Origin of the sequence: Streptomyces sp. NPDC002680 (genome assembly GCF_042889145.1) — a bacterium.
Taxonomy (GTDB): domain Bacteria; phylum Actinomycetota; class Actinomycetes; order Streptomycetales; family Streptomycetaceae; genus Streptomyces; species Streptomyces adonidis.
In genome coordinates, this window is record NZ_JBIAQP010000003.1 from 1 (window position 1) to 115,343 (window position 115,343).

Sequence of the window (115,343 nt, forward strand, 5' to 3'; positions counted from 1 at the left end):
AATCCACCCCGAAAGGCTTCATCGTTCGACTTGCATGTGTTAAGCACGCCGCCAGCGTTCGTCCTGAGCCAGGATCAAACTCTCCGTGAATGTTTACCGGATATCCGGTGCACACACACGAGAGCGGAACAGTCAGGCGGAATAAGCCCGACCGTTCACAGCGTCCTCGCTGTGTTTGTGTTACTTCAAAGGAACCTCGACCACCACGAATGTGATGGACGGGGTATCAACATATCTGGCGTTGATTTTTGGCACGCTGTTGAGTTCTCAAGGAACGGACGCTTCCTTCGTACTCACCCTCTCGGGCTTTCCTCCGGGCAGTTTCCCTTCGGTCTTGCTGTCTTGCTGTCTTGCTTTTCCGACTCTATCAGACCGTTTTCCGATCCGATTTCCTCGGCGCTTTCCAGGTTTCCACTTTCGCGTTTCCCTTTCCGGCGGTTCCGACTCTATCAGATCCTTTCGGGCCTGATTCCCAGTCAGCGGGGCTTGTCTTCCCGGCCGTTGGGCCGTTCCGACGTCTCAAACCCTAGCGGATCCTCTCGGCGATTCCCAATCGGGCCATCGAGCTGATCGAACTCCATCACGCCCCATTCGAAATGAATTCGGGCACGCCGAAATCGTCCCGGCTGGGAGATCGTTCTGATGGTTTGGGTTGCCGCTGCTGCGGCGGAGGTGCTGCCGCAGAACCGTTACGGCCCCGTGGCAACCCGGAGAACTTTACGGATCGGGGAGGGGGATGTCAAGCGCCCCCTGTCATCCCCAGCCTGTCCCTGTCAAGATCTTCAGTCGAGGTCACTGAGTCGTCCGCCGGCGTCCGGCTGGGCGTGCTCCACGCGGCGCAGGAGACGGGTCAGGACGTCGCCTAGCCTTGTGCGCTCGTCCTGGGACAGGTCCTGGAGGAGGTCCTCCTCGAAGACCGTGGCCATGCGCATCGCCTCCAGCCACTTCTCGCGGCCCTCGTCCGTCAGCTCCACGATCACGCGGACCCGGTTGGACTCGTCGCGCTCCCTGGTGACCAGCCCCTCCGTCACCATCCGGTCGATCCGGTGCGTCATCGCGGCCGGTGTCAGGCCCAGCCGCTTGGCCAGATCGCTCGGGCCCATGCGGTAGGGGGCACCGGCCAGCACCAGCGCCTTGAGCACCTCCCACTCGGCGTTGCTGATGCCGAGCGTGGCGGTCTGGCGGCCGTACGCCACCTGCATACGCCGGTTCAGCCGGCCCAGGGCCGAGACGATCTTCTCGACCTGGGGGTCCAGGTCCCTGAACTCGCGCTGGTAGGCGGCGATCTGCTCATCGAGCGTCGGCTCGCCGACGGCGGGGGTGTCACCCATGGGAGCAGTGTCCCATGTGCGCGCTTGGTGTTGAAGTCCTTCGAGGTGTACTGTTCAATTCTTAACTTTAGCTTCGAAGTCTTCACTCCTAACCCCTTCGGTTGGCGTACGACTTCGCGATCAAGGCAGGTGAAAGTGACCAGGGCGATGGGCGCAGCGATGCGCCGGATCCATGTGGGCAACGCACTCAGCGCGTTCGGGCTCGGCTTCACCGTCCCCTATCTGTACGTCTATGTGGCGCAGGTGCGGGGACTGGGAGCCATGACGGCGGGTCTCGTACTCGCCGTCTTCGCCGTGGCCGCGCTGGTCGTGCTGCCGTTCGCCGGGCGGGCCATCGTCCGGCGCGGCCCGCTGCCGGTGCTGCTCGTCGCCCTGGTCACTGCCGCCGTCGGTTCGATGAGCCTGGGGCTCGCCGCCAATGCGACCGCCGTACTCCTCGCCGCTGTGGCGCTGGGGGCCGGGCAGGCCGTGATGCAGCCGGCGCTCGCGACGATGATCGTGGACTTCTCGTCGGCGGAGACGCGGTCGCGGGCCTTCGCGACGCAGTTCTTTCTGCAGAACCTCGGGCTCGGCGTCGGTGGGCTCATCGGCGGGCATCTCGTAGACACGACGCGGGCCGGGTCGTTCACCCTGCTGTTCTCGATCGAGGCGGCGATGTTCCTGCTGCTCGCCGTGATCATGGTGACGGTACGGATGCCTCGTTCGGCGCGGATCGACGGTGCGCCGGCTCAGGCCAAGGGCAGCTGGAAGCAGTTGCTCGGGAACCGGGCGATGGTGCAGCTGTGTGTGCTGGGCTTCGTGCTGTTCTTCGCCTGCTACGGGCAGTTCGAGTCGGGGCTGAGTGCGTACGGGGTCGAGGCGGCCGGGATCTCGACGTCCACGCTCGGGTCGGCGCTGGCGGCGAACACCGCGGTCATCGTGGTCGCGCAGTTCGCGGTACTCAAGTTTGTCGAGCGGCAGAAGCGGTCCCGGGTGATCGCGGCCGTGGGGATTCTCTGGGCCGTCGCGTGGGGCGTGGCCGGATACGCGGGGCTCGGGCACGGCAGCCAGGCCATGGCGACCGCCGCGTTCGTGTCGACGTACGCGCTGTTCGGGCTCGGGGAGGCGATGCTGTCGCCGACCGTCGCGCCGCTGGTGGCCGATCTGGCGCCGGCTGGGCTGGCCGGGCAGTACAACTCGGCGTTCGCCCTGGTGAAGCAGCTCGCGCTGGCTGTCGGTCCTGCGGTGGGCGGGCCGCTCGGGGCCTCGCTGCACGCGCCGTACATCGTGATGTTCCTGCTGTTCTCGCTGGGGATCAGCGTCCTCGCCGTACGGCTGGGGCGGCTGCTGACCCCCGTACAGAATCAGCCGTCGCTGGCGCGGCGGAGTCGGGTGGTCGCGCAGGGTGGGGCTCCGGTTGAGGCCGTAGTGCCTACTACGTAGTAGTAGGCACTCGTGCCGTCCTTCCCTGTTACCGGGTGGCTGTGGTCAGGGTTGCGGTGAAAGGGAGCGTTGCCGAGCCGTCGGGGGCCGTGTGGGCGGTCAGGGTTGTGCGGATCGTTTCCGCTGCCTCGGTGAAGGCGGCCTCGCCGCCCGTCTCCTCGATCGACTGGCCCCAGGGGACGGCAGCGAGGTGGCCGGTCACGAAGTCCGCCAGGTCTTCGAAGGCGATGGTGAAGGTGACCTCGCGGGTCGTGATGTCGTGGAAGCCGGCGGTGGTCAGGGCGGTGGTGACGCGTTCGGCCGGGCAGGAGAGCGAGGTGGCGAAACGTGCCTCCGCCTCCTTGGTGCCGTGTTGGGTGACCGCCTTGAGCTGGGCGGCGAAGTACGGGGAGCGGTCCGCGGGCGGGGTCCAGGCCGTGGCCGTGAAACGGCCGCCCGGGCGGGTGACGCGGGCCGCTTCGGTGAGTGCGGCCTCCAGGTCGGGGAAGAACTGGATGCCCTGTTGGCAGAGGACCGCGTCGAACGAGTCGTCCGGGTACGGGAGTTTGTCGGCCGGCGCCAGGGTGAACTCGATGTCCGGGTACATCCGGGGCGCGTTGCGGGCGGCGGTCCTGAGCATGCCCTCCAGGAGGTCGGCTGCGGCCACATGGCCCGTGGGGCCGACCTGGGCGGCGGCCGCGCGGGCGACGAAGCCCGTGCCGCAGGCCAGGTCGAGGACCTGGGCGCCCGGGAAGAGGTCGGCGGCCTCGACGACCGCGGTGACGAAGGGCGCCATCAGCGGGGCGCTGTAGCGCTCGTAGTGCTCCGTGGCGTCGTGTGTGGCGTTGTCTTTGAGGGGGAAACCTGTGGGATCTGCCATGCAGGAGCTACTAGCAGGCGGTGGTGGGTTCGCCTAGGGGACGCGCGCAGCGGTTGTTGGTGGCGGGGTGGCTGGTGTCCGGTGCCCGCGTCCCTGGGGGCTGCCGCCCCCAGACCCCCGCTACGGCCCTGAAGGGGCCTCGTCCTCAAACGCCGGACGGGCTGAAATACCCCCACCGGACTACTTGCCGCCCGGCAGCACGAACTCGCACCACACCGCCTTCCCGCCTCCCGGTGTCCGGCGTGATCCCCAGCTCGTGGCGATCGTCGCGACGATGGCGATGCCCCGGCCCGATTCGTCGCCGGGTTCCGCCGTGCGGCGCAGGGGGAGGTGGTCGTCGCCGTCCGTGACCTCGACGATGAGGCGGCGGTCGGTGCGGCGCAGGCGCAGGCGCATCGGGGGTGTGCCGTGCTGGAGGGAGTTCGCGACCAGTTCGCTGGCCGCCAGGACGCCCACGTCGTGCAGTTCCGTCGGGAAGCGCCAGCTCGTCAGGACGCCGGAGGCGAACGCACGCGCGCGTGGGGCCGCTTCGATGCCGCCGAGGAGTTCCAGGGCCGCGTTGCGGAACAGGTCGCTGTCGGGGCCGGTGCGGGCGGGGTGCTGGAGGACCAGGACGGCCACGTCGTCGTCGTGGTCCGCGGTGACGCCCGCCGAGCGGACCAGGCGGTCGCAGACGACCTGGGGGCTGCCCGTGGCGCCCGACAGGGCCCGCTCCAGGGCGGCGATGCCCTCGTCCAGGTCCTCGTTACGGCGTTCCACCAGGCCGTCGGTGTAGAGCACCGCCGTGGAGCCGGGGGTGAGTGGGATCGAGCCCGAGGCGTGCATCCAGCCGCCGGTGCCGAGGGGCGGGCCTGTGGGCTCATCGGCGCGCTGGACGGCACCGCTCTCGTCGCGGACCAGGATCGGGAGGTGGCCCGCGGAGGCGTACACCAGCTTGCCCTCGTTCGGGTCGTGGACGGCGTACGCGCAGGTGGCGATCTGGTTGGCGTCGATCTCCGTGGCGAGGCCGTCGAGGAGCTGGAGGACCTCGTGAGGGGGCAGGTCCAGGCGGGCGTACGCGCGGACCGCCGTACGGAGCTGGCCCATGATCGCTGCCGCGCGGACGCCTCGGCCCATGACGTCGCCGATGACGAGGGCGGTGCGGCCGCCGCCGAGGGTGATGACGTCGTACCAGTCGCCGCCGACCGCCGCCTCCGTGCCGCCGGGCTGGTAGACGGCGGCCACGCGGAGGTCGTCCGGTTCCTCCAGTTCCTGGGGGAGGAGGGAGCGCTGGAGGGTGACCGCGGTCTGGCGCTGGCTGCGTTCGCTGGCGCGCAGGCGTTCGGCGGCCTCGGCGTGGTCGGTGACGTCGGCGGCGAAGATGAGGACGCCGCCGCTCCCTTCGGGAGTGGCCGTCACGTCGACCGGCGTGCAGGTGATCGTGTACGAGCGTCCGCTGTGGGCCTTGCGGGACTTGACCGTGCGGGGCTTGGAGCTGCGCAGGACCTGGTCCAGGAGGGGCAGCAGGCCCAGTTCGTCGAGTTCGGGGGCCGCCTCGCGCGCGGGGGTGCCCTCGGGGCGTACGCCGAAGGCCGCCACATAGGCGTCGTTGACGTACGCGACGCGGTGGTCGGGGCCGTGGACGAGGGCCACCAGGGCCGGGATGCGGTCGAGGACCTCGCGCGTGGGCAGGTCGTCGACGGCAGGGAGGCAGGGCGCCTCGTCGGTGAGCTGCTCGGCGCGGGCGGCAGGTACCGAGCCGGAGCCGGAGCCCTCGCCGAGCCGGTCCGGCAGCCGGTCCGGAGTGATCGTGTGATCGGTCCGCGCTGCGGCGCGGCGCTGCGTTCCGGGAAGGCGGGCGCTCCAGCGCGTGAAGTTCACGAATCCTTGCCTCGTGTTTGTCGGCACAGGCCGGCAGCGGGTCGGCCGGAGGTACGGGGGCTGTCCCCCGGGAGATAGAGCACTTACGGAAAGCCTCGTGGAGAGAGAACGGTGGAGAGGGTCGAGAAGGTTGTGCGGTGAGGTGTGGAGCCAGTCTGGCAGTGGGGCCGGCCCCGGCCGACATCCTTCAGACGCCGGCCGGGTCCGTGGAGTTCCTGGATCCGGTCAGGACGACCCCTTCGGGTCCTGATCCGGGTTCTGAGAAGACTTCCCACCGGCCGCGAGTTCGAACTCCGCACGGGGATGTTCGAGCGAACCGAGGGAGACGATCTCCCTCTTGAAGAGCCCCGAGAGGGTCCATTCGGCGAGCACCCGAGCCTTGCGGTTGAAGGTGGGGACCCGGCTCAGGTGGTAGACGCGGTGCATGAACCAGGCAGGGTAGCCCTTCAGCTTGCGCCCGTAGACGTGTGCCACGCCCTTGTGGAGACCCAGGGAGGCTACTGAACCGACGTACTTGTGGGAGTACGTTTCGAGCGGTTCGCCCCGCAGGGAGTGGGCGATGTTGTCGCCGAGGACCTTGGCCTGGCGTACCGCGTGCTGGGCGTTGGGGGCCGTCTCCTTGCCGGGTTCCGTGGCGGTGACGTCGGGGACGGCTGCCGCGTCTCCCGCGGCCCACGCGTGCGTGGTGCCCTCGATACTCAGCTCGGCGGTGCACTTCAGGCGTCCGCGCTCGTTCAGGGGGAGGTCGGTGGCGGCGAGGAGCGGGTGGGGTTTGACGCCGGCGGTCCACACGACCGTACGGGTGGGGAAGCGGGCGCCGTCGCTGAGGACGGCGACCCGGTCCGCGCAGGAGTCGAGGCGGGTCTCCAGGCGTACGTCGATGTTGCGGCGGCGCAGCTGGGTGACGGTGTACTTGCCCATCTCCTCGCCGACCTCGGGCAGGATGCGCCCCGATGCCTCGACGAGGATCCACTTCATGTCCTCGGGCTGGACGTTGTGGTAGTAGCGGGCGGCGTAGCGGGCCATGTCCTCCAGCTCGCCGAGCGCCTCGACGCCGGCGTAGCCGCCGCCGACGAAGACGAAGGTCAGGGCCGCGTCGCGGATCGCGGGGTCGCGGGTGGAGGAGGCGATGTCCATCTGTTCGATGACGTGGTTGCGCAGGCCGATGGCCTCCTCGACCGTCTTGAAGCCGATGGCGTGTTCGGCGAGGCCGGGGATCGGCAGGGTACGGGAGACCGAGCCGGGTGCGAGGACGAGTTCGTCGTACGTCAATTGCTCGGCGCCCGTTCCCTCTTCCGTGGTGGCGAGGGTGGTCACGGTCGCGGTGCGTTTGGCGTGGTCGATCGCGGTGACCTCGCCGACGACGATCCGGCACCGGTCGAGCACCCGGCGCAGCGGTACGACGACATGGCGGGGTGAGATGGAGCCCGCGGCCGCCTCCGGGAGGAACGGCTGATAGGTCATGTACGGGTCCGGCGTGACGACGGTGATGTCGACCTGGCCCCGCTTCAGCTCCTGCTGGAGCTTCCGCTGGAGGCGCAGAGCCGTGTACATCCCGACGTAGCCGCCGCCGACAACGAGAATGCGCGCACGTTCCTTCACCATCCCATGACGCACCCAGCGCTGGCGTTTGTCCACAGGCCCGACAATTTGTGTGACCGGCGGGCGGTCGACCGCAACCTTGCCCGAATCGCCGGCGTGCGGGGCAGGACCGCAGGTCAGCGGGTGTGAGCCGGGTACCAGGAAGGGGCGCAACCGGGACGTATCCAACCCGTACTCCGATCGGGCGCCACCCCGTGCGGAACGTGCCCCTTCTGAATTGACCCTCGCTCAACTATGTTCGTAGGTCGACGGGGTGTAGGGGGATGCGCTCTTTCGGGTCCGTTCCGCGACGGGTGGGCCCGTGGTTCAGTGCTTGTTCCGCACGCTCCGGCTGCCAATGGCGGGGAGTCTCCGGGGGGAGACGTCATTACCGGGGGAACGTTATGCACATTCAGGATTCTCGTTGGACAAGCGCGTCCGCCATCGCACCAGGCGGACCGATCAGCGCGGCGGGGGGCAACGGACGCGGTGAAGGATCGCGTTCGGCGCCGCTGCGCGTGGACGCACAGCGCAATCTGGAGCACGTGCTGCGCGCGGCACGTGAGGTCTTCGGCGAGCTGGGATACGGCGCGCCGATGGAGGACGTGGCGCGGCGCGCGCGGGTGGGTGTCGGCACGGTGTACCGGCGCTTCCCGAGCAAGGACGTCCTGGTCAGGCGGATAGCCGAGGAGGAGACCTCCCGGCTGACCGACCAGGCCCGTGCGGCGCTCGGGCAGGAGGACGAGCCGTGGTCGGCGCTGTCGCGCTTCCTGCGGACGTCGGTGGCCTCGGGCGCGGGGCGGCTGCTGCCGCCGCAGATACTGCGGGTGGGTGTCGCGGACGACGACGGATCCGGCTCCGACTCCGGTGACATCGGCTTCGACGAGGCTCGGGTGCCGCAGCAGCGGTCCCAGCACATGGGTTCCGGTTCCGGGGAGCTGCGGCTGGTCTCCGAGGACGCGGCGGCCGCCGCGCTGGCGGACGACGCGGGTGCGACGGCGCTGCTCGACGTGGTGGGCCGGCTCGTGGAGCGGGCGCGCGAGGCGGGCGAGCTGCGGCCGGACGTGTCGGTGTCGGACGTACTGCTGGTGATCGCGACGGCGGCGCCCTCGCTGCCGGACGCGGCGCAGCAGGCGGCGGCCTCTTCGCGGCTGCTGGACATCCTGCTGGAGGGGTTGCGGTCGCGGCCCCTGTGACGTCCATGGATGTGTCGGCCGAGCGGCGCTCGTTCGGGTGAACGCTAGTACCTCATTGCGGGAAGTCCCCACGGACGAGTGGTTGGTCCGTCCCAGAGGGTCCTGAACAAAAGCCAATATGGCACTCTGGCCCGGTGTTCGGGACTCGATGCACAGGAAGCTGTGCAGGCGGCGGGGGCTTTCCGCGATGAGCTTTGACGGGCGGGACGAGTCATTCGACGACGGTGACCCGGAGACCGGCGGCGAGCTGACCTCGCACCAGGTGCCGAGCCAGGGCGGGCCCTCCGGCGGGTACCCGGAGTACCTGAACGACCCGACGGAGAACAGCGTCCCCGCGCAGCGCGAGGGCAGCGTGCTGCCGCCCCGCGCGGACAGTGTGCTGCCGCCGCCCATCGAACTGCCGCCGTCCGACACCGACCTGATCGGGCGGATGCGCTCGGGCGACGACACGGCGTACGAGGAGCTGTACCGACGTCACGCCGACGCCGTACGCCGGTACGCGCGCACCTGCTGCCGCGACGGCCACACCGCCGACGACCTCACCGCCGAGGTCTTCGCCCGTATGCTCCAGGCGGTGCGCGGCGGCTCGGGACCCGAGTACGCCGTACGCGCCTATCTGCTCACGACCGTCCGCCGGGTCGCCGCGAACTGGACGACGTCGGCGAAGCGCGAGCAACTGGTCGACGACTTCGCGGTGTTCGCGGCGCAGGCCGCGCGCGGCTCCGAGCTGTCCACGATGTCCGACAGCGACACACTGGACCTCGGCGCGGACGTCCGCGCAATGCACGAGGCCGAACAGTCCATGGCCATGCAGGCGTTCCGGTCGCTGCCCGAGCGGTGGCAGGCCGTGCTGTGGCACACCGAGGTCGAGGACGAGTCGCCGAGCGAGGTCGCCACCCTGTTCGGGCTGGACGCCAACGGCACGCGCGTGCTCGCCAGCCGGGCCCGCGAAGGGCTCAAGCAGGCCTACCTCCAGGCCCATGTCAGCGTCACCCTCGCCACCGACGAGGAGTGCTCCCGCTACGCCGACCGGCTCGGCGCCTACGCGCGCGGGGGCCTGCGCACCCGGGCCGAACGGGGGCTGCGCAAGCATCTGGAGGAGTGCGCCAAGTGCCGGCTGGCCGCGGGCCAGATCAAGGAGGTCGCGAGCGGCATCCCCGCCGTCGTACCGATCGCGGTCATCGGCTGGTTCGGCGCCGCCGGGTACGCCAAGGTGGCCGCGCTGGTCGCCGGGGGCGCCGGAGCGGGTGCGGTGGGCGTCGGCGGCGCGGCGGCCGCGGCGAGCGGTTCGTCGTCCGGCGGGGCCGGTGGCGGCGCGGCGGCCTCTGAGGGGCTGGGCGCGCCGGTGAAGGCGGGGATCGTGGCGGGGGTGGTCGCCGTGGGGATCGCGGCGGTGGTGTTCGCGCTGGCCAACAACGAGGTCCCGAAGGACAAGGACAGGGACAGGGCGGTGTCCGAGCCGTCCAGGGCCGCTCCGGTGGTCCCGCCCGAGGCGCCGACGCCGAGCCCGAGTCCTCCGCCCACGACGCCCGATCCGGCGCCTCCGGCCCTGGTACCGGCTGCGGCGCCCAAGCCCACCCCGACCCCCACACCGACTCCGTCCCCAACGCCCACCCCGAGACCCACGCCTACGCCCACACCGACTCCGACCCCCAGCCCGACGCCGACACCGACGCCCACTCCCACCCCGACGCCGCCCGCTCCCCCGCCACCGCCCGCCCCGGCCGACTACCCGTTGAACGAGCTGCAGTACGGCGCCTTCGGCGACGGCACCAAGCCCGAGATGCGGCTCGGCGAGAGCAGTTGGGTGTGGCAGCGGTGGGGGGTGTCGATCGCGGGCAAGCAGTACGAGCGCGGGGTGACCGTCCACGGGGAGTCCTCGGTCACCATCGATCTCAACCGCGACTGTGCCTCGTACGACGCCCTGGTCGGTGTCGACGACCTGACGCTGGGCTTCGGCCAGGTCCGCTTCTCGGTGTTCGCGGACGGGGAGCGGATGTGGCGGTCCGAGCTGATCCAGGGCGGCCAGGAGGCCGTGCCCGTCCATGTCGACCTCGCCGGGCGCAAGACGATCCGCCTGGTCGTGGAGCCCCACTCGGCGTTCGACTCGGTGGCGCTCGCGGACTGGGCGGATTCCAGGTTCATGTGCCGGTGACGCCGGTGACGGGGATGTCCAGTCGGGTGAGTTCGTCCAGGACGTCGTGCACGGTGAGTGTCGATCCGGTCGTACGTTCGGACTCGTAGCGTTCCGGTCCCAGGGCGGTGCGGGCCTTGCGCTCCGTCTCCTCGGCCCGTGCGCGGTCCGGCATCGGGCGCGGGCGGGCGCCACGCCAGCTGCGGGAGGCGGCGAGCAGGCGGACCGCGCGCGAGTGGTCGTCGAGGCGGGCCAGCAGTCCCGCCGTGGCGTCCACGATCGCCGCCGTGACCACCTCGGCGCAGCCCCGCGCCACGGCCTCGCGCAGGGTGGCGGTCAGTTTCACCACGCCCTGCGCGGGCCCGTGCTCCTCGGCCGTGACGAGGGCGTCCATCGCGTTCAGCCCCGCCATGAACTGCGGCGGCGGTGTGCCCCGCGCGATCTCCGCGCGGGACTCCTCGCACATCGCCCGCGCGCCGGCGACATCCTGGTCGTCCAGCGCCAGCTGCGCCCGCAGCAGCAGGACGAACGCCCGGGAGTCCGCCACCCCGGAACGGTCGGCCGCCGCGCTCGCCTCGTCCAGCGCGGCCAGCGCCCTGGCGCGGTCGCCCTCGCGGTAGGCGATCTCGGCGAGCCGCGCGATCAGGAACGGTGCCTCGGCGTGGGCGCCCACCTCGTGGGCGAGCCGCAGCGCCTCCTCGTACTCCCCCGCGGCCTCCTCGAAGACGCCACGCGCCATGGCGGCCTCGCCGGCCGCGCTGCACACCTGGGCCCGCAGCCAGCGGTCGCCGACCCGGCGGCTGAGCACGCGCAGCTCCGCGAGGTCGTCGTCCACACCCCGGCCGAGCAGGCCGCCCGGTGAGTCGACGACCATGTGCGTACGGAACATCAGGCTCGCCGCGACTTCCCAGTCGCCGCCGTGCTCACGGCAGTTGGCGATCACCGTGTCCAGGGCGGCGGCCACGTCCGGGAGGCTGGGGCGGGGTGTGCCGGTGCCGTCGGGGGGCGGGGAGCCGGGTCCGTCGGCGTCGGCGAGGATCGTGAGCGGCCAGGCGAGGCCCGGCAGGCGGGCCGACTCCGGGCCGCCGCGCTTGAAGTGGGCGCGGACCTCGGCGACGCGCTGGTGCCAGTTCTCGCCTCGGGGTGCAGCGATCGGGTCCGCGTCGACGGCCAGGAAGATGTGGTACATGTGGACGTTCATTCGGAGATTCGTGCGGATGTTCGCATGGCGGGGCCGGGCGTCTGCCTGCGCTTCGGCCGAAGTCCCCAGGTTCACTATCCGCGTCAGCCATTCCATGGCCTCCCGGCGGAAGTTGCGCAGCCACCAGAACCAGCCCATCGCGAGGGCCAGGGCGGCGGCCTCCTCCTCGTCGCCCGCCCTGATCGAGCGGTCGAGGGCCGCCCGGATGTTGTCCAGCTCGGTCTCCAGGCGGGCGATCCACGGGAGTTGCTCGGCGGAGCGGAGCAGGGGATCGGCCTTCTCCACCAGCGCGCGCACCCACGCGCGGTGCCGTCGTTCGACGGCGGTGCGCTGCTCGGGGGCCTCGGCGGCGCGCTCGGTGGCGTACTCGTGGATGGTCTCCAGGAGGCGGTAGCGCATGCCGGGGGTCCCGGTGCCGGTCTCTGTACCTGTGCCGTCTCCCTCGTGCGGGGTCGCGACTATCAGGGACTTGTCCACGAGCGCGCCCATGAGGTCGGCCGCCCGGCCGCCGCACACCGCCTCCGCGGCGGTGAGGTCCCAGCCGCCCGCGAAGACGGAGACCTCGCGCAGGACCGTCCGCTCCCGCTCGTCGAGCAGGTCCCAGGACCAGTCGACGACCGCGCGCAGGGTCTGCTGGCGGGGCAGTACCGTGCGGCTTCCGGAGGTGAGGAGGCGGAAGCGGTCGTCCAGGCGGTCGGCGATCTGACGAGGGGTGAGCAGGCGGAGGCGGGCGGCGGCCAGTTCGATGGCCAGGGGCAGTCCGTCGAGCCGGCGGCAGATCTCCGCGACCGCCTCGGTGTCGCGGAGGGCGGTGTCCGCGTCGGGGCGTACGGCGGCGGCGCGCTCCTCGAAGAGGCGGCGGGCCGGGTCGGGGAGCAGGGGCTCGACCGGGCGCACCGACTCGCCGGGGACGCCCAGGGGTTCACGGCTGGTGGCGAGGATCGTGAGCCCGGGGCAGTGGGTGAGCAGGGTTTCGGCGAGTTCGGCCGCCGCGTCGATGACGTGTTCGCAGTTGTCAAGGATCAGGAGCTGGCTGCGCGGGGCGCAGTACTCGATGAGCAGGGCGAGCGGGTCGTCCTGCGGGGTCGTCAGCTCGGTGGTCATGAGCACGGTCTCGCGCAGACCGAGCGCGCTGACCACCGCGCCTGGCACCGCCTCCGGCCGGTCGAGCGGGGCCAGCTCGACGAGCCACGCCTGGGGGAGGCCGGCGGCGGCCTCCTCGGCGAGACGGGTCTTTCCGGAACCGCCCGGTCCGATGAGGGTGACGAGACGGGTCCTGTGCACATCCGAACGGATGGCCTCGATCTCGGGTTCCCGGCCGACGAAAGATGTCAGTCGGGGGCGGATGTTGCTGTGGCGGTGGGGGTGGCAGTTTTCAGCAGGGGTGGGGGTGGCGCTGTGGGTGGGAGTGGCCTGCTGGGGTGCTTGTGTCAGCAACTCCTTGTGCAGGGTTCGTAGTTCCGGGCCCGGGTCCGTGCCCAGGCCCTCCGCCAGGGTTCGGCGGGCCGTCTCGTACGCGGCGAGGGCGTCCGCGTTGCGGCCCGTGTCGCGCAGGGCGCGGATGAGGAGGGCGTGCAGCGGTTCGTCGTACGGGTGGGCATGCGTCAGTTCCTGCAGCTCCGGTACGGCGTCCGCTGCCCGGCCGAGTCTCAGGTTCGCCTCCACGCGCGCGCGTGTCGCCTCGCGGCGCAGGGCCTCCGGGCGGGTTGCCGCGGTGCGGTCGGGGAGGTCTGCGAGGGCTGGGCCTCGCCACAGGGCGAGGGCCTCGGAGAGGGCGCGCGCGGCGGTCGTGGGGTCGGCTCGGTCCAGGGCCGCCTTGCCCTGTCGTACGAGGTGTTCGAAGACGTGGAGGTCTATGTCGGCCCGGGTCGCTGCGAGGCGGTAGCCGCCGGGGTCCGAGGTGATGGTGTCTTTGCCCAGGGTGCGGCGTAGGCGGCCGATGAGGGCCTGGAGGGCTGCGGGGGCGTCCTTGGGCGGGGTGTTCGCCCAGATCTCGTCTATCAGGGTTTCGGGGGTGGTGGTGTGGTTGGGGCGGAGGGCGAGGGCGGTGAGGAGGGCTCGTACTCGGGGGCCGCCTATGGGTACGACGGTGCCGTGGTCGTCCTGGACCTGGGTGACGCCCAGGATTCTGTACCGCACGGGCCTATTCTCGCCCCCGCCGCCCTTACCCGTTCCCATCCTCGGGGGCGCTGCCCCCGAACCCCCTTGTCCTCAAACGCCGGACGGGCTGGGTGGGGGTGCGGCGGGTGGGTGGGAAGGTCGCGCTATGCGCTCGTCCTCAAACGCCGGACGGGCTGACTATCCAGCCCGTCCGGCGTTTGAGGACAAAGGGGGGTCTGGGGGCGCAGCCCCCAGGGATGGGAACGGGTAGGGGCGGCGGGGGCGAAGAAGAGTTTGAGGGTGTCACCCCCGGCGGGCTCCCGCGCCCGCTCCCAGCGCTCCCCTTTGGGGGGTGATTCCCGCCGGTACCGCTCGTTGGCGGGCCGGGGTGCCGGTCCAGCAGGTGCCTCGGCGGGAGAGGAGGCGGCGTAGCCAGACCTCCAGGGAGACCAGGTCCGCGAGGCCGTCCAGGGGGAGGGGTTCGCCCTCTGCGGCGGCGCGCAGGGCCTTGCGGACCACCCTTGCCTCCACCAGGCCCGCCTCCGCCAGCAGCGGCGTGTCGAACAGGGTCATCAGCTGCTCCACCGACACCCTCAGGCCCGTACGCGACGCCGCTGCCGTCGTCGCGTGCGACGGCGCGCCCCAGCCGGCGGGCAGGTCCGCCACGCCGGCGCCTTCGAGGACCGTACGGAGGATGGATGCTCTGGCGCCCGGCTGGACCCGTAGGGCCTCCGGGAGGGCTCGACAGGCCCTCACCACCTGGTTGTCCAGGAACGGCGTGTGCAGGCGCTGGAAGCGGATCTCCGCCGCCTGTTCCAGGACCCGTACGTCCGACGCCTGACGGGCCAGCGCCGCCCGCGCGCGGAAGTCTCCGGGGCGTTGGCCGGGGCCCACACCGGCGCCCGCCCGGTCCGTCGCCCAGTTCAGGCGAACCGATACTTCAGCCAGCGCCTCACCGGTCAGCCAGCGCGCGGCGGGGCCCGGTCTGGCCCAGGTGAGGGCTGCCAGTGAGGCTCCGACCGCGCCCCCGGGCTCGTCGAAGCGGCGCTGCATCAGGCGGTCGGCGAGATTCTCTATCCCCGCCTTGTAGGGCGTACGGGCGAGCTTGCGGGCGGCGCCGTACACGCGCGCGGGGACCATCACCGAGCCGTCGGCCTTCGCGAGCGCCGCCACCGGACGGACCAGGTGACGTCGTTTGCGGTCCATGAGGAGGTCGGCGAGGCGGGCGGGGTGGGCGTCCAGGACCTGGCGGGCGCCGTAGCCCGTGAAGTGGTCCGCGCTGCCTGAGGCCAGGCGCGCGCGGTGTCTGGCCGCCGTCACCAGGCTGGGGCCCGGTTCGTCCGTCAACGGGCCGTCCAGGTCTGCGTACGGGAGGACGTCCTCCTCGCCCGTCACCACCACGTGGTGCAGGCGCGGGTTCGCCGCCAGGGTCCCCGCCCGCTCCAGTTCCGCCTCGCGCCCGCCCACCGACAGGTCGTTGAACGTCACCGCCAGCAGCCGCTCCCCCGCGCCCGTGCCGTGCCCGAGGACCGTCCCGGGCATGCCCGGAAGGCCGGCCGCGAGGAGGGCCAGAGTTCCCGAGGCCGGGCCGCCGGAGAGGTCCGCCCCTATCCCCGGTACGGGCATCCCGCGCGCGGCACGCCGTTCCGCCGGGCCCATCCCGGGCACAGGCCCGGGGTCCATGTTGGCGTCGGGCACATGGCGAGGGGCGGACAGCCGGGCGCGTACCGCCTCGACCAGCGCGTCCCGTACGCCGTCCACCGCGCTGTCGGGGTCCACGGAGGCCGCCGCGACCGCGAGGGAGGCCACCGGCTCGTACCCGGCGATCTCACGCGCCCCGGCGCGCAGGATCAGCGCATGCCCCGGCGGGATGCGCCGTACGCCGTCGTAGGGCGTCGAGTCGTGCAGCGCGGCCGGTACGTCGGGGGCCGCGAGGAGCGCGGCGAGGTGGCCGAAGTCGAGGTTGGCCTCGATGAGGTCGGCGAGCGGTAGGGCCGCCGTCGCATAGGCCGTACCGCCCGCCCAGGGGGTGTAGAACACCGGGCGCGCGCCCGCCAGGTCGCCGCAGACCATGAGCCGGCGTCCCACCTGGACGATGGCCGTGTAGCTGCCCGGCCAGGCCGTCAGATGGCGAAGTGCCCCTCCGCGGGCGGCGAACAGGGCCACGCGGAGTTGTTCGTCGGTCGCGCCGCAGGTGCCGAGCACCGCGATGCGGGTCTGTTCGTCGGCCCGTACGACGCGGACCTCGTCGGGGCGCCAGTCGCCGACCGCCCAGAGCGGATCGGGGTCTCCCCACAGGAGTTGGGAGCCGACCGGGTGGACCGTCTCACCGTCATAGCCGGTCGCGCCCGCCGCGTATCCCGCCCCGACTCCGGTGCCGTTCCCGACTCCGTCGGCCGCGTACCCCGCGGGCCCGGTCGCGTATTTGGCGGCCACAGCTGCGGTGCTGCTCCATCCCACCAACCACCGCATCGACGCCTCCACAGGCTGTGGACAACCAGTGCACCGTACGAACTCGGCACCATGCTGCCATGAAGGAAGCGCCCGAGAGGGACGGCAGAGCCGCTCGCGCTCCCCGAAGTGCGCCCCTGCGAACTCCTGTGCACCCCCTGGAACATGCCCGCCCGGCCGCGAACGCACGCGCGGTTCAAGGGACTTCAAGGTTTGGATCAAGGAATTTCGATGAGGGGGCAAGGAGGCTTCGGCCCAGGGATATTGGTACAGGGACATCGACAATCGCCGGACCCCGACGGGAAGTTCACAGCCCGTCGAAACTGGTCGACCAGCCCCTCGACACCCGTCGACCAGGGAGTTCACCCCCGACGCTGCGACCTGAATGCGCCCCCGTTACGCTCCCCCAAGACGCCCCACGCGCCCTCAATTTCCGTGGTGGGAGGGGTAATCGACCCGGGAAGGCGGGGTCTGTTTTCGGCCAAATTGGCGAAGCGGGGACAGGCTCGCGCACGCTCCGTACAGGCTCTGCGGAGCGCAGAGCGCACGCACAGTCCGGGAGGCGGAGTTCGCCTCCCGGACCGGTCCGCCGCCCGCGGGGATGTAGGCGGCGGTGTCCCCCAGCCCACTGGATCCAGTACAGCGGGCCGACCCACGCAGGTTCCATGGAAGCGCTCCCGCCATGGCCGGAGAAGAGCGCACGGGCGGGCGCACGGCCACACAGCGGGGGCACGTCGCAACGGTGCGTACATCCCCAGAACTTCCGTACGGACCACAATCCCGCCATCCGGAACAATGCCTCTTAACGCTTGGGATGCGGCGAACTACGCTGGGTTTACGAATGCCGCATGGTTATGCCAGCGTGGCAGCCGTCTGTGTCGAGGGGTGGCGCATGTCCAGGGAGCAACGCGGGCCGAACGACAAACTCGGCGCCGTTCTCGCCCTCGCGGGAATCAGCAACGCAGGACTCGCGCGTCGCGTCAACGACCTTGGCGCTCAACGCGGGTTGACTCTTCGCTACGACAAGACGTCGGTGGCGCGCTGGGTGTCGAAGGGCATGGTGCCGCAGGGCGCCGCGCCGCACCTCATCGCGGCCGCCATCGGCCAGAAGCTCGGCCGTCCGGTGCCGCTCCACGAGATCGGCCTGGCGGACGCGGATCCCGCACCCGAGGTGGGCCTCGCCTTCCCCCGGGACGTCGGACAGGCGGTCCGCTCCGCCACCGACCTCTACCGTCTCGACCTCGCCGGCCGCCGCGCGGGCTCCGGCGGCATCTGGCAGTCGCTCGCCGGATCGTTCGCAGTGAGCGCATACGCAACGCCTGCCTCACGGTGGCTGATAACCCCGGCCGACAGCTCGGTGGCACGCGACGCAAGCCCCTCCGAGGGCTCCGGGGCACCGCTGAAAGTCGGCCACAGCGATGTGCAGAAACTGCGGGAGGCCGCGGAGGACGCCAGGCGCTGGGACTCCAAGTACGGCGGCGGCGACTGGCGTTCGTCGATGGTGCCCGAGTGCCTGCGGGTGGAGGCGGCGCCTCTGCTGCTGGGCTCGTACTCGGACGAGGTGGGACGCGCCCTGTTCGGGGCATCCGCCGAACTCACGCGCCTCGCCGGGTGGATGGCCTTCGACACGGGTCAACAGGAGGCGGCGCAGCGGTACTACATCCAGGCGCTGCGGCTGGCGCGGGCAGCGGCGGACGTACCGCTGGGGGGCTATGTCCTGGCCTCGATGTCGTTGCAGGCGACCTACCGGGGCTTCGGCGACGAGGGCGTCGACCTCGCCCAGGCCGCCCTGGAGCGCAACAGGGGCCTCGCCACGGCCCGCACGATGAGTTTCTTCCGGCTGGTCGAGGCAAGGGCCCACGCGCGCGCGAGTGACGCCCACGCGGCCGGCGCTGCGCTGCGCTCCGCGGAGGGCTGGCTGGAGCGGGCCCGCGACGGCGACAACGATCCGTCCTGGCTCGGCTTCTACTCGTACGACCGTTTCGCCGCCGACGCCGCCGAGTGCTACCGCGATCTGAAGGCACCGCGTCAGGTCCGCCGTTTCACGGAGCAGGCGCTGTCGAAGCCGACGGAGGAGTTCGTGCGCTCGCACGGGCTGCGGCTGGTCGTCTCGGCGGTCGCCGAGCTCGAGTCGGGCAATCTCGATGCGGCATGCGAGCAGGGGGTGCGGGCGGTGGAAGTCGCGGGGCGCATCTCTTCTGCGCGCACCACCGAGTACGTGAAGGATCTTCTGCATCGGTTGGAGCCGTATGGGGATGAACCCCGGGTGGTGGAGTTGCGGGAGCGGGCTCGGCCGTTGTTGATGACTCCGGCGTAGGGGGTTCGGGTCCCTTCCCGTCTGCCTGGTTTCGGTGATCTTGGGGGTGCGGGTTGTACGTGGCTTGTCGCGCAGTTCCCCGCGCCCCTGGGTGGGTCCACTCGCCCTGTGTTTGAAGTGACTGTCAGTGGTGCAGTGCACTATCGGGGTGGGAGGTGGTGCCGGTGGTGGCGTACGACTGTGATGTGCTCGTGGTCGGTGGGGGGATCGTCGGGCTGTCGACGGCGTATGCGATCACGCGTGCCGCGCCGGGTACGCGGGTGACGGTGCTGGAGAAGGAGTCGGGGCCGGCCCGGCACCAGACGGGCCGCAACAGCGGGGTGATCCACAGCGGGATCTACTACCGGCCGGGGTCGCTCAAGGCGCGGTACGCAGTGCAGGGCGCCGCCGAGATGGTCAAGTTCTGCGCGGAGTACGGCATCCCGCACGCCGTCACCGGCAAGCTGATCGTCGCGACGGAGCGGGACGAGCTGCCCCGGCTGCACGCCCTCGTCCAGCGCGGCCGGGAGAACGGCATTCCGGTACGGGAACTGGGCCCCGCGCAGATCGGGGAGTACGAGCCGGAGGTACGGGGCCTCGCCGGCATACACGTGGGGACGACCGGGATCTGCGACTACGTGGCGGTCGCCCGGCAGCTGGCCGAGTCCTCAGGGGCGGAGATCCGGTACGGCGCCAGGGTCGTCCGCGTCGACCGGCGGGCGGAGCTCGGGGTGGCCGTGCGGACGGCTGGGCCCGGGGGCGGCGAGGTCGTGCGGGGGCGGGTGCTGGTCAACTGCGCCGGGCTGTACTGCGACGAGGTGGCGCGGCTGACCGGTGACGATCCCGGGATGCGGATCGTGCCGTTCAGGGGCGAGTACTTCACGCTGGCGCGGCCCGAGCTGGTGCGGGGGCTGGTGTATCCGGTGCCGGATCCGGCGTTTCCGTTCCTCGGGGTGCATCTGACCCGGGGGATCGACGGGGGTGTCCACATCGGGCCCAATGCCGTGCCGGCGCTGGCGCGGGAGGGGTACGGGTGGGGGACCGTGTCGGTGCGGGAGCTGGGGGCGACGGTGGCGTGGCCCGGGACGTGGCGGATCGCTGCGCGGCACTGGCGGTACGGGGGTGGGGAGCTGCGGCGGTCGGTGTCGAAGGGGGCGTTCGCTCGGGCGGTGCGGAGGTTGTTGCCGGTGGTGTCGGAGGGGGATCTGGTGCCTGCGGCGGCGGGGGTTCGGGCGCAGGCGGTGTTGCGGGACGGGACGCTGGTGGATGACTTCTTGATCAGGGAGGGGGCGCGGGCGGTGCATGTACTGAACGCGCCGTCACCTGCGGCGACGGCGTCGCTGCCGATCGGGCGGGAGGTGGCTCGGCGGGCGTTGGCCGTGCTGGGCGGGTGAGACGGGGATTCTCTCGCCCCCGCCGCCCCTACCCGTCCCGTCCTCGGGGGCGCTGCCCCCGAACCCCCTTTGTCCTCAAACGCCGGACGGGCTGACATACCAGCCCGTCCGGCGTTTGAGGACGAGCGCGTTCAGCGCGACAAGGGGGGTCTGGGGGCGCAGCCCCCAGGGATGGGGACGGGTAGGGGCGGCGGGGGCGAGTAAATTGGGGCCACTGTGTCTGACTTTTCTCGCCCCAAGGGCACCCCCAGGTTTCCCGGTGGGCCGCAGGCCGATCCCGCCGGGTCGCATTTCGAGCGGCGGATCAGAAGCTTTCAGCCCCGTCGCAGCCGCGTCACCGCCGGCCAGGGTGACGCCCTGCGCCGACTGTGGCCCAAGTGGGGCCTCGACATCGACGGCCACGCCCTCCGCCTCGGCGAGCTGTTCGGGAACGACCTGCCCGTCGTACTCGAGATCGGGTTCGGGATGGGCGAGGCCACCGCACAGATGGCCGCCGCCGATCCCGGCGTCAACATCCTCGCCGTCGACGTGCACACCCCGGGCCAGGGCAACCTGCTCAACCTCGCCGACCAGCAGGGCCTGACCAACATCCGCGTCGCCAACGGGGACGCCATCATCCTGCTCCGCGAGATGCTCACCCCCGACTCCCTCGACGGCCTGCGCGTCTACTTCCCGGACCCCTGGCCCAAGAAGCGCCACCACAAGAGACGGCTGATTCAGGCCGAGTTCCTCGATCTCGTGGCCGCGCGGCTGCGCGCCGGTGCGCTCGTGCACTGCGCCACCGACTGGGAACCGTACGCCGAACAGATGCTCGAAGTGCTCGACGCGCACCCGGAGTTCGAGAACACCCTGCCCGGGGGCGGTTACGCGCCACGTCCGGAGTTCCGGCCACTGACCCGTTTCGAGGGCCAGGGACTGGAGAAGGGACATGTCGTGAACGACCTGCTGTTCCGCCGCGTACAGCAGTCGTAGAGCACGAGCTGCAGCACTCGTGGAGCACGTGCCCCAGCGCTCGTAGAACCACGAGCCCCGCGCTCGTAACGCACCGGCCGTTAGGGTCAATGCCGTGGCCACCTTTCCCCCGTACCCGACGCACCCCAGCGGCCCCACCGACGGCCCCGTCGGCGGAACGCTGCGGCACGCTCACTGGTGGCAGCGGTCATGGGTGCGGTACGGCGCCCTGAGCAGCCTGCTCGCGCTCTCCGGGCTCGTCATCCTCGCTCTCGTGCGCGAACAGACCGGCACCGAGGGGTTCCTGGTCGGGCTCGGGCTCGCCGTGTTCCCCGTGCCGTTGCTCGTGGCCGCGTTCCGGTGGCTGGACCGGGTCGAGCCGGGGCCCTGGCGGAACCTGCTCTTCTCGTTCGCCTGGGGCGCCTGCGCGGCGGCCCTGATCGCGATCGTCGCCAACAGCTTCGCGACGAGATGGATAGCGACGGCCACCGCCGACCCGTCCAGCGCGGACACCCTCGGGGCGACCGTCATAGCGCCCATCGTCGAGGAGTCGGCCAAGGCAGCCGCCGTACTGCTCATCTTTCTCTTCCGGCGGCGCGACTTCACCGGGATCGTCGACGGGGTCGTCATCGCCGGGGTGACCGCGACCGGCTTCGCCTTCACCGAGAACATCCTCTATCTCGGCACCGCCTTCGGCACCGACCAGCTGACCGGGGACAGCGGTATCGCCTCGGTCACCGCGGCGACCTTCTTCGTGCGCATCGTCATGTCGCCGTTCGCGCACCCCCTGTTCACGGTCCTCACCGGCATCGGATTCGGGATCTCCGCGCTGTCGGGCGAGCGCCAGCACGTCCGCCGGGTGCTGCTGCCGCTGTCCGGGCTGCTGCTCGCGATGAGCATGCACGCCCTCTGGAACGGCTCGTCGTCCTTCGGGCAGTACGGGTTCTTCGCGGTGTACGCCGCGTTCATGGTGCCCACGTTCGGACTGCTGACCTGGCTGGTCATCTGGACCCGGCAGCGCGAGCTGCGCACCGTACGCGCCGAGTTGCCGGCGTACGCGCAGGCCGGCTGGCTGGCCCCGGCCGAGCCGTACGCACTCGGCTCGATGCGCGCCCGCCGCCTCGCCCGTGAGTACGCCCGCCACCACCTGGGCCGGCCCGCGGCACGTGCGGTGGCGCAGTACGAGGCGTACGCCACCTCCCTCGCGTTCCTGCGCCACCGGGGGCGTCTCGGCCGGGCGCGCGCCGACTTCGTCGTCCGGGAGCAGGAGCTGCTGGGCGCCCTGTGGGAGCGCAGGGCGGTGGCCCGCCCGGCCCTGGACCACGCGGCCCGCACCATCGCCCCGGCTCCGGTACTGGTACCGCCGCCGACCATCTGGCCGACGTACGGGCAACAGCCGTACGCGCATCAGCCGTACGGCCAGCAGGGGTACGGGCCGACGACCCCGTACCCGGCGGCGTACAACCCGTACCGCTCCTAGACCCCACCGTCCGGATCACACCCGGGCCACGGGGGCGACGCCCGACGCCGCCCCGCCATGCAGCTGGCCACAGGCACCACACCCCGACCGCCAGACGGGGGTCCGCCCCGATCCGAACGACAGGCCCCGCCCCGCCGCAGACCGGGGGCCACCCCGACGCCCTCCTGCACCGTGCGCCCAGCCGCCAAGCACGCCACACCCCAAGCCGCAGCAACCCACACGCCGGCCCCCGCCGCCAGCCCCCCAACCCACCACAGGCGGGGGCCCACCTCGGCGCCCCCGGCCACGCACACACCACACCCCCACCTACAGACGAGGGCACCGCACCCCCAACCCGCCGCGACCCAAACGACGGGCCCCGGCCGTGCGCCCCTCCCCCGGCCCCGCCACAGGCCGGGGCCCACCTCGACGCCCCCGGCCACGCAGCCGAAGGCGCAGCACCCCCAAGCCGGCGCATCCCGCACGACGGGCCCGCCGCCAAGCCCCGCCCCGCCCCGCCACAGGCCGGGAGCCCACCTCTACGCCCCCGCAGCACCCCCAAGTCGGCGCGACCCACACGAAAGACCCCAGCCGCGTCAGCCGTCAAGCGCCGCTCAAGCCGAAGCCGCCGTGAGGCTCGCGACCTCCGTCTCCGTCAGTTCCAGTTGCGCCACCGCGATCAGGGGCGGGAGCTGGTCCACCGTGCGGGCCGAGGCGATCGGGGCCGCGACCGTCGGCTGGGCGGCGAGCCAGGCCAGGGCTACTGTCGCGACGGCCACGCCGCGGGCCTCGGCGACCTCGTCCAGGGCGGCCAGGATCTTCCGGCCGCGTTCCGTCTCCCCGTGCTTGCCCGCGCCGGCCGCCGCCCGCGCGCCGTCGACCGCCGCACCGGGGCGGTACTTGCCCGTGAGGAAGCCGGAGGCCAGCGCGAAGTACGGGACGGCCGCGAGGCCCGTACGGGAGGCGATGTCCTGTCGCGCGCCCTCGTACGTGTCGCGGGAGACCAGGTTGTAGTGCGGCTGGATGGCCACGTACTTGGCCAGGCCCTCGCGGTCGGAGAAGTCGAGGGAGTCCTGGAGCCGCTCCGGCGAGATGTTGGAGACGGCGATGTGCCGCACCTTGCCCGCGGTCACGAGTTCGTCGAGGGCGCCGATGATCTCCTCGACGGGCACCTCGGGCCGGTCGAAGTGCGTGAAGTAGAGGTCGATGTGGTCGGTGTCGAGGCGGCGGAGCGAGGCGTCGGCGGCGGCCTTGATGTTGGCGCCCGAGAGGCCGGGGAAGTCGGGGTGCTGGCTGACCTTCGTCGCGACGACGATGTCCGCGCGGTTGCCGCGCGACTTCAGCCACTTGCCGATGATGGTCTCGGACTCGCCGCCCTGGTTGCCGTCGATCCACGCCGAGTAGGAGTCGGCGGTGTCGAGGAAGTTGCCGCCGGCGGCGGCGTAGGCGTCGAGCACCTCGAAGGACGCCTTCTCGTCGGCGGTCCAGCCGAAGACGTTGCCGCCGAGGGCGAGCGGGAAGACCTCAAGGTCCGATGATCCGAGCTTGCGAAGAGCCGTAGCAGTCATGCTTCTCGTCAACGCCCGCCCCGGACGCGCTGATTCCGGCGGTTCACGAAGGTTGTGTGAACGGCCGGAATCAGGGAACACGCGTGTTACGGGATTACGGGTTGAGGCCCATGCTCCGCAGCCACGCCATCGGGTCGATCCCCGCGGTGTCCGAGCTGCTGGTGTGGACCTCCATGTGGAGGTGGGCCCCGGTGACGTTGCCGGTGGCGCCGACGCGGCCGATCACGTCTCCCGTGTTGACCTTCTGGCCGACGCTGACGTTGATCGAGGACTGGTGGGCGTACCAGATCTCGGTGCCGTCATCGAGGGTGAGGATCGTGCGGTAGCCGTACGAGCCGCTCCAGCCCGCCTCGGTGATCGTGCCGGTGTGGACCGCCTTGAGCGGGGTACCGGTGGGAGCAGCGAAGTCGAGGCCGGTGTGGTAACCGGAGGACCACAGCGAGCCGGCCTGGCCGAACGTCGAGGTGATCGTGTACGAGGAGGTCGGCAGCGTGTACTGCTTGGCCAGCTCGGCGAGCCGCGCGGCCTCCAGCTTCGCCGCGGCTTCCTCGGCGGCCTTCTTCTTCGCGGCGGCGGCCTTCGCGGCGGCCTCGCGCTTGACCTTGGCGGCCTCGGCGGCGGCCTTCTTCGCGGCGGCGTCCTGGGCGGCCTGCTGGACCTTGGCCTCGGCCTGGTCCTTCTGCTGCTCGGCCTGGAGGATGATGCGGGCGCGCAGGGCCTCACCCGCGTCGCTGGTGCCCTGCTCGGTCTCCTCGGAGGTGACCCCGACGCTGCTGAGCGCGTTGGGGGAGCCCTGGGGCTCGGCGTCCGAGTCGTCGTCGCCCGCGAAGGGCGAGCCGACGGAGGGCAGGTCGGGGATGGAGATGGAGACCGGCGGCTTGCCGGTCTGCGCGGTGGCCATACCGGCCCCGCCGACGGCGGCTATGACACCGACGCCGAGAACGGTGGAGCTGCGGGCGAGTCCTCCGCCGCCGCGCTGCTTGCCGACGCGGTGCCGGCCGCGAACCGGACGAGTGGTGTCCGCGCTGGGATTCCACTCCTCCCAGGGGCCCTCGTCGGTGCGACGGCTGCCGAAGCCGAAGGTCGGGATCTTCCCGTCCTCGGTCTCGCTGCCGCGCTGACTCGGTACGAACGGGGCCTCTGGGGCGGCCGGGTTTGACGCCACGTGGGCGTGCTCCTTTCCTTCCTTCTCGCCTACCGGGTTAGCTGACGGGTTCGGAGCAGGAAGGTCTCCTACGCGCGTATACCTGCCGTGTTGCCACGGCGGCGGACGAGCGATTCACCCCAAGTTGGTGGTTCCCCGGTTCCCTCGCGGGATTCGGCGCGTGCGCACGGAGCCGACTCTTGTGACGGCTGGGACGACCGCGCTGCGTTATCGAACGTTAATAGACCAGGGCCCTGTATTCCAAGCTGTTCCTGTTGATCGTTAACGCTTTTCCCGAGGACGTTCCGGGTCACCACCGGTGAAAATCGGGCGAGTTGACCGTGCCCTAAGTGACTACTGAGTTTTGACTGTGTGTCAGATGTTATGCGGAGCGGGACCGTTCACTCACCCTTGGTGACAACTGATGAGAACTCGAGAACTTGAGGACCTCATGAGCTGATGGGCCGGCGTACGGCGAGCAGCGCCATGTCGTCCGTCGTGCCGCCGCCCGCGTGCCGGCGCACCTCGTCGGCGAGGGCGGCGAGGAGGGCGTCCGGGGCGTGGAAGACGCGGCCCGCGAGCCGGTCGGCCGGGGCGAAGAAGTCGCCGTGCCCGTCACGGGCCTCCGACAGCCCGTCGGTGTGCAGGAGCAGGATCGCCCCGCCGGGAAAGGGTGTCGTCTCGGCCCGGTCGGGTGCACCGCCGAGGTCGCCCATGCCGAGCGGCAGCGCGGCTTCGGACGGGCTGAGGACGCGCAGGGTGCCGTCGGTGTCGAGGAGCAGGGGCGGGGGGTGCCCGCGGTTGACGACGCGTACGACCCCGTCGCCGTGCGGGAGTTCGGCGAGTACGGCGGTGGCGAAGCCCTCGGTGGCCTCCAGACCGCCGCGCCGGGCGGCCTCGCGGGCGAGGGCTCGTTCCAGCCGCTGGGCGACCGCCTCCAGGGTCGCCTCCTGCTCGGCGGCCTCCCGGAACGCCCCGATGACGACGGCGACGGCCGCCACGGCCCCCATCCCCTTGCCCCGCACGTCCCCGAGGACTAGCCGCACTCCGTACGGGGTGTCCTGCACGGCGTACAGGTCGCCGCCGATGAAGGCACCCTCCTGGGCGGCCTCGTACCGGGCGGCGATCTCGAAACCGCCGATGCGCGCGTCCGGTTCGGGCAGTACGGCGCGTTGCGCGGCCTCGGCGATCTCGCGGGCCGTGGCGAGGCGGCGGTCGCCCCTGCGGACGACCCGGTTGATGACGACGGCCAGGACGACGACCGTGGCCACGGTGATCGTCTCGGTGATCGTGTCGGCGTCCGGGGAGAACCCGAAGCGGAGGTGGACCAGGTACTCGGCGAGGAGCGCGGCGGCCCCGGTGACGGTCGTGGTGCGCAGCGAGGAGAGCGGGGCCGCGATGAGGGGGGCGGCCGTGAAGAAGGGGACCGCGGTGAAGTCGCGCGGGGTGACGACGTCGTAGACGACCCCGGCGACGATCAGGAACGCGGGCAGAACGCGGACGAGGGTCCGCACCCGGGAGACCACCACCGCCTCGTCCGGCGACCCCGGCTCTCCCGACCGCGCCACTCGTCTCGTCTCCCGCTTCCCGCCGATCGCCCGTCCCGTCGGTCCAGGTTTTCGGGAGCGGCCGAGGAGAGCGAGCGGGGTGGACCGACCGGGCTAAGAAGAGGAGTGGGGCCGACGAAGAAAGAGGACGGCCCCGGAAACGACTCAGGGCCGGAAACCAATTTCTTGGTTTCCGGCCCTGGGCCTTCAGTAGCGGGGACAGGATTTGAACCTGCGACCTCTGGGTTATGAGCCCAGCGAGCTACCGAGCTGCTCCACCCCGCGCCGCTGAACACAACTATACGCCATCTGCGGGATCCCCATCACCACGATTGATCACCCGGTCGATCACTCGGTCGATCACTCGATTGATCATCAGCCGGGCAGGTGGGCGTTGGGCGCCTTGGCCCGCTCCTCGTACTCGGGGAGGACGACGACCTCGACGCCCTCGCCCGTGAGCAGGCCGTTCCCGTCCGCCGCGACCACGAAGGTGTCCGGCTCGCGCCAGGCGGTCACCACCCGGCGGACGCCCGCGTCGAGGATCAGCCGGGCGCAGGGCGCGGGGCGGGAGGCGCGGCGGGCGCAGGGTTCGAGGCTGCTGTAGACGGTGGCCGTCGGGAGCCGGGGGTCGGCCGGGTCGAGCTTGGCGAGGGCGGCCTCCTCGGCGTGCACGACCGGGTCGCCGCCCTCCCGGGAGTGCCCGCGCGCCAGCTCCGTACCGTCGGCGGCCACGACCACCGCGCCGACGCTGAACGCCGTGCGCGAGGGCGGACACAGCTCGGCCATCTCGCACGCCAGTGCCAGCCAGTGCCGGTCGGCGGCGACGGGGAGCGGGCCGGTGCCGGGCGCGGTGGGCTCGTACCGCATGAGGACGACGTCCTCGATCCGCCGGGTCTCGGTCAGCCGCAGGCGTCCGCCCTGGTAGGCGCCGTGGCCGAAGAGGCGGGGCGCGTCGGGATCGCCGACGAAGAGGGGCGCGAGGACGAGCTGGAGTTCGTCGGCGAGGCCCTGCTGGAGGAGCTGGGTGTGGACGGTGCCGCCGCCCTCGACCATGAGACGTTGCACACCTCGCACGTCGTGCAGGTGTTCGAGCAGGGCCCGCCAGTCGAGGGGGCCCGACCCCAGCGAGACGACGTCCACACTGGCGGGGAGATCCACGCGCCCGGCCCGCTCGGCACCCTTGTCGGTCGTGTAGACGACCTTCCCGCCGCCCGTGTGCCAGAAGTTGGCGGCCGGGTCCAGCTCCCCCGACCCACTGACGGTCACCTTGAGCGGGTACTCCGGCTTCCCGGCCGCCACCCGCGCGGCCCGCCGCTCGGGCGAGTTGACCAGCAGGCGCGGGTTGTCGGCGCGGATGGTGCCGGCGCCGATGAGGATCGCGTCGCTGGACGCCCGTACCTCGTCGACCCGGTCGAAGTCGGCGGGGCTGGAGAGCAGCAGCCGATCGGGACCGGTGTCGTCCAGGTGGCCGTCGAGGGAGACGGCGGCGGACAACAGGACGTAGGGGAGGGGCATGGGCGCACTTTCTTCGAGTGGTGCTTCGAGCGGTTCTTCGAGTACGTCTTCCAGTACCGGTTGGTTCAAGTTTTAAACAAACCTACACTGGTCGCATGACGACCCGCTGGCTCACCCCCGAGGAGCAGCGCGCGTGGCGCGCGTACGTCGGGGCCTCCCTGCTCCTGGAGGACGCGCTCGACCGGCAGCTCCAGCAGGACGCCGGGATGCCGCACCTCTATTACACGATCCTGGCCTACCTCTCCGAGACGCCCGAGCGGCGGCTGCGGATGACCGATCTCGCCGAGAAGCTGAAGATCACGCGCAGCCGGCTGACGTATGCGGTGGCGCGACTGGAGAAGGACGGGCATGTACGGCGTGAGGCCTGCAAGTGGGACAAGCGGGGCACCGTCGCCGCGTTGACCGACGAGGGCATGGCGGTGCTGGAACGCACCGCCCCGGGCCATGTCGCCACGGTCCGCGCGTCCCTCTTCGACCATCTGACTCCCGAGCAGGTGGGCCAGCTGGAGGAGATCTGCGCGGGCGTCGAGCGGGCGCTCCAGGGGGACGGGACGGAGTCGGCGCCGTCACCGGAGGGGCTGCCGTGGCTGCGCCGGTCGGCGCCGTCGTGCGGGTCGTGAGCCACACCGGAAACTCATTGCTTTAACTTTGAAACATGAGGTAGGGTCACCATTCGAGTGAGGATCTGCTTCAAAACTGAAGCAGATCGGATCTCTGAGGATCAGAGGACCAGAGGACCAAGAACCACCCGGGAGACCCGCATGCCCGACTTCCCCGCCGCCACCCAGCGCTCCCGCGTCCGGGTGCCGCTGCGCTTCCACGACGGCTACAGCGTCGACACCGAACTGGTCACCTTCCACGGCCTGGCCGACGGCCTGGAGCACGTGGCGATGGTCCTCGGCGAACCGGCGCCCGGCACCACCCCGCTGGTCCGGCTGCACTCCGAGTGCCTCACGGGCGATGTCTTCGGCTCGGCCCGCTGCGACTGCGGCCCGCAGCTGCGCGAGGCCGTCGAGCGCATAGCCGAGCACGGCGGCGTGCTGCTCTACCTCCGCCAGGAGGGCCGGGGCATCGGCCTCTACAACAAGCTCGACGCGTACGCCCTCCAGGACGAGGGCCTCGACACCTACGCCGCGAACGCCGCGCTGGGCCTCCCCGAGGACGCCCGCGACTACACGGCGGCGGCCCAGATGCTCGAAGCCCTGAACATCACTTCACTGGACCTCCTCTCCAACAACCCGGACAAGGCGAACCAGCTCCGCGCCCTGGGCATGGACGTCCAGGACCGCGTCCCCACAGGCGTGTTCACCACTCCGGCGAACGTCCGCTACCTCCGCGCGAAGGTCCTGCAGACCCAACACACGCTGCCGCTGGGCGAGTTGGGCGGCCTCACGGAGCTGAGCGTGGGCTGAGCACGGGCCGACAGCCGCTGGCGTACGGGTATAACTGCCGCTCAGCCGGATATCCGTACGGAATGCCACGGATGCTGAAGCAGCACGGAAACGGCGGACACGACGGGACACCCGAGGCCGGGCCGGACCCGGCCGCACCCACGCCGCCCAGGCCCTCCTGGTGGGCGGTACTGAAAGGCACCGCGAAGAAGTTCGGCAAGGACGAACTGGCCGACCGGGCCGCCGCGTTGACCTACTACGGCATCCTGGCGCTGTTCCCGGCGCTGATGCTGCTGATCTCCGTGCTCGGGCTCATGGGCCGGTCGGCGTCGCGACGCGTGCTGGACAACATCCAGCGCCTGGCCCCGGGTTCGGCCCGGGAGGTCCTGCACGACGCGGTGTCGCAGATGGAGGGCACCACGGGAATCGGCTCGGCCATGGCGGCCTTCAGCCTGCTCGTCGCGGTCTGGTCGGCCTCGGGCTATGTCGCCGCGTTCATCAGGAGCGCCGACACGATCTACGACGTCCCGAAGGGCCGTCCGGTGTGGAAGGTACTGCCGGTCCGCGTCGGCGTGACGCTGGCCCTGATGGTCCTGGCCGTGGTCAGCGCGGTGACCGTCGTGTTCACCGGCGACCTGGCCCAACAGGTCGGCACCGCACTGGGGTTCGGCGACACGGCGCTCGCGGTGTGGTCGATCGCGAAGTGGCCGGGGCTGGCGATGGTGGTGACGGTCATGATCGCGATCCTGTACTGGGCGGCCCCGCACCCGAAGGGCCGCGGCTTCCGCTGGATCACACCGGGCAGCTTCCTGGCGCTGGCGATCTGGATGACCGCCTCCGCCGGCTTCGCGGTGTACCTGGCGAACTTCGCCTCGTACAACAGGACTTACGGCACTTTCGCCGGCGTGATCATCTTCTTGATCTGGCTCTGGATCACCAATCTGGCGATCCTGCTGGGCCTGGAGTGCGACGCGGAGCTGGCCCGCCAACACGGCGGGGTGAGGCGGGGATACGGGGGTACTCGCACAGCCGATCCGCTGAACGCACCGGTGTCCTGACGACCGTCACCGCGCCGATGGCGGCGCTCGGCAGGAGCGGTTCGGCCAGGCGATCCCCGGCGGCGTCCAGCGAACCATGGACACGGACATGGACATGGACAGCGTCAGGGCCGATGCGACCGCGACCAAGGAGAGGCCACAGCGATGACCGAGGACAAGTCACAGCCGGACGACGGGACGGCGACGCCTTCCCCCGAGGAACTGCGCATACGGGTGGAGGCGACCCCCGAGAACCTCGGCGAGCCCACCGAGCCGAAGCCCCGGGCCCAGGAGAAGTCGGCGACCGTCAGGCAGCAGGTCACCGAGAAGACCACCCAGGTCACGGCCCAACTCCGGGACAAGGCCACGCACGCGGCCCACGCCGTGCAGGACAGGACCCCCGAGCCGGTACGCGCCAAGGCGGCAGCGGCGACCGAACAGGTCCGCGACAAGGCCACGGCAGCAACCGAGCAAGTCCGCGACAAAGCCGCACACGTCGCCGAACTGGCCCGGGACAAGGCCCCGGAACCGGTACGCGAGAAGGCGGGCCAGGGGATGCAGGCCGCCCGTGCCAACCGCGCCCCGCTGCTCGCCGCCGGCGCGGTCGTGGCGCTGCTGCTCATCCGGCGGTCGAGGAAACACCGGTAGAAGAAACACCGGTAGAAGAAACACCGGTGGAGGCCTCGAAGATCGCCTGCAAGCCGGTCGGCGTGGCCTTGGGCGCCCTCGGCGGCGTCCGGACCAACGCGGTGTTCGAGCAGACCGGAACCCGGCTCGCGCGCGAGGAGCACGCCCCCGACTCCGCCGGCGAGCACCGCGGCCGGCGCGAGGTCCAGTCGGCGGCCGTCCTGCAGGGCGCGCGGCCTTCGCCGGCGTCAAGGCAGCCGTCGACCGCGCCGGCGCCACGTCCGTCCGGCGCTCGACGGGCACCTGGCCGGGCTGAGCCGCCGGTGATCGCGCCCGGCGGGCACACCCGCTTCAGGACTCAGCCGGAGGATGGGACGATCCGTCGGCGCGGCGGTACTCGGCGTTGATGCGCTGGGCTTCCTCAAGCTGGTCTTCGAGGATGATGATCCGGCATGCCGCCTCGATCGGGGTGCCGCGGTCGACGAGTTCACGCGCGCGGGCCGCGATACGCAGTTGATAGCGCGAGTAGCGGCGGTGTCCGCCCTCGGAGCGCAGTGGCGTGATCAGCCTCGCTTCGCCGAGGGACCGGAGGAAACCGGGAGTGGTGCCGAGCATCTCGGCGGCCCGGCCCATCGTGTAGGCGGGGTAGTCGTCGTCGTCGAGACGGCCCAGCGACTCGTCTGCTGTCATCTCACCTCTCTGTGGAACGCGTCGAGGGGCCTTGGTGCCGTATGGCACCAAGGCCCCGAAGGAACTACCAAACACCATCTGCCGGCCCTACTGCTGCACCGGCCCTATGTTTCCGCACAGCCGCCCGGAAAACCGACGGGGTGCGGGGATCGCGGATGTACGACCGGAGACCACCTGCCTTAACGATGTCCTGCGGTACCCGGGTCCAGCTCTTCGGCCCGGGCGATCCCGATGGCGCTCGACTCCTCCGTTCTTCCCTCTGAAGCAATCACTCGTCGAACGGAAACTGCGTACGTACTGCTTGTACTGCGAACTGCTGGTACTGCCATGCGTGCACTACTGCCCGGCAGTTCGTGTCTGTCGGGCCTCGCTCGATCTCGGCTACGAGAGAAACAGTAACCATCCGAGTTCCCAATGTCTACTCTGGCAAGCATAGATTTTGATGGACTTGGCGATGAGGTAATCACCTCGGCCAGTCTGCGCGAGTTCTCCGCCGCCGCGCCGCGAACAACACGGCACGGCACGCAGTGAGGGCCCGACCGGCGTGTGCCGGTCGGGCCCTCACTGCTGTTCGGATGCTGTTCGGCTCACGCCGATCCGGTCGGTCAGACGGACACGGGGGTGCCGAGCAACGCGGAAGCCCGCTCGAACGGGTTGTCGTCACGCGCGGGGGCGGCCTTGGGCGCGGTGCCGCAGGTGAAGCCGAGCCTGGCCATGGCCCGCACGACTTCGCCGGCGCTGAAATCGCGGGGGTCCTGGCGGGTGACGACCTGGCCGACCTGCTTGACGGGGTAGTGGCGTCGTCCGATGATCACGGACTCGCCGGTGATCGGCTCGGGTTTGACACCCTTCATCGACTCCAGCACACCGCTCTTGGTCAGGTCGAACGGGAAGCGTGCGATGACACAGCGCATGATGCCTCACAGAGAGAAGGGGACAAGGGGAGACAGGAGAGAGGGCGAGGACGCCCGGGGCTGCGGCCCCCGTGGTCCGCGGTGAGGCGAAGAGCCCGCCGCCGTCGGTGATGTCACTCGGACGGATCCGGTCCGTGTAGCCGTGGCCGTCCCGGACGGTGGCAAGCCGGGCCCGGGTGACCGGGCCGACTGATCACGAGGGTTCCGCATCGTTGTGCTGGGCCTTGGTACTACGCCGCCGCGCCGACGGTGGACTGCCGTGCGGACGTGCGGCCTGCCGCTGAGGCGGGGCGGCGTCGGCCGCGTGAGGCAGCGTTGCGCTTCGAGGCGTCGCCGCGCCTCTTGGGGCGTTCGGCCACCGGCGCGGTGATGACGACCGGGATGCCCGAGGGGGTCTGGGCGCCGGTGATGCGGTGCAGGGCCTCGTCGCCGACACGGACCTGGGCGGTCTGCGGGACGATGCCGGCCGCTGCCATGAGGCGGGTCATGTCGCGGCGCTGGTTCGGGGTGACCAGGGTGACGACGCTGCCGGACTCACCGGCACGGGCGGTCCTGCCGCCGCGGTGGAGGTAGTCCTTGTGGTCGGTCGGCGGGTCGACGTTGACGACGAGGTCGAGGTTGTCGACGTGGATGCCGCGCGCCGCGACGTTGGTCGCCACCAGCACGTTGACGTGCCCGGTCTTGAACTGCGCCAGCGTGCGGGTGCGCTGCGGCTGCGACTTCCCGCCGTGCAGCGCGGCGGCCCGTACCCCGCTGTGCAGGAGCTGCTCGGTGAGGCGGTCGACGGCGTGCTTGGTGTCGAGGAACATGATCACGCGGCCGTCACGGGCGGCGATCTCGACGGTGGCCGTGTGCTTGTAGGCACCGTGGACGTGCAGCACGTGGTGCTCCATCGTCGTGACCGCGCCGGCCGAGGGGTCGACGGAGTGCACGACGGGGTCCGTGAGGTAGCGGCGCACGAGCAGGTCGACGTTCCGGTCGAGGGTGGCGGAGAACAGCATGCGCTGGCCGTCGGGGCGGACCTGGTCGAGCAGGGCGGTGACCTGCGGCATAAAGCCCATGTCGGCCATCTGGTCGGCCTCGTCGAGGACGGTGATGGAGACCTGGTCCAGCCGGCAGTCGCCGCGGTCGATGAGGTCCTTGAGGCGTCCGGGGGTGGCGACGACGATCTCGGCACCGCCACGCAGCGCGCTGGCCTGCCTGCCGATCGGCATCCCGCCCACCACCGTGGCCAGCCGCAGCCGCACGGCACGGGCGTACGGGGTGAGCGCGTCGGTGACCTGCTGCGCCAGCTCACGCGTCGGTACGAGGACCAGCCCCAGCGGCTGCCTGGCGTCGGCGCGCCGCCCGACCGTACGGGCCAGCAGCGCCAGCCCGAAAGCGAGGGTCTTGCCGGAGCCGGTGCGCCCGCGACCCAGTACGTCCCGGCCGACGAGGGAGTTCGGCAGGGTCGCGGCCTGGATCGGGAAGGGGACGGTCACGCCCTGCGAGCCGAGCGCGGCCAGCAGTTCCTTGGGCATGTCGAGATCGGCGAAGCCCTCCACGGCGGGAAGAGCCGGGGTGATCGTCTCGGGGAGGGCGAACTCCCCCTGGACCGCGGCGGGTCGGCGGCCGGAACCACCGTGGCCGCCGGAACGGCTCGGCTTCCCGGACCGGCTCGCGGCCGACGAGCCGACTCGGCCGCCGCTCCTTCGTCCGGAAGCGGCACTGCCGTTGCGGGTGCGGGCGGAGCGGTCGTTGGTACGTGTGCGGTTCATGCGGAACCTTCCTCGATGCGGCTCACATCTAGGAATTTCCGCAGCAACGAGCGGCGCGGACAATTGCAAGAATGGGCCGATGGAATACGAAAGCGAATCTGGCCGGCAGTAAATTCGCACGGCGCAGGCGATACAACAGATACCAGAGGCGGATACGATATCCAGGGCTTGTTCTCCGCCCACGGACTCCTCGGAGCCGCCTTCTCGCAGGTGAACCCACTGCGAGAAATGCATGCAGCTGGGGCCCGCACCCCGAGGGATGCGGGCCCCAGCTGCACAGTACGCGTCAGCGTCAGGCGAGAACGATGTTCTCAGCCGTCGGGCCCTTCTGGCCCTGCGCGATGTCGAAGGTCACCTTCTGGCCTTCGAGCAGCTCACGGAAGCCCTGGGCGGCGATGTTCGAGTAGTGGGCGAACACATCGGGGCCGCCACCGTCCTGCTCGATGAAGCCGAAACCCTTTTCCGCGTTGAACCACTTCACGGTGCCTGCAGGCATGTCATATCTCCTTCGGGGGCAGTGCATAACGGGATCCACACCGTGCGGACCTCGTGTCGCCGCGATGATTGCCCCGCCCGGAGAAGAAATCCGGAAGTCTAAATTTCGGGAACCACAACTGCAACTGCAACTTTTATCGACAGTAGCACACCGCAACGGCCCGGGTCCGCCAAGAAATTTCCCACTATTTATTGCGGCAAATAACCTGCCCGCGCGTTCCACCAACATCTCAGCTCGCGACCACAGATATCGGGGTGCGCCCAACAGAGGGAGTCACCCGGGCGCTCCTGGACCACCGCACGACACACGTGCTGCGCCGCGCCGTGCCGGAGGACGCGACGGAAGGCGTCCCCGCGCGCCGAGGAGCTGAGCCGAACATGGTTTGGCCACACATCGGGCGGCGACCGCGGCCCTCCGAACACACCTCGACCCCAGGCCGGTTACCTCCTGACCTGGGGTCGAACGGTAGACCCTGTGGGACTCGAACCCACAACCAATGGATTAAAAGTCCACTGCTCTGCCAATTGAGCTAAGGGTCCCAGCGATGTTGCTCCCCCGAGCATAGCCGGACCCGGCCAGGACTCCGATCGGGTATCGGAGACACGGCCGGGTCGCTCCACCGCAGGGCGGCGGCTCGTGCGGAGAAATGGGTGCCCTCGCTACAGATCGACCGGTTCGACCGCCCCTTTGCGAGCCGCCTCCCGCGCCCGGGTCCGCTCGTGTTCCGGGTTCAGGAACCAGTACCGCGCCGAGGCCGCCCACCACACCGCCGCGAAGCCCAGCACCACCAGGACCGCGATCGGGGCGTAGTTGAAGGTCTCCCAGGTGACGGGCGCGACCTGGGGCAGCATGAACAGCACCGTGATCACGACCACCCAGGCCACCGACACCACCCCGATCACCCGCGACCAGCGGCCCAGATGCCACGGCCCCCGCTCGAACGCCTCGCCCTTGCGCAGCCGCAGCAGCGTCGGGATGACGTAGGCGATGTAGAGACCGATCACGGCGATCGAGGTCACGGCCGCATACGCCGTCACGTTGATCAGGTAGGGGAGTCCGAGGACCAGCGCCCCGAACGCCGCCAGCCAGACCGCCGCGACGGGGGTACGGGTGCGGGGGCTGACCGTGTGCCATATGTGCGAGTAGGGGAGGGCGCCGTCGCGGGAGAAGGCGTAGATCATGCGGGAGTTGGCCGTGACCGACGCCATGCCGCAGAACAGCTGCGCCCCGATCACGACCAGCAGGAACAGCTTGCCCGCGGTCGCGCCGAGTGCGTCGAGGAGGATCTGGGCGGGCGGCACGCCGGTCGGGGACGCGAGCGTGTCGTCGTACGACTGGATGGCGAAGGTGAAGCCCAGGAGCAGTACGAAACCCGCTATCCAGGACGTCCAGATCGAGCGGACGATGCCCTTCGGGCCCGCCGTGGAGGCGTCGTGGGTCTCCTCGGTCATGTGTGCGGAGGCGTCGTAGCCGGTGAAGGTGTACTGGGCCATCAGCAGCCCCAGGGCGACGACATACACACTGCTCCCCCAGCCCGTGTTGTTCACGAACTCGGTGAACACGAAGGATGCGGACTGGTGTTCGTCCGGTACGAAGGTCAGCGCCCCCACGATGACGATCACACCCACCACGTGCCACCACACGCTGATGCTGTTCAGCAGCCCCACGATGCGGACGCCGAAGGTGTTGAGGAGGCCGTGCAGGACGAGGATGCCGGCGAAGAGCAGGATCGTGCTGCCCGGGGTGACCTCGAAGTCGAACTGGAGGTTGAGGTAGGCGCCCAGGAAGGACGCCGCCCCGAAGTCGATTCCGGCCGTCACCGCGACCTGTCCGAGTACGTTGAACCAACCCGTGAACCACGCCCAGGCGGCCGCGCTACGAGGAGGAGCGAGTCGGTGGGCCCAGAAGTAGAGGCCCGCGGAGGTCGGATAGGCCGAGCAGATCTCGGCCATCGCCAGCCCGACGAAGAGGGTCATGAGCCCTACGGCGACCCAGCCCCACGTGATCACGGCCGGGCCGCCCGTGTTCATGCCGAAGAGGTAGAGGGTCAGGCAGCCCGACAGGACCGAGATGATCGTGAAGGACACCGCGTAGTTGGAGAACGCCGACATACGGCGGGCGAGGACCTGGGTGTAACCGAGCTGGGCAAGCCGTTCCTCGTCCGACAGCCCAGTCGTTGTGGCGTCATCTGTCATGCCCCCAGCAATTCCCTTGCCGGGGGTATGACATGCGCCACAACGGGATTCAGTTGGCCGGAAATATGTCCGTCCCCGCCCCGCTGTCAGACGTCCGTCGCACCGGCCGCCAATTGAGCCACTTGCGTCGCGGTGAGCGCGCCCGCGTGGACGTGCACCTCGTCGACCGCTCCGGCCAGATAGTCGCCCCAACCCGCCGCACCCTGCGACCGGCCGATCTGCAGATCACCCGTGGCCGTCCAGCCAGGCCGGTACGACGCCCTCGCCGACAGCTGCCCGTCGGCGTAGAGCAGGATCTCGTCGGCCTCGTCGTCGTACACGAGCGCGAGGTGATGGACATCGTCAGGCGAGGCCCACGCGCCGCCCGCCGTGAGGGTGACCGACCCGCCGTCCGCGTCCGTCAGAGCCACCTCCCACTGCTGCGAGGCCCCCGAGTAGCGCACCTCGGCAAGGGAGTTGTCCTCCCCCTGCACCGACAGCACCGCCATCGGCCGGTCCTGCGCCGCCCCGTCGATCCGTACGTGCGCGGCGACCGAGAAGCTGTCGCCGGTGGCGATGCCCTGGCCGTCGGTCGCGGCGAAGTCCCCGTCGCCGTCCAGCAGGAGGTGTCCGGCCCCGAAGATCGGGGACTGGCTCGGCAGGCAGTCCGGGTCGAGCCAGTCGCAGGGGACGTCGTCGCGGTAGATCGTGGCGTCCCCGCCCAGCGTGAGCGGCTGCCCGCCGTCCCGCTCGGGGCTGCTGCCGCCGACCGCCTCGTCGAGGGCCCAGTAGCCCTCGCTCACGGTGGCCCGCTTCGCCGCCCCGGCGGCCTCGGCGCCGACGACGATGCGGTCCCACACGCGTACGCCGGCCAGCGCCCCGCGCCAGTTCCCCGCCTCGCCGGCAAGCGTGCGGCCGATCTGGAGGTCTCCGGGTGCCGAGGAGGCGGTGACGTTCTCGGCCGTGCCGGCCTCCCGCCCGTTCACATACAGCCGAGCCGTGCCGGCCACCGGGTCGTACACCCCGGTGAGATGCGCCCAGTCACCGGCTTCCACCACTCCACCCCGTACGACGGAGCCGCCCACCCCGAACGACCAGGCACCGCCCGCCGTCCCGAGCCCGAAGCCGCCCTGACTGACGGCGGTCATGTCCGCGTCGGCCGACTCCGACCGCACCCAGGCGCTCACGGAGAAGGCCTCACCGGTGTCGACGGCGGGCGCGCCGCTCGTCAGATACGCGGTGTCCGACCCGTCGAGGCCGACGGCCCCCGTCACCGAGGTCCGCGCGGGACCCGCCGCGCCGAACACGACCCCGCCGCCCGACACGGCGGCCCTGCCACCCGCTTCCGCCGAGGCCTCGCTGGACCCGGCCGCGTCGGCGAGCGTCCAGGCGGCGACGGGCGTACGTCCCTCACCCACCCGGAACGAGTAGGTGGCGGTCGAGCTCACGTTGCCGGCCCGGTCGACGGCCTGGACGGACAGCGCGTGGCGGCCCGACGACTGCGGCAGCCAGCGCAGTTCCACCGGCCCGCCGGGCGCGTCCGGTACGGCCGTCTGCTGCGGTCCGCCAAGGAAGTTGTAGAGGTACGACACCGTGTCGTCCGACGTGGAGTCGACGGTAAACGTGCCGTACACGCCCACCCCGTCGGGCCAGCCCTCGTTGTCGTCCGGGTACTCGGGCGAGGACACCGAGGGCTTCGCGGGCGCCTCGGTGTCGTACACGAACTCGCACGGCCCGCTGCCACCGTCGGAACTCCACGGCCCCCACAGCGTGCCGTCGTTCGCCCGCACCCGCCAACTCACCTCGGTGAACGCGGGCACGTCGGTGGGCGCGGTCCAACTGAACGTCGAACCACTGGACTTGGCGGTCGTCTGGACCGTACTGCGCACCTGCCCCGCACCCGAGGCATCCGTCCAGGACACCTCGAACTCGGCGCTCACACGGCCCCCGTCAGGGTCGCGGAGAACCGCCTCGAGCGTCGGCCGCGTACCGACGTACGGCCGGTCCGCACCGCCCACGCACGCCTTGCCCCCGGTGGTCAGTTCGGACAGCGCGGGCTGGGACGGCGGTCTGTTCTCGGCGGCGGCGGCCGCCCATGGCGTGGCGACGACGGCCGACGACGCGAGCGCCACGGCGACGCCGCAGCGGGCGAAGACATGACGAGACAACGGATTCAACGAACTCAACGGATTCCTTCCCCCAGATCCGGCTCCCCGCCGGATCATCCGATTCGCGCCGGAGCGTAACAGCCGCCGCTGACAGGCGAGTTGGGATTTTCGGCCTGCCGGGAGGGCGCGGCGACGGCACGACGAAGGGCCCGTACGACCGAAGTCGTACGGGCCCTTCATGATCAGTCAGCGATCACCCGGTGATCACCCAGCGATGATCAGCCGTTGCGCTTCCAGCGCGGCTTCTCGTCGCGGCGGCCGAAGGAGGAACCGGTGCCCGAGCCGGAGCCCGAACCCGTGCCACGGTGGTCGTCGCGGCGGCCGTACGGGCGGTCATGGCCGCCGGAGCGGAAGCCACCGCCGGTGGGGCGGTCGCCCTGGCGGTCGCGGTTGAAGGGGCGGTCGCTGCCACGGTGACCGGTGGCCGGGCGGTCGTCGCGGCGGAAGCCACCACGGTCACCACTGGCCGGACGGTCGTTGTCGCGGCGGAAACCGCCACCGGCGGGACGCTCGTCACGACGCTCGAAGGAGCGGCCGCCACGGTCGTTGTCACGGTTGAAGCCACCCGACGGGCGGTCGTCGCGGCGGAAGCCACCACGGTCGCCACCGGCGGGGCGGTCGTCGCGACGGAAGCCGCCGCCCGAGGGACGCTCGTCGCGACGCTCGAAGGAACGGCCACCACGGTCGTTGTCACGGCGGTCGTCCCGGCGGAAGCCACCCGACGGGCGGTCGTCACGGCGGAAACCACCACGGTCGCCGCCACCGTCACGACGGTCGTCGCGGCGGAAGCCGCCCGAGGGACGCTCGTCACGACGCTCGAAGGAACGGCCACCACGATCGTTGTCACGGTCGCGGTTGAAGCCGCCCGAGCCCGACGACCGGTCGCGGCGCTCGTAGTTGCCCCGCTCGTCACGCTGCTGACGCGGCTCCTCGCGCACCGGAGCCTCCGCAGCGGCGGCGGCCTCGACAGCAGCGGCCTCGGCCACTGCCGCCACCGCGGCGACGGCCGCCTCCGGGTCCTCGCCCCGCTCGCGAGCCGCACGCGCCGTCAGGCGGTCGGCCTCCTCGCGGAGTTCGGCGGCGCGGCGCGTGGCACGCTCCAGCTCCTTGGTGAGCTGCGAGACCTCACGCTCGGCCTGCTGGGCGGCGTTGCCCGCGGACTCCGCCTGGACCTCGGTCATCGAACGGGCGCCGGTGATCTCGGCCACGTCCGGCTCGAAGGCCGCGCCGCCCTGGATGATGTGACGCCCGGCGTCGACGCCCGCGTCCTCCATCAGCCGGAAGATCTGGCGCCGCTGGTGCGGCAGGGACAGGGAGACGACCGTGCCCGTGCGGCCGGCACGCGCCGTGCGGCCCGCGCGGTGCAGGTAGTCCTTGTGGTCGCCGGCCGGGTCCACGTTCAGGACCAGGTCGATGCCGTCGACGTGGATACCGCGCGCGGCGACGTCGGTGGCGACGAGGACGTTGACGTAACCGTCCTTGAAGTCGGCCAGGGTCCGGGTGCGGGCGCCCTGGGTCATACCGCCGTGCAGGGCGTCGGCCTTGACGCCCGACTCGATGAGCTGTTCGGCGACACGGTCGGCGCCGAGCTGCGTACGGACGAAGATGATCGTGCGGCCCTTGCGGGAGGCGATCGCGGCCGTGACCGGCGCCTTGTCCTTGGGCTTCACGATGAGGATGTGGTGGGACATCGTCGTGACGTTGCCCTGCGCGCTGTCGACCTCGTGCGTGACCGGGTTGGTCAGGTAGCGCTTGACCAGCGTGGAGATCTCGTTCTCCATCGTGGCCGAGAACAGCATGCGCTGGCCGCCGCCGGGGATCTGGTCGAGCAGCTCGGTGACCTCGGGCAGGAAGCCCAGGTCGGACATCTGGTCGGCCTCGTCGAGGACGGCGACCTCGACGTTCTGCAGGGAGCAGGCGCCGCGGTTGATGATGTCGCGGAGGCGGCCGGGCGTGGCGACGAGGATGTCGACGCCGCGCTCCAGGGCGTAGATCTGGTTGCCCATCGACGTACCGCCGCAGACGACCTTCATCTTCAGGCCGACGACGTCGCCGTAGGGCTGGAGGGCGTCCGCGACCTGCATCGCGAGTTCACGCGTCGGCGTGAGGATGATCGCGCGGGGCTTCTTCTTCTCGGTCTGGCCGCCGGTGAGGCGCGCCAGGACCGGCAGACCGAACGAGAGGGTCTTGCCGGAGCCGGTGCGGCCCCGACCGAGGATGTCCTTGCCGGCCAGGGCGTCCGGGATGGTCGCCGCCTGGATCGGGAAGGGGCTGGTCACACCGTTCTGCGCGAGCTTGCGCACGACGTTCTCGGGGAGACCGAGGTCGCTGAAGGTGACCTGCGGCTCGCCGGCCTCGGCGTCGGTGACGTCGGCGGTGGTGTCGGTGTCGGTCGTCTCGACGGCGTCGAGGTCGATGACCTCGTCGTTCTCGGGCACGACGATGTGATCAGTACTGGAAATGGACATGCGAATGCGAAACCTTCCGGAGTCTCGTCGGCACGCGCCCGTCAACTCCGTGATTTCGCAATTCGACCGCCTCAATGCGGTCAGCCACGGCAAGGGAGAGTACGCGCCACACGCGGCGCGTCTATTCAAGGCGCCAGGCAATGGGATCAAACGATCTACCACCATACGCACCCACCACCCCCTTAGGCAAACCGGGTACCGTCCTCGCAGGTCAGCACCGGTCCGCGACCCGCCTAGGCGGGTGTCCCGGCCTCCGGCGCCGGCTCCCGTGTCAGGAGTTGCGGCTGGGCCTGCTGCGGCTGCACCGAGGACGACGGTTCGGCGACCGTCGGCTCCGGTGAGGGCGGCGGCGGTGTGGGCGATTCCACAGGCGGCTCCGGTTCCGGCTCGGCGGTCTTCGTCGGCGTCGGCTGCGCCTTGGTCGGCGTAGGAGCCCCAGGAACCACGGGCCCGGCACTGCCACCACCACCCGGCTTGGCGGGTGCCGACGCGGGCGCGCTGTGCCCGGCGGACGGCGAGGCGCCGGGAGAGACAGGCGCCCCACTGGCCCCCTTCGAGTCCCCCTTGCCCTTCCCGTGCCCGTGCTTGCCGCCGCCGTCGGACCCGCCGGCCCACCCGGAACCACCACCGCCGGTCACCGCCGTACCCCCATCGGGCGCCTCGCCGCCCTTCTGCCCCGCGGAGTGGGAGGGCTTGACCCGGCCGCCGTCGTCGTCACCCACGCTCATACAGCCGGCTGCGGCTGCGACGGCCACGACGGTGGCGGCCAGTCGGACAGGTACATGCAAGGGGCGCACGGGCAGCCACCTCCGGTGGAGAGTCGAGGAGTCAACGTGCTCAACTCCCGTCGCCCACAAGAAGACACGCGCCCCGCGTCAGCCTCCGCACGCCCCGGCCGCAGCCGCCGGGCGAACATGGCATCCCGGCATCAGCCGACGCCTCGCCCGGCCGCGATGCGCAGCCGGGCAACGCCACCCGGAACGGGCCACATCCAACGCCCCGGCCCACCGACCGTGCCCCCGGCAGGTGAACCCGCCACCCCTGCCACCAGGCGAACGTGACGCCCAGGCACCAGACAGAGCAGGCGACCAGCACCGGCCCGGACCGGCTAGAACTGACGTCCCCGGCCCCCTCAGCCGTACCCCAGGGCATGCAGCCGCTCGTCGTCGATCCCGAAGTGGTGGGCGATCTCGTGGACGACGGTCACCTCGGTCTCCGCGACCACGTCGTCCCGGGTCTCGCACATGCGCAGGGTCGGTCCCCGGTAGATCGTGATCCGGTCGGGCAGCACCCCCGCGTACCACTCCCCGCGATCGGTCAACGGCGTCCCCTCGTAGAGCCCGAGCAGCTCGGGCTCGTCCGTCGGGGGCTCGTCCTCGACGAAGACCGCGACGTTGTCCATCAGCCGCGTCAGCTCAGGCGGAATCCGGTCCAGCGCCTGGGCGACCAGTTCCTCGAACTCCTCGCGCGTCATCTCCAGCACACGCCCATTGTCCGGTACGAGTCGCCCGTACGGGGGTTACGGACCCGGCCGTACGGGGTCACCGCCCCCGCAGTACGAGGGTCACCGCCCCGCATAGCCGCGCCGCGCCCTGGGCATACGGGACCAATGGCACGCGTACCCGCCAACACCCCGCACCCCCGAAACACCCGCACCACCGACCCCCGCTCGCTCACCCGCCCCCTGACCGCCCTCACCGGCCGGTATCGCGCCCGCCGCGCGCATCCGGCCGCCGAGCTGGTCCATCCGCCGCACCCCTGGACCCGCACGCTGGGCCTGGTCGCGGTGGTCCTTCTGGGTGCCTGGCTGGGGCTGCTGATCGTCGGCAACGTACGCGCGCCGGTCGGCCCGATGAACACGACGATGACCCTTCGTCCCTCCCTCACCGGCGGCACGAAGATCAACGTCTCGCCGCTGGGCGCCCTGGAGCTGAGCAGCCACACCGCGCCCGTCCGCCTCGACGTCAACGTCGACCAGCTGGACCCGGTCCGCGCCCAGGCCCTCGTCGACCATCCCGAACGTCTGTCCGGCCTCCAGGACGAGGTGGCCCAGGACGTCGGCCACGGCACCCTCGACCTGGCCGTACGCTCATGCGTGGCCGTCGTCTCCGGAGCCACCGCTCTCGGCCTCGCGGTCTACCGCCGCCCCCGCCGCGCCCTCGCGGCCGGCGGCCTCGCCCTGACCCTCCTACTGGCGTCGGGAGCGACGGCGTACGCGACCTGGAACCCCAAATCGGTCCTGGAACCGAAGTTCTCCGGGCTCCTCTCCTCCGCCCCCTCCCTGGTCGGCAACGCGCGCAGCATCGTCACCGAATTCGACATCTACCAGAAGGAGTTGGCGCGTCTGGTGACGAACATGACGAAGCTGTACGACGTCACGTCCACGCTCCCGACCTACCAGCCGGACCCCGCCACGATCCGGGTCCTGCATGTCTCGGACATCCATCTCAACCCGGCGAGCTGGAAGATCATCGCGTCGCTGGTGGAGCAGTACAAGATCAACGTCATCGTCGACACCGGCGACACCATGGACCACGGCACGGCGGCCGAGAACGCCTTCCTGGACCCGATCAAGGACCTAGGGGCCCCGTACGTCTGGGTCCGGGGCAACCACGACTCGCAGCTCACCCAGCGCTATCTGCAGCGCATGAAGAACGTGCACGTCCTGGACGACGGCAACTCGGTCACCATCGGCGGGCTGCGCTTCGCCGGCATCGGCGACCCGGCGTTCACCCCGGACCGCTCGGCGGGCGAGGAGGACGGCGGCCAGGACCAGAAGGTGGCGGGCGACCGGCTGGCCTCGGCCATCCGCGACCAGCGGACCCTGGGCACACCGGTCGACATCGCGATGGTCCACGAGCCGGACGCGGCCCGGCGGACCGACGGCGTGGTCCCTCTCGTCCTGGCCGGACACCTCCACCACGCGGAGATGGAGGTCATGAAGAACGGCACTCGGCTGCGTATCGAGGGCTCGACCGGCGGCAGCGGGCTGCGCGCGCTGGAGAAGCGGAACCCGGACCAGATCGAGACGTCCGTCCTCTACTTCGACCGCGACACCCGTCGCCTCCAGGCATGGGACGAGATCAAACTGGGCGGCCTCGGACTGACGACGGCGGAGGTGAGCCGCCATCTCCCGAAGGAGAACCAGCCGGGCGCGACACCGGTTCCCTCACCCACACCTTCACCCTCGCCGTCCGCCACCCCGAGCCCGTGAACGAGCACGTAAACCGTTTTGGCGAACCTCCCCGCCATCACCTATGCTTCTCGCGGCCCCGCCCTCATCGTCTAGCGGCCTAGGACGCCGCCCTTTCAAGGCGGTAGCACGGGTTCGAATCCCGTTGGGGGCACTTGTAAGTACGGTTGGCGGCATCCCGAGTTCGTGGGGTGGCCGCCATTTCGTGCTTCTGGGGACTCCGCGGGACCGGCTGTCAGGCGGACGGCTCGTCGGGTACGGGGTGCTCTGGGCGCCCGCTGCCGGAGTGCAGGGCGCCGCGCCTGCCCGTACCGGCCTCGTCCGTGTCGGGGATCTCCGGATCGGGCCGCTCGTCCGCCGCCGGATCCTGGTCGGCCGGCTCCCAGGGGTCGGGGTCGCCGTCGGCGCCGGCCTGCTGGTCGGGCAGATCCCTGGGGACAGGCTTCGGCCGCGCCTTGTCCCCATCCTCCCCCGGGGTTTCCGTGCGGTAGTCGCTCACAGCGCTGTCCCTTCGTCGGCGGGTCCGTAACGGTCGGGACGCGGGTACCCACGAGGGACTCGCTCAACGCGTCACGCGTCGTCCTCGGGGCTTCGCGCGTGCGGGGCCGTCGACTGCAGCTCGCGCTGGCCCTCCCCGTGCTCGGCGTCGTGCCGGGCGAGGAGCGACAGCAGCCGTGCCACGGTCAGCCCCTCGTCGGCGGGGTGCCGCAGGATCGTCCCGTCCTCGATGCGATACGCGTTCGAGCGTCCCTGACGGGTGTGGGTGAGATAACCGGCCGACTCCAGATCCGAGACGATCTTCTGTACGGCCCGCTCCGTGAGCCTGCACCGTGCGGCGATGTCGCGGATCCGGGTGGTGGGATCCTCCGCGATCGCGGCCAGCACGCGGGAATGATTGGTGAGGAACGTCCAGCCGGTGTGCGATTCGGGTACTCCAGGCATGCCGCCAGGATAGGCCGATCGATTCACGCATTCAAAAGGCCGAACTTCATTTCATGTATCTCTTGACGTATGAGACCCTCCGGACCGAACCTGAACGCAGCAGGCACGGACCGATGCCTACGGAGTGGCCGCGATGTCAGAACGTGGAGTTCCTACTCAGCTCACCGGGGCCCCGCCGCTGGAGATCGAGACACGCCCCTCGGACCACGGAACGCTCGTCGTCGTGTCCGGAGCGATCGACCTGGTCACGGAACAGGCCCTGCACAACGGCCTGCGCCAGGCCCTCGCCCGCTCGGACCGCGGCATCGACCTCGATCTGACCGGCGTCGACTTCTGCGACTGCTCCGGCCTGAACGTCCTGCTGCGCCTCCGCGGGCACGCCCTCGACGAGGGCAAGACCATCACGGTACGGGCGGCCGGCACCGCGGTGCTGCGGCTGCTGTCGCTCACCGGCACGCTGCCGCTGTTCATCGCCACCGGCGAGGACGAGGCGGAGGACGAGTCGGAGGACGAGGAAACCGGGGCGGAGATCACCTCGCTCGGTTCGCTCGGTTCGCCTGGTTCGCTCGGTGAGGTGGACCAGGATCTGCGTATCGAGGTGGTTCAGCTGAGGCGGGCCATGCAGACGCGGCCGGTCATCGATCTGGCCCGGGGCGTTCTCATGGCGTCCTTCGGTCTGAGCGCCGACGACGCCTGGCAGGTGCTGGTGTCGGTCTCCCAGAACACCAACACCAAGCTGCACGAGGTGGCCGACAGTCTGGTCGGCGCTGTCACGGGCGACGACGTCCCCGAGTCGTTCCAGGGCCAGATCGCCGAGACGGTCACCAGACTCCGGGCAACGCCGGAAGACCAGTGACCGTTGCCAGTCCTCGTCAGCCCTTGTCAGCCTCTTCAGTCCTCGCCCCGGATGATGTGGCTCTCCTGGTCGGGACTCTCCGGCTCACGCTCGCCGGCACGCTGGGAGTGCCGGGCGCCGGGCAGTGCGACCGGCTCGTTGTCCCCGGTCGTCGTGGCCTCGTGCTCCAGGCGGATGTCCGTACTGGTGCCGGGTTCCATGAGGGAGGCACCTCCTAGGTTCTCGAATGGGCCTTCCGAGTACCCGGCACGCGTCGAGCAAACGGACCGCGCGGCGATCCCAGCGGATTGATTCGGCGGGTTCATTCGGGGGCACGCGAGGAGGGATTCGGGAGGCAGCGGACTCAGCCGCGGTCCCGCCTCGCCGAGCGCGTTGCCTTCTCGGCCCGCTCCTGGGCCTTGCCCTTGATCTTCTTGGCCTCACCGCGAGCCTGCTCCAGCTTGCCTTCCATCTCCTGCTCTCGGTCGCTGGTGGCCTTGCCGGTCATTTCCTTGGCCTTGCCCTTGATCCTGTCGGTCCGACCTTTGTCGACCATGACTCCTCCTGGGGATGAGGGTGGGGGCAGAGGGGACGGTGAACGCCCTGATGCCCGTCGACCTCATCGCCGGGTGCCCCACCATCTCCGCGGCCAAACTCGGCGGCGCGCGAGGCCGGCGGGACACCCGGCGAGCCGGACGGCATGCCCCTCCACCTGCGTTGTCGTGCGGTTGTCGCGTGCGCGGAGCATCGCCCGTGGTCTGATACGCTTTTCCAGCGACTTCGGCCCGCCAGCCAGCCGGGAAACACGTTGGGAGCACACGACACGGTGTGCAAGACTTACGTCGCACACAACAGCAAGGTCCTGTGGAGCAGTTTGGAGTGCTCGCCACCCTGTCAAGGTGGAGGCCGCGGGTTCAAATCCCGTCAGGACCGCTGAGGTTACATGTTTCACGTGAAACCTCGTGGCTGGGTAGCTCAGTTGGTACGAGCGATCGCCTGAAAAGCGATAGGTCGCCGGTTCGACCCCGGCCCCAGCCACAATCCGAAGGCCCCGTCCATAACGGACGGGGTCTTTGTCGTGTCCACGGTTGGCAGGGGGTTGCGGGCGGCGCTAGGTTCTGGCCGGTCGGGATAGTGCGGTGAGGGGTAAGGCGGGGCGGGGACGATGACGCAGGGCGGGGCAAGAGTCAGGCAGGATCATGACGCGCTGGAGAGGAGCCGGGCGCTGTATGGGCTCCTGGCGGTGATCATCAGCAATGTCGCCATATCCGGGGTGGCGATCGCCGGTGTGTGGCGTCTGCACGGGGACTCGGCGGTGGTCGTCGGCATCCTGACGGCGGCGTTCACATCTGTCAGCACAATGACGACCGCGTATCTGAGCATCAAGGCGGTGTCCAACACCGCGAAGACGATTGCGCTTGGGGACACGGGGCGGCGAAGCACGGAGACGGTGGAGACGGTGTCTGGGGCGCCCGGGGTGTGAGGGATGCGGCTCGGGCGAGGCAAAAGGGTTCGCCAGGAAATTGGGCGAGGTGAGATCCTGGATCGCGTATGTCTACGCACCCTGCCTCCGCCCCCGGCCCCGCCGCTCCCGCCCTCGGCGATCTCGCCCCCCGCCTGACCGAGCTGTCCCTGCGCGACGCGCACCGGCTCGGGCGCAGGCTCGAAGGTGCGCGCAAGATCCGTAAGCCGGAAGCCCGTGCCGCCGTCGTCGCCGAGATCGAGGCCGAAGTCGCCAAGGGTGAGGTGCGGATGGCCGAGCGGCGCGCACGTGTGCCCTCCGTCAGCTATCCCGAGCAACTGCCCGTCAGCCAGAAGAAGGACGTCATCGCGGACGCCATCCGCGATCACCAGGTCGTCATCGTGGCCGGTGAGACCGGGTCCGGCAAGACCACCCAGATTCCGAAGATCTGCGTCGAGCTGGGGCGTGGCGTGCGCGGCATGATCGGGCACACCCAGCCCCGTCGTATCGCCGCCCGTACCGTCGCCGAGCGCGTCGCCGACGAGCTGGACACGCCCCTCGGCGAAGCCGTCGGCTGGAAAGTGCGGTTCACCGACCAGGTGAACCCGGACGCCACCTTCATCAAGCTCATGACCGACGGCATCCTGCTCGCCGAGATCCAGACCGACCGCGAGCTGCGCGCCTACGACACGATCATCATCGACGAGGCACACGAGCGGTCCCTCAACATCGACTTCCTGCTGGGGTATCTCGCCCAGCTGCTGCCCAAGCGGCCGGATCTGAAAGTCGTCATCACCTCTGCCACCATCGATCCCGAGCGTTTCTCCCGGCATTTCGGGGATGCGCCCATCGTCGAGGTCAGCGGCCGTACCTACCCCGTCGAGGTCCGGTACCGGCCCCTTCTCGAAGAGGACAGCGACGACTCCGACCGCGATCAGATCACCGCCATCTGCGACGCCGTCGAGGAGCTTCAGGGCGAGGGCAAGGGCGACATCCTCGTCTTTCTCTCCGGTGAGCGAGAAATTCGCGACACCGCCGACGCGCTCACCAAGAAGAACTATCGGTTCACCGAAGTCCTGCCCCTCTACGCCCGGCTCTCCCACGCCGAGCAGCACCGCGTGTTCCAGCAGCACACCGGGCGCAGGATCGTTCTGGCGACCAACGTCGCCGAGACCTCACTCACGGTGCCGGGCATCAAGTACGTCATCGACCCGGGCTTCGCGCGTATCTCCCGCTACAGCCATCGCACCAAGGTCCAGCGCCTCCCCATCGAGGCGATCTCCCAGGCCAGCGCCAACCAGCGCAAGGGCCGCTGCGGACGCACCAGCGACGGCATCTGTATCCGGCTGTACTCCGAGGACGACTTCCTCGCCCGCCCGGAGTTCACGGACGCCGAGATCCTCCGTACGAACCTCGCCTCCGTCATTCTCCAGATGACCGCGGCCGGGCTCGGCGAGATCGAGAAGTTCCCCTTCATCGACCCGCCGGACCACCGCAACATCCGCGACGGCGTCCAGCTGCTCCAGGAGCTGAACGCCCTCGACCCGGCCCAGAAGGACCCGAGGAAACGCCTCACGGACACCGGGCGCAAGCTCGCCCAACTGCCCGTCGATCCCCGCCTCGCCCGGATGGTCCTGGAGGCCGACAAGAACGGCTGTGTGCGCGAGGTCATGGTGATCGCCGCCGCGCTCTCCATCCAGGACCCGCGCGAACGCCCCGCCGAGAAGCAGACACAGGCCGACCAGCAGCACGCCCGCTTCCGCGACGAGACGTCCGACTTCCTCGCGTTCCTCAATCTCTGGCGGTACGTCCGTGAGCAGCAGGCGGAGCGCGGCTCGTCCTCGTTCCGGCGGATGTGCAAGCAGGAGTACCTGAACTTCCTGCGCATCCGCGAGTGGCAGGACATCTACAGCCAACTCCGTACCGTGGCCCGCCAGATGGGCATCCACCTCAACGAGGACGACGCCCCCGAGCAGAGCGTCCACGTCTCCCTCCTGGCCGGCCTCCTCTCCCACATCGGGATGAAGGACACGACAGCGACGACGAAGGCCACCGGAGCTTCCTCCGCGACCGGCGACAGCCCCCGCGCCACCGCCTCCGGCAAGAACGAGTACGTCGGTGCCCGCAACGCCAAGTTCGCGATCTTCCCCGGGTCCGCCCTGTTCAAGAAGCCCCCGCGCTTCGTGATGTCGGCGGAGCTGGTGGAGACCTCGCGGCTGTGGGCCCGCGTCAACGCGCGCATCGAACCCGAGTGGGTCGAGCCCCTCGCCGAGCACCTCCTCAAGCGCACGTACAGCGAGCCGCACTGGGAGAAGGACCAGGCGGCGGTGATAGCGTACGAGAAGGTCACGCTGTACGGCGTACCGATCGTCGCGCAGCGCAAGGTGAACTACGGGCGGATCGACGCGGAGGTGTCCCGGGAGCTGTTCATCCGGAACGCGCTGGTCGAGGGCGACTGGCGGACGCACCACAAGTTCTTCGCCGACAACCGCCGACTCCTCACCGAGGTCGAGGAGTTGGAGCACCGGGCCCGGCGCCGGGACATCCTCGTCGATGACGAGACCCTCTTCGACTTCTACGACCAACGAGTTCCCGAACACGTCGTCTCCGGCGCCCACTTCGACTCCTGGTGGAAGCACAAGAGGCACGAGGAGCCCGAACTCCTCGACTTCGAGCGGGCGATGCTCATCAACGAGCGCGCCGGTGACGTCAGCAAGGACGACTATCCGGACACCTGGCATCAGGGCCCGCTCAAGTTCCGGGTGACGTACCAGTTCGAGCCAGGTGCGGACGCGGACGGTGTGACCGTCCACATCCCGCTCCAGGTGCTGAACCAGGTCACCGACGAGGGCTTCGACTGGCAGATCCCAGGTCTGCGGGAGGAGTTGGTGACGGAACTCATCCGCTCCCTCCCCAAGCCGATCCGCCGCCACTACGTCCCGGCGCCCAACTTCGCCAAGCGCTTCCTGGACACCGCGACACCCCTCCAGGAACCGCTGACCACCACCATGGCCCGTGAGTTGAGGCTCATGGTCGGCGTCCCGTTCTCCGCCGACGACTTCGACCGGGACCGGGTCCCCGACCATCTCCGCATCACCTTCCGGATCGTCGACGAGCGGCGCCGCAAGCTGGCCGAGGACAAGGATCTGGAGGTGCTGCGTCTCCGGCTCAAGCCGAAGGCGCGCCAGGCCATCTCCCAGGCCGCCGCTGCCACCGCGGAGCGCGCCGGCGGCGAGTCCCTGGAGCGGACGGGCCTCACGGACTGGTCGATCGGGACCCTCGCACCCCTCTTCGAGACGCGCAGAGCCGGCCAGCCGGTGAAGGCGTACCCGGCACTGGTCGACAACGGCGACACCGTCTCCGTACGCCTCTTCGACACCGAGGCGGAGCAGCAGCAGGCGATGTGGAAGGGCTCCCGGCGGCTCATTCTGCGCAACATCCCGGTCAACCCTGCGAAGTTCGCTTCCGAGAAGTTGACGAATGTTCAGAAGCTCGCGCTGTCCGCGAATCCGCACGGTTCGATCCAGGCCCTCTTCGACGACTGCGCGATGGCCGCGGCCGACAAGCTGATCGCCGATTTCGGCGGCCCCGCGTGGGACGAGGAGTCGCACCGGAAGCTGTACGACAAGGTCCGCGCGGAGATCGTCGACACGACGGTCCGTACGGTCGGCCAGGTGCAGCAGGTGCTGGCCGCCTGGCAGGCCTGTGAGCGCCGCCTGAAGGGCGTACGGAGCGCTGTGCTGCTGCCGAACCTGACGGACGTACGGAAGCAGCTGGACGCCCTCGTACGGCCCGGCTTCGTGACCGCGGTCGGGCTGCGCCGGCTGCCCGACCTGATGCGCTACCTCGTCGCCGTGGACCGGCGCCTGCAGCAGATGCCCACCAACGTCCAGCGGGACACCACCCGCATGGAGAAGGTGCACGAGATGCAGGACGAGTACGCGTGGCTGCTTGAGCAGCTGCCGCAGGGGCGCCCGGTGCCCTCTGCGGTCACGGACATCCGCTGGATGATCGAGGAGCTCCGCGTCAGCTACTTCGCCCACGCGCTGGGCACGGCGTACCCGGTGTCGGACAAGCGGATCGTGAAGGCGATCGACGCCCAGGCGCCGTAACGCCCCCGGCACGCTGGGTGAGTTCGACCCTGGGGCCACCCTCCTGTACAGTCTCTTTTCGCAGCACAGCGCAGCGTCAAGTGCCGCGAAACCTGGTCCTGTGGAGCAGTTTGGAGTGCTCGCCACCCTGTCAAGGTGGAGGCCGCGGGTTCAAATCCCGTCAGGACCGCAGTGAAGGGCGAGGCCCGCATCCGGCGAACGGACGCGGGCCTTTCGCATGTCGCGGGCACCGCCTCCGACCTGCTCGTCGGCCTGTCAAGGTGGAGGCCGCGCCCGCGGCGGAGCCGCAATCAGATGCAGCAAATCCCGTCAGGACCGCAGTGAAGAGCGAGGCCCGCATCCGGCACACGGACGCGGGCCTTTCGCATGCCGCGGACACCGCCTCCGACCTGCTCGTCGGCCTGTCAAGGTGGAGGCCGCGCCCGCGGCGGAGCCGCAATCAGATGCAGCAAATCCCGCCAGGACCGCAGTGAAGAGCGAGGCCCGCATCCGGCACACGGACGCGGGCCTTTCGCATGCCGCGGACACCGCCTCCGACCTGCTCGTCAGCCTGACAAGGTGGAGGCCGCGCCCGCGGCGGAGCCGCAATCAGATGCAGCAAATCCCGTCAGGACCGCAGTGAAGTACGAGAGGGCCCGAGTCTCACGACTCGGGCCCTCTCGCGTTGTCGCCTTATTGACGGCACCGCCCTCCCCAGGTACCCAGAGAGCAGGGCCCTCGTTGCCCTGTCCCCTTCTGGAGGTGGCGTATGGCGGCGTCCACGCGGCGGCATGAGACGCGTGCTCTGCTTCGGGCACATCTGTCGGCCGCCAGCGGGTACCGCCATCTCACGCGGCACTGTCCGATCTGCCATCGGTTACTGCGGCTCGCCATGGAACCCTCCGAGGCGGACGAGGCACCCGGTGCCAACACCACGCCCCAATAGCACTACTGCTGCTCCGTCAACAAGGCGTGCAGCGTGTGACGGGTGTCACCGCATGAGTTTTCAAAAGGTGGGTTCTTACCCACCTCCTACAACCGGTCAATTTAATATGTGCAATTGCACCGGTCTCCTCAGACTCCAACAAGCCCGCTCACAGCACCACGTGCCACCCCGCACGATGGGCACAAAAAAGATCGCGCTGGACCCGGCGGAGTCCAGCGCGATCTCTACGACGCACGCTTGAAGCTATGGAACTGACGGAACTGCCTTGAGCGTCAGGCCTGTTGGGGCAGACCCACGTCGTTGAAGCTGTTGGTGCTGTTGCTACTGCTGTTCTTGCTGGTGTTGCCGCCGGACGGCTCGGCCGATAGTTGGGGGACCTGCCGAAACGTCCGACTATTCAGTTGGTCAGGCCTCGCTGCGCTGCTGCGGAATGCCCGCAAGCAGAGCGCGAACCTCGGCCTCGCGATAACGGCGGTGTCCGCCGAGCGTGCGAATGGATGTGAGCTTGCCGGCCTTCGCCCACCGCGTGACCGTCTTGGGGTCGACGCGGAACATGGTGGCGACCTCAGCCGGGGTCAGCAGCGGCTCGGCATCAGGGGTGCGAGCGGTCATGAGCGGCCTCCTCGGGAGAACCGAACCTTCTCGGTTCATTCCTCTAAATTCTGCACCTTGACCCGCGTTGCCCGAAATGGCGGACGCGGGTCGAGTCGGTTATAGGACGAACGGCTTGTCCTCGGCACTACAACTACACCATCTGTCCAACCGCGTAGGCCAAACCGATGGAATTGCCCTCCCAGGTGTCCATCGGCGACGGAAGCCAATGGACCATGCCATAGCGGACAGTCACGCCACTGTGACGATCAGTCACAGTGGCGATCAGGAGTCACGAGACCCCCCATAGCGTGCAATGCAGAGATTCCACCCATAGATGGGCAGATAGAGCCTCCCCCGGACTCCTTGTCCTATTTTGGCACGAGGAGGGGCAAGGGACGCAAGCCACCTGTACGTGCGGTCCGTCACGCTTGACACAAACGCCCGGATCGGGACCTACGTCCCACGGCAGCCCCAAGAGCGTCCCACAAAAATGGAACTCACGTTCCAGGGAGTCCTTTTTTGACGAACCGTCAGTTCCGAGCCGTCGGTTCCGAACCGGATCGTCGGTCAGTTCGCCGACCGCCGGTCCCGCACCGCCCGCCACCGGTCCACGAGCCGCCCGTACGCCTCCCCGGCCGCCTCGCCGTCCCCGTCGCGCAGCGCCTCGATGCCCTCGGCCACGTCCGCCGCCGAGTGGTCCCCCGCCAGCTCACCGGCCGGCAGCACATGCACGAGCCCGCCGTAGTCCAGCTCGACCAGTGACCGCGGATGGAACTCCTCCAGCCACCGCCCGACATCCTGCAGCCCGTCGATGAGCGGCCCCTCGTCGAGGGTGTCCCGCAGGGTCCGCAGCCCCCGCGCCACGCGCCGCCGCGCCTGGACCATCGGCGTCCGGTAGCGCAGGACGGGCGGCGCCGCGCCCTCGTCGGCGCCCGAACCCCTGTCGTACTCGCGCTCCTCGTCGGAGACCAGCACGAACCAGTTCAGCGGCACCTCCCAGGTCGCCGTGCGGATCCATGGGCGGGCGTCCGGGTTGCGGGTCAGCCAGCGCTCGTAGTCCTGGGTGGCCTGATGGCGTACGAGAGGCGGCAGAACCGCGTCCAGGACCGGCGCGGGCAGTTCCCCGGCCAGCTCGCCCAGCGCCTGCCAGCCGCGCAGCCTGGTGCGCCAGGGGCAGACGCAGACCACCCCGTCGACCTCGGTCACGAACGCGTCGGCGCTCTCGTGCACCGGCACCGCGACCGGCGGGGTGGGCAGCAGGTCGGCCAGGGAGCGGCGCAGTTCGTCCTGGTACGAGGGCCGGTCGGGCCGCCGGGCGTAGCGCGCCCAGTGGCCGCGCTCCGGCTCCGGGAAGGCCGCCAGCGGCTCGTAGACGCGCAAGTAGGACGCGTACGGAACGATCACCGAGGACACCTTGGGCACGCCTGCTCCCTCCCCCTTGGACAGCCGGGAAAACCCCGGCAAGCAGCGGAACCAGCACACAGCAGCACGGGAAAATTATGCAAACCGTCATACGGTCCCACGTCACCCGTGGGTGATCCTTGGCACTGCGGGGACGGTTGGCGTACGGAGGCCGGGGAGGGGCTTTACTCTCATGCCCACGGAGGCCCGCCACCCGTACGGGCTCCAGCCCCGACCGCCGCTACTTACCCTGGAGTCACCACAGTGACCGACGTAACCGGCGCGCCTGCTGATGTACTGCACACCCTGTTCCACTCGGACCAGGGGGGTCATGAGCAAGTCGTGCTCTGCCAGGACCGGCCCACCGGCCTCAAGGCCGTCATCGCCATCCACTCCACCGCCCTGGGCCCCGCGCTCGGCGGTACCCGCTTCTACCCGTACGCGAGCGAGGCGGAGGCCGTCGCCGACGCGCTGAACCTCGCGCGCGGGATGTCGTACAAGAACGCCATGGCCGGTCTCGACCACGGCGGCGGCAAGGCCGTGATCATCGGCGACCCAGACACCATCAAGAGCGAGGAACTGCTCCTCGCGTACGGCCGGTTCGTGGCCTCGCTCGGCGGGCGGTACGTCACCGCGTGCGACGTCGGGACGTATGTCGCCGACATGGATGTCGTCGCGCGCGAGTGCCGCTGGACGACCGGGCGGTCCCCGGAGAACGGTGGCGCGGGCGACTCGTCCGTGCTGACCGCCTTCGGCGTCTACCAGGGGATGCGGGCCTCCGCCCAGCATCTGTGGGGCGATCCGTCGCTGCGCGGTCGCCGCGTCGGCATCGCGGGCGTCGGCAAGGTCGGCCACCACCTGGTCCGGCATCTTCGCGAGGAGGGCGCCGAGGTCGTGATCACGGACGTACGGGAGGACGCCGTACGTCGGATTCTGGCCACCCACCCCGACGGCGGGGTCACCGCCGTGGCCGACACCGCCGCGCTGATCCGGACCGAGGGGCTGGACATCTACGCGCCCTGTGCGCTGGGCGGGGCGTTGAGCGACGACACCGTGCCCGTGCTGACCGCCAGGATCGTGTGCGGCGCGGCCAACAACCAGCTCTCGCACCCGGGCGTCGAGAAGGACCTCGCGGACCGGGGAATCCTCTACGCGCCCGACTACGTCGTGAACGCCGGTGGCGTGATCCAGGTGGCCGACGAACTGCACGGGTTCGACTTCGAGCGGTGCAAGGCGAAGGCGGCCCGGATCTTCGACACCACGCTGGCCATATTCGCACGTGCGAAGACGGACGGGATTCCGCCGGCCGCGGCGGCCGACCGGATCGCCGAGCAGCGGATGGCGGAGGCCCGGCGGAACCGGTAGGTCCACGGAGCGCGGAGGTACCTGTCGGCGGGGTGTTGGAGAGAACTCTCACTCCCGTCGGCGGGTCGGCCGCGAAGAAGTGGTTAAAATCGCGGTTGACCAGCGGGGACAGGGCACCTCGCGGGTTCTGGGCATCGGCACGTGCTGCGGGCGACGTACCGTATGGGCGTGGGCTCAGGTACCGTGGAAGCCCTACGGACCGGTCTCTCTGCGGAGAGCCCGTTCCAGATCATGAACGCGTGTCAAGACTCTGGGGCCACCGAGCCCCGTATCCGAGGGGGTCGAGCCATGGGGCGCGGCCGGGCAAAGGCCAAGCAGACGAAGGTCGCCCGCCAGCTGAAGTACAGCAGCGGCGGGACTGACCTCTCGCGTCTGGCCAATGAGCTGGGCGCTTCGACTTCGAGCCAGCCGCCGAATGGCGAGCCGTTCGAGGACGACGACGAGGAAGAAGACGACCCGTACGCTCAGTACGCGGATCTGTACAACGACGACGATGAGGATGAGGACGACCAGTCCTCAGGCCCCTCGTCGCAACAACGCCGTGGGGCTTGACGTTTTACGTCTGCCTGCGGCGCGCTGAACATGTCGACACAGATCCTGTACCTGTAGGCATCAGCTGCACCTCTCCCGGTCCGGGGCGTTTCGCCGGACCGGGTTTTGGTGCGTTGCCGCTCCGCTTGGGTTGGGCGGGGGCGCCTAGTGGGTCGGGGGTGCTGTGGGTTGGCGGCTTTCGGTGCGTTGTGGCTGATCGCGCAGTTCCCCGCGCCCCTGACGGCCGGCGGCTGCGCCGCCTGGCCGTCCCCCCAGCCGTCCAAGCCGTCCTGGGCCTCCTGGGCGATTAGTTCCGTGCATAGTCGTCTACCAGCTCTGCGCCCGTTTTGTGGTCGCCTCGGTCGGTGATCTCGCCTGCTACCCAGGCCTCTACGCCTCGGTCCGCCAGGGTGGTCAGGGCTGCGTCTGCTGAGTCCTCGGGGACGATGGCGATCATGCCTACGCCCATGTTCAGGGTCTTTTCCAGCTCCAGGCGTTCGACGGAGCCTGTCCTGCCGACGAGGTCGAAGATCGGGGCCGGGGTCCAGGTGGAGCGGTCGACGATCGCGTGGAGGGTGTCCGGGATCACACGGGCCAGGTTGGCGGCCAGGCCGCCGCCGGTGATGTGGGAGTAGGCGTGGACGTCGGTAGTCCGGGTGAGGGCCAGGCAGTCCAGGGAGTAGATCTTGGTGGGGACCAGGAGTTCCTCGCCGAGAGTCCGGCCCAGCTCGTCGATGTGCGCGTCCAGGGACAGGCCCGCCTGGTTCAGGAGGACATGGCGGACGAGTGAGTACCCGTTCGAGTGAAGCCCGGAGGCCTCCATGGCGATGACCGCGTCACCCGTACGGATGCGATCCGCGCCGAGCAGCCGGTCCGCCTCCACGACGCCCGTACCGGCGCCGGCGACGTCGAAGTCGTCCGGACCGAGCAGACCGGGGTGTTCGGCCGTCTCGCCGCCGACCAGAGCGCATCCGGCCAGTACGCAGCCCTCGGCGATGCCCTTGACGATCGCGGCGACGCGCTCGGGGTGGACCTTGCCGACGCAGATGTAGTCCGTCATGAACAGCGGTTCGGCGCCGCACACCACGATGTCGTCCATCACCATGGCGACCAGGTCGTGGCCGATGGTGTCGTACACGCCGAGCTGCCGGGCGATGTCGACCTTCGTGCCGACGCCGTCCGTCGCGGAGGCGAGCAGCGGGCGCTCGTAGCGCTTGAGGGCGGAGGCGTCGAAGAGGCCGGCGAAGCCGCCGAGGCCGCCGAGGACCTCGGGGCGCTGCGTCTTCTTCACCCACTCCTTCATCAGCTCGACGGCGCGGTCGCCCGCCTCGATGTCGACGCCGGCGGCGGCGTAGGAAGCACCGGAGGCAGAGTTGGTCTCTGGCATTGCCTGGGATCTTTCAGGTTGATGTGAAGCAGGAGCCGGAAGAGGGCTTACGGGCGACGGATCGCGTCGGCCGCGGCCGTGGCGGCGGGCCCTGCGGCCAGCTCGGTCTCCAGGAGCTGCTTGCCGAGCAGTTCGGGGTCCGGGAGGTCCATCGGGTACTCGCCGTCGAAGCAGGCGCGGCACAGGTTCGGCTTGGCGATGGTGGTCGCCTCGATCATGCCGTCGATGGAGATGTACGAGAGGGAGTCGGCGCCGAGCGAGGTGCCGATCTCGTCGATGGTCATGCCGTTGGCGATCAGCTCGGCGCGGGTGGCGAAGTCGATGCCGAAGAAGCAGGGCCACTTGACGGGCGGGGACGAGATCCGGATGTGGACCTCGGCCGCCCCGGCCTCGCGGAGCATGCGAACCAGCGCGCGCTGGGTGTTGCCGCGCACGATCGAGTCGTCGACGACGACCAGGCGCTTGCCCTTGATGACTTCCTTCAGCGGGTTCAGCTTCAGCCGGATACCGAGCTGCCGGATCGTCTGGGAGGGCTGGATGAACGTACGTCCGACATAGGCGTTCTTGACGAGGCCGGCGCCGAAGGGGATTCCGGAGGCCTCGGCGTAGCCGATCGCGGCCGGGGTGCCGGATTCCGGGGTCGCTATCACCAGGTCGGCCTCGACAGGGGCTTCCTTGGCGAGTTTCCGACCCATCTCCACGCGGGAGAGGTACACGTTCCGGCCGGCGATGTCGGTGTCCGGGCGGGCGAGATAGACGTACTCGAAGACACAGCCCTTGGGCTTCGCTTCCGCGAATCGGGAGGTTCGCAGGCCGTTCTCGTCGATGGCGACGAACTCGCCCGGCTCGATCTCGCGCACATAGGCGGCGCCGCAGATGTCGAGGGCGGCGGACTCGGAGGCGACGACCCAGCCGCGCTCCAGGCGGCCGAGGACCAGCGGGCGGATGCCCTGCGGGTCGCGGGCGGCGTACAGCGTGTTCTCGTCCATGAAAACGAGCGAGAAGGCGCCCTTGACCTGCGGGAGTATCCGCGCGGAGGCCTCTTCGATGGTGAGGGGCTTGCCGTCGTCGTCGTTCTGGGCGGCCAGGAGGGCCGTCAGCAGATCGGTGTCGTTGGTCGCCGCGACGCGCGGAGTGCGGCCGTCGTGCTGCTTGGGCAGGTCGGCGACCATCTCGGCGAGCTGCGCCGTGTTGACGAGGTTGCCGTTGTGGCCGAGGGCGATGGAGCCGTGGCCGGTCGCGCGGAAGGTGGGCTGGGCGTTCTCCCAGGTGGAGGCGCCGGTGGTCGAGTAGCGGGCGTGACCGACCGCGATATGCCCCTGGAGGGCGCCGAGCGAGGTCTCGTCGAAGACCTGGGAGACGAGGCCCATGTCCTTGAAGACAAGGATCTTGGAGCCGTTGCTGACCGCGATTCCCGCGGATTCCTGGCCTCGATGCTGTAGGGCGTAGAGCCCGAAGTAAGTGAGCTTGGCGACCTCTTCGCCGGGGGCCCAGACCCCGAAGACGCCGCAAGCGTCCTGGGGGCCTTTCTCGCCGGGGAGCAGATCATGACTGAGTCGACCGTCACCACGTGGCACGGCACCGAGTGTAGGCGAGATCGACCACTGGTCCGAATTAGGGAATGCGACTGTGACACGGGGGCGCCGCACGGCCGTGGACTGCGGTAGGGGCTCAATCGGCGGCGGTCGCGCTGACGGTGGTCCCGTCTGCGCTGGTCAGCGTCATGCTCCGGTGATCGATCTTGTACGTCGCCTTGCCGTCGAAGAGACCCAGCAGCGTCTTCTCGGCCTCCATGAGTGAGCCGTCGCACATCCTTCGGGTGGTCGACGGACTGCCGAAAGTGATAGTGCCGTCGCTGACGGTCGCATCGGCAGAAACGTTGTTGCAACCGGCCTTGCCGCTGACGGTCCCCTTCTTCTGGTCGAGGACGAGGTAGGCGTCGGCGCCGGAGGGGAGGGGGGAGACGGCCGCGCTGTCACCGTCGCCGCTGCCGTCGCCGGCGGCACCGAGTGTCGTGATCGTCCACTTGGTGCCGTAGAGGGCGGCGGCCTTCTCCTCGGTGAGGTGGATGGTGTCGCCGGTCTTGGTGGTGAGGGTGAGCTGCTGGGCGTTCTTGGCGCTCTCGGTGGACTTGGCGGTGAGGGTGCCGTCCTTGAGGGCCTTGGTGAGGGTGTTCTCGAAGCCCATCGAGGCGCAGGCCATGTCGGTCGACAGGAACTGTCCGAGGGCGATCTCGTCGCCGTCGACGGTGGCCTTGGCGCCGAAGCCGTTGCAGCCGAGGTTGCCGTTGACCTCGCCGTTCTTGGCGATCTTCAGCCAGGCGCTGGCCGGTGCGTCGCTCTTCTTCCCGTCGACGGTGAGGTCGTCGACGGTCCAGTGGACGCCGGTGACGTCCGCGGTCCCGGACCCCGTCCCGACGGTCGGGCTGCCGCCGCTGTCCTTCTCGCTGCCACAGGCCGCGGCGAGGGGCAGCACGGTGAGGGTCAGGAGGCCGAGGCCGAGGCTCGTCAGTCGCTGCGTTTTCATGCCGGTGGGACGGAAGGGGCGGGTGGGCGGTTCCCGTCCGGCCCCTTTTTGGCGGGGGCTGCGGATTGCTGTCGTCAGGACATGAGGGGGAGCAGGTCTCCGAGGTCGGCGCGTTCGCCGCTCGCGCTGACCTGGGCCTTGTCGAGGGCGTCGGTCCAGGTGACCCGGCCGGTGGCCAGGCGGATCCAGGTCAGCGGGTCGGTCTCGACGACGTTGGGCGGGGTGCCACGGGTGTGCCTCGGGCCCTCGACGCACTGCACCACGGCGTACGGCGGGATCCGGACCTCCGTGGAGCCGCCGGGGGCCTTGGCGGCGAGGGTGTCGGCGAGGAGGCGGGTACAGGTGGCCAGGGCCTGGCGGTCGTACGGGATGTCGAGGCCCGGGACGGCGTCGTTCAGGTCGTCGGTGTGGACGACGAGTTCGACGGTACGGGTGACGAGGTAGTCGGTGAGGGTGACGGAGCCGATCCGGACCGCGAGGACGCGGGTGTCTGCGACGCCTGTGAGGTGTTTGGTGAGGCGTTCCTCGGTGTGGGTGAGGAGGGTGTTGAGGTCGGGGGTGCGTTCGGCGAGGTCGTGGCTGTTCTCCGCGATGGCCTCGGCGTAGGCGGCGGTCGCCGACGCGTAGTCGAGGGCGCCGATCTCGGCCTTCGCCGGCTCGTCCCGGTCGAGGGCCAGGCTGATGCTGCCGACGGCCATCGAGATGTGGGCGACCAGATCACGGACGGTCCAGTCGCCCAGGCGGGTGGGGAGGGTTAGTTGGGCGGGGGTGAGGGTGAGGGCGGCGGTGCGGATGTTGGCGTACTGGGTGAGGACTGCGGTGCGGGTTTTGGTGGGGTCGTAGGTTCGGGTGCGGGGCTTTGGTTTTCTGGCTGGGGGCATGTCGGGCTGTCAACTCCGGAGGTGGGTCAGGAGGGCTGCGAAGGCTTTTGGGGGGAGGAGGAGGGTGGGGCCGCCTTGAGGGTGCTTGGAGTCGCGGACGCCTATGCGGGCGGGGGTGAGGTGGGCGACTTCGACACAGTTGCCGCCTGAGTCATTGCTGTACGAGGACTTGTGCCAGGTGGCTTCCGACAGGTGGTGAGTCGTCATGGTCGTTCCATCTCTCGTGCCAGTCGTTGCAAGAAGTCAGAGGTCTCCCCAGGGCTGGGCGCCCCGGCCCGCATGGCGTCGAACCGGCGCGAGAAGCGCCAGAGTTCCGTGTCCTTGTCCGTCAGGCTGACGGTGTCCTGGCCGTCCTTGCTGACCACAGTGGGCAGCGGCGACTCGAACTCCATGAGGACGAAACTCTCGGGCGCCCGGTACACCGGTTGCGACAGGGGGAGGATCTGCACGGTCACATGATCCAACGCGCAGAGATCCGCCAGGTGCGCGTACTGCTCGCGCATCACGTCCGGGCCGCCGTAGACGCGTCGTACAGCAGCCTCTTCGAGGATCGCGTGGACTTCCACCGGACGGTCGGACCGCGTGATGACCTCCTTACGCCTCATCCTGATCTCGATGTTCCGCTCGACGAACTCGGTCGTCCGTTCGTCGATGGGCTTGGCGATCTCGAACTGGGCTCGCGCGTACGCCTCGGTCTGGAACAGGCCGTACAGCACGCATGGTTCGTAGACCCGGAGGATCTTGGCATCGCCTTCGAGGCCGACGCTCATACCGAAGCCTGACGGCATGAGGCTCCGATAGACCGACCACCAGCCGCGGTTCAGCGAGTTCTTGTGGATCTCCAAGAGGAACTCCACGTCGTCCAGGTCCGTGACGCCGTAGCGGTCCAGGAGTTCCTTGAGGTCCTGCACCTTGGGAAGGCTCGTCAAGCCGTTCTCCACCCGGTACAGCTTCGACTCGGTGAACCCCAGACCTCGTACCGCTGCCGCCAGGGTCAACCCCTGACCGTCTCCGTCATCGCGAGGCGCTTGCTGGCGCAGCCTCCGCAGCTCCTGACCGAGTTGCATCCGTCGGATCGTCGGCCCCGTCTTCGTTGCCACCGTGCCCGCCCCTTCTGCGGTCATGCCCGCCAACACTACGACTATGCCTGTCACTTGACGCCCCGTGTCCACCAAGTAACGGCCTGTGCACCGAGTGTGGCAGTCCTTGCCCTCCTTGCGCAGCCACATGCCAACTTTCCGGCATTTGCCAGTTCTCGTGGAATTTCTACGTTCGATTGTCTCGCCGTTGGAACGACGGAACCGTTGTCCCCATGACCACCCCTGAGCCCCGCCGCCGAAACAGTGCCCTCACCGACGTCCACTTCATCCTGGGCGACCGAGTCCAAGGGACCACCTTCGTCCCGCCCTTCCTCCGTGAGCGTGAGGCGCCCGAGCCCGTCGAGGGCGTCGTCGTGCAGGTCGGGTCCGGTTACCCGGAGGCCGATGGCGAGGACGACCTCGTCTGGGTACGGCTCGCCGACTCCACCGAGCGTCAGTGCCGCGTCAGCGATGTCTCCGTCGCCGACATCGAGAACGAGCCACTCTGTGACGTCTGCAAGGTCGGCCGCGCCCCGTTCCTGCGCTATGGGACCCTCGAAAACACCGGCCGTATGTGTTCCGCGTGCCTCCGCAGGACCCACATCTGTGCGCTCTGCCAACAGCCCGGCAACGCCCCGCTGGTCGCCCTGGGCACGGCCGACCAGGGCTCCGGGCCTGGTCGGACCACGTACGCGTGCGCGGCCTGTGCCGCATCAACCAGCCATTCTTCGCCGGGCCCTAACGGCAATCGCGTTGCTGGCGGCGACGCAGATCCGAAACCATGAGGCATGCGATCGGATGGCTGGTACCTCACCGAAGACGTCCATGAATTCTTCGACCGGGCCGGGGATTTCCTACGCTCACGGCCCGCTCTGCACACCACCGCGCTGACGACCATCGAGCAGGTGCGCACAGGCGGGCCCGGCGCGAGCACCGCCCAGGACCCCGTCTTCGGCCGGCTGGAGCAGGACGGCGAGGTCACCGCCGCCTTCCTCCGACTCACCCCGCAGAAGCGCCTGAGCGTCACGTCCCTCACCCCCGAGCAGGCCGACGGTCTCGCCGCCCATCTGGTCGCCCTCGGCCACCGGCCCCCGGGCGTCAGCGGGGAGATCGACACCGCCACCGTCTTCGCCGAGGCCTGGCAGCGGCACACGGGCGCGACGCCGACGTTCAGTACCCGGATCCACCTGTACCGCCTCGGCACGCTCACTCCGCCGGAGCCGGTGCCGGCGGGCCGGGGCCGACTCGTGGGCGAGGCGGACCATGAGCATCTGATGCAGTGGTGCCGTGAGGCCGCGGAGTTCTTCGGGGAGGACATCACCATCAACGCCGACACCTGGTCCAACACACGCTTCGGCGAGAAGACCTACACCTACTGGGAGACACCGGACGGCACCCCCGTCTCCATGGCGGGCGTGAACCCCCTAGTCGGCGGCCAGGTCCGGGTGGACCCCGTCTACACCCCGGCCCACCTGCGCGGTCGCGGTTACGCGGCCGCCGTGACGGTCGAGGTGACCCGAACGGCACTGGAGGCGGGCGCCACGGACGTCGTGCTGTACACAGACCCGAACAACCCCACGAGCAACGCCCTGTACAAGCGAATCGGCTACCGCCTGCTCACGGACTGGGGCGCGTACGACTTCGCGTATGCCGATGACGAACCGCAGTAGCTGCAGAGTGACACGTTCGAGCTGGATCCGAAGATCCTCAACAGGTACGTCGTCACTGGGGGACTTCATGACGTGCCGCTGGAGCCAGTTGCCCGGCATCCGGCCGAGAAGCAGGGCTTGAAGACCGCGTGCGAGGCCCCGTCCGAAAGCGGACGGGGCCTCGCACGCCTGCCTGGACTGTAACTGCCGTGAACTGGAGTGGTTGTTGTCGAGAACCTTGACGTCGGCGCCCCGCCACTCTACTCCTGACATGCCTGTGTCAGTTCAGCATTCTGACCGGTGTTCGAGATACCGAATTCCTTGACGGTGTGGAGGAGTTGGCGATGAACGGGACAGACGGCAGCGCGTCGGACGGTGTCACCCGGCGTACAGCCCTACAGCTCGGTGCAGTGGCCGCAGGATCAGCGGCGGTCGTCGGGGGCGGGCAGGCAGGCGCCGCAGCCTCGGAACCGCAAGCCGCCGGCGGGCATGCACGTGAACGTTCCTTCGACGAAGGCTGGCTCTTTCAGCGTGGTGACGCCCCCGGCGCCGAAGCCCCCGCCTACGACGACACCTCCTGGCGCCCCCTCGACCTCCCCCACGACTGGAGCATCGAGGACCTGCCCTACGCCCCCTCCCCCGACGGCGCCGTCACCAGCGACCCGTCGCTCCTCGTGCCCAAGCAACCCGACCCCTCCGCACCCCAACCCCCGCCCGTCATCGGCCCGTTCGACCCCCAGCACAGCCAGAACGGCGGCTCGACCGGGTACACGGTCGGCGGGATCGGCTGGTACCGCAAGCACTTCGGGGCCGAGGAGCTTGCCGGTGAACTCGGCCCTCTGCACGCCGAGTTACGGTTCGACGGGGTCTACCAGAACGCCGACGTCTGGCTCAACGGCGTCCACCTCGGCTTCCACCCCTACGGCTACACCTCGTTCGCCCACGACCTCACCCCCCACCTGAACCCCACCGGCCCGAACGTCCTCGCCGTCCGCGTCGACAACAGCGGCCAGAACAGCCGCTGGTACTCCGGCTCCGGCATCTACCGCCACACCTGGCTCACGGTGACCGGGCCCGTACGCATCCCTCTCTGGGGCGTCCACGTCACCACACCCGAGGTCAGCCCGCACCGGTCGCTCGCCCGCGTGGCCGTCTCCGTCGCCAACCTCGGGGCCCACGACTCCTCCGCCTCCGTACGCGTCACCGTTCTCGATCCGCGCGGACGTATCGTCGCTACCCGTCACGCATCGCCGCAGGACGTGGCGGCGGGCGACAAGGGCGTCACCTCAACACTCGAACTGCCCATCCGGCAGCCGGAGTTGTGGTCCCTGTCCGCGCCCAGCCTCTACACCGCGCGGGCCGACATCCTGGTCGGCGGACGGGTCGTCGACACCGTCACCACTCGCTTCGGGATCCGGTCCATCGTCTGGAACGGTGACGTCGGTTTCCTCCTCAATGGTCAACCCGTCGAGGTCATGGGCGGCAATGTCCACCACGACCACGGGCCGCTCGGCGCCGTCGCGCTCGGGCGTTCGGAGGAACGCCGGGTCGAGATCCTCAAGGCCGCCGGGTTCAACTCCATCCGCACCGCCCACAACCCGCCCACACCCGAACTCCTCGACGCCTGCGACCGGTTGGGCATGCTGGTGATGGACGAGTTCTTCGACGTCTGGGACACCGGCAAGAACCCCCAGGACTACTCCGTCCACTTCGCCGAGTGGTGGGAGCGGGATCTCACGAGCACCGTCCTCCGGGACCGCAATCACCCCAGCGTCGTCATCTGGTCCCTCGGCAACGAGATCACCGACCGGACGAACGGCCATCGGGGCGCCGAAATGGCCGCCCTCCTCCGCTCCCTCGACCCCACCCGGCCCAGCACCCTCGGCGGCGGGTCCACCTTCACCGCCAGTGACCCCTCCTGGAGTTACGTCGATGTCGGCGACGTCCACTACAACGCCAACGGCAAGGGCTACGCCCAGATGCACGCCGCCAACCCCGCCAAGGCGATGACCCACAACGAGACGTTCCCCGCGACGATCTACCAGGACATCCACTTCGCCCGCGAGCACACCTGGGCAACCGGAACCTGGGTCTGGGCCGCCTGGGACTACCTCGGCGAGGCCGGTATCGGCAAGACGCCCATCCCTCCCGTGGGGACGGGGGCCACCATCGGCGACCAGAGCGTCATGCCCGGGTGGTCCATCTCCCGTGAGCTGCACCACGGTTGGGGCGGCTTCGGCTATCCGTACCCCTACTTCCAGGCGAACTGTGGCGACTTCGACCTCATCGGGCAGCGCAAGCCGCAGAACCACTGGCGGGACGCGGTGACGGGCCGCAGCCCGGTGGAGGTGCTCGTGGAGCGGCCCACCCCGGCCGGCACCGAGCAAGTCGCCATCTGGTGGGGTTACTTCGACGAGCTGGCCAGCTGGACCTGGGAGGACGTCGAACCCGGCACCCCGCTCAAGGTGCACGTCTACACCGGCGGCGACAGCGTCCAACTCCTCCTCAACGGCGCCGAGTTCCCCGAGGGCACCGCGACCGCCCCCGAGCGGGCCATGGCCACCTTCAACGTCCCTTACACGCCCGGCGAGTTGACCGCCGTCGCCAGTCTCGGCGGCGCGGAGATCGGCCGCCAGACCCTCCGTACCGTCGGCTCCCCGGCCGCCCTCCGCCTCGTACCGGACGTCAGAGCCCTCACCACCGGCCGCGACGACCTCGCCCACGTCCTCGTCGAGGTCGTCGACCGGCACGGGAATCTCGTGCCCGACGCCACGTTCGAGGTGGCCTTCACCATCGAAGGCGCCGGGGAGTTGGCGGGCGTCGGCAACGGCAACCCGCACAACGTCGACAGCTTCCAGCAGCCCCGCCGCCACACCTGGCACGGCCGCGCCCTCGCCATCCTCCGCCCGGCCAAGTCCCCGGGCCGCCTCACCCTCACGGCGAGCACGGAGGGGCTGCGACCTGCGACCGTCACCCTGCCGGTACGCCCGTCCTGAGCCGACGTACGGAGAGGCCCCCGCTCGGACAGATATCCGAACGGGGGCCTCAGCCAACCCAGTTGATCCCGCTTGATCCCGTTGCCGCCTACGCCAGCAGCGCCGGAATCGTCCCCTCGTGCGCCTCGCGCAGTTCCGCCAGCGTCAGCGTGAACTCGCCCTGCAGCTCGATGGAGTCGCCGTCGACGACACCGATCCGCGTCACCGGCAGCCCCCGCGCCCCGCACATGTCGTTGAAGCGCAGCTCCTCCGAGCGCGGGACGGCCACCACCGCACGCCCCGCCGACTCCGAGAACAGGAGAGTGAAAGCGTCGAGCCCGTCCGGTACGACCAGACGCGCGCCCTTCTCGCTCAGCAGCGCCGACTCCACGACCGCCTGGATCAGACCGCCGTCCGACAGGTCGTGCGCGGAGTCGATCATGCCGTCGCGGGAGGCGGAGATCAGGATCTCGGCCAGCAGCCGCTCCCGCTCCAGGTCGACCTTGGGCGGCAGGCCACCCAGGTGGTCGTGCACTACCTGCGACCACGCCGAGCCGCCGAACTCCTCGCGCGTGTCCCCGAGGAGGTACAGCAGCTGCCCCTCCTCCTGGAACGCCACCGGAGTGCGCCGAGCCACGTCGTCGATGACGCCCAGTACCGCCACCACCGGCGTCGGGTGGATGGCCACGTCGCCCGTCTGGTTGTAGAGCGAGACGTTGCCGCCCGTCACCGGCGTGCCCAACTGCTGGCAGGCGTCCGCGAGTCCACGTACCGCCTCCGCGAACTGCCACATCACCGCCGGGTCTTCGGGCGAACCGAAGTTCAGGCAGTCGGAGACGGCGAGGGGCTTCGCGCCCGTCGTCGCCACGTTCCGGTACGCCTCCGACAGCGCCAACTGCGCGCCCGCGTACGGGTCCAGCTTGGCGTAGCGGCCGTTGCCGTCCGTCGCGATGGCGACACCGAGGCCGGTCGACTCGTCGACACGGATCATCCCGGAGTCCTCGGGCTGGGCCAACACCGTGTTGCCCTGCACGAAGTGGTCGTACTGGGAGGTGATCCAGGACTTGGACGCCTGGTTGGGGGACGACACCAGCTGGACGACCTGGGCCTTCAGCTCATCCGAACTCGTCGGCCGCGCAAGCTTGTTGGCGTCGTCCGCCTGGAGGGCGTCCTGCCAGTCCGGGCGGGCGTACGGGCGCTCGTAGACCGGACCGTCGTGCGCGACCGTACGCGGGTCGACGTCGACGATCTTGCCGCCGTGCCAGAAGATTTCGAGGCGGTCGCCATCGGTTACCTCACCGATCACCGTGGCGATGACGTCCCACTTGTCGCAGATCTCCAGGAACCGGTCGACCTTCTCCGGCTCCACGACCGCGCACATGCGTTCCTGCGACTCGCTCATGAGGATTTCCTCGGGCGAGAGCGTGGAGTCGCGGAGGGGTACGTCGTCCAGCGTCACGCGCATGCCGCCCGAGCCGTTCGACGCCAGCTCGCTCGTCGCGCACGACAGGCCCGCCGCACCCAGGTCCTGGATGCCGACGACCAGCTTCTCCTTGAAGGCCTCCAGGGTGCACTCGATGAGGAGCTTCTCCTGGAAGGGGTCGCCCACCTGGACCGCGGGACGCTTCGACGGCTTGGCGTCGTCGAACGTCTCGCTCGCCAGGATCGACGCGCCGCCGATGCCGTCACCGCCCGTACGAGCCCCGTACAGGATGACCTTGTTGCCCGCGCCCGACGCCTTCGCCAGGTGGATGTCCTCGTGCCGCATGACGCCGATCGCACCGGCGTTGACCAGCGGGTTCCCCTGGTAGCAGGCGTCGAAGACGACCTCGCCGCCGATGTTCGGGAGCCCGAGGCAGTTGCCGTAGCCGCCGATGCCCGCCACCACGCCCGGGAGGACGCGCTTGGTGTCGGGGTGGTCGGCCGCGCCGAAGCGCAGGGGGTCCACCACAGCCACCGGGCGTGCACCCATCGCGATGATGTCGCGCACGATGCCGCCGACGCCCGTGGCCGCGCCCTGGTAGGGCTCGACGTAGGACGGGTGGTTGTGCGACTCGACCTTGAAGGTGACCGCGTAGCCCTGGCCGACGTCGACGACGCCAGCGTTCTCGCCGATCCCGACGAGCAGCGCATCGCTCTGCGGGGCCTTCTCGCCGAACTGGCGCAGGTGCACCTTCGACGACTTGTAGGAGCAGTGCTCGGACCACATGACCGAGTACATGGCCAGCTCGGCGCCGGTCGGGCGGCGGCCGAGGATCTCCACGACCCGCTCGTACTCGTCCTTCTTCAGGCCGAGTTCGGCCCAGGGCAGCTCGACGTCGGGGGTCTCGGCCGCGTGCTCGACCGTGTCCAGAGGCGTCCGGCTCATGCGTTGACCAGCTTCTTGAGGATCGAGGTGAAGAAGGGGAGGCCGTCGGTGCGGCCGGAGCCGATCAGCGGCTCGACCGCGTGCTCCGGGTGCGGCATGAGGCCTACGACGTTCCCGGCGGCGTTCGTGATGCCGGCGATGTCCCGGAGGGAACCGTTCGGATTGAAGTCCAGGTAGCGGAAGACCACCCGGCCCTCCGCCTCCAGCTCGTCGAGCGTGTGCTCGTCGGCGACGTACCGGCCGTCCATGTTCTTCAGCGGGATGTGGATCTCCTGGCCGGCGTCGTAGTCGACGGTCCAGGCCGTGTCCGCGTTCTCCACCCGCAGCTTCTGGTCGCGGCAGATGAAGTGAAGGTGGTTGTTGCCGAGCATCGCGCCCGGGAGAAGGTGCGCCTCGGTGAGGATCTGGAAGCCGTTGCAGATGCCGAGGACCGGCATGCCCGACTTCGCCTGCTCGATGACCGACTCCATCACCGGCGAGAAACGGGAGATGGCACCCGCGCGCAGATAGTCGCCGTACGAGAATCCGCCCGGCAGAACCACCGCGTCGACCTGCTTGAGATCCTTGTCCTTGTGCCAGAGAGCCACCGGCTCCGCACCCGCGAGCCTGATCGCGCGCTGAGTGTCCCGGTCGTCCAGCGAACCCGGAAAGGTGACGACTCCAATACGAGCAGTCACTTCTCTTCCCCCACCATCTCCTCCACCTTCACGGTGAAGTCCTCGATCACGGTGTTGGCGAGGAAGGATTCCGCAAGATCATGGATGCGGGCGAGCGCGGCGTCGTCCACCGGTCCGTCAACTTCCAGTTCGAATCGCTTTCCCTGACGTACGTCGGAGACACCGTCGAAACCGAGACGCGGCAGTGCACGCTGCACCGCCTGGCCCTGGGGGTCGAGGATCTCCGGCTTGAGCATGACGTCGACTACGACGCGTGCCACTGGCACTCCCGGTGTTGTGGTGCTGAGCAAGGTCCCTGGCGAGGTTCCTACAGGTGGGTTCAGACTACCCGCACAAAATTTCTACGCGGGTAGATTCGTAGGAATCTACGGGAACCCACGAGAGCAGCATCACGATCCGGTATCGGACCGGCGCCAACACGAAAAGTTCTGGGAAAGATCCGGGTTCGCATCCAGGATGTCTATTGCGCGGGAGACACGCGGACAGATTTAGTCGGGCTTCCCATTGCAATGCCGGGCACTGTACAAAGGAAAAGGCATTAGCCGATACTTTGCCCAATAACAGTCGGACAACCGAGATCTTTCGACACCTCCCGACGTCTTCGCACGTCGTGGCAGAGGTGTCGCACGAAGGGACCGATATTCGTGGCTCAGCGTGTCGTGGTCACACTCTCTGACGACATCGACGGCTCGGAAGCGGCGGAAACGATCGCCTTCGGACTTGACGGCAAGTCGTACGAGATCGACCTGAATCAAACCAATGCCAAGAAACTGCGTAAGGCCCTGGAGCCGTACGTGGAGGCCGGCCGCAAGCGGTCGCGCTCCGGCAAGGCGTACAAGCAGACGGAGGTCGCCCCCGACCCGTCGGCGGTCCGGGCCTGGGCCCTCGCCAACAAGTTCGACGTACCGGCCCGCGGGCGCATCCCCAAGAAGGTGTACGAGGCCTTCACCGCCGCCCAGTAGTACCCCCGCAGCGCCCCTGCGGTGCCTCAGGAGCCCCTCGGCGCAACCGACTTGCGTTGCCCCCCTGCTGATCAGCTAGAGTCTGGAGCACGCCGAGGGGCAAGGCCGAAAGGCCCGGCTCACGGAGGCTTGCGGGTGTAGTTCAGTAGCAGAACATCCCCCTTCCAGGGGGAAGGCGCAGTGTGCAATTCCTGTCACCCGCTCTGCATCGCCGGTCCGACCACAGTTGTGGATCAGGTAGGCTGGTGCTCGCGCCAGTCGGTGAAAGCCGACTGGAGGCAATGCGGACGTAGCTCAGTTGGTAGAGCGCAACCTTGCCAAGGTTGAGGTCGCCAGTTCGAACCTGGTCGTCCGCTCAGCAGTCGAAGGCCCCGGTCCAATGGACCGGGGCCTTCGTCGTGTTCCCAGTGTTCCCATTCCCTCGGCGTCTGACATTTGTCATGTGCGCTGATGACACCACGCACTGCCCTCGCCTCCTCCCGGCCCGGATGCTGGAGGCATGGAAACCAACGAACGCGAACACGTGATTGAGGTCACTGACCTGCGGCGTGTGTACGGGGGCGGGTTCGAAGCGGTGCGCGGGGTGTCCTTCTCCGTGGGCCGCGGGGAGATCTTCGCCCTGCTCGGCACGAACGGCGCGGGCAAGACATCGACGGTCGAGCTGCTGGAGGGGCTCGCGCCACCGGCCGGGGGGCGGGTGCGGGTGCTCGGCCATGATCCGTACGCCGAGCGGGCCGCCGTACGGCCGCGCACCGGCGTGATGCTCCAGGAGGGCGGCTTTCCCTCCGACCTGACCGTCGGCGAGACCGCGCGGATGTGGGCCGGGTGCACGAGCGGCGCACGGCCCGAGGCGGAGGCGCTCGCACTCGTCGGACTGGAGCGGCGGACCGGCGTACGCGTGAAGCAGCTGTCCGGAGGCGAACGGCGGCGGCTCGACCTCGCGCTCGCCCTTCTCGGCGACCCCGAGGTGCTGTTCCTCGACGAACCGACGACCGGTCTCGACGCCGAAGGGCGGCGCGACACCTGGGAGTTGGTACGGGAACTGCGCGCCGGCGGTACGACCGTACTGCTCACCACGCACTACCTGGAGGAGGCCGAGGATCTCGCCGACCGGCTCGCCATCCTCCACGAGGGGCGCATCGCCGCCGCCGGTACGCCCGCCGAGGTGACCGCCTCGCAGCCGTCCCGGATCTCCTTCGAGCTGCCCACCGGGTACTTCGTGGGAGACCTGCCGCCGCTCGACACGTTCGGCGTGATCGGGTACGAGGAGGAGGGGCGCGTCGTACGGCTGCGCACCCATCAACTCCAGCGCGCGGCAACGCGGTTGCTGATGTGGGCCGAGGGGGCCGGGGTCGAGCTGCGGGGGCTGGACGTGCGGTCGGCCTCGCTGGAGGAGGCGTTCCTGCGGATCGCGCGGGAGGCGTCCGCGGGCGTGGAGAGTGTGGAGAGTTCTGTTGTGGCTGAGGAGCGTGTCGCGTGAGCGCGGTTGTCGGTGGCGTCGGTACGGGCGGACGTACGACCACTCCCGCCGGGCGGATGCGGGCGCTGGCCCGGGCCGAGGCCGCGCTGTTCCTGCGGAACAAGGGGACGCTCGTCGCCGCCCTGTTCGTGCCGCTGGTGCTGCCGTTCAGCGCGTGGTCCGCCGCCGACGGGATGGACCTGAAGGAGGCCGGGCTCAGTACGGGGACGGTCATCCTGCCCGCCTCGGTCGGCTTCTCGCTGCTGTTCGCCGTGTACGCGGCCCTCGTCGGCGTCTACACCGCCCGGCGCGAGGAACTCGTGCTCAAGCGGCTGCGCACCGGTGAACTGCGCGACGTCGAGATACTCACCGGATCGGCGCTGCCGGCGGTCGTGACAGGCTTCGTACAGAGTGTGCTGCTGGCCGTCGGCTGTGCCGTCCTGCTCGATCTCGACGCGCCACCGGCACCCCAACTCGCCCTCATCGGGCTGCTGTTGGGTCTGGTGATGTGTACGGCGCTGGCCGCGCTCACCGCGAGCCTCAGCCGGACCACCGAGAGCGCGCAGGTCACCTCGCTGCCGCTGATGCTCGTCTCGTTCCTCGGCTCCGGGATCACCGTCCCGCTGGAGGTGCTGCCCGACCGGGTCGCCGCCTTCTGTGAACTCCTCCCGCTGACGCCCGTGATCACCCTCGTACGCGGCGCCTGGACCGGTGACCTGTCGGCGTACGAGGCGTTGGGCGCCGTACTGACCGGCCTGGCCTGGACCGTGCTGTCGGTGTTTGCTGTACGACGGTGGTTCCGCTGGGAACCTCGGCACTGACGGGACGGGGAGCAGGAGATATGCGCAGGCCCGGGAGCTGGTGGCGGCGCAAGAGCGCGCCGGCGAAGGTGGAGACGTACACCCGCTGGACGTTCCACATGATCGCCTTCGTCGAGGTCGGCGCGATCGGGCTGCCCGTGCTGGGGCTGCTGGACGGGTGGCCCGCGCTCTGGCTGTCGGTGGTGGTGTGCGCGCACGCCGTGCTGAGTGCGGTGACCGCCTCCCGGGCGCTGGACTGGATCTGCGGGACCCGGGAGCAGCCCGTACGGCTGCTCGTCGTACTCGGCGCCGTGACCGCGCTGATCGGGGTCGGCGCCCTCATCCTTGGCAGGCACGGGACGGGCGGCGACGACCTGGAGACCGTCGCGGCCTCGCTGTTCATCGGGGTGGTGTGCTTCGGCGCGGGCAGCATCGCCCTCGGGATGCGCGGCCGGAGGCGGATGCTGGCGATGGTGTCCGGCCTGGCCGTTGGCTCGGTCGCCGTGTCCCTCCTGGTGGGTTTCCCAGCGGACGAGGCCTTCTTCACAGGTGGCGTGGTGCTGTTCACCGCCGGGTTCATCACGCTCACCAGCGCCCTCTCCGTCTGGCTGCTCAAGGTCGTGTACGAACTCGACGAGGCCCGCGAGACCCGCACCCGGCTCGCCGTCGCCGAGGAGCGCCTCCGGTTCGGGCGCGATCTGCACGACGTGATGGGGCGCAACCTGGCCGTGATCGCCCTCAAGAGCGAGCTGGCGGTCCAGCTCGCCCGCCGCGAACGGCCCGAGGCCGTCGACCAGATGATCGAGGTGCAGCGGATCGCCCGCGAGTCGCAGCGGGAGGTACGGGATGTCGTACGGGGGTATCGGGAAGCTGATCTGGGGGCTGAACTCCTGGGCGCACAGGGCGTGTTGACCGCCGCGGGGATCTCCTGCGAGGTGACCGGGGAGGCCGCGGTCGGGCTGCCGGGGGAAGTGCAGTCGGCGCTCGGGTGGGTGGTCCGGGAGGCGACCACCAATGTGCTGCGTCACGGGGATGCGGGGTGGTGCGGGGTTCGGGTGCGGGTGGGGGACGGGTGTGTGGTGCTGACCGTGGAGAACGACGGGGTCGCTGACAGGGGGGAGGCGGGCAAGGGGTTCGGGGTGGGGGCCGGGTCCGGGATTGTCGGGTTGCGGGAGCGGTTGTCCGCCGTGGATGGGCGGCTGGAGGCGGGGGTCGTGGATTCGGACAGTGGTGAGGGTGCGGGTCGGTTCCGGGTGGTCGCTACCGTGCCGTTGCCTGCGGGGTCGGGGTCGGGGTCGGGGTCCGGCTCCGGTGCCGAGTTCGTTGTGAGCGAGGTCACCTCATGAGCGGTGTACGGCTGCTGCTCGCCGACGACGAGCACCTCATCCGGGGTGCGCTGGCCGCGCTGCTCGCCCTGGAGGACGATCTCGTGGTCGTCGCCGAGGCCGCCACCGGGCCCGAGGCGCTGGCCATGGCGCGGGCGCACCGGCCCGATGTCGCCGTGCTCGATCTTGAGATGCCGGGCGCGGACGGTGTGAAGGTCGCCACATCGCTGCGGGCCGAACTGCCGGAGTGCCGGGTGCTGATCGTGACCAGCCATGGCCGGCCGGGGCATTTGAAGCGGGCGCTTGCGGCGGGTGTGCGGGGGTTCGTTCCCAAGACGGTCAGCGCGCAGCGGCTCGCCGAGATCATCCGTACCGTGCACGCCGGAAACCGTTACGTCGACCCCGAGTTGGCCGCCGACGCGATCTCCGCCGGGGACTCCCCGCTGACCGCGCGCGAGGCCGAGGTGCTCGAACTCGCCGCCGACGGGGCGCCGGTCGCGGAGATCGCGGAACGGGCCGCGCTGTCGCAGGGGACCGTACGGAACTATCTGTCGTCGGCCGTTTCCAAACTCGGGGCCGAGAACCGGCATGCGGCTGTGCGGCTCGCCCGGCGTCGGGGTTGGGTATAGTTGGTGTCGCGCCACGGCACGTACGACTCGTACGACGTGTCTGGGACGCGATGCGGACGTAGCTCAGTTGGTAGAGCGCAACCTTGCCAAGGTTGAGGTCGCCAGTTCGAACCTGGTCGTCCGCTCAGCGGTCGAAGGCCCCGGTCCAGTGGACCGGGGCCTTCGGCGTATGCGGAGGGGGCGGGCTCAGGTCCAGCTGATTCCCGTCAGTCGCTCGTACGCCTCGATGTACTTCGCGCGGGTCGCGTCCGTGACCTCCTGCGGGAGTGGCGGCGGGGGCTGCTCGCTGGCGCGGACCCAGCCGGACTCGGCGGACGTGAGCCAGTCCCGTACGAACTGCTTGTCGAACGAGGGCTGTGCGTGGCCCGGCTCCCACACGTCGGCCGGCCAGAAGCGGGACGAGTCCGGGGTGAGGACCTCGTCGGCCAGGATCAGGGTCTCGCCCTCCGCCGTGGTCTCGTACCCGAACTCGAACTTCGTGTCGGCCAGGATGATGCCCCGGTCGCGGGCGATGTCGCGGGCGCGGGAGTAGACGGCGAGGGTCGCCTGGCGCAGCTCGGCGGCGGACTCGGCGCCGACCTGGCGGGCGACCTCCTCGTACGACACGTTCTCGTCGTGCTCGCCGACCGCGGCCTTGGTGGCCGGGGTGAAGATCGGGGCGGGGAGTTCCGAGCCGTCGGAGAGGCCCTCGGGCAGGGCCAGGCCGCAGACCGTACGGGTCGCGTTGTACTCGGTGAGGCCGGAGCCGGTGAGGTAGCCGCGGGCCACGCACTCCACCGGCATCATGCGCAGGGACTTGCAGATCAGGGTGCGGCCCGCCCAGTCGGCGGGGGCGCCCGGCGGGAGTTCGGTGCTCAGGACGTGGTTGGGGGCCAGGTCGGCGAGCTGGTCGAACCACCAGAGCGAGAGCTGGGTGAGGACGCGGCCCTTGTCGGGGATCTCCGTCTGCAGCACCCAGTCGAAGGCGGAGATACGGTCGCTGGCGACCATCACGAGGTCGCCCGCCTCGTTCTGGTACAGGTCGCGCACCTTGCCGGTGTGCAGATGCACCAGACCCGGAACCTGGAGGGGCTCGGGCTTTTCTACGAATCCGGACACGGTTCCTCCCCGTGGTGATGACCAAGTGGGTCGATTCTCCCGTATGCGGAGAGTCCGTTTTCGCCGGGGTGCGCGGGAGTCCGGTTCAGTCTCGTTTGCAGATGCGGTCCAGGAGGTTCGCAGTGGCCCGTTGGACACGGGCGTCCACATGGCCGGGGCGGTCCAGGGACGGGGACCACGCGAACGTTCCGGACGCGAAGACCAGGGAGCCGGAGGGGGCCCGGTAGAGGGAGGTCTCCTGGTGGCGGAGAGCTCCTTCGCTGTCCGCGTACGGGGAGTGGGCGAGGAGGATGCGGTCCTCGTGCTCGGGGAGCTGGGTGCGCGGGAAGTAGCGGTCGGCCTCGCCGGCCACCATCCCGTCGATCTCGTCGCCGTCGTGGGCGCCGGTCGCCTCCCACATCCAGTGGTCGGCGTTGCGCACGACCAGGGGGGTCGGCTCGGGGACCCGGCCCGCGTACTGGATGCCGATCAGCTGCTGCTCGGGCCGGTCGATCTCGCGCCAGAGGGCCGGCTTTCCGGGCCCGCGGCGCTTCCGGCAGGTGAGGAGGCGATCGGGGATACCGGAGGGGGACGGTCCCAGCTCCACCTGCCAGTACATGGTGTTGGCGGAGAGGAAGACGAGGGACGTGCCGTTCTCCCGGGCGAGTTCGGTGGTGCGGCGCATCGCCGAGGACCAGTACTCGTCGTGGCCCGGGAAGACCAGGCCCCGGTATCGGGTGGGGTCGACGCGGCCGGCGTGCAGGTCGCGGGCGTCCGCGTAGGCGACGTCGTAGCCGTAGCGCTCGGCGAAGCGGATGAAGTCGTAGGCGTGGCCGACGTGGAGGGGGAGGCCCGCGCCAGCGTACGGGCGGTCGAAGGAGACGGTGGTGGCCGCGTCGGCCTCGCCCAGGAGCCGGCCCTCCTCGTCCCACGCGTGGTAGAGGCTCGCGCCGGTGCGGCCGTCCTCCGGGTAGAGGTTGTACGCCTGCCAGGTGATGTCGGGCAGGAGGAGCAGCAGGTCCGCCGGGTGGTTGTCGCGGACGGTGAAGGGGATGTGCGAGCGGTAGCCGTCGACGGTGGTGAGGACGGCGACGTACGCCCCGATGTTCCAGTACGACGGGATCTGGAGCCGCCAGGAGAGCCACCAGTGGTGGCAGGAGACCGTGCGGTCGGCGGTGAGGGGCGGGGGCTGGACGATGCCGGAGAGGCGCGGGCTGGTGGTGATCTTGGCTGCGCCGTCGCCGCCGTAGTGGCCGATGCGGTAGATGTCCACGGCGAACTCTTGCGGCGGGTCGACGGTGATGTGGAAGTCGATGGCCTCGCCCGGGGCGGCCGGGCCGGTGGAGGTGAATCCCTTGATCTGCCGGTGTACGTCGTCGGCGGCTCGGGGGCCGCCGGTGGGGCGGGGGGTGGGGCGGGGGTTTCGGGGGTTGGGGATTCTGGCGGTGGGGGTGGGGTCTAAGGGGTCTACGTACCAGGGGACTACATGGCCGGTGTCGTCGAAGTAGGTCTCGCTGCCTCGGAGCCAGGGGACAGGGCCCAGGCCGAAGGGGTCCGTGACGGCGTGCGCGAGTGCTCCCGACTCCCAGCGGCGGATCGGCTGCGACCCCATGACTGCTTCCCTCCCTGGCTCCCCCGTCAGCTGTGTGCGCGTGCTGTGTGCTGCGTGCTGTTCGGCTGCTGTTGTCTTATGTCCCGAGCGATTGCCATGTGCGCGATCGGTCCCAGCACATCACATTACGCACGCAGTCCGTCACCGTTCGTCGCTAATTGACCAGAAGCGGAAGAGAGTCCTCCGACCTGTTTCTCCGCCCCCGCCGCCCCTACCCGTTCCCATCCCTGGGGGCTGCGCCCCCAGACCCCCCTTTGTCCTCAAACGCCGGACGGGCTGGATATGCCTCGGCATTTCAGCCCCTCCGGCGTTTGAGGAGCGGGGGTTCGGGGGCAGCGCCCCCGAGGATGGGACGGGTAGGGGCGGCGGGGGCGAAAGAGGCCCCGGGTCACACCAGGCGTACCGGCTTCTCCGGGCGTACTCCTGTTGTGCGGAGCCATGCCTCCAGGGGGGCCGGGTCGCCCGTTTCTATCAGGGTCAGGACCCTTGGACCCAGGTCCGCCGCCCGTTCGCCGTTCAGGAGGAGCGACGGGCCGTCCAGCCAGTCCAGACCCGGTGTCGCCCCCGCCGTGTCCATCGCCGCACAACACACCATCGCCGTGACGTGATCGGCGAGCAGCTCACGACCCGTACGCGGCGGCTGCAGCGGGAAGAGCGGCAGCGCGCCGTCGTCCCAGACGGCCGTGTCCGCCGGGCCCTGGCCGGCCAGGCCTGCCGGCGCCGCCGCCTCCTCGCGGGCGACCTCCGCACTGATCCCGGCGGCAAGAGCCTCGCTGCGTTCGCTTCCCACCCGCTCGCCGTCCCCGTACTCGTATTCGACGTCCTCCGCGTCCACCGTCTCCCTCGCGGGCGACTGAGGCGGCTGCGGCGTCTGAGACGTCTGAGGAGTCGTCAAGTGGTTCATCACCCGGGAGAGGGTCGGCGCGTCGGCCTCCCGGCGTGTGGGTGTCGCCGTGCGGTGGACGCCCAGGGTGTCCAGGACCCGGTGCAGACGTGCCGCGTCCGTACGCCACTTCCGGTCGACCACCTCCTCCGGGTACTCCTGCCAGTCCACCGGCGCCCAGTCGGGGCCGGGCTCGGCCGGACCCCCGTGGAAGAGACGGGCGGCGAGCAGCGAGGCCGCCTCGTCGATCGCGCCGGGCTCTTCGAGCAGGTCGCAGGCCGGGCGTTCCCCCAGGCGGGACGTGAAGCCCTCGGCCAGCCGGTCTCGGCGCGACAGTTCCGTGAGCGCCGCGACGACGCCCGCGTCCAGCCGGGCCGGCCAGCGGCCCATCCGCCAGGCGGGCAGCGCGACCCGGGTCAGCAGCCGGTCCCAGCCCGCGTACGCCAGCCCGACCTGCTCCTGTGCGACGATCCGCAGCCCGTAGTCCACAGCCTGTGCACGCTCGGCGGCGGCCACCGCGACCCCGCGCTCCATCTCGGCCGCGTGCACCCGGCAGCCGCGCAGCAGCAGCCTCGCGACCCAGCCGACGCCCGCGAGCGCCGTACGGGACACGGGCCCGCGCTGCGGCGCAGCCGCCACGGCAACCGCCGCGTCCAGGCCTCGTACGAAGCGCCGCGCCGCCGCGATGTCCGGGTGCGCCGAAGGTCCCGTACCGGCGACGACCGGGGCGAGGACAGCGCGCAGCTCGCCGACGCGCATCCACCACAGGAACGGCGAGCCGATCACAAGGACGGGCGTCGCCGTCGCCGCCGCACGCCGGTGCTGGCCCTGGAGGGCGGGACGCAGGCCTCGTACACCCGATATCTCGTCCCGGTCCTCCGCCGGGGGCGGGGTGTGGGCGCGGTGGGTGCGGTCCTCCAGCCAGCTGTCGCAGTCCGGGGTGAGCGCTATCGCGGAGGGTGCGGGGACGCCCAAGCGGTCGGCCAGGTCGCGCACCAGGTGGTAGAGGTCCGGGGCCGATTCCTCGGCTATCGGGACCGTGGGGCTCATGGCCGGGCGGGAGCGGGCGACGACCAGGGCGATGACGGCCGCCGCGAGGAGTACGACGATCGCGGCGCCGCTCGTGATCCAGCGGGCGAGGTGCCAGCCGCCTCCCACGAGGTGGCCGGTGGAGACACCGGCCCACAGCACGACGGCGACGGCCGCGGGCAGCAGGGCGACGGCCAGGGCCCTGCTGCGGATGCGCAGCACGGCCAGGGCCCGGGAACGCGCAACCTGCGCGCCCGCCTCCACACCCATACCGGTCACGACCGGATGCCACCCCCTGCCTTCTCTCCGTTTCCGCACACGCTGACGTTGCTCACTCCCCCACTGTGGCACCCACCACTGACATCGCAATGCCGGTGGGCCAAGTGCCGGAACGCTTGCGCCGCACCATAGTTGGGGGCCCGGTCCTCGTCAGCCGGATGGGGGATCGGTCACTCGATGGAATGGCTTTGGGGAAAGGTGGGTGACGCGCGGCGACGACGGAGTGGCAGCGAAGTGGCAGCTGGGAGCCCCTTGAACGACTCTCGGGCCCCGCATCCTTAGACGGATTCGGGGCCCGAGAGGTTCATCGGCGTGTACGGGGGGATCGCGGTTTACTCCCCCGCCGCCGCCTTCGCCGCGATGTCCGTGCGGTGCTGGGAGCCGTCCAGGTGGATGCGGCCGAGGGCCGTGTACGCGCGGTCGCGGGCCTGGCTCAGGTTCTTGCCGGTCGCCGTCACGGAGAGCACCCGGCCGCCCGCGCTCACGACCGCGTCGCCGTCGCGCTTCGTGCCCGCGTGGAGGACGTACGCGTGCGGGGCGTCCTCGGCTGCCACGTCGGCGAGGCCGGTGATCGGGTCGCCGGTGCGCGGGGTGCCGGGGTAGTTGTGCGAGGCGATGACCACGGTGACCGCCGCGTCGTCGCTCCAGCGCAGGGGCTCAAGGTCGGCGAGGGTGCCGTTGGCCGCGGCGAGGAGGATGCCCGCCAGCGGGGTCTTCAGACGGGCCAGGACCACCTGGGTCTCCGGGTCGCCGAAGCGGGCGTTGAACTCGATCACGCGGACGCCGCGCGAGGTGATCGCGAGGCCGGCGTAGAGGAGGCCGGAGAAGGGGGTGCCGCGGCGGCGCAGTTCGTCGACCGTCGGCTGCAGGACCGTCTGGAGGACTTCCTCGACCAGCTTCGGGTCGGCCCAGGGGAGCGGCGAGTAGGCACCCATGCCGCCCGTGTTCGGGCCCTCGTCGTCGTCCAGCGCGCGCTTGAAGTCCTGGGCGGGCTGGAGCGGGAGGACCGTCTCGCCGTCGGTGATCGCGAAGAGGGAGACCTCGGGGCCGTCGAGGAACTCCTCGATGACGACACGGTCGCAGGAGTTCGCGTGGGCGGCGGCGGCTGCCAGGTCGTCGGTGACGACGACACCCTTGCCGGCCGCGAGCCCGTCGTCCTTCACGACGTACGGGGCACCGAAGGCGTCGAGGGCTTCATCCACCTCGTCGGGCGTCGTACAGACGTACGAACGGGCGGTCGGTACGCCCGCGCCCGCCATGACGTCCTTCGCGAAGGCCTTGGAGCCCTCCAGCTGCGCGGCCTCCCCGGAGGGGCCGAAGACCGGGATGCCCGCGCCTCGTACGGCGTCGGCGACCCCGGCGACGAGCGGCGCCTCCGGTCCTACGACGACCAGGTCGGCGCCCAGCTCCACGGCCAGCGCGGCCACGGCCGTGCCGTCGAGGGGGTCGACCTGACGCAGCTCGGCGACCTCGGCGATGCCGGCGTTGCCGGGGGCGCAGTAGAGCGCGGTGACGTCGGGGTCGAGGGACAGGGAGCGGCACAGGGCGTGTTCGCGGGCGCCATTACCGATGAGGAGGACGTTCACGCGGGTCAGTTTAGTGGTCCGGGGTGGAATGGTTCCCGGCGCTTGGTGCGGGCCCCGCTGGGAGCTGCCGCCCCCAGACCCCCGCTTCGGCCTGAACGGCCTCGTCCTCAAACGCCGGACAGGCTGGGTAGTCAGCCCGTCCGGCGTTTGAGGACAAGGGGGGTCTGGGGGCGCAGCCCCCAGGGATGGGACGGGTAGGGGCGGCGGGGGCGAGGGAAACCCGACCCACCGCACCCACCCGCCTACTCGTTCGAGAACTCCTCCAGCACCGTCGCCCCCAACTCCCGCACGATCATCTCGTGCCCGGAAAGCGCGGACTCGTCGAGGTCGGGGTCGTCGTCCTCGGGGACATCGTCCTCCGGGGCGATCGGCGGAGGTTCCGGAGCCGAGGGCCGCGGTGCCGGTGCCGGCGCGGAGGCCTGGGGACGGGGTGCCTGGGCCTGCGGGGGCGCCGGAGACGGGGGCGCGGGCTGCTGCTGGGGGGCGGGCGTCGACGCGGCGCCGCCGTAACCACCGCCGCCTCCGCCGCCGTAACCGCCGGGCGCACCCCCTCCGCCGTAACCACCGGTCGCCGGAGCCGCCTGACCACCACCACCGCCGCCCGTCGGGTCGACAACCGCCTCGATCCGCCACTGCACGTTGAACTGTTCCAACAGCGCCTGCTTCAGCACTTCCTCGCTGCCGCTGCTGGAGAAGTTGTCCCGCGCGCCCGCGTTCATGAAGCCGAGCTGGAGTGTGGTGCCGTCGAAGCCGCTGACCTGGGCGTTCTGGCTGAGCAGGATCCAGGTGAACCGGCGGCGGTTCTTCACCGACTCCAAGATGTTCGGCCAGAGCATGCGGGGGTCGAGGCCGCCGGGCACGGGGGCGCCGGCCGGCGCGGCGGGCGCCTGAGCCTGGGACTGAGGGGGCTGGGCGTAGGCCGGTGCGGGCGCGGCTGCGGCGGGTGCCGGGGGCTGTCCGGTGCCCGCAGGGGTGGCTGTGGGCCAGCCACCGGGCCGCCGCCCACTGCCCGCGCTCGTCGCGGTGGGCCAGGCACCGGGGGCGGCGGGAGCAGGGGCCGGTGCAGTCGGAGCCGCGGCCTGGGGCTGAGGCTGAGACTGGGGTGGCGGAACAGGCGCACCGACCGTGTCCGCCGTACCGGACACACCACCACCCGGCACGCCAGATGCACCCGGGGCACCCGATGCGGCAGGCATGACCGGCGCACCCACAGCACCGCCGCCACCCCCGCTACCCCCGCTACCGCCAGGCACCGCACCCTCGTACGCGGCGGGCACGCCGTGCGCGCCCGGTCCCGGCACGTACCCCATGGGGATGCCGGCCCCGCCCGGGCCCGCGGCCGGGCCGCCGGAGAAGTTGACCCCGCGTTCCAGCTTGTCGAGGCGGGCCATGACCGAGCGTTCGTCGCCGTACGCGGCCGGCAGCAGCACGCGCGCGCAGATCAGTTCCAGCTGGAGCCGGGGCGAGGTCGCGCCGCGCATCTCCGTGAGCCCGTCGTTGACGAGGTCGGCGGCGCGGCTGAGTTCGGCGGCGCCGAAGACACCGGCCTGGGCCTGCATACGCTCGACCACGTCCACGGGGGCGTCGATGAGCCCCTTCTCCGCCGCGTCGGGCACGGCGGCGAGGATCACCAGGTCGCGCAGTCGTTCGAGCAGGTCGGCGACGAAGCGGCGCGGGTCGTTGCCGCCCTCGATGATGCGGTCGACGACCTCGAAGGCCGCCGCGCCGTCCCCGGAGGCGAACGCCTCGACCACGGAGTCGAGCAGCGAGCCGTCCGTGTAGCCGAGCAGGGAGGTGGCCATGGCGTAGGTCACGCCCTCGGCACCGGCGCCGGCCAGCAGCTGGTCCATGACGGACATGGAGTCTCGTACGGACCCCGCGCCGGAGCGGACGACCAGGGGGAGTACGCCGTCGGCGACCGGGATGTTCTCCTGGCCGCAGACCTCGCCGAGGTAGTCGCGGAGCGTGCCCGGCGGGACCAGCCGGAAGGGGTAGTGGTGGGTCCGGGAGCGGATCGTCCCGATGACCTTCTCGGGTTCCGTGGTCGCGAAGATGAACTTGAGGTGCTCTGGCGGCTCCTCGACGACCTTGAGCAGCGCGTTGAAACCGGCCGACGTGACCATGTGGGCCTCGTCGATGATGTAGATCTTGTAGCGGCTGCTCGCCGGTCCGAAGAAGGCCTTTTCGCGCAGGTCACGGGCGTCGTCCACACCACCGTGCGACGCGGCGTCGATCTCGATGACGTCGATCGACCCGGGGCCGTTGCGCGCGAGGTCCTGGCAGGACTGACACTCGCCGCAGGGCGTCGGCGTCGGCCCCTTCTCACAGTTGAGGCAGCGCGCCAGGATGCGCGCGCTGGTCGTCTTGCCGCAGCCGCGCGGCCCGCTGAACAGGTACGCGTGATTGACCCGGTTGTTCCGCAGCGCCTGCTGCAGCGGGTCGGTTACATGCTCCTGCCCGATGACCTCGGCGAACGACTCCGGGCGATAGCGGCGGTACAGCGCAAGGGACGACACGCATACGACGATATCGGCCCCCACTGACAGTCGACCCCGCCCGCCCGCCTCACCCCGCGCCTAGCTGGGCATCCCACCACTCACTCGCCCTTCGCCACTGCGTCCTTCACTGCGCCTTTTGACGGCAAGGAGTCCCCAAATATCCCCCTTTGAGGGCAGTACCCCTGGCCCTGCCCGGAACGCACACCGCTCACACGCTGACGGCACTGGGCCCGGCACTCCTGACTTACGCGGTGGTCCTGGTCGCGGCCCCATTCGCGCGGGTGCCCTGGGCACCAACTGGAACTGGCTGGGCGGCCTGGCTCTGGTTCTCCTGGCAGCCGGGGTGACCTTCCCGCTCACCCCGCCGGTGAGCCTCTGGGTCTTGGCCGGGGCATGTTCATCACCTAGAACACGCCCAACGTGTTCCTGTGGCTCGCGATGACGGCGGTACTGGCGCCGACGACCGGCCATCCTCCGTCGGTGATCGGCCTGGGTGGGACGCTCGTCTTCTTCTACGCGGTGTTCATCGACGAACGGGGCTTCCTGCACGCCCACAGCCGCACACTCACGGCGGCACCTGCGGCGGCGGCCTCGGTCGTCCCGACCCCGGCCAAACAGAAGACCCCCCACGCACCCGCCAGAGCCAACCTACCCTTGCTGCCTTCCGGCCCTGGGGGAGTTCAGTCAGATAGCGCCGCGTGAGGGGCTGAGGCCCAGCGTACCTGATCGCAGGGGGCCCGAACGAGTTCGCAACCACCCCCTCAGGTCATGTAATGTTCCCGGCGGAGGATTCGCCTAGTGGCCTAGGGCGCACGCTTGGAAAGCGTGTTGGGGGCAACCCCTCACGAGTTCGAATCTCGTATCCTCCGCCAGTGCCTCACCGGGCACGATGCCGAAGGGCCCCACCGTTCGCGGTGGGGCCCTTCGTCGTTGTCCGTCTCAGTTGACCGACCGCCGCTTGCTTGACGAACCGGCGGCTCTCGGCGGGGGTCTCAGGTGAACGGCTTTCATGCCGCTTCCAGGACGGACAGCGGGACGTCCGGCGACTCGGGGCCGGTCAGTGCCTGTTCCGTCCAAATGCACTTGCCCGTCGCGGTGTACCGCGCGCCCCACCGCTGCGACAGGGCCGCGACCAGCTGCAGGCCCCGGCCGCCCTCGTCCGTCTCGGACGCCCGGCGGATCCGGGGGGTGGTGAGGCTGCCGTCCGAAACCTCGCAGACCAAGGTGCGGCTGCGTAGCAGGCGGAGCAGCACCGGGCCCTTGGCGTAGCGCACGACGTTGCCCACCAATTCGCTGACCAGCAGTTCCGTGGTCATTGCCAGGTCGTCCAGGCGCCATTGCGAGAGTTGCTCACGGACGAGCTTGCGCGCCTCGCCCGCGGCCTGGGGCAGCATGGGCAGCGGCCAGGCGGCGATCGCCTCGGAGGGAAGCCTGTGTACGCGGACGGCCAGCAGGGCCGCGTCGTCCGCGGACTGTTGCTGGGCCGGGAGAAGGCCGGCGGTCAGCGTGTCGCAGAGGACGTCGAGATCGCTGTCGTGGTCCTCGGCGAGCAGCCGGGCGAGACGGGCCATGCCGACGTCGATGTCGCGGCTGGCGGACTCGATGAGCCCGTCGGTGTAGAGGACGAGGAGGCTGTTGTCCGGGAGCGTGAGTTCGACATTCTCGAAGGGCGGGTCGGCGGCGCCCAGTGGGGGATCCGGAGCCACATCGGGGAAGTCGACGGTGCCGTCGGGGAGGACGACGGCGGGCGGCGGGTGCCCTGCGCGGGCGAAGGCGCAGATGCCGGTGGTGGGGTCGTAGACCGCGTACAGGCAGGTGGCGTACGAGTCGTCGCCGAGGCCGGAGACGACGTCGTTGAGGTGGGCGAGGATCTCGTCCGGGGGCAGGTCCAGCTCGGCGAGGGTGTGTACGGCGGTGCGCAGCCGCCCCATGGTGGCTGCCTCCGGCAGGCCGTGGCCCATCACGTCGCCGATGACGAGAGCGACCCGCTCGCCGGAGAGCGGGATGATGTCGTACCAGTCGCCACCCACGTCCATGCCCTGACCGGCCGGCAGATAGCGGGCGGCGGCGGTGCAGGCGGGCAGCGACGGCAGCGCCTGTGGCAGCAGGCCACGCTGGAGTTCCTGGGCCCGGGTGTGCTCGGCGTCGAAGAGCCGGGCACGTTCCAGCGCCTGGGCGACGAAGCCGCTGATCGCGACCAGGAGCGTGCGCTCCTCGCCGGTGAGGCGGCGCGGCCGGTCGAAGGAGATCACGCACACCCCGATCGGGTGATCCGAAGCGATCAGCGGCAGGAACGCCCAGGCCTTCTTGCCTCCCGCCTCAGGCTGGTCGGCCAACGGGGGGTAGCGCGCGACGTACTCCTCCGGAGAGGAGATGAACTGCGGGGTGCGGATGCGCAGGGCGTCCATCACCGCGCTGTGCTCCGAGAGGGGGCGGTTGTCGAGCAGGTCGAGGAATTCCCGGGGATAGCCGAGGCTGCCGACGACATGCGTCCGGTCGTTCTCGATGGCCTGTATGACCAGTCCTGCCGCACCGAACGGCGGCAGTACGTGCCGGGCCACGGCGTCCACCACGCCCGCCGAGCCGGTCGCGCTGGCGAGCGCAGCCGTCAGCTCCGCGATACGGGCGGCCCGCTCGACCTCGGCGCGCGCGGCCTCCTCGCGCTCGGCGTCCCGCATCCGCTTGTCGTGGACGTCGGTGAAGTAGAAGGCCAGGCCGTCGGGGAGAGGGACCAGCCGCATGTGGTACCAGCGCCCGGTTCCCCCGGCCAGGACATCGAGGCCGGTGGGCGTGGACCGGGCGGCCGTCTCCTCGCAGAGCGCCCGGAGACCGGGGAGCTGGAGGGCGTCGGAGAGTTCCCACGCCGTGCGGCCGATCAGCTCCTGGCCGCAGCCGAGGACCCGCTCCGCCTCCGCGTTGACGAAAGTGATCCGCCACTGCTGGTCCAGTGCGAGAAAGCCGTCGCTCAGGTGACGCAGGGCGCGGCTGATCGCGTCGTGAGCACTTCGGGACTCCGTGGTGTCCCAGACCGTACCGACCATACCGACCGGCTGGTCCGCGTCGTCCACTTTCACCTGGCCGCGCACCTGCACCCAGCCGGTCGTGCCGTCCGGGCGGTTCACCCGGTACTCGGTGGAGTACAGGCTCCGGTCGCGCACCGCCTTGTCGACCCCTGTCGTCACCAAGGGAACGTCATCCGGGTGGACGAGGCCCAGCCAGGTTTCCGTCCGCCGGTCGTACGTCTCCGGATCGATGCCGAGCACGGTCATCGCAGCCTCGTCCAGGACCAGTTCTCCGGTGCCCATACGCCACTCCCAGGAGCCGACGCGTACGGCCTTGAGCGCCTGTCGCAGACCTCGCCCGGCGACCGGCTGATCCTGCGGTGCCGGAGGCGCGGGCGTCAGTGGGCGACTCAGCCGCGAGGCGGCCCAGGCGGCGACAGCCTCGAGAAAGGCCCACTGCTCGGGGTCGGGCTCGCGGGTGGTGGCGGTCAGGACAGTGAGCGCGCCCAGCGCGCCGTCCGGGCCGGGCACGGGGACGGCGGCGGCACCGCCTGCCAAACCCGTGCTGCCGACGGTCCCGAGGCCGGGTCCGTCGAGCGGGAGTGCGAGCAGCCACGCACGGGCCTCTTCCCGCGTGGCGTGGGCCGGGGGCCAGTCTCCGTCGTCCGCGAGGCGTTCCCAGGGGGCGGTCAGCGCCGGCGGCAGGTTACTGCTCGCCACCAGGCGTAGGCCGCGCAGCCCGCCGACCCGGCGCACATGAATCATGCCGCCCACCCCGCCGAGCTCGGCCACGGCGTGCTCCAGAGCGAGACGCAGGGCCTCGGTCAGCGGCAAGCCGTCGTCGACGGCGCCGAGTATGTTCAGCCGCCTCTTCATGACCTTAATCTACAGAAAATCTATATTACTGAAAAAATCATCACTTACTGTGAATAACGCACTGGTCAATACGACAGCGGTGTCAGAGCCGAGTTTTCCCCACACAGTGAGTCAGTGCGTTTGAGGCCCGGACTCCGGCAAAGACCCTGGGCCGCAGGCCACCAGGCCCTACCGCCGGCAACCGGACCCCATGGCCAACCGCCAGGTCGTATCCGCCTACCGCAGCAGGTCCGCGTTCGTGCCGGGCAGCCGTGCTCCTTCCTTGACCAGCACCCGCTCGGCCAGGGCACGGAACTCGGCGCGTGCCTTGTCCTGGTCGCCGCCGCGCAGCAGCGTGCCGGTCAGGGAGTCCAGGCTCCAGGTGACGAGTACACCGTGCCGAGCGAGGTACAGCCCGACGTCGCGGATCCGGTAGCGATCGGCGACGTCCAGCCAGGCGTAGCCGACCAGCTGCCACAGCCAGCGCGCAGAGCGATCCTCTTTGTCGGTCTTCACCACCGTCTTGACGTCGATCAGCGTGGAGCCGGTCGGGCCGGGTATCAGCAGGTCGCCATCGGCCCAGTGATTGACGAAAACGGGCCCGGCGATGCCCAGCGGCTGACCCTCGGGGGGATCGCCCGCCAGCCGACGCATCTCGGCCAGGGCGCCGTGGATCTCTGTCTGCCGCGCCAGCCGCGTCAGCTCGTCCACGACCGCTTCGCTCGCGGCCGCGCGCATGGTCTCGACGGTTGGGACGCTTGGCCGGAAGACCTGGTGCATCGAGTCGTGGATGGTGCCGGAGCGGTAGACGTCCTCGAACATGTCCAGCAGCCAGCAGACACGGGCGAGCCCGGCCTCGGCACCGCGGGTACCGAGACGCCCCGGAGGTGCGTGCTGCGCGAAGTAGGCACGGCTACGGGCGAACAGGTCTGCCAGCACAGGCTCCGCCGGCATGTAGCGGTCGGAGCGGTGGCTCGGCCGCAAGATGCTGTTGACGATGCTGCCGAGCTCCGTGCGAGGGGCGTCCATGATGCTGTGGACGAAGTCGGCGCGTTCCGCATCGGAGCTGCGCTGTGACGGTACGGAACGGGCCAGGGGGAGAAGGTCGAGCCACCCCGACGCGGTCGGGCGCAGGTCGAGTGCTCTGGAGCGTTCCCGCTCGCCGAGGCCGGCGTGGGTCGGGTAGAGCGCGGCCTGCTCGTCGGCCCATGCACGGCCGGCCAGTTTGGCCGCCACCAAGCCGTGCAGTGCGTAGTACGGCGGTGCGGGCTGCACGAGCGCGGCCAGGCGGGCGCCGAAGGCACCGCCGATCGAGGCCCAGTGCCGCCCGTCGACCTGTCCGCTCGGGAAAACGGGCCTGCGGCCGCGTGTGGCGCCGACCAACCGGCCGACAGCCTCCGCCGAACCAGTGAACCGTCTGGCACACCACTTGCCCAGTTCCCCGCCATGCAATTGAGACGTCAACGACATTGGCCCGCCTGCGCATTGACCCACTTCACCGGCTCAGGGGTATCACACGCCCCATGTCCCCCAAAGGGGTTGCGAGAAGACCAGCCTGATGGGCGAACACACACACCGTCCGCCCGGAAAGCGTAGGAACATGTCGGCGAGTGGTGGCCAGATTTTCTGCATCCGCACGGATCACGGAACTGCGCCATCCTCGACTCTGGAGCCGAGCAGCTTCGGCCCGCCCTGTGACGCCCCCATGTCTCTCAAGGTGCAACCTCATGAAGTCCCGATCGACTCTTGCGACTTGGCTGAGCGAACTCGACGGAACTGGCGGACCGTCTCCAACGTCCGGGGTCCGTGGCGCTCGTCCTGCCGCACCTCACGCTGCCGTGCTTGCAGGCTGCCGAGGCGCTGGCGGCCCTGGGGGCACGAGCGACCCGGGACAGCCTCGCGGAGTTGCTCGGCTTGGCATCCCCTGGGGCGGTACACGCGCTGGACGCGACTCTGGAGGCGCTGTCGGATCGGGCACTCGTGTGGCACGACGGCGACGAGGCACTCCGGATGCCTGCGGCCTTGCGGCAGGCGTGGAGCACGCCTCTGGGACTTGACGCCCCGCTGGAAGAGCTGCTGGCCGACACCACCTCGGAGGAACTGCGCGGCATGCTGGCGGTCCTCGGTATCAAGCCTCCCAGCACCAAGCAGCAGCGACTCGCGGCTCTGGTCGAGCATCACCGTGACGTGGAACGGGTCGCCTCGCTGGTGGCCCAAGCACCGGCGGCCACACGGAAGTTGCTTGAGCGGAGCGCCAGGTCCACGCCGTGTCAGTCACTGTTCGTCGTGTTCGGGGCTCCTGACGACGACCTCCAGCCAGGCGCCCGATGTGGCCCTGGCTCTGAGGGGCCCCGATTGGCACGCTCCGTTCGAACCCCTGCCGCCCGTCGCACAGTTGGTGTCCGTCACCTCCTCGGAGGTGGAGCGGGAGGCCGCGGTGGCCGCCACCGCGTTCGCGGCCCATGCCGCCTCCGTCCTTTCGGCGTGCGCGACCGCTCCACCGACCCGGCTGAAGTCGGGCGGGATCGGCGCGCGTGAACTGGCCCGGCTCGGCAAGGCCGCCCAGGCGGACGACGCCGTCGTACGCATCGCCCTGGAGACCGCGTACGCCGCCGGACTGCTGGCCCGCGACGGCGATCGCGTACCTCCCACCGAGGCGTACGACGCCTGGGCCGAGCAGCAGCCCGCGGAACAACTCGCCGTACTGCTCCGGGCATGGCGGGACCTGCCGCTCACCCCCACCCGGGCGCGCGACGAGGACAACAAGGCGCTTCCCGCGCTCGCCGGTGCGCCTGACTGCGGCGGCTGTCTGCAGGCCCGCCACGGGCTGCTCTCCGCAGCGGCGGGGCTCCCGGCAGGGCAGGGTGTGCAGGTCGCTTCGGAGCTGGGGCCGCTCGTGGCCTGGCACCGTCCGCTTGCCGACGACGCCTCGACCCAGGACACCCCACCGTTCAGCACCGTGATCCGCGAAGGCGAACTGCTGGGCGTGCTGGCACGCGGTGCGCTGTCCCCACTCGGTGCCCACCTGGCGGCCCACGCCGACGAAGCGGACGAAGAGCTCGACATCACGGCCCGGCGGCTGCTTCCCCCCGCGACCACGACGGCCCGGATCGGCGCCGACCTCACCGCCGTCGTCACCGGCACCCGACCCGTTCGGCAGCGGGGTGCCTTTCGCGACGGACACCGAGGAGATCGTCGCCGGGTACGCGAAGCACCTGTCCTACAGCGACGTCCGCCAGGTCGCCCATGCCATCGACACCGGTGCGGCCATCACGGTCGAGTACATCGCCACCTCGGGCAACCGGACCGTACGCACCCTCAGCGACCTGGAACTCGACCCGCCCTACCTCGACGCCTGGTGCCACCTGCGCGAAGCGGAACGCGTCTTCAGTCTCGCCCGCATCCATGGCGTCATGCCCGCGTAGGAATCGGCGGCCAAGGCCGGGTGCCCGAGTGCCCGGGTGCGGTCCGCAGCCTGGGACAGCGCATTCGGTCTGGAGCTGTTCGAGAACGCGGAGCACTCGGCTGGGACCAGGCTGCAGCGTCACTGTTGTCCCGGCGTGGACCGGCAGTCGTTCCACAGGGCTGCCAGGCTCGCCGGAATCTGGGTGATGGCGGCGCAGCCCTGGGGGTCGGCGGGGAATCCGTCGCTGGCCACGTAGCTCCAGCCGGTGTTGGGGGTGTCGGTGAAGTACTTCATCGCGGCTCCGTCGTCCTGGAGGGCGACCTGCTCCGCCTTCGTGGCGCCGGGAGTGAGCTGGAAGCGGGTTCCGGCGTAGAGGGTTCCGTCGCAACTGCCGTAGTAGAACGTGCCCTTGACCGGGGCGATGTGGGTGAGCGGCGGTTGGGCCTGTTTGCCGTAGGCCGCCGTGACATCCGTCTTGACGGTGGGCGGCACCAGCAGTGAGCGGCAGCCGTCGGGCTTGGGCGGGGAACCGGCGGTGGTGTGCCCGGCCGATGTGCCCGGCGAGGTACCCGCCGGCGCACCCGCAGACGTGTCCGTCGGAGCGGACGCCGGAGCGGATGCCGCTGCCGACGGAGAAGGTGTCTGTGCTGGGTTCGGTGGGCTGCTGTTCGCCGTGCTGCCGCTCTGCGTGCAGCTCGTGAGCAGGGCCAGCGCCGCAGCGGCCGTACCCAGAGCGGCAGCGCGGGACAGGGAACGTTTCCGACGCACCATTTCGAACCGTCCTCTCTGATACATCCAGACAGGGCCGAGATGGCGTAACTCGCGTACGTTCTCCCGGTCTTGTACATCAAGACGCTGCTCCTTGCGCCCTGGTTTCACCGAACATGGCCGAACGTGGCCGGGCATGGCCGGGCCCGGCCGCGGGGAGTCGCGGTCGGGCCCGGTAGCAGGGGTGAGTGGGATTGGTTGGGATCAGTACAGGCCGGTGTAGCCGCTCCAGCCCGTGGCTATCCGGGCCTTCGTGCCGAAGGTCGCCGCCGCCGTACCGTTCCAGCGCCACAACGCGCCCGCGCTGTCCCGGCCCAGCAGGTCCGGGCGGCCGTCGCCGGTCAGGTCGCCGGGGACCGTCAGGGCGTTGACGCTGATGCCGCCCGCGATCCTCACCCTCGCCCCGAACGCGCCCTTGCCGTTGCCCAGCCAGCGCCACAGCACGCCCGCGCTGTCCAGGCCGACCATGTCGCCGATGCCGTCGGCATTCAGGTCCCCCGCGCCCACCAGGCGGGTGTAGCCGCCCTGGCCCCCGACCAGCTTGACCCGCGCCGACAGGCCACCCTTGCCGTCGGCCGAGTAGCGCCACAGGACCCCTGACGTGTCCCGCGCTATCAGGTCCGCCCGGCCGTCACCGGTCAGGTCGCCCGGGGACGTCAGCACGTTGTAGCCGCCGAAGCCCGTGCCGATCACCCGGCGCGGCGGGGTCTTCGGCGTGAACGCCCGCCCGCACGTGCCGTCGTACCGCAGCAGCTGCCCGGACGCGTTCCGGACCAGCAGGTCGTTGCACGCGTCGCCGCTCAGGTCGCCGAACGGGACGAACGCCGACGACGTGGGCCAGCCGCCCGCCAAGGCCTTCTTCGCGGTGTCGATCGTGCCGCGGCCGGTGCCGGGCTGGATCGCCAGCCGGCCCGCGCTGTCGAACGTGAGCAGGTCGCCGATGCCGTCCCGGCCGAAGTCATGGCGCTCCAGGGAGCGGACCGGCAGCTGCTTGTCGTAGATCGTCGTCTCGGTTTCCGTACCCGTACCCGTGTCCGCCTGCGTTTCGCTGGGGGTGCGGGCCTTCAGGGTCACCCTGTACGTGCCGGTGCGGACCAGCGCCCCGTTCTCGGCGCGGCCGTCCCAGGTCGCCGTCAGTTTCCCGCGTGCCGGGCCGCCAGTGATCGTCCGTACGACCGTGCCGCCCGAGGTGGCGACGGTCAGCTGCCAGCTCGTCGTCGGCCTGTTCAGGTGCCAGACGCCCTCGAAGTTGCCGCCCTCGCGCAGCTCCACGGAGGTCGGGACGGTCGCGTCCGTCGCTGTCAGCGGGGACGTGATCACCTGCGGCCACTTCACCGTCACGTCACCGGACGCCGTCTGGTAGGCGACCGGGCCGCCGAAGCGGTCCACGTTCCAGTACCGGCCGCGGCGGTCGGCGGGAGCGTAGCGCGGGGACGGGAGCGGGCCGAGTTCCTCGGTGCCGGCCTTGTCGGCGGGGACCGCGCCCCGCAGGTACGTGATCAGGAGTTTGTCGGCCTCGTCGTCCTGGGAGACCAGGTAGCCGTCGCCGAGCTGCGCGTAGCCCCGCGGTACGTCCTGCACCGCGGCTCGCTGCTGGTCGTAGACGCCCGCTTGTTCGTCCGGCCCGCAGGACCAGTAGACGTACCGGCCCACCACCTGCAGTTCGGTCGGGAGGCAGGCGGCGAGCGGGATGCTTTCCAGCTTCCGCATCGACGGCAGCGCGTACCTGTTGAACCAGGTCGCGCCGTTCGCGTCGGCCCCGGTCGTCCACAGGGTGTTCCCCCACAGGGCGGTGGCCGGCCAGGAGCCGGTGGCCAGGACCTTGCTGCCGTCCCGCACCTCCTGCTTGCCCTGGATCGTGCGGACCACGGAGTACGAACCGGACGCCGCCTCGACACGCGACACCATGTACTCGGGGTGGGAGACCTTGCTCTCCCCCGTGCCGACGAGCTGCAGGCACTCCTCGTAGCAGTCGACGTGGTAGGTGTACGCGGGGTCGTCCACGTCGTACCCGAGGTCGCCCAGGTTCTCCGGTGGTGCGGCGGTCAGTGTGCCGTCGACCGCCAGGGAGAGCGCCGAGGCGGTGAGATCGGTGCCTGCGGCCGGGTTGGGCGCGGCCGCCTTCTCGGTTCCGAGCAGCACCCGGCCCTGGTCGACCGCGACGCCGCCGGCCTCGTACACCGAGACCGCGGGCAGCGGCACCGACGGCTCGACGGCCGGGGTCCCGTCCGTGCCGAGGGTGATGTGCTGGACCGCCCAGTGCTCCGCGTCCGTGCCGCCCTCGATGTAGGAAGTGCCGTCGTCGCCGTCGGCGAAGTCTCCGGTCGAGGCGGTCAGCAGCGTCCGCGTCGCGCCGCCGCCGGTCAGCGGTACGGCGCGGATCGCGTTCTTGCCGGTGTCGTCGGGGTACAGGACCCAGTCGCCGATCACGCGGGCCTCGTGGAGGGCGGATTCCGGGACGTCGACCAGGTGACCGGGGGCCTGCGGATGCTCGCGGTCGATGACGTACAGGTACGACCGGAGGTCCTTGCCGGAAGCGTAGAAGACCACGTTGTCGCCGGTCAGACGGGGGCTCGACAGGAAACGGAAGTCGTCGCTCGGCACGTACGTCAGCGCGGCGGTGTCGAAGTCGAGCACCGCGGTACGTCCGGCGGCGTTGTCGTCGGCGTCGCCGTCGTGGTCGCTGTCGGGGGTGTAGGTGAACGCGGCCCCACGCGTGTCCGACGCCGACACGGGGGCGTACCCGCCGAAGTCGTCCGCGACGCCGGTCACCGGCCGTTCGACCGGCTGGCCGCCGCCCGCCGGTATCTCCAGCAGGTAGAGCGTCCACTTCCCGCCGCCCACCGGGCGGGCGACCAGCAGGCGGTTCTCGGCGAAGACGGAGGTGGCCCGGTCGCCGGTCGGTACGTAGAACCGTGTCGCCGCGCCGGTGGCGTAGTTCCGGATCAGGTACACGTTCTGTGTCCCCTCGGCCAGTTCCAGACCGAGGCCGCCGTTGTAGGCGTACGCGTGCGAGCGGCGCGGATACTCCCTGGTCGAGCCGTCCCGGCCGACCCACGCCGCCGAGGAGCCGCTCACGCTCGGCTTCGGCACGGACAGGTACCCGGAGTCGTCCGCCGTGGCGAGGAACGCCTGCCGCGGTGCCGTCCGGTGCGCGCCGGTCAGCGTGACGGTCGGCATGTCTCCGGCGTCCGCCGCGCCGGCCGGCAGCGCTGTCCACTGCAGCAGCCCGGCCGTCATCGCCAGGGCTGCCGCGGCCGAGACCGCCCCGGCCCTCGACCGACCTCTTCCCGGCGCCGTACGCGCGGTCGTGCGTCTCAGTCTCAAACGTCCCGCCCCCATGTGTTCTCCCCGTAAGTGAGCCGGCGATGTTCCGTCCCATCCCGCCCCATCAGACTCACGCCGACGCGAAGACGTTGTACGGCGGTAGGTGAACGGACGGTTCGGCGGTTCGGCGGTACGCGGGCGGGCGGTTCGGCGCCACCGGATACCACCCCACCCCCCGGTTGTCATCCCGTCACCCGGCGCCGACCCTGTTACGGAGGTCCTTGGTACGAAGCTCCTCAAAGCTCCTCCCCGGAGCTCCTCGGTACGGAGGTCGCGTCACCATGCCCGCCGACACCAGGTCGCCGAAGAAACCGAAGAAGCCCAAGAAGCCCAAGAACCTGCGCGGCAACCGAGCCGCCCTCACCCACAAGGTCGGCTACGCCCTGCGCAACCCCGGCCGGGTCGCCCCGTACCTGCGCCGCGCGGGCCGGGACGCCTGGCTGCGGCTGAAGCACCCGGACCACGTCGGTTACTACCGGGCCGTGATGGCCGCCGACACGGCCCGCGATCCGGAGGCCGCGGTCGGCAGCCGGACCCATGACCGCTGGCTGGCGCTCGGGCGGATGCAGTTCGACTACCTCGTCGAGCACGGGCTGCGCCCCGAGCACCGCATGCTCGACATCGGCTGCGGCAATCTGCGCGGCGGCTGGCGCTTCATCGAGCACCTCGACACCGGGCACTACTACGGCATCGACATCTCGCCCGACATCCTGGTCGCCGCCAAGAAGACACTCACGGAGCGCGGCCTCCAGGACAAGCTGCCGCACCTCACCATCACGGGCGATCTCACCCTGGACTTCCTGCCGGGCGACCACTTCGACGTCGTCCACGCGCACAGCGTCTTCTCGCACTCGCCGCCGGAGGTCATCGAGGAGTGCCTGAGCCATGTCGGTCGGGTGCTGACCGACACCGGGTTCTTCGACTTCACCTTCGACCGCACCGAGGGCACCGAACACCAGGTCCTGCGCGAGGACTTCTACTACCGGACCGAAACCCTCCTCACCCTCGCCCGCCGCCACGGCCTGCACGCCCGCTTCATGGAGGACTGGGAGGAACGCCCGCACGGGCAGTCGAAGATACGGGTGAGTCGCGCGCCGCTGGGTTAGGGGTGTCCGGCGGAGGCCGCGGACCCAACTGGGCGAGTGGGCCCCACGTACAGCAGCGGAAGACGAAGAAGAAGCGCTGATCCCCGGCTCCGCCGTCGCGCTTTTCCTACCGGCTCCGCTGACCGCACCCGACTACACCTGGCTGCACCGCCAACGCCACGGCCCCACCCGTCCCCGGCCACCTCTCCTCACCCCAACATCGCAGTGAACCCCGGCAGATCCACCGTCGTCCGGATCCCCGGTGCCGCCGCGCACACCGCCGGGACCGCGTTGACGGCGCGGTTCGCGGTGTAGCCGGGGGTCGTCGATGCCATCCGTTCCAGGGGGACCGCCAGGCGCATGTCGATGTCGAGGGGGGCGTCGCCCTCGACCGAGAGGTGCCAGCCTGTGGGGCGGATGTCCCAGGCGGGGTCCAGGTCGGTCGTGCAGTACCACGTGGCCTGGAAGCGGAGGAGTTCCTCGCCGTTCCTCAGGCCCGAGACCGTCATCCGTTGGGCCGCCACCGTGCCCGGCGGCAGCGTGCCGGCGGCGATCGTCGTCGGGCGGGGAGCCGTCGCGACCTCGCCCGACGCGACGACCGAGTCGAGCGGGAGGCCGAGGGCGTCCCCGAGCAGGCGGAGCGAGGGGCCGAAGCTGTCGCGTACGTGGGACAGCCGGGCCTCGTCGAAGTCCGCGGGGGCGCTGCCGAACCCCATGACGTCGAACAGCATCCCCGGTGAGTCGCGGCGCGACAGGTCCGCGTACTCGTGGATCGACAAGTGGTCGAGGCGGCGCTGGATCGACGCCAGGACCAGCGGGACCGCCTCCGTGATGAAGCCGGGGCTGCTGCCCGTGCTGTGGATCGAGGTGCCGCCCCGTGCGCAGGCGGCCTCGATCCGTTCCCGTACCGCCTTGTCCATGCTCGGGGGGTGGTGGAACTCGCCCCGGGTCGTCACGACGTTCGCGCCCGACTCCAGGATTCGGCAGACCTCGTCCATGTCGCAGGCGCGTGGCATGTAGAGCACGCAGTCGGCGTCGAGGGACAGGATCTCCTCGATGTCGTGGGTCGCCTTGATGCCGGTGGGGGCAGCTCCGCACAGGGTGCCCGCGTCCTGACCCGCCTTCTCCGGTGAGTGGGCGTAGACCCCGGCCAGGGAGAGGCCGGGGTGGCCGAGTACCGCCCGCAGCGCGCCGGTGCCTATGTTGCCGGTGGCCCACTGGACGACTTCGAGCCGTTTCCCCGATCGGGCGCTGCCGCGAGCCATGTCCGCCTCGTCCACCTCGTCCACCTCGTCCACCTCACTGTGGTTGGGGGTCTCCGCCAGAGTTCGCCAGACCTTGGCGGCCAGGTCGATGTCCGGCGTCTGCTGGGCCCGCTCGACGAGTCCCGCAGCCGACCGGTGCCCTGTTCCGTGTGGCTCTCCTGGATCAGCATCCGGCTGTGCGGCGTGTCGAGCCTGATGTGGTCCCGGTGAGTGAGCCTCAGTTCGTCGAGCACCAGTTCGTCGCGCTCCGCTCGCGCGTCCTCGTACCTACCCTCTTCGAAGGCCGCATGCACCCGAAGCGTCAGCATCTCCTGACCCAGCACCGGGGTGCCGACCAGAGCACGGGCCACTCACGACGACCCAGATGCGGGAGATCGACGCGCTGCTCGGGACCGACGGCGGAGCGGTTGCCCCAGCCTCGGCCAGTCGATCTCCCGGGCGCGCAGCCACCACCACACGAGCGGCCGCCGCCGGGGTTCGTCCGGGACGACGGGCGCGTCCGGCAGGGCCGACATGGCACCGGCCTTGGCGTGCCACTCGGCGAACACCCCGAGGAAAACGGGATGGGGCTGGGTCGGCATCGTATGCCTCGCGAAAGCCACGACTGGCTCCTCACTTCTCGGCTGCTCGTGTCACTTGTCGCTCTCGTACGCAGTCGAAGGTAGCCAGAAATGGCTCGCTGGTACCGTCCAATGGCATGCGGGTATCACAGACCAATTCGCGGACCAATCTGGCCGGGGATCTCCTGCTCCACCTGGGCGGCTCCGGCGACGGGCCGCTGCACGAGCGGGTGAAACGGGCGCTGCGGGCGGCGATCCGGGACGGGCGGATCGAGGTCGGTACGGCGTTGCCGCCCAGTCGGCAGCTGGCGGCCGACCTCGGCTGCTCGCGCTGGGCGGTGACGGAGGCGTACGGGCAGCTCGTCGCCGAGGGGTATCTGGAGGCGCGGACGGGCTCCGCGACCCGGGTGCGCTGGTCAAACGCGGCGGACGCCGACGAGCGGAGGCCCGCCGCAGGGCAGACACCCCTGCCCCGCTTCGACCTGGCGCCCGGGCTGCCGGACCTGCGCGCGTTCCCGCGCCGCCGGTGGGCCGACGCGGTCCGCGCCCAGGTGACGACCGCCGAGTTCACGGAGTTCGGCTATCCGCCGCCCGGCGGCCACCCCCGGCTGCGGCGGCTGCTCGCCGAGTACCTGGGCCGCTCCCGGGGTGTCGTGGCCGGTCCGCAGGACGTGACGGTATGCACGAGCGTGACCGACGGCGTACGGCGCGTCTGCCAGACCCTGCGCGCCCAGGGCATCACCGCCGTCGGCTGCGAGGAGCCCGGCTGGACACGGCTGCGCGAGGTGATCTCCGCCGCGGGTCTGCGTGCGGTGCCGATCCCGACGGACGACGGCGGCGTACACGTCGAGGACCTCGCAGCACAGGCCGACCTCCGTGCCGTACTGACGACTCCGGCGCATCAGTTCCCGCTGGGCAGCGTGCTCGTCCCCGAGCGACGCGCGGCCCTGCTGCACTGGGCCCGCCGGGTGGACGGCGTCGTACTGGAGGACGACTACGACGCCGAGTTCCGCTACGACCGCCGTCCGGTCGCCGCCCTCCAGGGCATGGATCCGTCCCGGGTCGTCCTGTTCAAGTCGCTCAGCAAGGTCGTGTCCCCGGCGCTCGGCATCGGCTGGATCGTGGCCCCGCCCCGCTGGACCGCCCTCCTCCACGAGACCGACCAGACGGCGACCCAGCCCCCGACCCTCGACCAACTCGCCTTCGCCGCGCTACTGGAGTCGGGCGCGTACGACCGCCATCTCCGCGCCTGCCGCCACCGCTACCGCGACCGCCGCGACGCCCTGGTCAGGTCCCTGGCCGACCAGCTCCCCGACGCCCCGGTCTCCGGCATCGCCGCCGGCCTCCACCTCATCCTCCGGCTGCCCGTCACTGTGAACACCGAGGCCGTGGTCAGGGCGGCGGCCGACCGGTCGTTGCGCGTGGCCGATCTCACCGCCTACCACGCGACCGACGCCCGGGCCGAGCACGGCCTGGTCCTGGGGTACGGGAATCTTGCCGACAGTGCGGTGGAGGAGGCGGTAGGGCTGCTTCGGGCGGCGATCGAGGAGAGCCGGTAGAACGCAGCCGAGCGGGCGGAGACCCTTGCCTACGGCTGCGGAGCGAGCCGGGGTTCCAGCAGCCCCGGGGCTTCATCCCAGCGGAATCGGTCCGCGCCCGCGCCCCCGCCCGCCTTGGTCCGGTGCGGCTCGTGCGAGCCGACCAGCGCAGGCCTTCAACCGCTCTCCATTCCAACTCAATGACGGCCGGCAAGGCCTTTGAGGCATCAGGTCAGGGCTTTGCCCACCTCGTGGATGGTGGGGCGATCCCCTGGTGCGTGGCTGAGCATTGCGTCGACCAATTCGCCTAGTTCACCGGGCACTTGCACAGGCCGACGCCGACCGTTGGCCACTGCCTCTCTCTGTACGGGGCGCGGGGCGTCGTCCGGGTACTCGACCGCCCGCCAGCCTGTGGCGGAGATGAGCAGTGAGGCGCCGAGTGCGTAGATGTCGGCTTCCTGGGTTGGTTCGGCTTGCCCGGTGTCGAGCACGCTGCGGGCGATCTCCGGTGCTTCGTAGTGGACGAGGCAGCCGCGGAAGGGGAAGTCGTAGCCCTCGGGGACGTGTCTGCCTCGGGCGAGGGCGAGGTCGATGAGGTGTGTTCGTTGGGGCCCGATGATGAAGTGGGCGGGCTGTACATCACCGTGTGCCCAGCCTTTGGTGTGGAGTTCGGCCAGTGCCTGGACGCATTCCAGTGCTTCGCTGGTGTCCGGTGCGATGGACGGGTCCGGCTTACGGCAGCGCTCCCATAGCCGGTACAGGTCCGGTCCTTCGTGCCACGGCTGGAAGTTCCAGGTGCCGTGTTCCCATTCGCCGTAGGCGATGTCGTCGTGGCCGAGGCGGTGCAGGACGGCACCTTCGCGTGCGGGCGCGAGTGCGGTCCAGGGTTGGGCGGGCCAGTCGGCCGTGGCCTGGACCGGGTGGCCGAGTTTCACGGCGTAGTGGCCCCGGTGGCTCTCCACCTCCCAGACCGTGGGGCCTCGACGGTTGATGACCAGGCGCTGAGTCGTGGGCATGAGTGCGTCGAGCACCACGATCGGCAGTTCAGGGGCTGAGCCGGGCAACGTCTCTTCTCCTTCCGGGCGAGCGCGGCCGACCATGAGTTCGGGCCGGCCGCGTGGCTGTTGTCGTGTGCTACGCCTGACCGTACGGTCGGCCGCAGTCCGAGTCGCACTGCGCGAGATTCACGCCGTTCACGGTCCACAGGTCGTCGAAGACCATGAACCCGGCCGCCTTCATGGCGCGTGCCGAGGCGGCGACCGTCTCCGGGTCGCGGGTTCCTCCGCCGGGCTTCGGGTTGTGGTGGAGGAAGCGGCCCGCGTACCGCTCGCAGAGCCTGGCGTACTCCTTCGTGTGCAGGATGAGCGCGTGGAGGCCGAGGTCCACGTCGTCGGACGGGACCATGGGCACGGTGGCGGTGGCCGCCGTGACGAGGAACGCGACAGCCTGGTCCGCGATCCGCTCGGCGCGCTCGGGCGGCTGCCCGTTGTGGATGACCACGAAGTGGGCGAGGCTCTCGAACAGTTCGTCACCAGCCGCTGCGCGACCGGTCTTCTGATCGTTGGCTGTTGTCGTCATGTGAGTCTCCTGGTGTGAGGTGGTGCAGGCATGTGCGTCTCGTCTGATCGCCCAGCTCGGCTCGTGGATGACCGGGACCGATCGATGGCGCGCATCACAGCCCGACCCGGCTGTTGCCGTTCTTGATGGTCAGGCGTGCGCTCAGTTCCTCCCGCGCGCTGAGCGCCACCACGTCGTCCGGTACGGCATCCCACTCCAGGCCGCCACGGATCGGCCGCATCTGCACACGGCCCCCGAACTCGCCCATGACGACGCCGATACGGTCCCTGGACTGTCCTTGGCCAGTTCACCGATGCCTGGTCTGGTCTGCTGGTTGCTCGCCATGCACAGGAGCATCGCGATCCGGGGACCGGTGCCAAAAGGTCCACCTGATTACCCAACGTGGGTAACATCACGGGAAGTAGAGAATCAGCGACGTTGCGTAGCCCTCGCAGTGTGGGAGCTTGCCCGATGCCCGACGCCGACCTGCCGCAGGAACTGCCTGCCAGGCTCCTCACCGATCCCGAGATGATCAACGCGTGCCGGGTACGGGACTTCGGCAGAGTCTTCCGACTGGTGAAGGTACGGGCGGGCATCTACCCGTCGATGATCGCCAGGCGATGCGAGCTGACACCCAGCCGAGTCGGCGAAGTGATCGCCGGGCGCCGCCAGTTGCTGCACATGGACGTCGTCGAACGCATCGCGGACGGCCTGCGCATCCCAGGACACATGCTCGGCCTTGCCCGTCGCCCCTGGGAAACACCCCAGGCTCTCGTGGTCACGGAGCGAGAGGCACCGCAAGCGCCGGAGCCAGCACAGCAGACCCCCGCGTCTGTGCCGGGGCCGGACGTGGACAGCATCCTGGCTCTGGCCACTCGAACGAGCCTCAGCACAGCCACACTTGCAGCGTTCCGGTCCTCCATCGAGGACTACTGGCGGCGGGACGACCAGCACGGCGGCGAGGCTCTGAGGCCGGCCATCGTCGGTCAGCTTCGGCATGTTGTGGGCTTGTTGAAGGAGAGCCGACCGCCGTCCATCCAGAACGGCCTGTACGGAATCGCGGCCGAGTTGGCGCGCCTCACCGGCTGGACCTACTTCGACGCCCGTCAGTACAGCCAGGCCCGCGCGTACTTCACCGAGGCCCTGCAACTGGCCAAGGAGATCGACGACCGTTCATGGCCAACGTCCTGGCCTGCATGAGCTTGCAGGCTACGTACCAGGACAAGCCGGGGGACTCCCTGGCACTCGTGACCGCCGCTCAGGATCAGGCCCGTCCAGCTATCGGCACCACGCCGCGTGTCATGTCGATGCTGTCCATGCGCGAGGCCTTCGCCCATGCCACTCTCGGCAACCGGGACTCCACTCACCGGGCGATCGGGGAGGCACACCGCCACTTCGAGCAGATCCAGGCGAATGACCCGGACCCGTCGTGGGTGACCTACTTCGACGAGCTGAAGCTCATAGTGGACACCGGCATTGCTCACGGCCGACTGGGGGAGGTCGCGACAGCGGAGCCCTTGATCGCGGATGCTCTGCGGCGGGAGAACAGCACCAACCACCGTGGGCGCGCTTTTCACGCGTTCTGGCTGGCCCGTACGCAGTTGGACCAAGGGAAGCTGGCCCAGGCGTGCCACACCGCCACTCAAGCTCTGGAGCCCGCCTCGGTGGTGTCCTCCCAGCGAGTGTCGGGCCATCTCCGGGAGTTCTACGAACAGTTGGCCCCGCACAGGCGGGAGCCCGTAGCCCTGGCCTTCGAGGCACGACTACGGGAACTCCTCCCACCGGTCAGCGGATCGCTTCGTCCATGAGCACGTAGAGGAGGCCTACGAGGGATCCGCTGCTCACGATCTCGCGGCGGTCGATCATGCCGCGCACCTCGCTGAGGGGGATCCACTCGATGCGGTCCGACTCGTTCTTCTCCGTGGGCGGGCCGTCGTAAGTGGCGCCGTCCGCGCGGAAGACGTGGTGCTGCGAGTCGGTGATCCCGTTGGCCGGCTCAGCGTAGATCAGCGGCTTGATGGGACCGGGGCGCCAACCCGTCTCCTCCAGGACTTCACGAGCCGCCGCCTCTTCAGGAGACTCGCCCTCCTCGACCAGGCCCATGGGCAACTCCCAGGCCCACGAGTCGGTGATGAAGCGGTGCCGCCACATCATCAGCACCTCCTGGCGGTCGTTGACCACGGCGGCCACGGCCAAGTGCCGGAGGCGAACGACGTGGTACTCCCACCTGGCCCCGTCAGGCTGCTGAACGTCGACCAGACACAGATTCACCCACTTGTTCGTGTAGATCTGTCGCTCACCGTGGGTCTTCCACTCCATGCCTTCGGCCCCTCTCGATCGGGCTCTAGGATCTCAGACCGGGGTGCAGGTGGGTGCACGCGCGGCTCTTTTTACGTCACTTTGACGAGATGCCCTTCATGTGCACCTTCCTCCGACTGGAGCGGCCAAGCGTCAGGCAGAGGGAATGGTGGATGGAGTACACCAGAGAGCACCAGCCTGGGAAGCGCGGGTCTTCTGGCGCAGCTGAGGGATCTTGGACGTCCGCGACTCGGCCGACGACAGTCAGCCACGACGCCGGGTGCGTCGGCCATTAGGCGCGTGTGTGCCTTGCTGCACCCCAGCGGCCTCAGCCACGCTACGGGTTTATGTCGTCGACCAAAGCACTTAGTTGGCTGCGATAAGTCTCTTGAACCCTCAGCGTAGGGAAGCTGTGACTTCTAGGCTGAGATTTGGCCCTGACTAGCACAAATTGTCGGCCTACGCCTTCATCGGCGGGCCTGCATCGCTCGATCTGCCGGTGTTGTGGTTCGAGTAGGAACACGTACGGACCGAAGTGGGGCAGGCTCGTTCTGTTGTTTAGTAACTTGTGCCGAGCTCTCCCACATCCGGGATTACTATCGACGATCTCTGGGTATCACGGTCACACCAAAGCGAAGACGCCGGGAGGTGCGTGATGTCGCAGACTGCTCAAAACATCCCTTGGACAGCTACAGCTACTGCCGTGGTAGCAATTTCAGCCTTCATGCTTTCCGCAATTAGCCTAGCTTGGCAGTTCACTTCTTGGCGTTGGTCTGGAGCCGCCGTCAAAGTATCCATTGATTTTCGGGAAGTAGTAGGTTCTGTGACGGGGAGATCCCATGTCGGGTTCATCACTGCGTCAAATGCGGGAAGGGGGGCTTGCCAGGTTGCTAGCTGGTGGATTGAAGACGGGACGGATAAGAGTATTTATGTTGCCAACTTGGAAGAGGGATCAGCAGCTCGGCCAGAAAAGCTAGATGGGCTTCACGAGGTCTTTTGGTTCTTTGTTAGTGGACCGCTCATCGAGAATTGCCGAAGAAAGAACGTCACTCGTGTTCGCCCCGTGCTGCAGATCGGTTCCGGGAAGAAGATCAAAGGTAAGTGGGTGAGCATTCCCTTCTAATGAAAAGCAAGGGATTATGTCACAGTATTACTACGAGGGGGGATTATGATTCTAGCCTTCAAGCCAGATTGGGGAACCGTTCCGGCTTGGTTCGGTGGACTGTCTCTGGTGCTGGCTCTTGCCATCTTTATGAAAGACCGGGGTTCGGCAGACCGAAAAGAGGTAAATCTCGTAGGAGCGTGGTGGAAGGCAGAGTGGGAAAGAAGGATGCCCCTAGATGGCACTGAGAGGGCTGGCACGGGAACCGTTAGTTTGCATTTCAGCAATGCGGGAAATCTCCCTATTGAGATCACGCAAATCGCTTTTGAAGTTAGGACTAAATGGGCTGTTAGGGATCTGGAGCAGTGGGAGAGGGAGCCTGACGGCAGTTTGAAAACAGAATTTGGAATTTGGGTGGTGCAACCGGGAGTCGGGTCTCACAAACACTTTATTTCGAATGTTCGAATCCCGCCACTGGAGAAGGTAGACAGCGAAACTCCGGTCGACGTCGGCGATCTTGCTCCCGAGCACGCTGACCAACTTGAGTTGTTCGAAGGAATTACGTGCAAAATTCTATGGATGCTCATAGTTGACAATGCTGGCCGCCGATGGGAAGTCCGTCCAGGTGTAGGCCGTAGCGCAAGGCGGATCCGGTGGTATCACCGTCGACGCGAGCACCAACCACCTGAATTTTGGACAGCTGCTAGTAGGCTGCGGAAACTTGTGTGGGATATTCACGTTTGGTCGATCGAGAGGCGGAACTCTTTGCGATGACACTTCCTAGTGTTCTCCACCCCACTTGTCGAGCATTGCGGAAGTTGCAGTGCCGCACTGGTGCACCATTTCAATAAAGGAGGCCGCGTCGTGCTGGGGGAAATAGATTGGAACGAGACCAAAGAAAGGCTGCGAAAGATCTACCCTGGACATTGCAACAGAAGGTGGCAGGTTATAGTGCATGAGAGTATTACGAAAAGGCTTTGCGCCTCTCTTCATGATCGTCTGTGCGGCTTCCATATTTACGATACTCGATGCAGTAGCTGCGGATAGATCCGTAAGTCCATAGGTGCCATCGTTCAGCAGAATTTGCAAGCTGCGCAAAACTTGATAGAGGCAAAGATATGCAATCTTAAAATCGGTGTAGTCGACACGCTGTCGATCGATAGCGGATGTGAGCACCAAATTTCCAAAATTGAGCAATGCCTGGAAAGTTGTAAGAGTGGCGTTGATTTCCGGTGTTTCCCGCCCGTTGAAAACCCTGCGGTAGTACCTTCTGGCGCGCACATCGCGATCGCTTAGTTCTGAATATCTCAGAGACTTGAAGAAAGTATCTGGACCGGGATCGTTGAGGTCGGCTCCCAGGCTGCCAAAAAAGGCTCCGTACTCTCGAAAAGTCTCTCGGAAATAGGTGTCGGAGTCGACTGCAAGTGCCTTCCTTGGTTCGAACCCGAGATGGAATGTTGCCGCATGCGTTGTGCTGATCAGTCGCCTACCGTAGCTGTATAGGCCCAAATCGGTTTCAAATGGGCGCGCCAATGGAAGCCACGTGTTGCCGAGGAACGCTTCGGAATGTGCGGTAAAAATTTCATCTCGGAAATACGAGATCTGCCCATTAATTCCGCGCTGCGTGTCCTCGAAAAGCTTCAAGGAATGCCGAGATCGGGCGCTAACTGCGAGCGTCTCGCTGGTTATTTCTGATGAAATGCCGGGACTAATGTCTTCCAGCTTCTGCAGTGATTCGTGCATCGCTAGGGAGAAGTACGGAACCATGCAGAAGGCGATCACGGAGCTCAAGAAATCGTCGGTGCAGTCCTGTAGGTCCCGTGCGAAACGGCCGAAATACTCGGCGTCGCTAATTACTCCCTGCCAAATCGCGGCAGTTCGCATTTCCGTTTCCATGAGGCATGACTATGTCAGTGCATCCTTGCTGCTGTCGAACGACTTTGAGGTAGTTGGCTCTGTGCATGACACCAGGATCAGTGGCGCGGATTGAGAACCATGATCGTAAACGGGATGCATGGTCGCGGAGCCGACCGCTTCCACCCGCGAGGCGCCCCTCTTGGCCTCAAGCGGCTAATTGCTGTGCCGCGGCGTGTTCAGTTCTCGCTGATGCGGCGGGCCTTGGCCACGAGCCTCTGGGGCAGACCTGGCCCCGCGCACGCGTAGTCGATCAGTAGGTCCCGGTAGGAGGTGTTCGTGAGCTCAGGCGTGAGGTCGATCAGGGCTCGCAGGTCGTCGGGCGAGCCGGACAGGCGGGTGCGATAGGCGGCACCCGCCGCGCGCAGTGAGGCTTCGTGTGGTTCGTGTTGTACGCCCTGTTCGACGAGGGCCACCGCTGCGGCGAAGTCGCCTTGCAAGGCACGCACGTCGGCGAGGTCCAGGTAGAGGGACCAGTTGGTGGCATCCAGAGTCAGGGCCTGTTCGAAGGCCGCCGCAGTCTTGTCCAGGTCGCCCATCGCGCGCCAGGTGTTCGCTCGTGCGACCGCAGTCCACATGACCCGATCGACGGCATCGGCGCGGTCGCAGAGGGTGAAAGCCAACTCGTAGCAGCCGCAGGCACGGGGCAGCCGGGCCATGGCAGCCAGCGACTCCGGTACAGGACTGCGTTCGGAGACCACGTCGAGGGCATGGAACCAGGGAGCGAACCGTTCCCGCATCTCTTCGGTGTTCAGGTTGTGGCCGTAGTCCAACGTCCGCAGACACGCCTCTGCCAACGCCTCGGCACTCACCGCGCTGAGGAACCGGGGATCGCCGAACCAGGGAGCGACGCCCCACGCCACGGAGGGCCGCACCCCCGTGACCGAGCCGAGGGCCATCACCGCGTTGTCCATGTCCCCGTCGAGGAACAGGAAGTACGCCTGCGCCAACACAGCGCTCAAGGAGCCGTCCCCTTCGAGGCCCTCCTTCAGTGCCGAGCGCCGGTCCTGCCACAACTCGGCAAGGGCCGCATAGGGCTCCGGGGCTGCCGGCGCGGAGGCTATCGCCTTCACCAGAAACTCCACGGCGCCGACCGGGTTTCCGCCGCAGTGCGCCATCACACCGGCGAGAGCGACTCCCGCTGTCACTGACTGATTCGACATCGCCGGAGGATATCCCTGGCCAAGGGTTCTGTGGAACCTTCCGCTTGCACGGCAGGGCAGCCATCGACGATCCGGAAGTGACGGCAACCCTGACGGCAACGACGGCACACAGCGGCCTGTGATCACGACCGTCGGCGATCACTCCGGGAGGAGGCGGGCCACCCTCCCAACGAGCCGCCCGATCCTACGGATCAAAAGGTCGCAGGTCTCCGGGCGGAAAACACCGCCAGTGGATCCCGTGTGGACCACGCTGCTCGCGAACCGTGCGAGGTCTGCACCCTGTACCCGCTCCGCCCCTACCGAACAGGCCGTAGGCGGGTTGCCCCGAGCGGCCTGAGGGAACCGTCTTGAAATCCGTTCGGGAGCATCGTCCAGCGAGGCTGCCCACGTCCCACGCAACCGGCCGATGGTCTTCCTCCCCTGTCCCGTTCAGTACCGCTTGTTGTTCGGGTTTTTGTCCAGCGCGCTGGTGGACGCCACCGTCAGCTCTGTACGTGCGCCCCGTCCGACCTGCCGTGTGAACCCCCACGGACACCCCCGTACCGTCAAAGCACATTGGAAAGCGTGTTGGGGGGGGCAACTCCTCACGGGTTCCCATCTCGTATCCGGCGCCAGCACCTCGCCCACCACGACCTCGGAGGGCCCCACCCTTCGCGGCGGGGCCCTCCGACAGCCTGCTGTCTCAGCTGGCTGCTTCTTCGCCAGCCGCGTAACCGCCACCTGGCCGATCGCCGGTGCGTACAGGGAGCGTTGGTCGTACTGGTTGTAGGTGTCGCCGTCGAAGTCGGGGAGTTCCTCCGCCGTGAACGTGAGGCGGTTCGTGCCTTTCTTCAGGGTGACCGGGACAGTCAGTTCGCGGAAGTCGTTGGAGTGGAAGGTGGTTGGGAAGAGGATTCTGCGGATCGGGCCGCCGTTGATCGACAGGTCGGCGTGGCGGGTGATCTGGTCCGGGTTGTAATGGTTGGCCGGTGCCTGTTCGGCGTTGGAGGACGAGATCAGTGCCGTACTGGCCGAGCGGATCGAGGCCCATCCGACACCGCACGGCCTCGCCACCGAACCGCCCGACTCCCCGCATTACCTGTCCGACGGCTACTGGCGAGGCCCGATCTGGGCCCCGGTCACTGTCCTGGTCAAGGACGGTCTGCGCCGCACGGGGTACCTACGGCTGGCCGACGGGACGAGATCAGCGCCCGTTTCCGTGCCCTGTGCGAGATGTACGGCTACGCGGAGAACTTCGACACCCTGACCGGCACCGGCCTGCGCGACCGCGCCTATCGCCGACACCTGGACCGCCAGCAGCTACCTCCCCCTCCCCGAGGCCCACGAGTCGCGGCTAGGTAAGTCCGTCGAGGCCCGAGGGGCAGGGACCGGTGGCACCGGAGAGCGCCTGCGTCGTCGGTCCCGTACCGGACAGAGCAGGACGTACGACGTCGAAACGACCACGAAGCCCAGGCGGACCAGGCCGCGGGCCGCGTCGTCGGGGACGGCGAAGACGCTGCCGTACAGGGTGATCAGGGCGATCCAGCTCCACCAGGGGACCAGTCGGCGCTGTCCGATCACGTCCCAGAGGAGGGTGCCCAACAGGACCGACGCCGTGTAGTACGTGTAGACGCTCGGGTCGAGGACGATGCGGGCGTTGGCCCCGAGCAGGACGACTGCGGGCCAGCGTCCGCGCCACACCGCGACGCAGCCCAGCGCCAGACCGGCGGCCGCCTGGGCGGGGCGGACCCAGGGCGGGGTCACCGGATCGCCGACGCCGAGGCGGCGCAGCGCGGACGCGGGCTGGTTGGGGATGACGAACTCGGCGGCGGCGAACGAGTGCGGGGCGCCGAGGAAGAAGGGCAGCCAGACGACCGCGATCAGGGCCGCACAGCAGACAGTGGCGCGCGGCCATTTCGTTCTCGGCAGGGCGAGCAGGAGAGGGAGGAAGGCGAGGGCGGTCGGTTTCGAGTCCACGGCGAGGGCGAGGAGGACACCGGTCGCGGTCGCGTCTCCGCGGGTGAGGGACCGTACAGCTAAAGCCGTGAAGAAGAGGGCCAGTACGTCGTCCAGGTGGCCGAAGCGGACGGCGACCTCGATCCACATCGGGATGAAGGCGAGGCCCGCGATCAGCACGCGCTGGCGCAGGCGTTGGTGGTTGGTGCCGGTGCCCAGGAAGTACTGGGCGGCGCTGCGGCCGGCCACGACCAGGATCACCAGGCCGAGGAACGACATCACGGCGGCTGCCAGGAACTGGCCCACGTGCTCCGGGAAGGGGTTCAGCAGGCCCGCCGCGAGGAAGCTGACGGGGCCCATCTGGAGTTCGGGGTGGTGGGCGTAGAGGTTCAGGCCGCCGTCGGGGCTGCCGGGGCGCTCGTAGATCAGCTCGCCGCCGGTGCGGAGGTAGTGCCAGGAGAAGCCGCCGTGCGGCTCGACCAGGGCGAACCAGAGGATCGTCCAGGCGGTGAGCAGCACGAGGTGGCCACGCTGGCCCATGACCGGCACCTGACTCCTTGCCCCCTCGTCCCGTTCGGCACCTCCTGTAACTCAGCCCCCTCCTATAGAGGGGCGAACGGCGACAAGGGTTCGCTCCGGAGCACAACCTCCGCCCCGGGTCCGCTGTCTAACGGGTAATCAGAATCCACACCACGACACCCGCGAAGGGGCTGCTCCCGCATGCCTACGAACAGCAAGAACAGCACGAACAGAAGGATCGCCACCGGCACGACCACCGCTCTCACCCTCACCCTCGCTCTTGGCGCCGCCGCGCTCACGGCCCCGGCCGCCCAGGCGGCCACCCCGAGCGCCGGCACGCTGCGCCAGACGGCAGGCGAGCTCTGGTACAAGGCCGCCGCCGGCCAGTCGAACCGGCTGACGGTCTCGATGAAGATCGAGTCCCGCGACGGCGCGAACGACGTCTACTACCTCCTCACCTTCCGCGACCGCGACCCCATCACCATCGACAAGAGCGCGGCGGACAAGTACGAGTGCGTGCACCCCTCGGCGACGGACCACACGTTCGCCCGCTGCGCGGTCCACATCCCGGTGGGCTCGGACGACACCGACATCTACGACGTCGACCTGGGCGACGGCAACGACACCGCGACGATCGCCGCCAACAACCACGCGTACGCCACGATCTACGGTGGCAAGGGCAACGACGTGCTGATCGGCAACGGCTACACCGTGCTCTACGGCCAGGACGGCAACGACCGCACCGTCGGCGGGGGCGGAGTGTGGGGCAACGGAGCGCGCGGCGGGGCCGGGAACGACGTCCTCACCGGCTGCTCGGTCGCGTGCTACGGCGACGCCGGCAACGACTCGCTCACCGGCGACGTGGACGAGGACGGCGCCGACAACACCCTGAGCGGCGGCGACGGCAACGACGTCCTGTACGGGAGGTCGGGCGACGACGTCCTCTACGGCGGCAAGGGCAACGACCGCCTGTACGGCGAAAAGGGCAACGACACCCTCTGGGGCAACAGCGGCAACGACGTCCTGCACGGCGGCCCGGGCAGGGACACCCTGTCGGGCGGCCCCGGCACCGACAGAGTCTACCAGAACTAGCCGGTCTTTGAGTCTTTCAGGGGCGCGGGGAACTGCGCGACCAGCCCCCACCGCCCCGCGGCGACCCAACTACCGGACAACCAGGGAGGGCTCAGTTCAGATCCCCGAGCCCTCTCAACTCCGGAAAGTCATCGAACTCCCCAGGGTTCAAGAACATCAACTCCAACTCGTCATCCCCCGCCCCGACTTCACGCCGATCCACCGGCGGCTGCAACGCCTGCTCCGTCCAGATGCACTTCCCGTTGGGCGTGTACCGCGTCCCCCACCGCTGCGACAGCGCGGTGATCAACTGCAACCCCCGACCCCCCTCGTCCGTCTCCGTCGCCCGCCGTATCCGCGGCATCGTCAGACTCCCGTCGAACACCTCGCAGATCAGCTCCGCACCGTGCAGCAACCGGAGTTGGAGGGGCCCCTTGGCATGCCGTACGACGTTCCCGACCAGCTCGCTCGCCAGGAGTTCCGTCGTGGCCGTGAGGTCGTCCAACCCCCAGACGGAGAGCTGTTCGCGGACATGCCGGCGTGCCTGCCCCGCCGCTCTCGGGTCCTCGGGCAGCGGCCAGCTGGCGACCCGGTCGCCGGTCAGGGCGTGCAGCCGGGCGATGAGCAGGGCCGCGTCGTCCACGCTCGGATGCTCGGCGGGGAGCAGTCCCGCCGTGAGTGTGTCGCAGAGCTGTCCGAGGTCGTCCTGCTCGCCCGCCTCGTACGCACCTCTTAACAGCCGGGCCAGTTGACCCATGCCCTCGTCGATCTCCCGCTTCGACGACTCGACCAGACCGTCCGTGTACAGCACCAGCAGGCTGCCCTCGGGGACCTTCAACTCGACGGTCTCAAAAGGGGGTTCGGCGGCTCCGAGGGGCGGGTCGGCGGTGAGGTCGGGGAAGTAGACCGTGCCGTCGGGGTGGACGACCGCGGGCGGGGGATGTCCGGCGCGGGCGATGGAACAGGTCTGGGTGATGGAGTCGTAGAGGGCGTACAGACAGGTGACGTACGACTCCTCGCCCATGTTGCCGACGATGTCGTTGAGATGGCTCATGATCTCGTCGGGCGGCAGTTCGAGGTCGGCGAGGGTGTGGACGGCCGTGCGCAGCCGGCCCATGGTGGCCGCCTGGGGCAGGCCGTGGCCCATGACGTCGCCGACGACGAACGCGACCTGGCCGCCGGAGAGCGGGATGACGTCGTACCAGTCGCCGCCGACGTCCATGCCCTGGGCGGCGGGGAGGTAGCGGGCGGCGGCCGTACAGGCGGGCAGGTCGGGCAACTCGCTCGGCAGCAGGGCGCGTTGGAGTTCGCGGGAGCGGCTGCGCTCGTCGTCGTAGAGGCGGGCCCGCGCCAGGGCCTGGGCGACGAGGGCGCTGGTCGTGGTGAGGAGGGTGCGTTCCTCGTCGGTGAAACCGCGCGGGCGGTCGAAGCTGACCGAGCAGACGCCGAAGGTGTTGCCGGACGCGGTCAGCGGCAGGAACGCCCAGGCCTGCTTGCCGCTGCGCCCGGGCAGGTCGGCCAGCGCGGGATAGTGGACGACGAACTCCGCCGCGGACGAGAAGAACGCGGGGGTCTCGCCGCTGATCACGTCGAAGCTGGGCCAGCCGGGTGTCAGCGGGGCGTTGCTGACCACGTCGAGGAAGTCGTCCTCGTAGCCGATGGCTCCGACGGTGCGCAGCCGGTGGTCCTCGATGGTCTGGACGATGAGTCCGGAGGCGGCGAAGGGCGGCAGTACGCGCCGGGCAACCGCGTCGACGACGTCCCGCGCGGTGGTCGCCTTGGCAAGGGCCGCCGTCAACTCCGCTATCCGGGCGGCGCGTTCGGACGCGGCACGCTCGGCGGCCTGGCTCTCCTCCGCGAGCCGCCGCTTCTCGGTGACGTCCTGGAGATAGAGGGTGCGGCCGTCGGGGCCCGGGACCAGTCGCAGGTGGTAGCGGCGGCCGGTGCCGGGCACACGTATGTCGAAGCCGGTCGGCTTGTCCTCGGCGGCGGCCTTGCGGCAGCGGCGCTCCAGGCCGGGCAGCTCGCGCACGGTGGGCAGGTCCCAGAGGATGCGCCCGAACAGCTCGTCCTCGGAGAGGCCGAGGGTGCGTTCGGCCTCCAGGTTGGCGAAGGTGATCCGCCAGGTGTCGTCGACCGCGAGGAATCCGTCGCTCATGTGCCGCAGGGCGCGGCTGAGCGCGTCCCGGGCGGTGCGCGACTCGTTGCTGTCCCAGCCCATGCCGATCATCCGCAGGGGCTCGCCGTTCTCGTCGTACGTGGCCCGGCCGCGCGCCTGGTGCCAGCCGTACGTCCCGTCCAGGCCCCGTACGCGGTACTCGGCCTCGAACACCGAGTGGCCGCGGATGGCCTGGTCGACGAGGGCGAGGGTCGGCCCGAGGTCGTCGGGGTGGACGCAGCGCATCCAGTTCTCGACGCGGGCGGTGTACTCCTCGGGCCGGGTGCCGTACAGCTCCATCGCGGCTTCGTCCCAGATGAGTTCGCCGTTGGCGATGTGCCAGTCCCAGGAGCCGACCCGGACCTCCTTGAGTGCCTGGCGCAGCCGGTCGCCGCTCAGCTCGGAGTGGACGGGGCCGGCCGGCGGGGGCGCCTGGACCATGCGTTCCTCGGTCCAGGCGACGACGGCCCGCAGGAACTGCCACTGGGCGGGCGTCGGTTCACCGCGGTCGCCGGTGATGACGGTGAGGGCGCCGATGCTGCGGTCACCGCGGATGACGGGCACGGCGGCGAGTCCGCTGCCCGGTATGGGCGCGCTCGACGGGCAGATCGGGACCGTGGGGTCGGCGCGCTCGGCCGCCACTCCGGGGATCCACACCCCGTGCCCCTCGCGGTAGTCCTCCTGCAGGGCGCGGGCGGGGGCCAGCGGGCCCTCCTGGTCGATGATCTCCCAGGCACCGGTGAGGGCGGTGGGCAGACCGGTGGCCGACACCAGGCGCAGGGCCGACATGGGACCTCGGAGGTGAATCGTTCCCCCGAGCGCGCCCAGCTCGGCCACGGCGTGCTGGAGAGCCAGCCGGAAGACCTCGCTCTCCGCGACCCCGGGATCCACCGAGCTGAGCAGTGCCAGCCGTGCGTTCATGCTTGAAGTTTTACCGTTTCCATCCCACCTGATGCGCGGCTTTGCAGGAATCTCACCGACACCCACGGCCACCTTCACCGGACATGGAGGCAGATCCTACGGAGCCGTACGGGCACCAACAACCGTG

84 protein-coding genes, 10 tRNA genes, 1 rRNA gene, 1 other RNA gene, 3 pseudogenes and 1 riboswitch are annotated in these 115,343 nt (G+C 69.7%); of the genes and pseudogenes, 41 read left to right on the top strand and 58 right to left on the bottom strand.

From position 1 onward, the window contains the following. Positions 1–90 (bottom strand): 16S ribosomal RNA (locus tag ACFYXF_RS09655); the annotation flags it as partial. A 692-nt stretch (positions 91–782) separates the two neighbouring features. After that, positions 783–1,331, bottom strand: a complete 549-nt coding sequence (locus ACFYXF_RS09660; protein WP_389349025.1) for a MarR family winged helix-turn-helix transcriptional regulator — start codon at positions 1,329–1,331, stop codon at positions 783–785. A gap of 147 nt (positions 1,332–1,478) precedes the next feature. Between ACFYXF_RS09660 and ACFYXF_RS09665 the strand changes: the two genes are divergently transcribed. Then, entirely contained in the window at positions 1,479–2,753 is a 1,275-nt protein-coding gene (locus ACFYXF_RS09665; RefSeq protein ID WP_389349451.1) for an MFS transporter, read from the top strand. A gap of 28 nt (positions 2,754–2,781) precedes the next feature. Here ACFYXF_RS09665 and ACFYXF_RS09670 read toward each other — a convergent pair whose 3' ends face one another. The 3 genes from ACFYXF_RS09670 to ACFYXF_RS09680 form a co-directional block, all read right to left on the bottom strand. Next, positions 2,782–3,612: a class I SAM-dependent methyltransferase gene (locus ACFYXF_RS09670; RefSeq protein ID WP_389349026.1), complete on the bottom strand. Its 831-nt coding sequence runs from the start codon at positions 3,610–3,612 to the stop codon at positions 2,782–2,784. 180 nt (positions 3,613–3,792) lie between these two features. Next, complete coding sequence (locus ACFYXF_RS09675) at positions 3,793–5,472, bottom strand: SpoIIE family protein phosphatase (RefSeq protein ID WP_389349027.1); 1,680 nt, start codon at positions 5,470–5,472, stop codon at positions 3,793–3,795. Between the two features lie 225 nt (positions 5,473–5,697). Next, on the bottom strand, positions 5,698–7,077 hold the full coding sequence (locus ACFYXF_RS09680; protein WP_389349028.1) for an NAD(P)/FAD-dependent oxidoreductase: 1,380 nt from the start codon (positions 7,075–7,077) through the stop codon (positions 5,698–5,700). Positions 7,078–7,457: 380 nt separating this feature from the next. Here ACFYXF_RS09680 and ACFYXF_RS09685 point away from each other — a divergent pair, with 380 nt between their 5' ends. Next, entirely contained in the window at positions 7,458–8,249 is a 792-nt protein-coding gene (locus tag ACFYXF_RS09685) for a TetR/AcrR family transcriptional regulator (protein WP_389349029.1), read from the top strand. Positions 8,250–8,436: 187 nt separating this feature from the next. Next, on the top strand, positions 8,437–10,404 hold the full coding sequence (locus ACFYXF_RS09690; RefSeq protein ID WP_389349030.1) for a sigma-70 family RNA polymerase sigma factor: 1,968 nt from the start codon (positions 8,437–8,439) through the stop codon (positions 10,402–10,404). Here ACFYXF_RS09690 and ACFYXF_RS09695 read toward each other — a convergent pair. Further along, positions 10,391–13,723: a BTAD domain-containing putative transcriptional regulator gene (locus ACFYXF_RS09695; protein ID WP_389349031.1), complete on the bottom strand. Its 3,333-nt coding sequence runs from the start codon at positions 13,721–13,723 to the stop codon at positions 10,391–10,393. The two genes, ACFYXF_RS09690 and ACFYXF_RS09695, sit on opposite strands and share 14 nt — an antisense overlap. Positions 13,724–13,987: 264 nt before the next feature. Then, positions 13,988–16,156 (bottom strand): asparagine synthase-related protein, encoded by a 2,169-nt coding sequence (locus ACFYXF_RS09700; RefSeq protein WP_389349032.1) that lies wholly within the window; start codon positions 16,154–16,156, stop codon positions 13,988–13,990. A gap of 871 nt (positions 16,157–17,027) precedes the next feature. Here ACFYXF_RS09700 and ACFYXF_RS09705 point away from each other — a divergent pair. The 4 genes from ACFYXF_RS09705 to ACFYXF_RS09720 all read left to right on the top strand — a co-directional run bounded on the left by ACFYXF_RS09705 (position 17,028) and on the right by ACFYXF_RS09720 (position 22,256). After that, on the top strand, positions 17,028–18,452 hold the full coding sequence (locus ACFYXF_RS09705; protein ID WP_235477049.1) for an MFS transporter: 1,425 nt from the start codon (positions 17,028–17,030) through the stop codon (positions 18,450–18,452). A gap of 158 nt (positions 18,453–18,610) precedes the next feature. Beyond that, positions 18,611–19,825 (top strand): L-2-hydroxyglutarate oxidase, encoded by a 1,215-nt coding sequence (lhgO, locus tag ACFYXF_RS09710; protein WP_389349033.1) that lies wholly within the window; start codon positions 18,611–18,613, stop codon positions 19,823–19,825. A 216-nt stretch (positions 19,826–20,041) separates the two neighbouring features. Continuing rightward, the gene (gene trmB, locus ACFYXF_RS09715; protein ID WP_389349034.1) at positions 20,042–20,797 is read left to right on the top strand and encodes a tRNA (guanosine(46)-N7)-methyltransferase TrmB; all 756 of its coding nucleotides are present in this window, start codon (positions 20,042–20,044) and stop codon (positions 20,795–20,797) included. 94 nt (positions 20,798–20,891) lie between these two features. Then, complete coding sequence (locus tag ACFYXF_RS09720) at positions 20,892–22,256, top strand: PrsW family intramembrane metalloprotease (RefSeq protein WP_389349035.1); 1,365 nt, start codon at positions 20,892–20,894, stop codon at positions 22,254–22,256. A gap of 593 nt (positions 22,257–22,849) precedes the next feature. On the opposite strand, the gene ACFYXF_RS09725 is transcribed toward ACFYXF_RS09720, so the two are convergent. The 5 genes from ACFYXF_RS09725 to ACFYXF_RS09745 all read right to left on the bottom strand — a co-directional run bounded on the left by ACFYXF_RS09725 (position 22,850) and on the right by ACFYXF_RS09745 (position 28,009). Then, on the bottom strand, positions 22,850–23,803 hold the full coding sequence (locus ACFYXF_RS09725; RefSeq protein ID WP_389349036.1) for an aldo/keto reductase: 954 nt from the start codon (positions 23,801–23,803) through the stop codon (positions 22,850–22,852). Between the two features lie 94 nt (positions 23,804–23,897). Next, positions 23,898–24,968, bottom strand: coding sequence for a M23 family metallopeptidase (locus tag ACFYXF_RS09730; protein WP_389349037.1), 1,071 nt, complete (start codon positions 24,966–24,968; stop codon positions 23,898–23,900). Between the two features lie 11 nt (positions 24,969–24,979). Further along, positions 24,980–25,137: riboswitch (cyclic di-AMP (ydaO/yuaA leader) on the bottom strand. A gap of 259 nt (positions 25,138–25,396) precedes the next feature. After that, on the bottom strand, positions 25,397–26,515 hold the full coding sequence (locus ACFYXF_RS09735; protein ID WP_389349038.1) for a PP2C family protein-serine/threonine phosphatase: 1,119 nt from the start codon (positions 26,513–26,515) through the stop codon (positions 25,397–25,399). A 190-nt stretch (positions 26,516–26,705) separates the two neighbouring features. Further along, a tRNA-Met gene (locus ACFYXF_RS09740) sits at positions 26,706–26,779 on the bottom strand. 90 nt (positions 26,780–26,869) lie between these two features. Continuing rightward, positions 26,870–28,009, bottom strand: coding sequence for a dihydrofolate reductase family protein (locus ACFYXF_RS09745; RefSeq protein WP_389349039.1), 1,140 nt, complete (start codon positions 28,007–28,009; stop codon positions 26,870–26,872). A gap of 95 nt (positions 28,010–28,104) precedes the next feature. Here ACFYXF_RS09745 and ACFYXF_RS09750 point away from each other — a divergent pair, with 95 nt between their 5' ends. The 4 genes from ACFYXF_RS09750 to ACFYXF_RS09765 all read left to right on the top strand — a co-directional run bounded on the left by ACFYXF_RS09750 (position 28,105) and on the right by ACFYXF_RS09765 (position 31,085). Next, complete coding sequence (locus ACFYXF_RS09750; RefSeq protein ID WP_369037233.1) at positions 28,105–28,629, top strand: MarR family winged helix-turn-helix transcriptional regulator; 525 nt, start codon at positions 28,105–28,107, stop codon at positions 28,627–28,629. 141 nt (positions 28,630–28,770) lie between these two features. Further along, positions 28,771–29,421, top strand: a complete 651-nt coding sequence (gene ribA / locus ACFYXF_RS09755; RefSeq protein WP_389349040.1) for a GTP cyclohydrolase II — start codon at positions 28,771–28,773, stop codon at positions 29,419–29,421. Between the two features lie 62 nt (positions 29,422–29,483). Further along, positions 29,484–30,458 (top strand): YihY/virulence factor BrkB family protein, encoded by a 975-nt coding sequence (locus ACFYXF_RS09760; protein WP_389349041.1) that lies wholly within the window; start codon positions 29,484–29,486, stop codon positions 30,456–30,458. A gap of 144 nt (positions 30,459–30,602) precedes the next feature. Then, the gene (locus ACFYXF_RS09765) at positions 30,603–31,085 is read left to right on the top strand and encodes a hypothetical protein (RefSeq protein WP_389349042.1); all 483 of its coding nucleotides are present in this window, start codon (positions 30,603–30,605) and stop codon (positions 31,083–31,085) included. Positions 31,086–31,415: 330 nt separating this feature from the next. Here the strand turns inward: ACFYXF_RS09765 and ACFYXF_RS09770 are convergent, their stop codons facing one another. The 10 genes from ACFYXF_RS09770 to ACFYXF_RS09815 all read right to left on the bottom strand — a co-directional run bounded on the left by ACFYXF_RS09770 (position 31,416) and on the right by ACFYXF_RS09815 (position 43,214). Further along, the gene (locus tag ACFYXF_RS09770; protein WP_389349043.1) at positions 31,416–31,754 is read right to left on the bottom strand and encodes a helix-turn-helix domain-containing protein; all 339 of its coding nucleotides are present in this window, start codon (positions 31,752–31,754) and stop codon (positions 31,416–31,418) included. A 605-nt stretch (positions 31,755–32,359) separates the two neighbouring features. Continuing rightward, the gene (locus ACFYXF_RS09775; protein ID WP_389349044.1) at positions 32,360–32,668 is read right to left on the bottom strand and encodes an SCO5918 family protein; all 309 of its coding nucleotides are present in this window, start codon (positions 32,666–32,668) and stop codon (positions 32,360–32,362) included. Between the two features lie 230 nt (positions 32,669–32,898). Beyond that, positions 32,899–34,425, bottom strand: coding sequence for a DEAD/DEAH box helicase (locus ACFYXF_RS09780; protein ID WP_389349045.1), 1,527 nt, complete (start codon positions 34,423–34,425; stop codon positions 32,899–32,901). A gap of 292 nt (positions 34,426–34,717) precedes the next feature. After that, the gene (locus tag ACFYXF_RS09785; RefSeq protein WP_369037241.1) at positions 34,718–34,921 is read right to left on the bottom strand and encodes a cold-shock protein; all 204 of its coding nucleotides are present in this window, start codon (positions 34,919–34,921) and stop codon (positions 34,718–34,720) included. 466 nt (positions 34,922–35,387) lie between these two features. After that, positions 35,388–35,460: transfer RNA gene (locus tag ACFYXF_RS09790), tRNA-Lys, on the bottom strand. Between the two features lie 120 nt (positions 35,461–35,580). Next, positions 35,581–37,116, bottom strand: coding sequence for an amino acid permease (locus ACFYXF_RS09795; protein ID WP_389349046.1), 1,536 nt, complete (start codon positions 37,114–37,116; stop codon positions 35,581–35,583). Between the two features lie 86 nt (positions 37,117–37,202). Beyond that, the gene (locus ACFYXF_RS09800) at positions 37,203–39,281 is read right to left on the bottom strand and encodes a LamG-like jellyroll fold domain-containing protein (RefSeq protein WP_389349047.1); all 2,079 of its coding nucleotides are present in this window, start codon (positions 39,279–39,281) and stop codon (positions 37,203–37,205) included. 200 nt (positions 39,282–39,481) lie between these two features. After that, positions 39,482–41,731: a DEAD/DEAH box helicase gene (locus ACFYXF_RS09805; protein WP_389349048.1), complete on the bottom strand. Its 2,250-nt coding sequence runs from the start codon at positions 41,729–41,731 to the stop codon at positions 39,482–39,484. A gap of 233 nt (positions 41,732–41,964) precedes the next feature. Continuing rightward, positions 41,965–42,528: a hypothetical protein gene (locus tag ACFYXF_RS09810; RefSeq protein ID WP_389349049.1), complete on the bottom strand. Its 564-nt coding sequence runs from the start codon at positions 42,526–42,528 to the stop codon at positions 41,965–41,967. 335 nt (positions 42,529–42,863) lie between these two features. Then, on the bottom strand, positions 42,864–43,214 hold the full coding sequence (locus ACFYXF_RS09815) for a metallopeptidase family protein (protein WP_389349050.1): 351 nt from the start codon (positions 43,212–43,214) through the stop codon (positions 42,864–42,866). Between the two features lie 126 nt (positions 43,215–43,340). On the opposite strand from ACFYXF_RS09815, the gene ACFYXF_RS09820 reads away from it, so the two are divergent. Continuing rightward, on the top strand, positions 43,341–44,945 hold the full coding sequence (locus ACFYXF_RS09820) for a metallophosphoesterase (protein ID WP_389349051.1): 1,605 nt from the start codon (positions 43,341–43,343) through the stop codon (positions 44,943–44,945). Between the two features lie 60 nt (positions 44,946–45,005). After that, a tRNA-Glu gene (locus ACFYXF_RS09825) sits at positions 45,006–45,078 on the top strand. 81 nt (positions 45,079–45,159) lie between these two features. Here ACFYXF_RS09825 and ACFYXF_RS09830 read toward each other — a convergent pair. Together ACFYXF_RS09830 and ACFYXF_RS09835 are read right to left on the bottom strand one after the other, a co-directional pair. After that, a complete protein-coding gene (locus ACFYXF_RS09830; RefSeq protein ID WP_389349052.1) occupies positions 45,160–45,423 on the bottom strand; it encodes a hypothetical protein in 264 nt (87 codons plus the stop codon). A gap of 71 nt (positions 45,424–45,494) precedes the next feature. Next, a complete protein-coding gene (locus ACFYXF_RS09835) occupies positions 45,495–45,866 on the bottom strand; it encodes a helix-turn-helix transcriptional regulator (RefSeq protein ID WP_389349053.1) in 372 nt (123 codons plus the stop codon). Between the two features lie 133 nt (positions 45,867–45,999). On the opposite strand from ACFYXF_RS09835, the gene ACFYXF_RS09840 reads away from it, so the two are divergent. Continuing rightward, on the top strand, positions 46,000–46,722 hold the full coding sequence (locus tag ACFYXF_RS09840; protein ID WP_389349054.1) for an ANTAR domain-containing protein: 723 nt from the start codon (positions 46,000–46,002) through the stop codon (positions 46,720–46,722). 35 nt (positions 46,723–46,757) lie between these two features. Here the strand turns inward: ACFYXF_RS09840 and ACFYXF_RS09845 are convergent, their stop codons facing one another. Together ACFYXF_RS09845 and ACFYXF_RS09850 are read right to left on the bottom strand one after the other, a co-directional pair. Further along, entirely contained in the window at positions 46,758–46,922 is a 165-nt protein-coding gene (locus ACFYXF_RS09845) for a hypothetical protein (RefSeq protein ID WP_389349055.1), read from the bottom strand. A gap of 143 nt (positions 46,923–47,065) precedes the next feature. After that, positions 47,066–47,257 (bottom strand): CsbD family protein, encoded by a 192-nt coding sequence (locus ACFYXF_RS09850; protein ID WP_389349056.1) that lies wholly within the window; start codon positions 47,255–47,257, stop codon positions 47,066–47,068. A gap of 302 nt (positions 47,258–47,559) precedes the next feature. Between ACFYXF_RS09850 and ACFYXF_RS09855 the strand changes: the two genes are divergently transcribed. The 6 genes from ACFYXF_RS09855 to ACFYXF_RS09880 all read left to right on the top strand — a co-directional run bounded on the left by ACFYXF_RS09855 (position 47,560) and on the right by ACFYXF_RS09880 (position 53,200). Next, positions 47,560–47,634 (top strand) — tRNA-Asp (locus ACFYXF_RS09855). A 31-nt stretch (positions 47,635–47,665) separates the two neighbouring features. Next, positions 47,666–47,739 (top strand) — tRNA-Phe (locus tag ACFYXF_RS09860). 205 nt (positions 47,740–47,944) lie between these two features. After that, a complete protein-coding gene (locus ACFYXF_RS09865; protein ID WP_389349057.1) occupies positions 47,945–48,184 on the top strand; it encodes a hypothetical protein in 240 nt (79 codons plus the stop codon). Between the two features lie 68 nt (positions 48,185–48,252). Then, positions 48,253–52,275 (top strand): ATP-dependent RNA helicase HrpA, encoded by a 4,023-nt coding sequence (gene hrpA / locus ACFYXF_RS09870; RefSeq protein ID WP_389349058.1) that lies wholly within the window; start codon positions 48,253–48,255, stop codon positions 52,273–52,275. A 94-nt stretch (positions 52,276–52,369) separates the two neighbouring features. Next, positions 52,370–52,444 (top strand) — tRNA-Asp (locus tag ACFYXF_RS09875). A gap of 579 nt (positions 52,445–53,023) precedes the next feature. Next, positions 53,024–53,200, top strand: a complete 177-nt coding sequence (locus ACFYXF_RS09880) for a DUF6274 family protein (RefSeq protein ID WP_389349059.1) — start codon at positions 53,024–53,026, stop codon at positions 53,198–53,200. Between the two features lie 405 nt (positions 53,201–53,605). Here ACFYXF_RS09880 and bldC read toward each other — a convergent pair whose 3' ends face one another. Together bldC and ACFYXF_RS09890 are read right to left on the bottom strand one after the other, a co-directional pair. After that, entirely contained in the window at positions 53,606–53,812 is a 207-nt protein-coding gene (gene bldC / locus ACFYXF_RS09885) for a developmental transcriptional regulator BldC (protein WP_003949541.1), read from the bottom strand. Positions 53,813–54,361: 549 nt separating this feature from the next. Continuing rightward, positions 54,362–55,216 carry a hypothetical protein gene (locus ACFYXF_RS09890; protein WP_389349060.1) on the bottom strand — a complete coding sequence of 285 codons (855 nt, stop codon included), beginning with the start codon at positions 55,214–55,216 and terminating at the stop codon, positions 54,362–54,364. A gap of 243 nt (positions 55,217–55,459) precedes the next feature. On the opposite strand from ACFYXF_RS09890, the gene ACFYXF_RS09895 reads away from it, so the two are divergent. Beyond that, entirely contained in the window at positions 55,460–56,560 is a 1,101-nt protein-coding gene (locus tag ACFYXF_RS09895) for a Leu/Phe/Val dehydrogenase (protein WP_389349061.1), read from the top strand. 288 nt (positions 56,561–56,848) lie between these two features. Next, complete coding sequence (locus ACFYXF_RS09900; RefSeq protein ID WP_105975228.1) at positions 56,849–57,112, top strand: DUF3073 domain-containing protein; 264 nt, start codon at positions 56,849–56,851, stop codon at positions 57,110–57,112. 286 nt (positions 57,113–57,398) lie between these two features. Here ACFYXF_RS09900 and purM read toward each other — a convergent pair whose 3' ends face one another. From purM to ACFYXF_RS09930, 6 genes are all read right to left on the bottom strand, one after another. After that, positions 57,399–58,478: a phosphoribosylformylglycinamidine cyclo-ligase gene (gene purM, locus ACFYXF_RS09905; protein WP_389349062.1), complete on the bottom strand. Its 1,080-nt coding sequence runs from the start codon at positions 58,476–58,478 to the stop codon at positions 57,399–57,401. A gap of 47 nt (positions 58,479–58,525) precedes the next feature. Continuing rightward, positions 58,526–60,055: an amidophosphoribosyltransferase gene (gene purF / locus ACFYXF_RS09910; protein WP_369037077.1), complete on the bottom strand. Its 1,530-nt coding sequence runs from the start codon at positions 60,053–60,055 to the stop codon at positions 58,526–58,528. Positions 60,056–60,149: 94 nt separating this feature from the next. Then, positions 60,150–61,004 carry an META domain-containing protein gene (locus ACFYXF_RS09915; protein ID WP_389349063.1) on the bottom strand — a complete coding sequence of 285 codons (855 nt, stop codon included), beginning with the start codon at positions 61,002–61,004 and terminating at the stop codon, positions 60,150–60,152. 74 nt (positions 61,005–61,078) lie between these two features. Further along, on the bottom strand, positions 61,079–61,885 hold the full coding sequence (locus ACFYXF_RS09920) for a sterol carrier family protein (RefSeq protein ID WP_389349064.1): 807 nt from the start codon (positions 61,883–61,885) through the stop codon (positions 61,079–61,081). Positions 61,886–61,894: 9 nt separating this feature from the next. Further along, positions 61,895–62,092, bottom strand: a complete 198-nt coding sequence (locus ACFYXF_RS09925) for a DUF397 domain-containing protein (protein ID WP_389349065.1) — start codon at positions 62,090–62,092, stop codon at positions 61,895–61,897. Continuing rightward, a complete protein-coding gene (locus ACFYXF_RS09930) occupies positions 62,089–63,009 on the bottom strand; it encodes a helix-turn-helix domain-containing protein (RefSeq protein ID WP_389349066.1) in 921 nt (306 codons plus the stop codon). The genes ACFYXF_RS09925 and ACFYXF_RS09930 overlap by 4 nt, the downstream gene beginning before the upstream one ends. A gap of 188 nt (positions 63,010–63,197) precedes the next feature. Here ACFYXF_RS09930 and ACFYXF_RS09935 point away from each other — a divergent pair, with 188 nt between their 5' ends. The 3 genes from ACFYXF_RS09935 to ACFYXF_RS09945 all read left to right on the top strand — a co-directional run bounded on the left by ACFYXF_RS09935 (position 63,198) and on the right by ACFYXF_RS09945 (position 67,609). Further along, on the top strand, positions 63,198–63,749 hold the full coding sequence (locus ACFYXF_RS09935; protein WP_389349067.1) for a hypothetical protein: 552 nt from the start codon (positions 63,198–63,200) through the stop codon (positions 63,747–63,749). A gap of 3 nt (positions 63,750–63,752) precedes the next feature. Then, positions 63,753–64,634 (top strand): GNAT family N-acetyltransferase, encoded by an 882-nt coding sequence (locus ACFYXF_RS09940; RefSeq protein ID WP_389349068.1) that lies wholly within the window; start codon positions 63,753–63,755, stop codon positions 64,632–64,634. 323 nt (positions 64,635–64,957) lie between these two features. After that, positions 64,958–67,609 carry a glycoside hydrolase family 2 TIM barrel-domain containing protein gene (locus ACFYXF_RS09945; RefSeq protein WP_389349069.1) on the top strand — a complete coding sequence of 884 codons (2,652 nt, stop codon included), beginning with the start codon at positions 64,958–64,960 and terminating at the stop codon, positions 67,607–67,609. Between the two features lie 88 nt (positions 67,610–67,697). On the opposite strand, the gene purL is transcribed toward ACFYXF_RS09945, so the two are convergent. The 3 genes from purL to purS are packed head-to-tail and all read right to left on the bottom strand — an operon-like array spanning position 67,698 to position 70,893. Beyond that, positions 67,698–69,956 (bottom strand): phosphoribosylformylglycinamidine synthase subunit PurL, encoded by a 2,259-nt coding sequence (gene purL, locus ACFYXF_RS09950; protein ID WP_389349070.1) that lies wholly within the window; start codon positions 69,954–69,956, stop codon positions 67,698–67,700. Continuing rightward, positions 69,953–70,633, bottom strand: a complete 681-nt coding sequence (gene purQ, locus ACFYXF_RS09955; protein WP_389349071.1) for a phosphoribosylformylglycinamidine synthase subunit PurQ — start codon at positions 70,631–70,633, stop codon at positions 69,953–69,955. The genes purL and purQ overlap by 4 nt, the downstream gene beginning before the upstream one ends. Continuing rightward, the gene (gene purS / locus ACFYXF_RS09960) at positions 70,630–70,893 is read right to left on the bottom strand and encodes a phosphoribosylformylglycinamidine synthase subunit PurS (RefSeq protein ID WP_235476986.1); all 264 of its coding nucleotides are present in this window, start codon (positions 70,891–70,893) and stop codon (positions 70,630–70,632) included. The genes purQ and purS overlap by 4 nt, the downstream gene beginning before the upstream one ends. Positions 70,894–71,277: 384 nt before the next feature. On the opposite strand from purS, the gene ACFYXF_RS09965 reads away from it, so the two are divergent. The 8 genes from ACFYXF_RS09965 to ACFYXF_RS10000 all read left to right on the top strand — a co-directional run bounded on the left by ACFYXF_RS09965 (position 71,278) and on the right by ACFYXF_RS10000 (position 75,933). After that, positions 71,278–71,595 carry an Lsr2 family protein gene (locus ACFYXF_RS09965; protein WP_369037066.1) on the top strand — a complete coding sequence of 106 codons (318 nt, stop codon included), beginning with the start codon at positions 71,278–71,280 and terminating at the stop codon, positions 71,593–71,595. A 131-nt stretch (positions 71,596–71,726) separates the two neighbouring features. Then, a tRNA-Gly gene (locus ACFYXF_RS09970) sits at positions 71,727–71,798 on the top strand. Positions 71,799–71,878: 80 nt separating this feature from the next. After that, a tRNA-Gly gene (locus ACFYXF_RS09975) sits at positions 71,879–71,951 on the top strand. 143 nt (positions 71,952–72,094) lie between these two features. Next, the gene (locus tag ACFYXF_RS09980; protein WP_389349072.1) at positions 72,095–73,075 is read left to right on the top strand and encodes an ABC transporter ATP-binding protein; all 981 of its coding nucleotides are present in this window, start codon (positions 72,095–72,097) and stop codon (positions 73,073–73,075) included. A 56-nt stretch (positions 73,076–73,131) separates the two neighbouring features. After that, positions 73,132–73,875, top strand: coding sequence for an ABC transporter permease (locus ACFYXF_RS09985; RefSeq protein ID WP_389349452.1), 744 nt, complete (start codon positions 73,132–73,134; stop codon positions 73,873–73,875). A gap of 20 nt (positions 73,876–73,895) precedes the next feature. Further along, entirely contained in the window at positions 73,896–75,200 is a 1,305-nt protein-coding gene (locus ACFYXF_RS09990) for a sensor histidine kinase (protein WP_389349073.1), read from the top strand. Then, positions 75,197–75,808 (top strand): response regulator, encoded by a 612-nt coding sequence (locus tag ACFYXF_RS09995; RefSeq protein ID WP_389349074.1) that lies wholly within the window; start codon positions 75,197–75,199, stop codon positions 75,806–75,808. The genes ACFYXF_RS09990 and ACFYXF_RS09995 overlap by 4 nt, the downstream gene beginning before the upstream one ends. A 52-nt stretch (positions 75,809–75,860) precedes the next feature. Further along, a tRNA-Gly gene (locus tag ACFYXF_RS10000) sits at positions 75,861–75,933 on the top strand. A gap of 61 nt (positions 75,934–75,994) precedes the next feature. Here ACFYXF_RS10000 and ACFYXF_RS10005 read toward each other — a convergent pair. From ACFYXF_RS10005 to ffs, 6 genes are all read right to left on the bottom strand, one after another. Further along, entirely contained in the window at positions 75,995–76,906 is a 912-nt protein-coding gene (locus ACFYXF_RS10005) for a phosphoribosylaminoimidazolesuccinocarboxamide synthase (RefSeq protein WP_389349075.1), read from the bottom strand. Positions 76,907–76,991: 85 nt separating this feature from the next. Further along, the gene (locus tag ACFYXF_RS10010) at positions 76,992–78,497 is read right to left on the bottom strand and encodes a N,N-dimethylformamidase beta subunit family domain-containing protein (RefSeq protein ID WP_389349076.1); all 1,506 of its coding nucleotides are present in this window, start codon (positions 78,495–78,497) and stop codon (positions 76,992–76,994) included. A 388-nt stretch (positions 78,498–78,885) separates the two neighbouring features. Then, entirely contained in the window at positions 78,886–80,679 is a 1,794-nt protein-coding gene (locus ACFYXF_RS10015; protein WP_389349453.1) for a hypothetical protein, read from the bottom strand. Positions 80,680–81,020: 341 nt separating this feature from the next. Next, complete coding sequence (gene purD, locus ACFYXF_RS10020; RefSeq protein ID WP_389349077.1) at positions 81,021–82,274, bottom strand: phosphoribosylamine--glycine ligase; 1,254 nt, start codon at positions 82,272–82,274, stop codon at positions 81,021–81,023. Between the two features lie 242 nt (positions 82,275–82,516). Beyond that, positions 82,517–84,790, bottom strand: a complete 2,274-nt coding sequence (locus tag ACFYXF_RS10025) for a DNA polymerase III subunit gamma and tau (RefSeq protein ID WP_389349078.1) — start codon at positions 84,788–84,790, stop codon at positions 82,517–82,519. Between the two features lie 596 nt (positions 84,791–85,386). Further along, an RNA gene (gene ffs, locus ACFYXF_RS10030) (signal recognition particle sRNA small type) lies at positions 85,387–85,483 on the bottom strand. A gap of 73 nt (positions 85,484–85,556) precedes the next feature. Here ffs and ACFYXF_RS10035 point away from each other — a divergent pair. Next, a tRNA-Ser gene (locus ACFYXF_RS10035) sits at positions 85,557–85,644 on the top strand. Positions 85,645–85,779: 135 nt separating this feature from the next. Here ACFYXF_RS10035 and ACFYXF_RS10040 read toward each other — a convergent pair. The 3 genes from ACFYXF_RS10040 to ACFYXF_RS10050 all read right to left on the bottom strand — a co-directional run bounded on the left by ACFYXF_RS10040 (position 85,780) and on the right by ACFYXF_RS10050 (position 91,281). Further along, complete coding sequence (locus ACFYXF_RS10040) at positions 85,780–88,650, bottom strand: SpoIIE family protein phosphatase (RefSeq protein WP_389349079.1); 2,871 nt, start codon at positions 88,648–88,650, stop codon at positions 85,780–85,782. 216 nt (positions 88,651–88,866) lie between these two features. Then, complete coding sequence (locus tag ACFYXF_RS10045; RefSeq protein WP_389349080.1) at positions 88,867–90,012, bottom strand: hypothetical protein; 1,146 nt, start codon at positions 90,010–90,012, stop codon at positions 88,867–88,869. Positions 90,013–90,903: 891 nt separating this feature from the next. After that, entirely contained in the window at positions 90,904–91,281 is a 378-nt protein-coding gene (locus ACFYXF_RS10050; RefSeq protein WP_389349081.1) for a hypothetical protein, read from the bottom strand. A gap of 512 nt (positions 91,282–91,793) precedes the next feature. On the opposite strand from ACFYXF_RS10050, the gene ACFYXF_RS10055 reads away from it, so the two are divergent. Continuing rightward, positions 91,794–92,054 (top strand): WYL domain-containing protein, encoded by a 261-nt coding sequence (locus ACFYXF_RS10055; RefSeq protein ID WP_389349082.1) that lies wholly within the window; start codon positions 91,794–91,796, stop codon positions 92,052–92,054. Positions 92,055–92,173: 119 nt separating this feature from the next. Here the strand turns inward: ACFYXF_RS10055 and ACFYXF_RS10060 are convergent, their stop codons facing one another. After that, a complete protein-coding gene (locus ACFYXF_RS10060; RefSeq protein ID WP_389349083.1) occupies positions 92,174–92,806 on the bottom strand; it encodes a hypothetical protein in 633 nt (210 codons plus the stop codon). 201 nt (positions 92,807–93,007) lie between these two features. Then, on the bottom strand, positions 93,008–96,130 hold the full coding sequence (locus ACFYXF_RS10065) for an FG-GAP-like repeat-containing protein (RefSeq protein WP_389349084.1): 3,123 nt from the start codon (positions 96,128–96,130) through the stop codon (positions 93,008–93,010). A 281-nt stretch (positions 96,131–96,411) separates the two neighbouring features. On the opposite strand from ACFYXF_RS10065, the gene ACFYXF_RS10070 reads away from it, so the two are divergent. Continuing rightward, positions 96,412–97,236 (top strand): class I SAM-dependent methyltransferase, encoded by an 825-nt coding sequence (locus ACFYXF_RS10070; RefSeq protein ID WP_389349085.1) that lies wholly within the window; start codon positions 96,412–96,414, stop codon positions 97,234–97,236. A 188-nt stretch (positions 97,237–97,424) separates the two neighbouring features. On the opposite strand, the gene ACFYXF_RS10075 is transcribed toward ACFYXF_RS10070, so the two are convergent. Further along, entirely contained in the window at positions 97,425–98,513 is a 1,089-nt protein-coding gene (locus tag ACFYXF_RS10075) for a dihydrodipicolinate reductase (RefSeq protein WP_389349086.1), read from the bottom strand. A 664-nt stretch (positions 98,514–99,177) separates the two neighbouring features. Here ACFYXF_RS10075 and ACFYXF_RS10080 point away from each other — a divergent pair. Further along, positions 99,178–100,599, top strand: coding sequence for a PLP-dependent aminotransferase family protein (locus ACFYXF_RS10080; RefSeq protein ID WP_389349087.1), 1,422 nt, complete (start codon positions 99,178–99,180; stop codon positions 100,597–100,599). A gap of 206 nt (positions 100,600–100,805) precedes the next feature. Here the strand turns inward: ACFYXF_RS10080 and ACFYXF_RS10085 are convergent, their stop codons facing one another. From ACFYXF_RS10085 to ACFYXF_RS10095, 3 genes and pseudogenes are all read right to left on the bottom strand, one after another. Next, positions 100,806–101,642: a protein kinase gene (locus ACFYXF_RS10085; protein ID WP_389349088.1), complete on the bottom strand. Its 837-nt coding sequence runs from the start codon at positions 101,640–101,642 to the stop codon at positions 100,806–100,808. A 70-nt stretch (positions 101,643–101,712) separates the two neighbouring features. Beyond that, complete coding sequence (locus tag ACFYXF_RS10090; protein WP_389349089.1) at positions 101,713–102,156, bottom strand: glycine-rich domain-containing protein; 444 nt, start codon at positions 102,154–102,156, stop codon at positions 101,713–101,715. Between the two features lie 94 nt (positions 102,157–102,250). Further along, a pseudogene (locus ACFYXF_RS10095) lies at positions 102,251–102,492 on the bottom strand (hypothetical protein). Positions 102,493–102,606: 114 nt separating this feature from the next. Here ACFYXF_RS10095 and ACFYXF_RS10100 point away from each other — a divergent pair. Continuing rightward, a pseudogene (locus tag ACFYXF_RS10100) lies at positions 102,607–103,943 on the top strand (helix-turn-helix domain-containing protein). Here the strand turns inward: ACFYXF_RS10100 and ACFYXF_RS10105 are convergent. Continuing rightward, entirely contained in the window at positions 103,921–104,454 is a 534-nt protein-coding gene (locus tag ACFYXF_RS10105; RefSeq protein WP_053741481.1) for an NUDIX hydrolase, read from the bottom strand. The pseudogene ACFYXF_RS10100 and the gene ACFYXF_RS10105 overlap by 23 nt on opposite strands. 634 nt (positions 104,455–105,088) lie before the next feature. Between ACFYXF_RS10105 and ACFYXF_RS10110 the strand changes: the two genes are divergently transcribed. Further along, on the top strand, positions 105,089–105,556 hold the full coding sequence (locus tag ACFYXF_RS10110) for a hypothetical protein (protein WP_389349090.1): 468 nt from the start codon (positions 105,089–105,091) through the stop codon (positions 105,554–105,556). Between the two features lie 759 nt (positions 105,557–106,315). Here the strand turns inward: ACFYXF_RS10110 and ACFYXF_RS10115 are convergent. From ACFYXF_RS10115 to ACFYXF_RS10125, 3 genes are all read right to left on the bottom strand, one after another. Further along, positions 106,316–107,431 carry a hypothetical protein gene (locus ACFYXF_RS10115; protein WP_389349091.1) on the bottom strand — a complete coding sequence of 372 codons (1,116 nt, stop codon included), beginning with the start codon at positions 107,429–107,431 and terminating at the stop codon, positions 106,316–106,318. 197 nt (positions 107,432–107,628) lie between these two features. Next, positions 107,629–108,612: a tetratricopeptide repeat protein gene (locus ACFYXF_RS10120; RefSeq protein WP_389349092.1), complete on the bottom strand. Its 984-nt coding sequence runs from the start codon at positions 108,610–108,612 to the stop codon at positions 107,629–107,631. A gap of 429 nt (positions 108,613–109,041) precedes the next feature. Continuing rightward, positions 109,042–109,665 carry a hypothetical protein gene (locus ACFYXF_RS10125; RefSeq protein ID WP_389349472.1) on the bottom strand — a complete coding sequence of 208 codons (624 nt, stop codon included), beginning with the start codon at positions 109,663–109,665 and terminating at the stop codon, positions 109,042–109,044. On the opposite strand from ACFYXF_RS10125, the pseudogene ACFYXF_RS10130 reads away from it, so the two are divergent. Continuing rightward, positions 109,610–109,945, top strand: a pseudogene (locus tag ACFYXF_RS10130) (glycogen debranching protein); the annotation flags it as partial. The gene ACFYXF_RS10125 and the pseudogene ACFYXF_RS10130 overlap by 56 nt on opposite strands. Here ACFYXF_RS10130 and ACFYXF_RS10135 read toward each other — a convergent pair. Next, positions 109,912–111,087, bottom strand: a complete 1,176-nt coding sequence (locus tag ACFYXF_RS10135) for a hypothetical protein (RefSeq protein WP_389349093.1) — start codon at positions 111,085–111,087, stop codon at positions 109,912–109,914. The pseudogene ACFYXF_RS10130 and the gene ACFYXF_RS10135 overlap by 34 nt on opposite strands. Before the next feature lie 180 nt (positions 111,088–111,267). Between ACFYXF_RS10135 and ACFYXF_RS10140 the strand changes: the two genes are divergently transcribed. Next, entirely contained in the window at positions 111,268–112,158 is an 891-nt protein-coding gene (locus ACFYXF_RS10140) for a calcium-binding protein (RefSeq protein WP_389349094.1), read from the top strand. A gap of 91 nt (positions 112,159–112,249) precedes the next feature. On the opposite strand, the gene ACFYXF_RS10145 is transcribed toward ACFYXF_RS10140, so the two are convergent. Beyond that, entirely contained in the window at positions 112,250–115,216 is a 2,967-nt protein-coding gene (locus ACFYXF_RS10145) for a SpoIIE family protein phosphatase (protein WP_389349095.1), read from the bottom strand. Positions 115,217–115,343 lie beyond the last annotated feature (127 nt).

Bases quoted from the DNA above. Each gene is read 5' to 3' on its own strand.
- ACFYXF_RS09835 (WP_389349053.1), bottom strand. From the start codon at position 45,866: ATGCCTGGAGTACCCGAATCGCACACCGGCTGGACGTTCCTCACCAAT.
- ACFYXF_RS10105 (WP_053741481.1), bottom strand. From the start codon at position 104,454: ATGGAGTGGAAGACCCACGGTGAGCGACAGATCTACACGAACAAGTGG.
- ACFYXF_RS09700 (WP_389349032.1), bottom strand. From the start codon at position 16,156: ATGCGGTGGTTGGTGGGATGGAGCAGCACCGCAGCTGTGGCCGCCAAA.
- ACFYXF_RS10090 (WP_389349089.1), bottom strand. From the start codon at position 102,156: ATGACGACAACAGCCAACGATCAGAAGACCGGTCGCGCAGCGGCTGGT.
- ACFYXF_RS09980 (WP_389349072.1), top strand. From the start codon at position 72,095: ATGGAAACCAACGAACGCGAACACGTGATTGAGGTCACTGACCTGCGG.
- bldC (WP_003949541.1), bottom strand. From the start codon at position 53,812: ATGACCGCTCGCACCCCTGATGCCGAGCCGCTGCTGACCCCGGCTGAG.
- hrpA (WP_389349058.1), top strand. From the start codon at position 48,253: ATGTCTACGCACCCTGCCTCCGCCCCCGGCCCCGCCGCTCCCGCCCTC.
- ACFYXF_RS09780 (WP_389349045.1), bottom strand. From the start codon at position 34,425: ATGAACCGCACACGTACCAACGACCGCTCCGCCCGCACCCGCAACGGC.
- ACFYXF_RS09665 (WP_389349451.1), top strand. From the start codon at position 1,479: ATGGGCGCAGCGATGCGCCGGATCCATGTGGGCAACGCACTCAGCGCG.
- ACFYXF_RS09785 (WP_369037241.1), bottom strand. From the start codon at position 34,921: ATGCCTGCAGGCACCGTGAAGTGGTTCAACGCGGAAAAGGGTTTCGGC.
- ACFYXF_RS09750 (WP_369037233.1), top strand. From the start codon at position 28,105: ATGACGACCCGCTGGCTCACCCCCGAGGAGCAGCGCGCGTGGCGCGCG.
- ACFYXF_RS09840 (WP_389349054.1), top strand. From the start codon at position 46,000: ATGTCAGAACGTGGAGTTCCTACTCAGCTCACCGGGGCCCCGCCGCTG.
- ACFYXF_RS09725 (WP_389349036.1), bottom strand. From the start codon at position 23,803: ATGACTGCTACGGCTCTTCGCAAGCTCGGATCATCGGACCTTGAGGTC.
- ACFYXF_RS10010 (WP_389349076.1), bottom strand. From the start codon at position 78,497: ATGGGGTCGCAGCCGATCCGCCGCTGGGAGTCGGGAGCACTCGCGCAC.
- ACFYXF_RS10040 (WP_389349079.1), bottom strand. From the start codon at position 88,650: ATGAAGAGGCGGCTGAACATACTCGGCGCCGTCGACGACGGCTTGCCG.
- purL (WP_389349070.1), bottom strand. From the start codon at position 69,956: ATGAGCCGGACGCCTCTGGACACGGTCGAGCACGCGGCCGAGACCCCC.
- ACFYXF_RS09805 (WP_389349048.1), bottom strand. From the start codon at position 41,731: ATGTCCATTTCCAGTACTGATCACATCGTCGTGCCCGAGAACGACGAG.
- ACFYXF_RS10060 (WP_389349083.1), bottom strand. From the start codon at position 92,806: ATGGTGCGTCGGAAACGTTCCCTGTCCCGCGCTGCCGCTCTGGGTACG.
- ACFYXF_RS09940 (WP_389349068.1), top strand. From the start codon at position 63,753: ATGCGATCGGATGGCTGGTACCTCACCGAAGACGTCCATGAATTCTTC.
- ACFYXF_RS10110 (WP_389349090.1), top strand. From the start codon at position 105,089: ATGTCGCAGACTGCTCAAAACATCCCTTGGACAGCTACAGCTACTGCC.
- ACFYXF_RS10015 (WP_389349453.1), bottom strand. From the start codon at position 80,679: ATGGGTGTGGAGGCGGGCGCGCAGGTTGCGCGTTCCCGGGCCCTGGCC.
- ACFYXF_RS10080 (WP_389349087.1), top strand. From the start codon at position 99,178: ATGCGGGTATCACAGACCAATTCGCGGACCAATCTGGCCGGGGATCTC.
- ACFYXF_RS09760 (WP_389349041.1), top strand. From the start codon at position 29,484: ATGCCACGGATGCTGAAGCAGCACGGAAACGGCGGACACGACGGGACA.
- ACFYXF_RS09990 (WP_389349073.1), top strand. From the start codon at position 73,896: ATGCGCAGGCCCGGGAGCTGGTGGCGGCGCAAGAGCGCGCCGGCGAAG.
- ACFYXF_RS09745 (WP_389349039.1), bottom strand. From the start codon at position 28,009: ATGCCCCTCCCCTACGTCCTGTTGTCCGCCGCCGTCTCCCTCGACGGC.
- ACFYXF_RS09775 (WP_389349044.1), bottom strand. From the start codon at position 32,668: ATGCGCTGTGTCATCGCACGCTTCCCGTTCGACCTGACCAAGAGCGGT.
- ACFYXF_RS09845 (WP_389349055.1), bottom strand. From the start codon at position 46,922: ATGGAACCCGGCACCAGTACGGACATCCGCCTGGAGCACGAGGCCACG.
- ACFYXF_RS10115 (WP_389349091.1), bottom strand. From the start codon at position 107,431: ATGGAAACGGAAATGCGAACTGCCGCGATTTGGCAGGGAGTAATTAGC.
- ACFYXF_RS09935 (WP_389349067.1), top strand. From the start codon at position 63,198: ATGACCACCCCTGAGCCCCGCCGCCGAAACAGTGCCCTCACCGACGTC.
- purM (WP_389349062.1), bottom strand. From the start codon at position 58,478: ATGCCAGAGACCAACTCTGCCTCCGGTGCTTCCTACGCCGCCGCCGGC.
- ACFYXF_RS10070 (WP_389349085.1), top strand. From the start codon at position 96,412: ATGCCCGCCGACACCAGGTCGCCGAAGAAACCGAAGAAGCCCAAGAAG.
- ACFYXF_RS09795 (WP_389349046.1), bottom strand. From the start codon at position 37,116: ATGACAGATGACGCCACAACGACTGGGCTGTCGGACGAGGAACGGCTT.
- ribA (WP_389349040.1), top strand. From the start codon at position 28,771: ATGCCCGACTTCCCCGCCGCCACCCAGCGCTCCCGCGTCCGGGTGCCG.
- ACFYXF_RS10135 (WP_389349093.1), bottom strand. From the start codon at position 111,087: ATGGGCCAGCGTGGCCACCTCGTGCTGCTCACCGCCTGGACGATCCTC.
- ACFYXF_RS10140 (WP_389349094.1), top strand. From the start codon at position 111,268: ATGCCTACGAACAGCAAGAACAGCACGAACAGAAGGATCGCCACCGGC.
- ACFYXF_RS09820 (WP_389349051.1), top strand. From the start codon at position 43,341: ATGGCACGCGTACCCGCCAACACCCCGCACCCCCGAAACACCCGCACC.
- ACFYXF_RS09985 (WP_389349452.1), top strand. From the start codon at position 73,132: ATGCGGGCGCTGGCCCGGGCCGAGGCCGCGCTGTTCCTGCGGAACAAG.
- ACFYXF_RS09930 (WP_389349066.1), bottom strand. From the start codon at position 63,009: ATGACCGCAGAAGGGGCGGGCACGGTGGCAACGAAGACGGGGCCGACG.
- ACFYXF_RS09925 (WP_389349065.1), bottom strand. From the start codon at position 62,092: ATGACGACTCACCACCTGTCGGAAGCCACCTGGCACAAGTCCTCGTAC.
- ACFYXF_RS09900 (WP_105975228.1), top strand. From the start codon at position 56,849: ATGGGGCGCGGCCGGGCAAAGGCCAAGCAGACGAAGGTCGCCCGCCAG.
- ACFYXF_RS09770 (WP_389349043.1), bottom strand. From the start codon at position 31,754: ATGACAGCAGACGAGTCGCTGGGCCGTCTCGACGACGACGACTACCCC.
- ACFYXF_RS09680 (WP_389349028.1), bottom strand. From the start codon at position 7,077: ATGGTGAAGGAACGTGCGCGCATTCTCGTTGTCGGCGGCGGCTACGTC.
- ACFYXF_RS09660 (WP_389349025.1), bottom strand. From the start codon at position 1,331: ATGGGTGACACCCCCGCCGTCGGCGAGCCGACGCTCGATGAGCAGATC.
- ACFYXF_RS09915 (WP_389349063.1), bottom strand. From the start codon at position 61,004: ATGAAAACGCAGCGACTGACGAGCCTCGGCCTCGGCCTCCTGACCCTC.
- ACFYXF_RS09765 (WP_389349042.1), top strand. From the start codon at position 30,603: ATGACCGAGGACAAGTCACAGCCGGACGACGGGACGGCGACGCCTTCC.
- ACFYXF_RS10120 (WP_389349092.1), bottom strand. From the start codon at position 108,612: ATGTCGAATCAGTCAGTGACAGCGGGAGTCGCTCTCGCCGGTGTGATG.
- ACFYXF_RS09880 (WP_389349059.1), top strand. From the start codon at position 53,024: ATGGCGGCGTCCACGCGGCGGCATGAGACGCGTGCTCTGCTTCGGGCA.
- ACFYXF_RS09945 (WP_389349069.1), top strand. From the start codon at position 64,958: ATGAACGGGACAGACGGCAGCGCGTCGGACGGTGTCACCCGGCGTACA.
- ACFYXF_RS09705 (WP_235477049.1), top strand. From the start codon at position 17,028: ATGTCCAGGGAGCAACGCGGGCCGAACGACAAACTCGGCGCCGTTCTC.
- ACFYXF_RS09850 (WP_389349056.1), bottom strand. From the start codon at position 47,257: ATGGTCGACAAAGGTCGGACCGACAGGATCAAGGGCAAGGCCAAGGAA.
- ACFYXF_RS09995 (WP_389349074.1), top strand. From the start codon at position 75,197: ATGAGCGGTGTACGGCTGCTGCTCGCCGACGACGAGCACCTCATCCGG.
- ACFYXF_RS09920 (WP_389349064.1), bottom strand. From the start codon at position 61,885: ATGCCCCCAGCCAGAAAACCAAAGCCCCGCACCCGAACCTACGACCCC.
- ACFYXF_RS09670 (WP_389349026.1), bottom strand. From the start codon at position 3,612: ATGGCAGATCCCACAGGTTTCCCCCTCAAAGACAACGCCACACACGAC.
- ACFYXF_RS10145 (WP_389349095.1), bottom strand. From the start codon at position 115,216: ATGAACGCACGGCTGGCACTGCTCAGCTCGGTGGATCCCGGGGTCGCG.
- ACFYXF_RS09685 (WP_389349029.1), top strand. From the start codon at position 7,458: ATGCACATTCAGGATTCTCGTTGGACAAGCGCGTCCGCCATCGCACCA.
- ACFYXF_RS09690 (WP_389349030.1), top strand. From the start codon at position 8,437: ATGAGCTTTGACGGGCGGGACGAGTCATTCGACGACGGTGACCCGGAG.